The organism is Nonomuraea sp. NPDC050556 (genome assembly GCF_044457355.1).
Classification (GTDB): Bacteria; Actinomycetota; Actinomycetes; order Streptosporangiales; family Streptosporangiaceae; genus Nonomuraea.
In genome coordinates this window covers 1,193,285-1,305,306 of sequence record NZ_JBITGU010000001.1, presented here as the reverse complement: position 1 = coordinate 1,305,306, position 112,022 = coordinate 1,193,285, and the positions used below count along the sequence as shown (strand labels likewise).

Here is a 112,022-nt window from a genome sequence, read left to right as displayed (position 1 = left end):
ACCAACACCCCGCCCACCCGTCCTTCCCTGCCCCTGCCAGGTTCCCGGCAGGGGCTCGTGGGCCTGCGGGAACGCGCCGAACTCCTGCACGGGACCCTGGAGGCAGGACCGACCGCGGAAGGTGGCTACCGGCTGCGGCTCCGTATCCCCCGCGACAACGCCTGAGACCCGGCATCGCGTGGTGTGGCAGGGGGACTCCCCCGAGGCGAGGGCCCCTCCCGAAGTGGTGGGGCGGTTGTCATGAGCGGCGGCGGTTGCGGACGTGGTGGGTGATGAGGGCGGCAGCGCAGGCGGCCGCGACCAGCCCACCCGGCAGCCCGACGGCCAGGTTGCGCCCGATGGCGTTGCCCACGATGTTGACGGCGACGCCGACGACCAGCACGATCCACAGCAGGATTCTCATGCCGTCCAACCTAGAAACGCCCAGCTGAGCCAACCATCCCGTAGACCTGACGCCGATGGTACAGCTGGCTGGAATGTCGGGTTTGGGGTGTTCTCCTAAAGTAGTCAGCATGATGCGCAACGCCTTCGAGGCTCTCGACCGCCTCGCGGGCGGAGTGGGCACCGCCATGCTCGCCCTGCTCACCCTCACGTGCTGGCTGGTCACGCTGGCTCTGTGCGGGCTGGGAGTCGGGTTCCTGATCCTGCCCAAGATGCTCGCACTGACCAGGATGGTGACCGACCGCGAACGCACCCGGCTCTCCCGCTGGGGCGCCCCGGTCCTCACCCCGTCGGCCACCACGGGCCGCGACCTGTCCTGGATCGCCCTGCACGGCACCGCGGGCCTGGTGCTCAGCATCGTCGGCGTAGCGCTGCCCATCAACGCCGTCCGCGACCTGTCACTACCCCTGTGGTGGCGGCTGCTGCCCGAGGGCGAGAGTTCCTCCGCCATCGGCATCCCCGCGCTGACCTGGCCGGCCGTGTGGCTGGTGAGCCTGTCCAGCGTGCTGTGGCTGGTCCTGGCCGTCCTGGTCGGCCCGCGACTGGCGCAGCTGGTCGACTGGTACGGCCGGCGCCTGCTCAGCCCCCACCCCTCGGAAGACCTCACGGAACGCGTCGCCAAGCTCACCGCCACAAGGGCGGGCGCCCTGCGCGCCCACGCCGCCGAGCTGCGCCGTATCGAGCGTTCCCTGCACGACGGCGCGCAGAACCGGCTCGTCGCGGTCGTCGTCATGGTCGCCGCCGCCAAGCGGGCGCTCGCCCGCGACCCGGCCACCAGCGCGATCGCCCTCGAACGCGCCCAGGGCGCCGCCGAGCAGGCCCTGGCCGAGCTGCGCGCGGTCGTGCGCGGCATCCTGCCGCCCGTGCTGGAGAACAAGGGCCTGGCCGGGGCGCTCAGCGCGCTGGCCGCCGAGTGCGGAGTGCCGTGCGGGCTGGAGGTCGGCGAGCTCGGGACGCTGCCGCTGTCGGTGGAGACGACCGCCTACTTCACCGTCGCCGAGGCGCTCACCAACATCTCCAAGCACAGCGGCGCCCGGCGGGCCACCGTACAGGTGAGTCTGAACGGCCAGCAGCTGCGCATCCAGGTACGCGACGACGGCAAGGGCGGCGCGCAGGAACACGACGGGTCCGGCCTGGCCGGAATCCGCCGCCGGGTGGAGTCGCACGACGGCGCCTTCACCCTGACCAGCCCCGATGGCGGGCCGACGACGATCGAAGTGGAGCTACCGTGCGCGTAGTCATCGCCGAGGACGACGCGCTGCTGCGCGAGGGCCTGGCCCTGCTGCTGGGCGGGGAGGGCATCGAGGTCGTGGCAGCGGTGGCCAACCCGGTGGAGTTCATGGCGGCCGTGGAGGAGCACCTGCCCGACGTGGCGGTGGTCGACGTGCGCATGCCGCCCACCCACACCGACGAGGGCATCAAGGCCGCGGTGGCGGCCAGGCGGCTGCATCCGTCGATGACGGTGCTGGTGTTGTCGGCGTACGTGGAGCAGGCGTTCGCCACCGAGCTGCTGGCCGGGGGCGCTGCCGGGGTCGGGTACCTGCTCAAGGAGCGGGTGGGGCGGGTGGCGGAGTTCCTGGACGTGTTGCACCGGGTGGCCAAGGGTGGGGTGGCGATCGATCCCGAGGTGGTGGCGCAGTTGTTCACGCGGCGGATCGACCCTCTGGAGCGGCTGACCGGGCGGGAGCGGGAGGTGCTGGGGTTCATGGCCGAGGGGCTGGGGAACACCGCGATCGCCGAGCGGATGCATGTGACGGAGGGGGCGGTGCACAAGCACATCCGCAGCATCTTCGGGAAACTGGATCTGAGCCCGAGCGACCAGGTCGACCGCCGCGTCGCCGCCGTCCTGCGCTACCTGGAAGGCTGAAGCGACCGCTCCAGGCCGGGCTTTGAGCCCCTAACAGAGGGGTTCTGAGCGCTCTCGATGTGAAGGGTCATTCCCGGGCTGGGCCTAGAGCTCTTCCGGGGCGGCCTTGAGCGTGGCGGTCAGCGCGAAGCCGCCGTCCGGGTGGGGGCCCGCGTGGAGGGTGCCGCCCGCCTGCGCCAGCCGTTCCCGCAACCCACGCAACCCGCTGCCACCACCGTCTCCCGACAAACCGCCACCGTCTCCCGAAAGACCGTCGCCGTCGTCGTGGATGGTCACCGTACGGCCGGACACGGTGATCACCACCGAGCGGGCCCCGCTGTGCCGGATGACGTTGGTGACGCCCTCACGCACCACCCACCCCAGCAGCGCCTCCTCCTGCGCCCCCAGCCCGTCGCCCTCCTGACGCACCCGGAGCGAGACCCCCGCCGCGTCCAACGCGTCACGCGCCCGCCCGAGCTCCCCCGCCAGACTCCCGCTGCGGTACCCGGTGACAGCCTCACGCACCTCCGTCAGCGCCTGCCGCCCCACCGCCTCGATGTCCGCCGCCTGCGCCGCCGCCTGCCCGGGGTCGCGCGGGATGAGCCTGCGCACCGCCTCCGCCTTGACGACGATCACCGACAGCGTGTGCCCGAGCAGGTCGTGCAGGTCACGGGAGAACCGCAGCCGTTCCTCGGCCACCGCCGTCTCCGCCAGCAACTGCCGCGTCTCACGCAGCTCGGTGATCACCTTGTCCATGTTGAGTATCAGCGCCACGACCACACCCGCGCTGAACGTGCCCCACCCCAGCGCCAGGATCGTCTCGATGCCGCGCCCGCCGTGCCAGGCCACCAGCCCCGTGGCCGCCCCCAGGGCGATCATCGCCGGCCGTACCCGCCGCGCGGGAAGGACCGTCCCGCACGCGATGGCGGCCAGCGGGAACAGGTAGAACCACCCGCTGCCGTAGAACCACGACATCACCGCCACCACCGCCACGTGCCCGGCCAGCGCCCACTGCGCGCGCCGCCGGTCGCCGCCGAACGCCAGCAGCACGGCGAGGGAGTAGAGCACGACGGCCACGGCGAGCGCGGCCCACGACAGCCACGCCGGGCTGAACGCGCCGTCGACCGTGTCCCACACCACGCCCACGCAGATCAGGGCGAAGGCGAGGAAGCTCCTACCTTCCCGCATGGGTTCCAAGATAGGTGCTGACCATGCGCAACCAGCGCGTGTAGATGGGCCCGAGAAACGCGTCGGGCGCCAGGCGCGACAACGTCGGCCGATACTGGTTGGCGGGCTCGGCACTGGCCACCCGCGAGGTCAGGGCGGCGCGCCGGGTGCGGGCGCGCTCGTATCGCGCCAGCGCCCGCCGTACGTCGGAAGGCTCCTCGCGCAGCGCTCTGGCCAGCGCCCACGCGTCCTCCAGCGCCTGGTTGCCGCCCTGGGCGACGGTCGGCGGCATGGTGTGCGCAGCGTCGCCCAGCACCGTCACCCGTCCCGAGCTCCACACCTTGGGCACCTTGAAGTGGTAGTGCGGGAAGAACTCCATCTCCTCGTCGCGCACCTGGTCCAGCACCTGGTCCACGGGCGAGGCCCAGTGTCCGAACCGCTCGCGCAGCGGCGGCGGGTTGTGCGTCCAGCGCAGGTCGAACCACCACTGCAGCAGGCCGTTGCCCGCGGGCATCAGCCCGACCATGCCCTCGGGGCCGAGGATCATGAGCCCGCGCCGCGAGGTGGTGATCTCGATGTCGACGGCGCTCAGGCCCTGCCAGGTGGACCACCCGCTGGGCCGGGCCGGGTCCGCCCCCCAGGCCTGCCCGCGTACGGCGGAGCGGTAGCCGTCTGCGCCGACGAGCAGGTCGCAGCTCTCCGTCGTGCCGTCGGCGAAGTGGGCACGCACACCATGCTCGTCCTGGTCGAACCCGGTGAACGTCCTGCTGAACGCCACGGGCACGCCGACGGCCAGGCGCTGGATCAGGTCACGGCGCGGGGTCGACAGATGCGGGTGCCCGTACGCCCTGACCGCGTGCGCCAGGTCGACGCGCAGCAGCACCTTGCCGTCCCAGCTGTGCTGTTCGAGCACGTCCACCGGGGCACCCAGGCCCTCGGTCGGCACGCCCAGCGCGCTGAGCACGCCGGTGCCGTTGCTCCACAGGGTCAGCGCCGCCCCCTCGGTCCGCAGCTTGTCCGCGCGTTCGAAGACGACGACCTCGTGCCCGTCGGCGCCCAGCGCCCGCGCCGCCGCCAGGCCGCCGATACCCGCCCCGATGATCAGAATTTTCACCCTTTATTACTACCACAATAGTACTATCAGCGTAGTGATACCTTGGGTGGGTGGCCCCACCTCAGAACCTGCAGCGGCGCCAGGCTCTCGCCGACGGCGCGATCGCCGTCCTGGCCAGGGACGGCGTGCACGGCCTCAGCCACCGGGCGGTCGACGAGGAGGCCGGGCTGCCCGCCGGGACGACGTCGAACTACTTCCGCAGCCGCGACGCCCTGCTGGGCGCGGCGGCTGAACGCGTCCTGGAGCTCCACCGCGCCGACATGGAGACCGCCGGCTCCATCCCCGTCGGGGGCCTGGTCGAGCTGCTGACCCTGTCGCTACGGATGTCGGCGGAGCTGTACCGCGCCCGCTACCTGGCGATCTACGAGCTCACCCTGGAGGCCACCCGGCGTCCCGCACTGCAGCGCACGCTGGACAAGATCCACGCCGAGGCCGTCGACTTCACCCACGCCCAGCACCGGGCGCTGGGGCTGGCGACCTCCCGGGCGGACGTCGACACGCTGATCGTGCTGTTCGGCGGGGCGCTGTACGCGCTGGTCACCGGCCAGGCCACGGACGCCGAGGCGCTGGCCAGGACGATGGTCTCAGGCGTGCTGCTCGATCAGCCGCTGGAGTAGCTCGACCAGTTGCCAGCGATCGGCGCCCCGGCGCGGCTGCTGGCCCCCGACCTGATCGGCATGGGGCAGTCCGGCAAGCCCGACATCGACTACACCTTCGCCGACCACGCCCGCTACCTCGACGCCTGGTTCGACGCCCTCGACCTGCGCGACGTCGTGCTCGTCGGCCACGACTGGGGAGGGGCGCTGGCCTTCGACTGGGCCGCACGCCACCAGGAAAGGGCCCGCGGCGTCGCGTTCTTCGAGACCATCGTGCGGCCGATGTCGTGGAGTTCGCTGGGCGAGGGCCCCAAGCAGCGCGCCGAGGCGATGCGCCCAGAACGCGGCGAGGAGCTGGTCCTGGACACCAACCTCTTCATCGAGACCGCCTACACCGGCGGCGTCCTCGACCCGCTGAGCCCCGAGCAGCTGTCGGCCTACCTCGCCCCGTATCCGACCAGGGAAAGCCGCAAGCCCGTCCTGCGGTGGGCCCGCTCCCTGCCTCTGGACGGCGACCCGGCGGACGTGACGGAACGCGTGCTCGCCTACGACACGTGGCTGGCCACCACGCCACCGAGGACCAGCCGGAGGCCATCGCCAGAGCCATCGCGGACTGGGCACTCTAAGCCCAGGGCTTTAGTCACTTATCTTGACGGTCACATCTCTTGACTATAACCTCGGAATACCCCCGAAGGGGATGCGGTTAAAGTTTCAACGATCTAAGAGGTGTGACCGTCATGCAGTTTGGAATCTTCACCGTGGGTGATGTCACCACGGACCCGGTGAGCGGCAGGACGCCGTCGGAGCACGAGCGCATCAAGGCCATGACCGCCATCGCGCTCAAGGCGGAAGAAGTCGGCCTGGACGTCTTCGCGACCGGCGAGCACCACAACCCACCCTTTGTGCCCTCCTCCCCCACCACCTTGCTCGGCTACATCGCCGCCAGGACCGAACGCCTGATCCTGTCGACGTCCACCACGTTGATCACCACCAACGACCCGGTGAAGATCGCCGAGGACTACGCCATGTTGCAGCACCTGGCCGACGGCCGGGTCGACCTGATGATGGGCCGTGGCAACACCGGGCCGGTGTACCCGTGGTTCGGCAAGGACATCCGCGACGGCATCCCCCTCGCCATCGAGAACTACGCCCTGTTGCACCGCCTCTGGCGCGAGGACGTCGTGGACTGGCAGGGGCGTTACCGCACCCCGTTGCAGAGCTTCACCTCCACCCCGCGCCCGCTGGACGGCGTGCCGCCGTTCGTCTGGCACGGATCCATCCGGTCGCCGGAGATCGCCGAGCAGGCCGCCTTCTACGGCGACGGGTTCTTCGCCAACAACATCTTCTGGCCCAAAGAGCACTTCCAGCAGCTCATCAACCTCTACCGGCAGCGCTACGCCCACTACGGGCACGGCACCCCCGAGCAGGCCATCGTCGGGCTCGGCGGCCAGGCGTTCGTCCGCAAGAACTCCCAGGACGCCGTCCGCGAGTTCCGCCCCTACTTCGACAAGCACCCCGTCATGGGCCACGGCCCCTCCCTGGAGCAGTACATGGAGGAGACCCCGCTCATCGTCGGCAGCGCCGACCAGGTGATCGAGCGCACACTGAGCTTCCGCGAGTCCTTCGGCGACTACCAGCGCCAGCTGTTTATCGTGGACGGCGGGGGCCTGCCGCTCAAGACCGTTCTGGAGCAGCTCGACATCCTGGGTGAACAGATCGTGCCGGTGCTGCGCGAGGAGTTCGCCAAGGGCCGCCCGGCCAGTGTGCCGGACGGACCCACCCACCGTATTCCTGAAGGGAGTGCCCGATGAGGCTCGTCGTCGTCACGGCCGGGCTCAGCCAGCCGTCCTCCACGCGCCTGCTCGCCGACCGGCTGGCGCAGGCCGTACAGGACAGGGTGGAGGTCGACGTGCGCGTGGTCGAGCTGCGCGAGCTGGCCGTGGACATCGCCAACCACATGGTCGTCGGCTTCCCCAGCGCCCGCCTGCGCGAGGTGCTGGAGGCCGTCGAGGGGGCCGACGCGCTCATCGCGGTCACGCCCATCTTCACCGCCTCCTACAGCGGGCTGTTCAAGTCGTTCTTCGACGTCCTGGACAACCAGGCGCTGAACGGCAAGCCGGTCGTGATCGCCGCGACCGGCGGCACGGCCAGGCACTCCCTGGCGCTGGAGCACGCGCTGCGCCCGATGTTCGTCTACCTGCGCGCGCTGGTCCTGCCGACCTCGGTGTTCGCCGCCTCTGAGGACTTCGGGCACGAGGGGCTCGCGCAGCGCATCGCCAGGGCGGCCGAGGAGCTGGCCGACCAGCTCACGGCGCGGCCCGCCGTACCCAAGGTGGAGGACGAGGTGATCCCGTTCGCCGAGCAGCTGGCCGCCCTACGGCCCTGAGCCCGCCAGCCTGGTCAGCTTGCGCAGGGAGCGCCTGGCCAGGCCGGTCACGATCGGCTGCAGCAGCGGCCACAGCAGGGCGGCGAACGGCACCTCGACCTCCTCGGCCCAGATGACGCGGCTGCCGCCCCCGGCCAGCGGCCGGACCCTGATGGCGCCCCTGCCGCGCACGACCCTGCCGGTGTGCTCCACCCACAGCGCGTGCGGCGGGTCCCATCGGGTGATGCGCATCGTGTCGAGGAAGCCGAGCGTCCCGATCCCGGAGAACGCGGCGATCTCGCCGTCCACCAGCTCGGCCCTGGTCAGGAACATCCACTCCTGGTGGCGCGGCCAGTCGGTGAGCACCTCGAAGACCCGCTCCGGCGCGGCCCGCGACTCGACGGCGGCGCCCGCGTAGACGATCGACACGCTAGATCCCCCTGATGTCGTGGCTCTTTCCCGGCTCGGCGAATTCCATCAGCGCCACGGCTTCCGCGCCCACCTCTTCGCGCTGGGCGGACGTCAGCGGCGCGAACGGCTCAAGCGTCAGCGTCGCCTTGTCACGCTTCCAGATGCCGTGCACGAAACCGTCCACCAGGATCGTGCCGTGCACCTGCCCGTTGATGGTGACGACCCGCTTGCGGTGCTCGTCGGAGATGACCCTGGTGCGGTCGGCGTGGCTGAGCAGCAGGTTGTCGAACGGCGCGAGCAGCCTGACCGGCGCGGGCGCGTCCTCGCCGGGGCGCGGCGCTTGCGGCAGGTCGTACAGCTCGCCGTCGAGCCGGAGCAGGTCCATCCTGCCAACCACGGCGCGCAGGCCGGTCAGCCCCGACCAGGCCTGCATGTCGGCCACGGTGGCCGGGCCGAACGCGGCCAGGTACCGCGCCACCAGCTGCTCCAGCGCGGGCTCCGGGTGCAGCTCGCGCCCCAGCCACGACTCGGCGGTGGCGTAGGCGGTCTGCCCCGCCTTGCCCCACACCGCGCGGGGCGGCACCTGCACCATGCCCACCAGGCTCCGCATCACCTGCGCCAGCGCATCCTGCTTCACGCCGGGGAACCGTTCCGCCAGCCCCGCGCCCAGCGCGGCGGCCGTCAGCGGGGCTTTCTCCAGGAGCTCGCGGCCCGCCTTGACGACCGCTTCGACGTCGAGCTCGCCCAGCCGCTTGCCGTACGCCTGGTTGAGGTAGCGCTCGAGCAGCGGCTGGGTCAGCGGGCGCAACCACAGGCAGTCGGCCGCGCTGACCAGGTGGACGGTGCCGCGCATGAGCACGATCCTGACCACCTGCCGCTCCACCAGCAGCTCGGCCAGCTCCTGCGGGCGGAAGCCGTCCAGCCTGCACCACAGGCCGAAGTACGGCGGGAACGGCGCCTGGGCCTGCAGGCCGACCAGGTGCTCCACCACCTGCAGGGCGGGCATGGCGTGGCGGGTGAGCAGGAGCTGGCGGGCGAGCGTCGCGCGGTTGAGCGCCCTCTGGCTGATCACCGCACCACCTTAGCTTTGCCGTCCCCAGACGTCCGCTTGGGTCGGTTTTCGCGTTGTATATGTATGGACATCTGGTTTGTCGTGTTGCTGACCATCGGCATGCTGATCGCCGGTGGGATGGCAGCGTTGCTCGTCGCGTTCGTGCGCCGCCAGCTCAGGGACGAGCCGCAACGCTGGCTGCACCGCTAGTCAGTCTGACAGGGCCCGGCGCAGCGCGGCGGCGAGTTCTGCTGCCTGCCGCTGGGACACGTCGGCCGAGGCGATCGCCTGCGAGCCGTGGAAGGTGCCCGGCCACTGGTGCAGCTCCACCGCCACCCCGGCCTGCAGCAGGCGCAGGGCGTACTCGATGCCCTCGTCGCGCACCGGGTCGAACTCCGCCGTCGACACATAAGCCGGTGGCAACCCCACCAGATCCTCCGCCCTGCCGGGCGCGGCGTACGGCGTGGCGGGCGTGCCGCCGAGGTAGTGCCGCCACGACTGCGCGATGACCTCGCGGTCCATGCGCGGCGTGTCGGTGAACGTCCGCTGCGACACCGTCACCTGCCGGTCGTCGAGCTCGGGCTGGAACAGCGCCTGGAAGCAGATGCGCGGCCCCCGCTCGTCGCGGGCGACCAGCGCCAGCGCGGCGGCCAGGTTGCCACCGGCACTGGTGCCGCCCACCGCGATGCGCGCCGGGTCGACGCCGAGCTCCCCGGCGTTCTCCGACAGCCAGGCGAGGACGGCGTAGGCGTCGTCGAGCGCGGCCGGATAGGGGTGCTCGGGAGCGAGCCGGTAGCCGACCGAGGCGACCAGCGCGCCGGACGCCTCGGCCAGGCGGCTCGCCCACGGGTGCTCGGTGTCGAGGTCGCCGGTGACGAAGCCGCCGCCGTGCAGCCACACCACCGCGCCCTGTGCCGCAGGCGGCCGGTACAGGCGCACCGGGACGTCGTCCACCCGCACGTCCTGGACCTCCAGGCTGTCGGAGTGCTGGACGGGGAAGGAGGCGACGAGCGCGGCGAGGTTCTTGCGCTCGGTCGCCGGGTCGCTCAGGTCGGACCGGGGAACGAGCGGGACGAACGGTTCGAGTTCTGGATCCATGACCACCATCCTCATGATTCCGGCTTGCCGGATCATCCGCCATACGCCTGTCATTACCCGCGCGTGGCGCGACAGTTGGCGCATATCCTCCCTTTCATGGAGGCTTGGGTGGTACGGCTGTCGCAGCTCGACGACGAGGCGGGCGGCGCGATGCGGGTCGTGATGTTCTACGACACGCTGATGCGGCGCCGGGTCGGGCTGCCCGCGCTGGCGCGTGCCTCGGCCGGGTTCGCCGAATGCGTGGTGGGGATCAAGCTGTTCAGCACCGGTCACTCCGTACGCATGCGTCCGGACGGCCGCGAGCTCACCCTCGGCGACCCGGTCCCGTCGGCCAGCGCGCCGATCCTGCTGGACGAGGAGAAGATCGGCATGGTGTGGCTGGAGCGGCCGCGCCTGGCCGGGCCGTACGACGCGGTGTTGCTGGACCGGCTCGCCATCGCCGTCACCACCGCAGTCGAGCGGTACGGCCCGGCCTCCACCACCATGGCCGACCCCGCACTGGTCGAACTCGTGGTCAGCGGCGGCACCGACGAGGCGGCCAGGGCGCGGGCGCTGCGGCTGCTGGGCTTCGCCCCCGGGCTGCCCGTCCGGGTGGTCGCGGTGCGCACCGAACAGCCGCTCGACCAGGTCGGGCGGCTGATCTGCGGCAACCGCCCGGTCAAGGCCGCGCCCCTGACCGGCACCGGGGTCATCCTGGCCACGACCGTCGCCCTCGACGCCTTCCCGGAAGGCGTGCTGGCGGGGATCGGCGCGGCGGGCAACCCGGCGCAGTCGTGGCGTCAGGCCTGCGTGGCGTTGCGCTTCGCCGGGCCGCGCGAGCCCGTCGTCGAACACGCCCGCCTGGGCGCACTGGCCCTGCTGGCCGACCTGCCGGGCACGGCGTTGCGCGACAACCCCGACGTGGCGGCCATCGGACGGCTGGCGGCGGCGGACCTGGACACCCTGGACGCCTACTGCGCGGCCGGTTCGCAGCGCCGCGCGGCCGACCTGCTGCACCTGCACCACAGCAGCGTCGCGCGGCGGCTGGAACAGATCGGGGCGCTGCTGGGCTTCGAACTCGCCGACCCGGGCGGGGCGCTGCGTGCCCGGCTGGCGCTCATGGCCTGGCGGCTGGCCGCATAGCCGCCACGGCCCGCTCGGCCACCTCGTCCTGGCTCATCCCGACCTCGATCTCGACGACCGGCAGCCCCCTTCGCGCGGTCTCCTGCCTGAGGCGGTCGGTGAACAGGCGGTCGCGTTCGAGCAGGTTCGCCAGGGCCCGTTCCGGATTGCTGGTCCTTCCGGCGATCGACCACAGCGACCCGCGGCTCTCCAGCGCCTGCCTGCGGAAGGCCGGGGTCGGCAGCAGCCAGACCGCCCGCTCAGGCCCGACAAGGTGCGGCAACAACCGGAACCCCTCGGCCACCACGGGCCGGTCACCCGGAAGCTTCCGCAGGTCGTCAAGGATGAGATCGAACGCCTCGCCGCGGAACCAGTGGAAGGTCTCCAGCATCGTTTCCGGCGAGCGGTCCACCCAGCGCTCGTCCATGGTCATGGCCATGAACGCGTGCAGGTAGGGCGCTTCTCGCGGGGTGGATCTGCGGGCGTGCTCCGGCATGACATCGTCGGTGTGATAGACCGCCCAGCCGTACTCGGCTGCCAGGCGGCGCGCGACGGTCGACTTTCCCGCGCCGCTGCCGCCGCCGATCCAGTAGATCATGGAGATCCACTCTGCCATGCTGCGGCGCGCTGACCCAGGGTCTCGTACGGCAGGCGCTACAAATGGGCTGGTGCGAAGGATCATCAGCCGGGTCGCGGTGCTGGCGGCCGCGCTGCTCGTCACGGCAGCCGGGGTGGGGCTCTACCTCAACGAGCGCGGCACCCGAGAGAGCGCCTACGTCACCGGCGCCGACCGGGAACCCGACCGCGTCGACCTGGACGCCACCATCAAGAAGGTCAACGCCGACAGCCGCGAGCTGATCCTTCACGTGGTCGCCGAGGCCAAGGGCGCCCTGGCCGACAGGGAGATCGCCGTGGACACCTCCTCCTTCGTGCACGGCACCATGCGCATCCCGGCCGGCGACCGGGTGGCCGCCGCCGACCTGCTGGTCGACCTGGAGGGCATGGTCACCGACTACCCGTTCGACCGCTACACCACGCGGATCGGCTTCGCCGCCGACGTCCCGCTCTCGCTGACGCTGTGGGACGGCGACGCCTTCTTCCACGCCACGATGGCCCGCGCCGACAACAGGTACGGCACGACGGCCGCGGAGCTCGACCTGGCCCGCTCGCGCGGCACCCGCCTGTTCGCCTGGCTGATGATGGTCGTCATGTGGGCGCTCGCACTGGGCGTCATCGGCGCGTCCTTCGTGATCGTACGGCAGAGCCGCGGCCTGGTCTGGCCCGCCATGGGGTGGATGGCGGCCTCGCTGTTCGCCCTGGCCGGGTTCAGGAGCGCCGCCCCCGGGGCGCCGCCGATCGGCTCGATCCTGGACTACGCGGCGTTCTTCTGGGTCGAGCTGATCATCGCCGGGTGCCTGGCCGCCGTGGTCGTCTACGGGGTCTGGGTCGAACATCCGCCAGAGGAATGACCGGAGTGTCGTATCGAGCGGTCGGCCGATCGTCTTCCTGGTGAACAAGGGAGACAACCATGCTCAACACCATCGACATCGTCGTATCCGACCTGGAGGCCTCGATGGCCTTCTACGCCCTCCTGGGGCTCGACTTCAAGATCGACGAGTACTCCAAGGAGCACGCCGGGTGCGACCTGCCCAACGGGCTGCACGTCATGCTGGACACCGTGTCCTTCCGCACGCCGTTCCTTCCCGGCTGGACCCAACCGGCCGGCGGCCCGGGAAACATGCTGTGCTTCGAGTTCCCCGACCCGGCGGCGGTCGACGCGAAGTACGCCGAGCTCGTCGAGGCAGGTCATCGCGGGATGGCTGAGCCGTTCGACGCTTTCTGGGGTATGCGTTACGCGACGGTGCTCGACCCGGACGGCAACGGCATCGACCTGTACGCGACGCTGGAGGTGTCCGCATGAAGTACGTGCTGATGTTCGTCGAGACCGAGCAGTTCGCCAAGGAGCTGGAGGCGATGGGCGCGCTGGAGCGCGACGCCGCCTTCGAGGCGGTGGGCCGCTGGTTCGCCGACAACGCCGACAAGATCACCCACCACGTGCATCTGGCGCCCGTGCACACCGCCACCACCATGCGACTGCAGAAGGAGGCCGAGCCCGTCGTCACCGACGGGCCGTTCGTGGAGGGCAAGGAGGTGGTCAGCGGCTTCGCCGAGATCGAGGTGGCCGACCTGGACGAGGCGCTGAAGATCGCCAGATCCTGGCCCGCGTGCCCGATCGTGGAGATCCGTCCAGCTTCGTGAGTAGCGAACAGGAGGTGCTGGCCCGCGTGGTGCGTGAGCACGCGGGCCGGCTCGCCGCCTCCCTGGTCTCGCTGCTCGGCGACTTCTCCGCCGCAGAGGACCTGGTGCAGGACGCCGTCGAGACCGCGCTCAGGCGCTGGCCGGTCGAGGGCGTCCCGGACCGGCCGGACGGGTGGCTGTTCACCGTCGCCCGGCGGCGCGGCCTGGACGTGCTGCGCAGGGAGTCCAACTACCGCGCCAAGCTCGCCCAGCTCCAGGCCCCGCCACCGGCCGAGCCCGACGACAGGCTCCGGCTGATCTTCACCTGCTGCCACCCGGCGCTGTCGAAGGAGGCGCAGATCGCGCTGACGCTGCGGGTGGTCTGCGGGCTCAGCACCGCGCAGATCGCGGCCGCCTTCCTGGTGCCGGAGACCACCGTCGCGCAGCGCCTCACCCGCGCCAAACGCAAGATCGCCGAAGCCGGGATCCCGTACCGGGTGCCTGCCGCAGAGGAGCTGCCCGCGCGCCTCAACGAGGTCCTGGCGGTGGTCTACCTGCTGTTCAACGAGGGCTACCTGTCGAGTACGGCGGAGCGGGCCCAGGCCGCCGACCTGGTCGACGACGCGGAGTTCCTGGCCGCGCTGCTGGTGAACCTGGCCCCCAACGAGCCGGAGGCGGCCGGGCTGCTGGCCCTCGTCCGCCTGCACCGGGCCCGCAGCGCCGCCCGCTTCGGTCCTGGTGAGCGGCTGGTCCTGCTGCCCGACCAGGACCGCTCCCTGTGGGACCGCGAGGCGATCGAGGAGGCCACCGCGCTGCTGGTGCGTGCCGCCCGTACCCACCATCGGCCCGGGCCGTACCAGGTGCAGGCCGCCATCGTCGCCTGTCATGCCGAAGCGGGGAGCTGGCAGGATACCGACTGGCCGCAGATCGTGATGTTGTACGACATGTTGCTCTATCTGGCGCCTTCACCGGTCACCAGGCTCCACCGGGTGACCGCCGTCCGTTACGCCCAGGGGCCCGAGGTCGCCCTGGCCGAGCTCAAGGCGCTGGGCGGCGCGCTGGATCGTTACCCGCTCTACCACGCCACCCGCGCCGAGCTCCTGCGCGCCCTGGGCGACCCGGACCAGGCCCGCGAGTGCGACCTGCGCGCCCTGGAGCTGACCGCGAACCCGGCGCAGCAGGCGCTGCTGGAGGAGCGGCTGCACTGGGGCTGACCGCCGCTACTTGCTCGGCTTCGGGGTCTGGCAGTCGATCTTCGGGTTCATCCCGACGTAGTTGAGCGCGCCGGCCACGATCGTCACCGCGATGGTGGCGACCTTGTTGCAGTCCTCGACCGTACCGGTGTAATAGCCGCGCTGACCGGCGGCGACGGCACCGATGATCAGCCAGACGATGAGCACTAACGATCCGATACGCATCGGTCCTCTTCTCAGTTCTTGAAGGCGTCCTTGGCCTTCTCGCCGGTCAGTTTCACGTGGCCCGCGACCTGGTCGACCCCGCCCCTGGCCTCGGTGCGCCCGTTTCCGGTGGCGCGGCCGAAGCGCCGCATGACGCGGCCCTTGACGATCTGGAGGTTGGCGCTGATCTTCTTCATGAGGCTCATGATCATTCCCTTCGCCGGTGTGTGAACCGGCTTGCGGCGCCTCGTGGATGGCCAGACCAACCGGTCGGGGGACCGGAGCCAGCCACAAGGCGCCTGAGCCCCTCACTGCCCTGAGACGAGGTGAGGAAACCGGTGATGAGCGTTGCGTGAAACGCCGGTATCCGCGGGTGCCCTCGCCTCCTCCACCTCACCGGCTGGATCAGGCCGGCCTGAGCGCGAGCTCCTCCACCAGTCCGCGGACCTCGTCCGCCTCCGGCAACCCCAGCCCGGTGAACAGGTCCAGAGCCTGTACGGCATGCACCCGCGCCAGGTCCTCGTTCCCCAGATCCCGGTGGGCGCGCGCCAGCCCGGTATGCGCCCACGCCTGCCTGGGCCGGTTGTCGGCCTCGTCGGCGATGGAAAGCGCCGTGGCGTACTCGCTCACCGCCCGCTCCTGCTCCCCCAGCCCCCTGGCCGCCTCTCCCAGCCCCCTGTAGGCGTCCGACTGGTGGAGCCGGTTGCCCAGCTCGCGGGAGAGCTCCAGCATCTGGCCGTAATAGTCGCGGGCCCGCGCGTAGTCGCCCAGCCGCTGATGCACCAGCCCGAGGCCCTCCAGCGCCTTGGACTCCACCCCCCGGTTGCCGCTCTCCCTGGCCAGATCCAGCACCTGCCGGTAGTACTCACCCGCCTGGGCGTGCTCGCCCCGCCGGTCGGCCACGTTGGCGAGGTTCCCCAGCCCCACCGCCTCGCCCGTGCGGACGCCGTGCCTGCGGCACAGCTCCAGGAACCGGGAGTAGTAGGAGTGCGCCTGGTCGTAGTCGTGCCTGGTGAAGTGGATGCCGCCCAGGTCGTTGAGCGCCCGCGCCTCGCTCATGTGGTCGCCGGTGGCGCGGTGCAGCTCCATCGCCCGCACGAAGCTCGCCTCGGCCTGGCCGTACTCGCCCACATGCCAGTAGGTCGCGCCGAGGTTGACCAGCGCGCGGCCCTCGCCCACGGCGTCGCCCAGCTTGCGCGCGGCCCGCAGCGCCGCGTCGTGGAGGGTGCGGGCGTCGGTGTGGTGGGTGTGCTCGGCCAGGTAGCGGTGAAGGGTCGGCGACAGCTGCACGGCGTGCGCGGGAAGGCCCGAGCTCGCCGCGCGTACCAGGTTGTCGCGTTCCGTGGCCAGCCACGCCTCGGCCTCCGCCCGGTCGGTGAACGGCGGCTCGTCAGGTTCTGGCAGGCGGGGCCGCAGCTCGCGGCCGTCGGGGTAGAGCAGGTCCATCGCGGCTGCCGCGGTGTGCAGGTAGTGGTCCAGCAGCAGGGTCAGCGCCGCGTCCCGCTCCTCGGTGCTCTCCTCGTCGGCGGCGGTGGCGCGGGCGTGCTGGCGCAGCAGGTCGTGCAGGGTGTAGCGGCCGGGTTCGTGCTGGAGCAGCATGTGCGTGTCCAGCAGGTCCTCCAGCAGCGCCTCCGCCGTGTCCACGGGCAGCCCGGCCAGGGCGGCCGCCGCGTGCGGGTCGACGTCGATCCCGGGGTGCAGGCCCAGGAGGCGGAACATGCGCTGCTGGTCCTCGCCGAGGTGCTGGTAGGACAGGGTGAAGGCGGCCGCGACCCCGCGCTCGGCGGTCGACAGCTCGCTCAGTCTCTTGCGCTGGTCGCGCAGCCGGTCGGCCAGGTGTGTCACGTTCCAGCGGGGCCGGTGCCGCAGCCGAGCGGCCGCGATCCGTACGGCCAGCGGCAGGAACCCGCACAGCTGCACCACGTCCAGCGCGGCCAGCGGCTCGGCGAGCGCCCGCTCGCCGACGATCGTGGTGAACAGCTCCAGGGCGTCGGCGCCGGTCAGCACCTCCAGCGACAGCGTCTGCGCGCCGTCCAGGTCGACCAGCCTGCGCCGCCCGGTGATCAGGACGAGGCTGTGGGAGGCGCCGGGGAGCAGGGGCCGCACCTGGTCGGCGTCCAGGGCGTTGTCGAGCACGATCAGCGCGCGCCGGTCGGCCAGCTCGGCCCGCCACAGCGCGGACCTGTCGGCCAGCGGGGCGGGCAGGCGTTCCGCCGGGACGCCGAGCTGGCGCAGCAGGATCTCCAGCGCGGCGCCCGGCTCGATCGGGCTCTGGCCGGTGGTGTGGGCGTGCAGGTCGACGAAGAGCTGCCCGTCGGGGAAGCTCTCGGCCAGCCGGTGCGCGGCGTGTACGGCGAGGCTGGTCTTGCCGATGCCCGCCATGCCGTCGATCGCGGTGATCGTCACCACCCGCTGGCCGGGTGACCACGAGGTGAGGAGCATGTCGATCTCGGCCGCCCGGCCGGTGAAGTCGGCGAGGTCGTAGGGCAGGTAGGAGACCCGCCGCGATGGTGATGGTGATGGTGGTGCGGGCTCGGCTGAGTCGCGCAGCACGGCCTGCTCGATGGCGGCGAAGGCGCGGCTCGGGTCGAGCCCCTGCTGTTCGACCAGCGCGGCGCGGAAACTCCTGGCCGCCGCCAGGGCCTCGGCCTGGCGGCCCGACCGGTGCAGGGCGAGCATGAGCTGGCCGACCAGCTTCTCGCGCAGCGGGTGCGCCGCGACGTGCTGGGCCAGCTCGTCGGCGAGCTGGGCGTGGCGGCCCAGCGACAGCTCGGCCTCGGCCAGGCGTTCGATCACCCGCAGCCGCCGCTCCTCCAGCCGCGCCCGCGCCTCCTGCACGTAGTCGGCCCGGATCCCGGCCAGCGGCTCGCCCTGGAACAGGGACAACGCCTGCCGGAACCGGTCTCCGGCGGCCAACTCGGTGAACTCCTCCAGGTCGAGCTGGCCGGGCTCGACGAAGATGACGTAGCCGTCGGTGCGCGACTGCAGCACCTGCTCGGCCCCGGCCTCGCGCAGCACCCGCCGGACCGCCGCGACCAGCGTGTGGACCTGCGACCTGGCCGTGTCCGGCGGGGTGGTCCCCCAGAGGGCGCCGATCAGCCGGTCGGTGCTGATCACGGTCCCGGCGTGCAGCAGCAGGTAGGCCAGCAGCGCCCGGTGCCGCGGCTCCCACCTGGGCACCTGCCCGCCCTCGCCGCGCACCTCCACCGGTCCCAGCAGCGTGAACCGTGCACCCATCGTGTCCTCCCGGAGGTCTATCGGTCCCGGTTGGAGTCCGATGGAAAAGGCATCGGGAATCTATCAACACCCCCTCGCATGATGACCTCAGCCCCTGAACGCCGATAAGAAAGCCGAGGTCACACCATGTCCCGACTTCCTGTGATCGAGCCGGAGACCGCCACGGGGGCCGCCGCCGAACTGCTGGCCAAGGCGCAGAAGGTCCTCGGCGTCACGCCGAACATGACCAAGGCGATGGCCAACAGTCCCGCCGTCCTGTCGGCCTACCTGGAGTTCACCGGCGCCCTGTCCTCCGGTTCGCTGCCCGCTGCCGTGCGTGAACGGCTGGCGCTGGTGGTGGCCCAGGAGAACGGGTGCGACTACTGCCTGGCCGCCCACACCTTCGTCGGCATCCACCTGGCCGGGCTGTCGGCTCAGGAAGCCGAAGCCGCGCGCCGCGGCAGCGCGGCCGACGCCAAGGCGCAGGCCGCCCTGACCCTGGCCGTCGCGCTGGTACGCGGGCGCGGCGACGTCGAGGACGCCGAGCTGGCCGCCGCGCGCCTGGCGGGGCTGTCCGACGGCGAGATCGCCGAGGTCGTGGCGCACGTGGCGCTGAACGTCTTCACCAACTACTTCACCAAGACCGCCCGGCCCGCCCTGGACTGGCCGCTCGTCTCGCACCAAGGAGAGTCATGAACATCCCCCAGATCAAGCACGGGTTCGTCGAGGTCGACGGCGTGCGGGTCTTCTACCGGGAGACCGGGCCCGCCGACGCGCAGCCGGTGCTGCTGCTGCACGGCTTCCCGTCGTCCTCGCACCAGTACCGGCGGCTGATGGACGCGCTCGGCGGCCACCACCGGCTGATCGCCCCCGACTACCCGGGCTCCGGGCACACCGAGGCCCCCGAGGGCTTCACCTACTCCTTCGACCGGCTGGCCGACGTCATGGAAGGGTTCGTCCAGACCCTCGGGCTCAAGCGGTTCGTGCTCTACGCCTTCGACTACGGCGGCCCGGTCGGGTTCCGGCTGGCCACCAGGCACCCGGAGTGGATCGCCGGGCTGATCGCGCAGAACGCCAACGCCTACGACGAGGGCCTGTCGGAGATGGCCAGGCAGCTCATCCCCGCGCCGACCGACGAGCTGTTCTCGCTGCCGGTGACCCGCGGCCAGTACGAGGGCGGCACCACCGACCCCTCACTGGTCGCGCCCGACGGGTGGGTGCTCGACCAGCACTTCCTCGACCTGCCCGGCCGCAAGCAGGCCCAGATGGAGCTGGCCCTCGACTACGGCGCCAACGTGGCGCTGTACCCGGCCTGGCAGGAGTGGATGCGCACCCACCGGCCGCGCGCCCTCGTCCTGTGGGGACGCAACGACGCCTTCTTCCCCGAGGCGGGCGCCCACGCCTACCTGCGCGACCTGCCCGGCGCCGAGGTGCACGTGCTCGACACCGGCCACTTCGCGCTGGAGGACCGGCTTCCCGCCATCGCCCCGCTCATCGACCGTTTCCTGAAAGGACCCACCCCCATGAAGATCGCCATCATCGGCGCCTCCGGCAACCTCGGCAGCGCTGTGGCCCACGAGGCCGCCGCCCGCGGCCACCACGTCACCCCGCTGGACCGCGGCCACGTGGACGTCACCGACCCCGCCTCGATCAAGGACGCCGTCGCCGGGCACGACGCCGTGGTCGCCGCCGTCAAGGGCCCAGACCGCCTGGTCCCCCGCGGCGCCGGAGCCCTCCTGGACGCCCTGCCGAACGCGGACGTGGACCGGCTGATCTTCCTCGGCGGCGGCGGCAGCCTGCGGGACCCCAGCGGGCAGCGCTTCGTCGACTCGCCGAACTTCCCCGCCATGTACCTGGAGACCGCCCGCGACCAGGGCGAGGCGCTGGAGATCTTCCGCGCGGCCGAGACCACGGTCCGCTGGTCCTACGTCAGCCCGCCCCCCGTCCACCTGGTGCCCGGCGACAAGAGCGGCACCTACCGCGCCGAGGCGCGCGACACCCCGATCCTCGACGCCGACGGCCAGTCCCGCATCACCACCGGCGACTACGCGGCGGCCATCGTCGACGCCCTGGAGAACAGCTCCTTCGTCGGCCAGCGCTTCACCACCGCGTACTAACCCACCACGGGCCCGCGCGTCCGCGCGGGCCCGGTCTCGGAGCACCCATGCCCGTCACCCGCACAGCCGGGCGTCCCGGTATTAGTGGAACGATGAACCGGGGTTACTGTCACATAATTTGACGTTCTGCGGGATGATGTCTGTTGACCTGCGACGGCGTGTGTGACGCAAGGGTTCGAGCAGCCGATCTACAGGGTGGGAGGACAGATCTGATGGCAGCACCGACCATGACGCCGCAACAGCGGGCGAGGGCATTGGAGAGGGCGGCCGAAGCGCGCACGGCACGTAGCGCGCTGTTGGCCGAGGTGAAGTCGGGGACGATCAGCGTGGCCGAGGTGTTCGGCCGTAGGGGTGATGAGTTGGTGAAGAAGACGCGGGTGGTGCAGGTCCTTCGCGCGGTTCCCGGCTATGGGCCAGCGAGGGTGGCGGCGTTGATGGCGGTGTCGGGGGTGACTGAGAAGCGCCGGGTCGGCGGGCTGACCAAGCAGCAGCGGGAGCGTTTACTGTGGGCGCTGGCTGGTTGATCGTCGGAGCCCAGCCGGGCGTGGCCCCTCCTCCACACCGATAACGCCCATGCTCGGCCGTCGGCGACGCTCCACGGCGGGTTGGGGCCATTCCCGCCGCAGTGGGGAGCGCGCTACAGGCAAGATCAGGTCAACGCGTCAACAGCAACGCTGTTGCGCGTCCTTCGGTACAGAGTCGTAGCCCTCCAAACCGGCCGGATGGCCCTCCGCCGCTGAAAACAGCCCCACGCAGTACGCTGCTGATCTTCGGGTAGCTTGTGCACCTCGGCGTGTTGTGTGACCGAAGATCGAGTTTCCGTCCGCGTCAGGTGGGCTGCACATCCGCAGATACGGCAGTCCCAGCTCGTTGTGGTTGCCGAGCAAGAATTCCGCTGCGCACCGAGTCACGGAGGATTTCCGGCTGGGCATCTTATCGTGCAAACATAAGGCCCACTCAGTCTCTCGACGCCATGCTCGTTGAGGGTTTCGGCGGAACACCTGCAGGCTGGCTCGAGCCTTTGTGGGTTAGTGAAGGGAAGGCCACATGGAACATGCTGTTATTGCGACGTATCAGCTCGGGGGTGGTCCGCTCCCCCCTGGGAAGGTGCACGATGCAGTCATGGACTTGGAAGAGCAGTTGTCGGCTATCGTCGACGAGTCCGGTGCGGGAGAGGTGGACGGCTTCGAGTTCGGCGAGGGCGAGGTCGTGATCTATTCCTACGGCCCTGACGCAAGTCGCCTTTTCTCGATCTTGGAGTCGCGTCTGAGGGCGTTTCCGCTGCGTCCTGCCGTGGTTGTACTGAGATTCGGTGAAGCGAGCGATTCTCAAGCTCGTGAAGAGACGGTTGAGCTCTAGCCCGATACGAAGAATCCTTTCTTCGTATCGGGCTAGAGCCGGTTGCTACTTCGGTGCGCTATATCAGTTGAGTGAGGACGAGTTCGACATAGCCTGAGCCGGCGAGCCCGCCGCCTGGGAGCTGCGCGCAGTAGGCGGGATCGGCGCGCTCCTCGCCTTCCTCCTCAAGGGTGATCTCGTTGTAGGAGACAACCCGGTCTTCTTCACGTCGGAACTTGGGCATGGGCCATTCATCAGCCTTCCACGCTTCGATGTGAGAGACGATGGGCCACTCGTTTTCGATGAAGCCGAGGTCACCCAGGAGCGCGACGTAGATGGCGTTCTGCGAAGCGAGCGGTGATATCACCGATGCTTCTTGGGGGGTCTTCACGCGAGGGCCGAAAAAGTAGCCAAGCAGCTTGCCCCGACCGTCCATGCGTGCCACGACGCCGAGGGCGTATCCCTCGCCATCGCGAAGCGGCACGGCGAAGATGTCGCCTTCACGGTAGGGCAGCTCTCGGCGTCTGGCACACATAGAAATCGTTCTCCTACTTACCTTGTAGGTATTTGTTTGCAGCGTCCATATACGCTTGTTTCCGCGGGCTTTTTGCACGGATGGGGCTGGTCCTGCGCACGCCTGGCAGGGTCGGCTGACCGTACTTCTCCCAGATGTGCTGCTCGAGACCGCGCTGTTCCTTGTAATTGTCGGTCTTGTGAACAGCCTCGAACTTGAAGTCCTTCGTGCTCTTTGCGCGGGCGTGTTCAGCTTCGCGTCGGGTGAGGTTCTTGGTGCGGCCGGTCCGGACGACCTTGCCAGCGGCGTCCCGTAGAACATACACGCCGCCCTTTGCGCCCTCCTTGATCCCCTCCTTGATGGCCTTCTTGGCCATCTGCTTGACCAGGCCGCCAACTCCGAACCCGATGAAGTTGCTCGCCCAGTCGATGCCCTTGGGGATGGTTTTGCGGCCTTCGCCGAGCAGCCCAGCGTCGTTGGCGCGTCCGCTGGCGCAGTAGCCACCCGCGCTGCAGGAGCGGCGGCCCTTGTCCGGCTCGTCGCAGCGGCCGCCTCCGCAGGACGCGTCGTGCTGCTCGTGCCACTTTCGCCGCTTCGTGGCTTCACCGCGCTGCTTTTTCATCTTGGTCTGGGTACGCGCGATCTGGGCGCGTCTCTTTTTGGAGGTGTGCGGGTTGGTCAGGATCTTCTTGCGGGTGGGTACGCCGCAGGTACGGCAGTGGGTCGGGTTGCTGTCGGTGTTGTTCTTGATCCTCTTTTTGGACTTGGGGCGAACAACCGCGCCGTCCACCCCGCTGCAGGTCGCGCAACTGGGGTATTGCCCGTCGGGGTCGCTGCTGGTGACCGGATTGTTGCCTGCGTAGGCGTAACCGTTGATCTGCTGCGGGTCGGCGAAGTCGACGATGGGATCGAGGCTGACGAAACGCCCGGTCGAGGAGTCGTACTCGCGAGCTCCCAGGTGAGTCAGGCCGGTGGTGGGGTCGTTGGTGCCGCCGACGAAGCCTCGCTGCCCGGGCCAGGTTGCGGGTTCGGTGCCGCGCGAGGCGCCGAAGGGGGCGGTGCGGCGGGTGGTGGCAGCGTAGGTGGTGCCGTTGACGGCCGTTTCGGCGGTGCCCTGATGGTCGTCCATCAGGAACTGCACCGTGCCACCCTGGCGGACGGCGACGATGTCGTCGTTGTGGCTGTAGTAGCGGGTGCCCTTGACGGTGCTGCCGGCGGCGGTGTCGAGAGTCAGTTCCATACCGGACGGCAGGTACAGGGTGGTGGCGGTGGGTTCGCGGCGGATCAGCCGTTCACCGTCGGCGTCGTAAAGGAACGACGTGGTCGCGGTGCCTTCGGTGACCGTGGCCAGGCTGCCTTCGGCGTCCCAGGTCAGGCCCTGCTGCTTGGCGCCGATCGTGCGGCCAGTGGTGTTGCCCCGGGTGTCGTAGGTGTAGGTGTCGGTCTGGTTGCCCTTCGGCCCGGCCGTGGTGACCTGCTTGAGGGCGTGCGGCTGCGGTTGACCCGCCTGGGGGTAGCTGTAGGTGCGAGTGGTGTCGGCGGTGCCGCCGCTGGTGTCGTGCTGGACTTCCTTGGTGCGGTTGCCCGTGGGGTCGTAGGTGTAGGAGGTCCAGTACGGAGCAGGTCCGGTGATGGTCTGCGGGGCGGGGGTGGCCGCGCAGGTGCCGTTCTGCGTCCAGGCTTCGGTCAGGCGCTGCAGGTAGTCGTAACCGAAGCACTGCGTTTCCGGTGAGGTGCCGGTCGCGGTGGGGGCGTCGGCGATGCTCAAGACGTTGCCGGCGTCGTCGTAGCGGTAGCCGAGGTCGGTGTCGGTACCGGTGACGCCTTCACGGGTGAGCATGGCGGTCTTGAGCCTGGCGGTGCCTTCTTCGTAGGTGAAGGTTTCCCAGGTCTTTTTGTGCTGGTCGGACAGGGCCAGGCTGTACTGGAGAACCTCGCCGGTCTTGGCGTAGGCGGAGCCCAGCACGTACGGGCGCAGCCCGGTGAGGGTCTGGTCGTTGCCGGTGGTGTCGTAGCCGTATTTGAGGGTCTCGGCCGGCAGGTTGCCCTTGGCTGGCAGGGTGAGCGTGGCCAGGCTGCCGTCGATGTTGTAGGTGGAGCCGTAGGTGTAGGTGCCGGCCAGCGCTCCCTCTTCAGTGGGGATGGTGATGCTGGAGCCGGTCTCCTGGTAGTCGTCGTTGTATCCGGTGACCGCAGAGGTGTACTGCTTTGTCCCGGCGATGCGAGTGGCGGACGTCAGCTGCCCCTTGGCCAGGGTGTCGTACACCCATTCGGCGATCTTGGTGCCGTTGGCGTCGCCGTCGAAGCGCGCGGCGGGACGGCCGAGCGCGTCGTAGGCGGTGGTAACGGTCTTGCCGCGGCTGTCGGTGGCCGAGGTCTGCTGGTCGAGGGCATCGTAGGTGAAGGTGGTAGCGCCAGCGTCGGGGTCTTCCTCCTTGATCTTGCGGCCGCGCAGGTCGTATCCATAGCGCCAGGTGTTGCCGACCGAGTCGGTGACCCGAATGCGGTTTCCAGAGGCGTCGTAGCCGTAGGTGGTGGCATCAAAGGCGCCGGTGGGACTGTCGCCCTTATATTGGCGCAGCTCGGTGGTCAGCTCATCGGCGTCCACGATGGCCGTGGTGGCGACAGCCCCGGCGGGCGGGTCGACGCTGACGCGGTCACCGCCGTAGCTGGTGGTGGTGCGCCATTTGTCCACGCCCTTGATGCGGTAGACCTCGACGGTCGGGCGCTCCATGCCGTCGTAGGTGGTCACCGTCTGGGCGGGCACCAACGGGTCGGACACCGACAGCAGCGTGGTGGACGGGCCGGAGTCGTCGTTGAAGTACGGCTGGCTTTCCTTGGCGTTCAGACCGCGATCGTCATACAAGGTGTCGATCACGACGCGGCCGCCGCCGGCGGCCTGCGACTGGATCTGCCGGGGCCGGAACAAGGTGTCCATCAGCGTGGTGCTGGTCAGGTAGGTGCCGTCCGGGCCGAGCGCCTTGGTGGTCACCACCGAGGGGGCGTCGTTGCGGATCAGGTACTCATGTTGCAGGTTGGGAGTTTGGGTGGCCTTGTCGCGGCCGGGCAGCCAGACGCGAACCAGGCGGCCCAGCGCGTCGTATTCAGCCGCCGACTGCTTGCCATTGGGGTCGGTGACTCCGGTGAGGACGCCTCGGGCGGGGTCGAGCGTGGTGGTCGTGGCATGGCCCAGCGCGTTGGTGGTGGTGATCGCGGTGACCGGCCCGCCGCTGGCAGGAGTGAAGGCAGTGGTGCTCTTGCCGTCGGCGGCGTCGAGGGTTTCGATCACGCGGCCGTTAGCGTCGTAGCGGTTGCGCAGGTCGGTGATGTAGGTGGGGGCGCCGTTGGCCCAGCCCGACAGGCTCTGCGTCGAGGTCACATTGCCCGCGGTGGGCGCGGCGCCGATCTGACCACCGTCATACAAGGTGAGGTCATCGGAGATCAGATCATTCGGCTTCTGGACGCTCTGGCCGCAGTCCTTGGCCACGACCTCTTCCCGGCTCTTGAAGTCGATCAGCCAGGTGGTGGGGTTGGAGGAGTAGCTGTAGCGAGTGCACTGCTCATCACCGGTGACGGCCAGATCGCCGAGCTCGTTGATCTGGCTGGTCAGACCGTACTGGTCGTAGGTGAGGGATGTTTCAGTCTGTCGCCAGCCGCGATTGCCATCCAGCGCGGTGCGGGTCCGGCTCTTGGCGGTGTCCAGCAGGTGCGCGGTGGTGCCGGCCCCGTCGTCGGCGGTGGCCGCGCTGATCCATGGCGTGCTGATCTCGCCTTCGGCGATTTCGCCGTTGTTGTAGGAGACCTGTTCGCGGACGAACCCGTTGAGGCGCCAGTTGTCGTCGATGGCGACGCCTTCGGAGTCGGTCACCTTGACATCGCGTTTGCCACCGCCCGCCAGGAGGTCGTCGTCCATCCCTCGGAAGAAGGTGTAGTCGGAGACCGTCTGGGTCTTGCCGGACTGGCCTTCGCTGACGCGGACCTTGCCGTAGCCGCGCCACTGCGACCAGGTGCGCTCGGCTGCGGGCGTCATCGACTCGGCGTCGTAGTGCCAGGCAGGGTCACCGAGGTAGGTGTAGGTGGTGGGCTCCTGGAGCCCACCGGCGGTGCGGTCCTCGGTCACCACAGAGGACACGACGTATTTGTGGAACCAGTCCTTGACCGGGGTGCCAGTGTTGTTGGCGTCCCAGAAGACGGGGAAGCACCGCTTGGTGTTGGCGTCTTCGGCGGGCTTGGCGGCTCCAGTGGGGCAGTCGGGGTCGGCGTAGTTGACCGACAGCAGCCCGCCGGTCTCTGCGGTGATGGCCCGGATGCGCCACTTGTTGAGGGCGGGCCGTCCATCGGCGATGTCGACGCGGTTGGTCAGGCGCACCCCATCGAAGGTCAGCTTGGGCAGGCTCAGGTCACTGCCGGTCTTGCCCGTGTGCTGCAAGGAATCCAGCCACAACGACGGCTTGGTGCCGTCGCCGGGATCGGGAAAGCTGTGGGTCAGCGTCCAGACGTCCACGTCGCTGTAGCCGCTACCGGAGCGGACTTGGGTGGTGATTGAGGCCAGCCGCTTGGTGGTGAAGAACGTCGGGGAGGTGTTGGTGGGGCAGCTGGTGGTGCTGGCGCAGATCTGGTCGAAGGGCACGTCCGGCCAGGAGGCGGCATTGGCGGCCGTCAGCTCCTCTGGCTTGCAGGTGATCGATCCCGACGGCAGGCACCGCTCGGCCGGGGTGAAGACGACCTGGGCAGGGGCCGGGGTGGTGTGTTCGCTGCCCTTGCGGGTGCCGTACTCGATGCGCTCCATCACGCCGCCGCGGACGTAGTCGACGCTGGCGCTGTTGTTGTCCTTGCCGTATCGGTTGTGCTCGGGGGCGTAGAAGTAGGTCATCGTGTTCCCGTCGGGGTCCACGACGTAATCCAGGTTCCACCGCCAGGCCTGGGCGCAGGATGAGGCGGCGAACGAGGCTGCCTGGCAGGGCTCATTGGCGTGGTTGCCGAATACCGGGACGGTCCAGGTCGACTGAGTCTGGGCGGTGTCGGCGGGGTAGCGCTTGCTGATACCGAAGTAGTACTGCGTGCCGTCCTGGGTGGTCAGCCGCCAGTATTCGCCGTCATTGTCGCCGTTGGCGGCTCCGGTCAGGCGTTCGATGCGCGAGCCGTCGTCGTTCTTGAAGCGCCAGATGCCGCTGACCTTGTCGCGGACGAGCTCGCCCGCCCCGCCGCCGAACACGAGCGTGGCGTTATCGCTCCGCCAGCACAGATCGCCGCTGGGGTGGGTGGCGTTGCTGGCACCGGTGGTGTCTTGCGAGCACGGCACGTAGGAGCGCTCGACGTAGCCGGAGGCCAGATCGAAGCCTTCACCGGCCCAGGAGGCCTGGTTGTTGGTGGAGGCCACTCGGCCGTCGGTGCTGCTGGAGGAGTAGCCCAGCGACAGGCTGGGCTCTGGGCCGCCCGCCGACGGCGGTGCCGTCATGGGGTAGGACCAGGAAAATTCGCCAGTCTGCTCGCCCACGTCCCAGGACGCGGACGGCGACAGTGGCGTGGCCGCCCAGTTACCGGTTGACCCGGCTGGGGCCGCGGTCGCGGCCAGCAGGACGGCACCGCTGGGTGCGGCGGCCAGGGAGCGGGCAGCGGGCGCGGAGGAATCGGCGGGCGCGGACTCGCTGGTGCTCGCAGCGTCGGGAGCCGCGGGCAGGGTCACGGAGGCGCTGAGTGTCTTGTCAGCGACATCGTTGTGCGACGGCAAGGACGTCCCACTCCCGCAGGGGGTTTTGGGGTCGGCCAGACAGTCGGGCAACTGCACGAGCCGCAGCCGCTGAGCCCAGTCGCCGCCGTAGGCGGGCGCGAAGGTGGAGTAGTCGAGGCTGACCTGAACCTGGCCGCTCTGCTGAGTCTGGTCGTCGCGGGAGACTCGCAGCAGCACGCCGTTGACGCCGGCCTTCTGCGCCGCCTTCTGATCCAGTACCTCTACCCGCACTTGGTTCGGGGTCGAGGTATCGCTCTTCGACACCTTTGCAGCCTCGGGAGCTGCGACGCCCACAGCCAGCTCGCCCACCGGCATGTTGTCCTGCTCGCCCGCAGGCTGCACTGGCAGTGTGGCCACCGCCGCCTTGGGAAGATCGGCAATGGGCGGCGTTTTCACCGCTGCCTTTGCGACAGCTCGGCTGGCTGCCTGCTTGACCGCGCCGATATCGCCCTCAACCGACTCCTGCTGTTGCACCTCGGGTCTGGTGTTGCCCGCCGTCGCGGCGTAGGCGGCGGGGATATCGGGGGCCAACGAGACGGTCATGGTCACCGCCAATCCCGCAAACAGAGCTGATCTGCAGCTCTGACTCAGCCGATACCAACGCCTACCAGCCATAACATGCCTCGCGTACGAAGGGGGAAACGATCAGCGGGACAGTAGCGGTCAAAGGTAAAGAATGTCCAATTGTTACCTAAAGAATGATCTATGTGACATCTGTGGCCGTGTTGTGTGTTCGGTGCCGTTCATCACAAATGCCCGTCTGTGTCGGCCCTCTAGCGGATCGATCTCGATGATCAGCTCCTGGCAGAACCGACCCGGCGATCACGACGATCTGCCGGCCGGGGCGGAGCGGCGATCGCCGTCTGACCCTTCCGCGGAGTCCTTAACGCCTGTGGCCCATCGACCGGGCGGTCGATGGGCCACAGGCACTGATCATTCGATTCGGCGACGCGCTAGCCAGCCGACATCTGGCTGATCTCTTGGTCAGACAGCACACGTTGATAGGCGATGACCTCGTCGAGATCGCCTTGCCAGAACTGGCCAGGCGAGCCTGTCGATTGGTTGCGGCCGATGGCCATGGCGCCGTTGGTGACGATCGGTGCGGTGAAGGCTGTATCGCCCTGGAGAACGCCGTTGACGTACAGGCGAGCTTTGCCTGCGGCAGCGTCGAAGACCCCGGCTAGATGCGTCCAGACGCCCGTCTGCGGGGCCGATGTGGATGGCACTCCGATTGCGGTCCCCGTGGCTGGGGTCGGGGTGAACTTCCACCGGTTGGCTGCGGCGTCGAAGCCCAGAACGAATCCGCTGGTCTGTGCGCCGTCCTGGCTGACGGCTGTGACTGAGCGGGTGGCATCGGTGAGCTTGACCCAGGTGCCGACGGTGTAACTCGCGTCCGTACGCAGTACCGTGCGCTCGGTTTCAGCTGAGCTCCCGTTGCCGCCATCCAGCGCCAGACCGTATCCGCCGACCTTGCCCTCGACACTCCAGGTCGCGCCACCCTTGAGCGTGGCGTTGTTGTGATTGCTGGAGGAGTCCAAGGCCACTGTGCCATCGCCGTCGTCGAATGACAGGTTCACCAGTGGGAGCGGGTTAGCGCGCGCGGCCTGGAAACGGTAGTCGGCGCGCGGTGAGCGACGACCAGCCTTGTCGATGGCGACGACCGACAGGGTGTGCGCGCCTTCGGCGGTCGGCGTATACGACACAGTGACCGATGATCCGGGGGTCGCGGCATCAACACGCTGCTGCGGGTCGGGGTTGTCAACAGCCCAGGCGTAGGCCAGGACCTTGCTCTGGCCATTGGCGGCGAAAGTGAAGCTGCCATTCTGGCCCACTGGACTTCCGCTCTGGTTCTCGGGGAAGTCGGTCGAAGTCACCAGGGGCGGCTTGGCCGGCGGTTGGGTATCGAGCACGAAGGAGCACCAGGGGCTCCAGGAGCCTACCTCCCCAACAGAATCCTTGGCCTGCACCCGCCACGAGACCGTCGTGCCATCTGCGAAGGCTCCCGAAGGAATCTGCGCGGAGTGGAGGCCTTGGACCGCGAGAGTTGTTTCCTTGAACCCGACCATGGAGTTGTTGACGGTATTCCACCACTCGAACCGGGCCGAGACATTGTTGGCATCCGGGTCGGAGATGGTCGCCTTGAGGGTGGGCGTGGTGGTGGTCATTGTCGGCAGCTCATAGGGAATGTCTACACACGGAACCGACGGTGAGGTTCCCAAGCTTGAGGGCGTCGCCGGAGGGGCGTTGTACGTCACGACCAGAGTTGGCGGGTATAGCGAGCTCGAAGATTGCGAGCACTCCATGGAACAGAAGATCCAATTTTGTCGGACTCCAGGCCCTGGGTCGACCGCGTTCTGTAGAACGATGCCATTGTTAGCAGTGCCGTCGGCCCACTTCTGTGCCATGCCGGTTAGCGAGAGGGTGACGAATTGATCGGTGCCGCCCGCCCAGACAGGCCAGCCGCGCCCGGTGGCGGCACCCTCGGTCGTCGACGTCGGCTGCTTGGACCAGGTCAGCGTCGACTCACTCCAGGAACCGGTGACCCGGCGGGCCTGCAGACCGGAAGAACCGAGGTCGCGGCTGCTCGCGTTGTTGAGATCGAGCTGCAATACCGCGTCACTGATGCGCTTGCCTACGAGCTGTGCCAGATCAAACCGGACGTAGGACCGTTGCAGAACCTCGACATCTGACTGGCTGGCATTGTCCCAATAAGCCGTCCTCCCCGCGAAAAGAGCTTGCTTGTTATAGCCCGCGCCGCTGTTCCAGCTCATGACGTACGTATCCACCTGGCTCGGAAGGCTGGCGGTCGGGTCGACAACAACCGGATATGTGATATCGCGGTTGGCGAGAAATACCGGATCTGGCCTGAGAACGAGATCGGCTCTGTCTCCGTGGCTAACTACTTCCGTTGCGACTCTTGCTTGATACTTGCCGGGGAGCCGGGAGGCCTGAGAGCCGCGACTCACACCCGTCTTAGTTGAATCCCACATCATCGGTGCGGGGACGGCGGCAACGAGCTCGCCACCCAGATCGCGAAGCTCGATGTTTCCCTGAGCGTCCTTGGACAGACGAAGCCCCGGGCTGACGACGGCAAACTTCAACTCCAAGGGGGCTGTAGGCCGCTTGCGAAGCACCAGGTTGTGGGTAAAGCCCTCAGCCAGGGCGATGACCTCGAGGTCCGCGCCGGGCAGAACGTCGTGGTAGATCGCTGTATCGCCCCGAAGTTCAGGAGCCGGGAGGAGTGTCGGCCATCGGACCTCATACCTCTTGCCCCCGCCGAACTTCATGCTGGCCATCGGCGCCTCGCCACCGGCGGAGAATTGGACATCGGTCAAGGTCAGCCGTGGTTTGATCACCCCTCCCTGGTTGATGAGCGTCGTATCGATCTGCTTCCAGGTCCCACCTTGCCTGACTCGGGTGGGGGCCGCCGTGACGGTGCTGGTCAGCGTGCCGTCCGGGTTGGCGACAGTAGAGCTCGTCTCGCTGGTAAGAGACGGTACGCTGACCGGTTTGCCCTGCGTGTGGGCGGTCCGCACAGCCGCCACTTCCGCCAGCGGCTCAGGGGCCGGGCGAGGAGAAGGATTGATCACAGAGTCGTGCGCCACGCCGAGAGCGGCATGGGCAGGTACTAGACACAAGGCCGCCACGCAGGCGGATGTTGTCGCAACGACGCCGACGCGCCTCCAGCGGAGGAGCGGCCGGTCGTAGCGGAAGGGAAGCCTCACCAAGACCCCGATTAGGTAAATAACGGACAAAGCGCTACTAAGCTACATGAAGATCTTATTTAGGTTTATTTACACCTTCGCGGCGCCTGCCGGGACGGCGGATGGCCAGAAACGATCAAGGCTCTGAGCTGGAAATGCTTCGAAGGAGGGCTCGATTTCGGCCGAGATGATCCCAGGACCTCAAACTCGGAACCGGGAACCGAACGCACGCGCGTCAGTTCACTTCAGGAAACAGCCCTTCCGTGAAGTAAACTGGTCGCATGCCTTCGCAGACGCCCAGCTCGGCTGTTTCGGCCGATGGGCAGGATCGGCGCAAATTCACTTCAGGAAAGGTTGTCGGGCTGTCCGGGGAGCTCGATCCGACTGATGACGATCTTGGGGTGTGGGTCGAGCGCTACCTCGATCTCGCGGTGCGCGGAGTGCGCTCGGCCGAGGTGACCGCGAAGATCAGCCGTCATCTGCAGCGGCTGCGCGCCTGGATCGGCTCCGGGCTCGGGCACGAGCGCGTCTCGGCGATCACCGCCCGCGAACTCGCCGCCTGGCGCGATCACCTGGCCGCCGCCGGATGGCAGCGAAAAGACGGCAGCGCGGCCGCCATGGCGCCAGCGACGGTCAACAACCACCTCGCCCACGCCTCGGCCCTGTTCTCCTGGATCAGCGCGCACGCCCCGGCCGCGCTGCTGCCGGGCGGTGATCCGAGCAAGCGGGTCGAGCCGCTGCGCTTGCCCGCCCCCGAGGTGCGCGCGCTGAACGCCGCCCAGGTGCGCACCGTCAAGAACGTGCTGGACCGGCTGGAGTCCTTCCACCAGCTGAACGGCCGCCGCCACCGCGGCGGCGCGAGCCGTGGCGCCGCTGCTGCCACGCACCGGCACGCCCGGCCGCTGCGGGATCGCGCCATCGTGCACACCATGCTCGGCACCGGGCTGCGCCGCGCCGAGATCGCCGGCCTGGATCTGACCCAGCTGCAGCCGCGAGAGCCCGAACAACTGCGCCGGGCGAAGAAGGCCAAGCTGACCGGGGTGCGCGGCAAGGGCCGTACCACCCGCAGCGTCTTCCTCGGCCGCGACGCCCGCACCGCGCTGGCCGACTACCTGCAGCACGAACGCGGCGGCGACCTCGCGCCTGATTCCACCGCGCTGTTCCTGGCGGCCTCCTCCATCGCCGCCCGCCAGCCCGACGGGCGCCTGTCGCCGCGCTCGATCAACACCATCGTCGGTGAAATCGGCGCCATCCACGACCTGCAGGTGGTCGGCGGCGACCGGCAGCTCGGCGTGCTGCGCCCACACGATCTGCGCCACACCTTCGCCTACTTGCTCTCTCAAGCCTCCGGCCACAACCGGGCCGAGCTGGAACGACGCCTGGGCCACGCCAACGAGCGGTACCTGAAGCTGTACACCAACCCGCCCGAGGAGATCGCCGCCAGCTACGTCGAAGACCTGTGACTCGGGGCGGTGCGGGCGGGCGTCAGCGGATGTCAGCCAGGCGAACATCCGAGGCTGCGCCTGCCGGCCGGAAGCGGTAGCCGTTGCCGTCGGCGCTCGACTTGGCCTCGCCCAGCGCCTGCAGCAGGCGGTGCAGCCGGGGGTAGGGCGCGGCGAGGATCTTGTCGCGGAAGAACTCGGTGCGCAGCATGTCGAACACGTTCGCCGCCAGGTTCGCGCCCGCCTGCCGGTAGGCCGCCTCGTTCGCGGTGATCGCGGGGTTGCGCCAGGCCTCGCGCAGGTGCTCCGGTACAGGGTGGTAGCGCACCCGGTGACCACTGCGCGCCACCTCCAGCACGGCGGTGCCCAGGCTCACCCCGGCGGGCAGCCTGGCCATCAACGGCCCCGTGGCCTCCTCGGTCTCGGGAACCTCGGCGTACTGCTGCAGGGTCGGGTCCAGGAAGCGGTGGGCATCGGGGACCACCAGGACGGCGTGACCGTTGAAGGTGCCGTTGGCGTTGTAACTGGGGCCATCGCCGCCGTACAGGGTGTGCGAGCCGTTGCCCTCCATCTCCAAGATCACCGCTTCCACCCGCGAGGCGATCCCGAACTCAGCCAGGGCGTAGTGCAAGGTCAGGCAGCCGTCTACGCAGTAGGCGGCACCTTCGCCGTCTTCGGCGACATTCCACAGCCACACCGCGGCCACGCCGATCAACGGCAACGCCTCCGCCTCGGCGTTCAGCATCAAGGTGGTGACCGTCTCCATGCCCATCCGCACCCGCCTGCCCGAAGACGCCGGACGGCGCTCAGGGCGGCGCCGCCGGGCGGACTTGTCCTTCTTCGGATTGCGACGGGCTGCCATGATCTCGACGATAAAGACCGCCCCGGCAAAAGCAACCGCCAGATCGAGGGCGTCACGGATCGCGCCGTCGGTCGCGGTGCGCTCCGGCCTCAGCCCGGCAGGCCCTGACAGCGGCGATCATGCAGCCGTGAGACTGGCACAATTGCGCACCTAACCAGCCAAGTCGATCACTCGATCGGGCCGCTGGTGCGTCCGGGGCGCCCCATCACGCCAGCGTGGTGGGGCGCCCCGGCGTGTCGAGGAGGGAACCTCATGCCGGTCAACTTCCTGTCCGAGGAACAACGCAGCCGATGGGCAGTCTTCAACGGCGTCCCCGACCCCGCCCAGCTGGGCGCCTTCTTCCACCTGGACGCCGTCGACCGGCGCGAGGCGATGGCCGCCAACGGAGCCCGCAACCAAATCGGCTACGCCCTTCAACTGGGAACCGTGCGTTTTCTCGGCACCTTCCTCCTCGACCCGAGCGACGCACCAGCGGTGGTCGTCGACTACGTCGCCGAGCAGCTCGGCCTGGATGCGGCCGATCTGAAGGGGTACGGGGAGAAGGAGGCGCGCTGGGATCACCAGAAACTGATCCGAGAAGCCCACGGCTACACCGCCTTCGAGTTCGAGCAGTGGTTCGCCTTGGCCCGCTGGGTGTATCGCCGGGTGTGGAACGGCAGCGAACGCCCCATCGTGCTGTTCGACCTGGTCACCCACCGCCTGGTGGAGGCCAAGATCCTGCTGCCCGGCGTCACCACCTTGGAGCGAATGATCGCCGGGCTGCGCGAGCGGGCGGCGTTGCGCCAGTACCGGCTGCTGGCCGCCGCCCCCAGCCCCGGCCAGCGGCGCGTCCTGGAGGAGCTGGTCGTGGTGGAAGAGGGCCGCCGGGTCTCCAAGCTGGACCGGCTGCGGCGCAGCCCCACCGACGTCAGCGGCGGCGGCGTGGCCAAGGCCATCGACCGGCACCTGGACCTGCGCGCCCTGGGCGCCACCACCTGGGACCTGTCGGCCATCCCGCCGGGCAAGATCGCCGCGCTGGCCCGCTTCGCCAATGCCGCCCGCGCCCAGGCCGTCGACGCCCTGGGCGGGGACCGCAAGCTGGCCACCCTGGTGGCCTTCGCCCAGGTGATGGAGCCGACCTCAGCCGATGAGGCGATCGAGGTGTTCGACCTGGTCGTCGGCGACCTGCTGCGCACCGCGACCTTCAAGGCCAACAAGGAACGCATCCGCACGATCAAAGACCTCGACGGTGCGGCGATCATGCTGCGCGAGGTGTGGATCACGATCTGTTCTGTCGCCCAGCACCCCGAAGCCGACATCCGCGCCGCCCTGGAGCAGATGGACCTCGCCGCCATCCACGCCGCCGCCGACGTCGTGGCCGACATCGCCCGCGAACCGGACGAGCACCTGCACGAGGAGCTGACCGAGCGCTACTCCACCGTGCGGCGCTTCCTGCCCAAGCTGCTCAAGCACCTCGACTTCGACGCCGGCGCTGCCGCCGAGGCGCCTGGCCAGGGCGTGCGGGCCGGTCACGAGGTGCTGGAGGCGATCGACTTCCTGCGCGCGATCGAACGCCGCCGTGCCGACATCGCCCCCGAAGAGGTCCCCTCGGGATTCCTGACCTCCGCCTGGCACCGGCGGGTCTTCCCCAAACGCGGCGAACACGCCGGCACCTTCGACAAGCAGGCCTACACCCTGGCCGCGGTCGAGCGGCTGCGCGAGTCGTTGCGCCGCCACGAGGTGTTCGTGCCGGGCCTACGCAAATGGGGCGACCCGACCGCCGGGCTGCTGACCGGCGACGCCTGGGAGAAGGCCCGCCCGATCATCTGCGAGGAGCTGAGCCTGTCACCCGACCCCGAGCACGACGTGCAGCGCTGGGCCACCACCCTGGACCACGCCTACAAACAACTCGCCGCGGGCCTGTCCGGTGATGAGGACGGCCAAAACGACTGGGTGCGCCTGGAAAAGGACGAGAGCGGCAAGGACCGCCTGGTCTTGACCGGCCTGGACCGCCTGGACGAGCCCGCCACGCTGACCGCCCTGCGCGCCGACGTCGACGCCCGCATCCCCATCGTCGACCTGCCCGAGGCACTGCTGGAAGTGCACGCCTGGACCGGCTGCCTGGACCACTTCACCCACCTGTCCGGCGACTCGCCCTCCCGCAAACAGGACATGCTCACCTCGATCGCCGCCGTCCTGGTCGCGCAGAGTATGAACGTCGGGATGCGGCCGATGGTCTGCGACGGTGATCCGGCGCTCGCCCTGGACCGGCTGTTCTGGGTGGAGCAGAACTACCTGAGAGCGGCCACCCTCACCGCCGCCAACGCTGCCCTGGTGGACTACCACTCCAACCTGGATCTGGTAAAAGCCTGGGGCGGCGGCGAATTGGCCTCCGCCGACGGCCTGCGTTTCGTCGTCCCGGTGAAAACCATCAACGCCGGTCCCAACACCAAATACTGGGGGAAAGGAAAGGGGGCCAAGGGCGTCACGTACTACAACTTCACCTCCGATCAATTCACTGGCTTTCACGGCATCGTGATCCCGGGCACGCCGAAGGACTGGTACTACATCCTGGAAGGATTGCTGGAGCAGGAGACATCGCTGAAGCCGACCGAAATCGCCTCCGACACCTCAGGCGCCTCCGAAATCGCCTTCGGCATCTTCCGGCTGCTGGGCTGGCAGTTCTCCCCGCGCCTGGCCGACGTCGGCAGCGCCACTCTCTTCCGGGCCGACCCCGCCGCCCACTACGGGCGCCTGGAGGGCCTGATCCGCAGCCGGGTCAACCTCGGCCTCATCCGCGACAACTGGGATGACCTGCTACGCGTCGCCGCCTCCCTGTCCACCGGCGCGGTCAAGGCCAGCGAGCTGTTTCGCTACTTCGCCGGCGGCGGCACGCCCACCCCGATCGGCCGGGCGCTGATGGAGCTGGGCAAGCTGGATCGCTCCACCTACCTGGCCTGCTACTTCGACGACGAACTCCTGCGCCGCCGTGTGCAAACTCAGCTCAACCGCCAAGAATCCCGTCACACCCTGGCCCGGAAAATCTTCCACGGCCAGAAAGGCGAACTCCGGCAGAAATACAAAGAAGGCCAGGAAGATCAGCTAGGCACGTTGGGCTTCATGACCAACGTCTGTATTCTGTGGAACACGGTCTATACGGCTCGCGCGCTGGATCAAATCCGCGCCGATGGAAAGAACATAGCTGCCGCCGACATCGCCCGGCTTTCCCCGCTGGGATTTGAGCATTTCAATTTCTTGGGGCGCTACAACTTCGCTTTGCCGGAGATCATCCGCGGCGGCGCCCTGCGCCCGCTGCGCACACCCCCGCCCGGCCAGTAACCCCCGCTGAGCCGCGCCACCGGCTTCACCCCGGCGTGGCGGGCTGCGCCTCGGGCGGCACCAGCATGCGGCGGACCTGTTCATGGGAGACCCCGGCGTGCTTGCCGATCCGGCGCAGCCCCCACCTCTCGCCGCGGGCGTCCGCCATCGCCGCGGCCATCGCCTGCGCGGTGACCTCCTCGAGCATCGCCCGCAGCTCCGCCAGCCGCGCCAGCCGTACCGCGGGCGCTAGATCAACGATCTCACCGCAGAACCGGGCAACATCCGACCGCAGGAACGCCACACCCTCAGAATCCGCCACAACGCAAGAGTGGCCTGGTCAGAGACCTAGTGTCAAATAGTGTGACAGTAACCCCGGCTGGTCGTTCCACTAGTACTGGGACGCCAGCCGCCCGGGGGCTCGTCGTCCTGCTCGGGGCGCTGACCGCGCTCGGCCCGCTCTCCATCGACCTGTACCTGCCCGCACTGCCCCAACTCGGGCGCGACCTGGCCGCCAGCCCTTCGACGATCCAGCTCACCCTGACGGCCTGCCTGGTCGGGCTCGCCCTCGGCCAGGCCGTCGCCGGCCCGCTCAGCGACCGGCACGGCCGCCGCCGCCCGCTGCTGGTCGGGCTCGTGCTCTACGCGCTCGCCTCCCTGCTGTGCGCGGTCGCGCCGTCGCCCGGCGCCCTCATCGCGGCCAGGCTGCTGCAGGGCCTGGCCGGGGGCGCGGCGATCGTGATCGCCCGAGCCGTCGTCAGCGACCTGTACGAGGGGCGCGCCGCCGCCCGCTTCTTCAGCACGCTGATGCAGATCAGCGGGATCGCGCCCATCCTGTCCCCGCTGGCCGGCGGGCTGCTGATGCAGTGGAGCTCCTGGCGCGGCCTGTTCCTGGCCGTCACCTCGGTCGGGACGCTCCTTCTGGCCGCCACGCTGCTGCTCCCTGAGACGGTACGGCGGCGCAGCGACGCACCGCTGCTGCGTACCCTGCTGAGGGTGGGGTCCGACCGGACCTTCGCCGGATACGCTCTCACCTCCGGCCTGTCGTTCGCCGCGATGTTCGCCTACATCGGCGGCTCGCCCTTCGTGCTGCAGGACCTGCACGGGCTCTCGCCCCTGACCTTCAGCGTGGTCTTCGCCGCCAACGGGCTCGGCATCGTCCTGGCCGGTCAGCTTTCCTCGCGGCTCACCCGCTACCGGCCAGAGACGCTCCTGACGGCCGGGCTGGTGGTCGCGTTCGCCGGTGGGGCGGTCGTCCTGGGCTCGGTGCTGCTGGGACTGGGCCTGTGGCCGCTGCTCGCCGGGTTCTTCCTGGTCGTCGCCTCGATCGGGGTGACCCTCCCCAACAGCGTGTCCCTGGCGCTGTCGACCTGCCCGCCCGAGGCCACCGGCAGCGCGTCGGCGCTGCTCGGCCTGGCGCAGTTCGTCATCGGGGGGCTGGTCGCGCCGCTGGCCGGGCTCGGCAGCGACCTGCTCCTGGCAGTGATCATCGCCACCCTGACCGCCCTGGCCCTCCTCACCCGATCGAGAACCGCCCGGACAGGTGTCCGAGTTTGAGCCCGAGGTGGAGGGCCAGGCGGTCGGTGCCCTTCTTGAGGCTGACCTCGCCGATCTCCTCGATCTTCACCAGGCGGTGGTAGAGCGTGGTGCGGTGGATGACGAGCTGTTCCGAGGTGGCCCTGATGTCTCCGGCCAGGTCGAGGAAGACCTCCAGCGTGTGGAGCAGCTCCTCGCGCTCGGCCAGCTTGCCCAGCGCCGGGTGCAGCAGGTCGAGGTTGATCTGCTGGAAGGGCAGCTCGGCAAGCATGCGGTAGATCCCCAGCTCCGACCATTCGACGATGCCGTCCAGCCCCAGGACCCGGCCGATTCGGGTGGCCTGCTGGGCCTGCCGGTAGGACTGGTGGGCGTCGGCCAGGCGGGTGACCTGGGTGCCGATGCCGACCCGCGCCCCGGCGCGCCGCAGGCCCCGCTCGTAGTCGGCCTTGATCCGTCCCGCCAGCTCCGCCGGCCTGGTGTCGCGGTCGACGGCGACGACCAGGATGCCGTGGTCCGGCCGGACGAGGTGCAGGCCGCGCCTGATCGGGAGCTGCCGCCGGGCGTGCACGAGCGACAGGTCGGCGGCTTCCGCGTGGTCGACGGGGTCCGAGGTGTCCAGGACGAGGACGACGACCGGGCGTGCGATGTCCATCACCGCGTCCTCGGCGAGGCCGCTGACGGCCTGGGCACGTACCGCCGGGTCGTCGTCGAGCAGGTCGCGCAGCAGTTCCCGCTCGCGGGCGCGCTGGAGGTTGTTGAGCAGCCCGTCGCGGTAGAGGATGTTGGCCGCCTCGTCCGCCGCGCGTACGGCGACCGCGATCTCCTCCGCGGTCAGCGTCTCGTCGGCGTCGATGAGCCACAGGTAGCCCAGGTGCAGGTCGCGGAAGCGGATGGGCACGCAGACCCGGCTCATCATGCCGAACTCGGGGTTGGCGGGCAGCCGCATCCAGCCGGTGGCCTGGTGCGCGCCGTTCTTGCGCGCCCACGCGATGGCTTCCGGGTTGGCCCTCCTGTGCAGGATCGAGGCCAGCCGTTGATCGTCCACGGCGCCGTAGTGCGGGCTGTGCGACTGCAGCCGCATCTGCGGGTCGTCGATGGCGACCGACCGGGCGAGCTGTTCGCCGACCCGGTCGGTGAGGCGTTGCAGGTCACTCACCTGCCCAGTCTCTACCAACGGCGGGCATGTGCCGGTCGAAGAAGGCCAGCATGCGGGCGCACTGGTCGGCCAGCGCCGCCTGCTGACGGACGCCATGCCCCTCCTCGGGGTAGATCACCAGGGTGCTCGCGCGGCCGTGTTCGATCAGGGCGCGGTGGAACATGGCGGCCTGCTCGGGCGGCGTGGCGAGGTCCTGGGCCCCGGCCATGAGCATCATGGGTGCCCGCACCTGGTCGGCCAGGTACAGCGGGCTTCTCGCCCGGTAGGCGGAGGCGGCGTCGAGCGGATCGCCGCTGAGGCAGCGGCGGTCGAAGCCGGGCAGGTTGGAGGCGTGGTGCTGGCTCACCCAGTCGGTGACGGGCGAGCGGGCGACCACGGCGGCGAACCGGTCGGTGGTCGCGGCCAGCCAGGCCGCCATGAAGCCGCCGTAACTGTTGCCCGTGATCCCCACCCGCGCGGGATCGACCAGCCCGGCCGCCACGAGGGCGTCGACGCCGCTGGTGAAGTCGCTCGCGTCCGCGCCGCCCATGTCGAGCAGCCCGGCGCGGATGAACTCCTGGCCGTGGCCCGCGCTGCCGCGCATGTTGACGTGCAGGACCGCGTACCCGCCGCCGACCAGCAGCGGCGTGTACGGCCCGTGCATCGCCCACTCGTCGCGCCACGCCCAGACCGGCCCGCCGTGGACGTGCACGACGAGCGCGTACGGCCCGGCCCCTGGGGGCAGCGCCAGCAGCCCGGAGACGGGCGTGCCGTCGGGCGCCGTCCAGTGCACCGGCTCCAGGGTTCCCACGGCGTCCGGCAGGTGGGCGTTGGGTTCGAGGCACGGTACGGCTTTGCCGCCCGCGATGAGCGCGATCGCGGGCGGGCTGCTGTAGCTGTGCACCACCGCGGCGACGACGCCGCCACCGGCGCTCACCGCGGGCAGGTAGTCGCCGCAGGTCTGCTCGGACTCCCACAGGACCTCGACGGTCCCCGTGCCGAGGTGGAAGATCCCCACCACGGTGTCCAGGCCGCGCAACCCGGCGAAGATCACCCGGTCCTCGTCCAGCCACGCCTGGTCGGTGACGTCCACCCCGCCGGTGTCCACCACCCCGTGGCCCACGATCGTGAGCTGCCCGACGTAGAGGCCGCGGTCGCTCATCGCCCCGACCACGGCCGACAGCCGCTCGCCCGAGGGCGAAGCGGCGGGCACCGCGACCTGGTCCTCGGTCTCCAGGAGGGGGGTCAGCGGCTCCAGCAGTGCGAGCCGCGCGCCGTACCAGTCGGACTCGCTCGGTCCCGGCGAGGTGACGCACAGGATCCGCGTGCCCGCCCAGACCGCCTGCCAGACGTTGGCGTCCGAGACGCACCGCGCCGAGGCTTCGGCGAGGTCGTAGATCCAGGCGCGCCGCCGTCCCCCGCCGTGCCCGCCGTCGTCCACGAGGGGCGCCCAGCTCGGGCGGTCGTCGTCGCCGGGCAGCCGCCCCGACCCGAAGACGTCGGACAGCTCGGCCCCCGGCTCGGCCACGACGAGCAGCAGCTTCCGCCCGTCCGGGGACCACGCGAGGGACTCCACGGTTCCGGGGATGTCGACGGGCCCGTCGAGGAAGGCCCGGCCGTCCTCGGTGATCCAGGCCAGCCGGTCGCCGGAGGGCGACCAGCGGGGACAGGATCCGGAGGCGCCAGGGGACAGCTCGCCGTCGCCGAGGTTCAGGACCGCCACCCGGCGCTCGGAGGTGAAGGCCAGCCGCCGCCCGTCGGGCGAGACGGTCAGGTCGGCGACGTGGACCGTCGCGTCGAAGTCCACGGCTACCTCCGCGCGGGCATCGCGGCCAGCACGGACTGCTCCGTCGGATACCCGTCGGGGTCGAACCGGTCCAGCCGGTAGGGGGACGGGTCCACCCAGGAGCTGGAGCCGTCGAGGACGACGTCGGCCAGCATGCGCCCGAGCCCTGGTCCGTGCGTCACCCCGGCCTCGTTGTCGCCGCCCAGCACGTGGAGTCCGTCCACGCCGGGCACCGGTCCGGCCAGGAAGCGCCGGTCGGGCGTCATGCACGGCAGGCCCTGCAGCCACCAGGAGACGCTGGTGTCGTGCTCCGGCACCAGCTTGCGCAGCTTCGGCGCCAAGGAGGCGGCCAGCCGGTCGACGAGCTCCTCCCGGTGCGGCTGCCCGCCGTCGCCCGCCGAGGCGTTCAGCTCGAACAGCGGCGCGTAGCCGTCGCCGTTGCCGTAGGTGAGCCCGCCCCGGTGCTCGCGCAGCCACAGCCCGAACAGGTCGGGGACCATGACCGTCGGCATCGAGGACGAGACCCCGGAGGCGGGCGAGAGGACCCGGGTGGCGACCATGCGCAGCAGCGGCACCCGGTAGCCGACCTCGGCGAGCAGCTCGTTGGTCCAGGCTCCGCAGGCCAGCACCACCCGGTCGGCGGCGAGGTCGCCCGCGCTGGTGCGGACCCCGACGACGGCGCCGTCTGAGGTGAGCAGGCCGGTGACCCGCGTGAAGGGGCGCACGTCGGGCAGGCGGGCGGCGAGCGCGCGGGTGGCGCGTCCGGCGCTGATCTGGATGCCGCCCGGGTGCAGCGCGCCGCCCACCACGCTCTCGGCCGCGAGCACGCCGCCGGTGAGCTCGGCGACCTCACCGGCGGAAAGGGCACGCGTGCCGTCGGGCGCCAGGGGGTGGTCCAGGACGGGTTCCACCCAGCTCCGCAGCCCGTCGCCGGTGGTCGCCGCGTAGAGGTTGCCGTTGGCTCGGTAGTCGATGTCCGCAGAAAGATGCCTGTAGTAGGCCACGCCGTACTTCTCCAGCTCCAGATCCCCGGCGGTGAAGAAGTTGGCGTACCCGGCCGCCCACAGGCCGACGAACCCGGCGCCCGCGCCGGACGTGGCCGAGCCCGGAGTGCCGGAGTCCACCACGATCACCTGGCCCGCGCCGCGTTCCAGCAGGTGATGGGCCACGGAGGTACCCAGGATCCCGGCGCCGACCACGACGGTTACTGACATCACTTCTCCTCGGAGAGCATCGCCGCGTAGGCGTGGTGGAAGGCGGCCACGGACGGTTCGTCGCCCGACAGGGGGCCCGGCTCGAAGAAGCGGGAGCGGACGCCGAGCTGGGTGCGCTCGCACAGCGCCCAGTCCTGAAGGTTCGTCTGGTCCCACACCTTGATCAGATTGTCCAGATCGTAGTCGCGCCCCTCCTTCGCGCCGGCGCGGACGAGCCACGTCATGGTGACCTCGGTGCGGTCGATCGCGAGGGGCCGCTCGCGCAGCATCACCGTGTAGTCGGGGCAGCACACGACGGCGAAGGTGGGCTTGAGGTGCAGGGCCACCGTGTACGGATCACCGGTCAGCATGGGCAGCGAGCAGGCGGGCCGACCGTCGAGGGTGAGGGAGATCGCGCCCGGTTTGAGCCCCAGCCTGGCCGACTGCACCCGCATGTCGTCGCTGCGCCGCAGGTCGAAGTCGCCGAGCGCGGCCAGGTCGAAGGCCCTGATGAGCTCGGGGTGGTTGACGTTGCAGTGGTAGCACTCCTGGGCGTTCTCCCAGACCAGCTTCCAGTTGGCCCCCACGTCGTAGGTGATCTCGTGGGCGACGGTGGCGCCGGGCAGGTCGAACGGGGCGATGGCGTCCTCGCCCAGCGCCAGCAGGCCGGCCAGCGGCTCCGGGTCCTCGGCCAGGTTGACGAAGACCATCCCCTGCCAGCTCGTGACGTGCACCGGCTTCAGCGGGAAGCGCGCCTTGTCGAAGTCCGGCGCCATCTTGGCGGCGCCGAGCATGGTCCCGTCCAGCTTGTAGGCCCACTGGTGGTAGGGGCAGACCAGTCGCCGGGCCGTACCGCACCCCGCGTCGAGCAGGCGGGCGCCGCGGTGGCGGCACACGTTGTGGACAGCGGCCAGCTCGCCCTCCAGCGTCCTGCTGACGATCACGCTCTCGAAGCCGCTCTCCACCGTGACGTACTGGCCGGGCCTGGCCAGCTGCGACTCGTGCGCGGCGAGCAGCCAGCTGCGGTTGAAGATCTCCTCCAGTTCCCGCTCGTACAGCTCGGGCGACAGGTACAGCTCGCGCGGCATGCCGAGGCCGCGCTTCATGTGGTCACGCATGATCTGGCTGGTCATCGGTTCCACCCCTTCAGGAAAGAGTCAACGATCGTGAGGTAGACCTCGACGTTGGGCTCGTCGAACATGCCGTGGCCGTTGCGGTTCATGGTCAGCCACTCGCAGCCGGGGATGGCCTCGGCCAGGACCCGGTTGGTCTCCTTGGACGACATGTCCCGGCCGCCGTGGATCGCGAGGGTCGGCGCGCCGATCTCGGCCAGCCGCTCCTCCACGTCCCAGCCCCGCAGGGCCGCCGTGGCGAACCACAGGCGGTCGCCCCACAGGCCGAGGCCCGCCGGTCCCGGGTCCAGCGCCTCCGCGCTGAGCGCCTCGGTGTCCTGGAAATTGGTCGAGTACGCGGCGAGCCAGCGCGTGACGGCCGAGGTGAAGGCGGGATCGCCGTGATCGCCCAGCGCGTCGGCCGTCAGCGCCGCGGCGGCCTCGCGCGGCGGGAGCAGGTCGATGATCTGACGGAAGAACTCCGTGGTGATCCTCGCCGCGCTCGGCGCCGAGTTGGACAGCACCAGCCGCCCGACCCGGTCCGGGTGGTCGAGGGTGTACTGCAGGGCCAGCATGCCGCCCCAGGAGTGGCCGAGCAGGTCGACCCGCTCGGCCCCGAAGTGCGCGCGGACCGCCTCCACGTCGGCCACCGCGCGCTCCACGCTCCAGGGGTACGGCTCGGCCGGCACCTGTGACCTCGCGGTGCCGAGCTGGTCGAAGGTGACCACCCGGCGGTCAGGTCCGGCCAGCCGGTGCAGCGGGTCCATGTAGGCGCAGCCGTCGCCGCCCGGCCCGCCGTGCAGCCCGAGGAGCAGCGCGTCGCCCTCCCCGCTGACCTGGCAGAACAGCTTGTGTCCAGCGGATGGAACGATCACGGTGCCTCCACGGTCATGACGTCGCGGGGAAGGGTGGACAGCAGCCGCGCGCCGCTCTCGTCGAACACGACGGTGTCGACCATCGCGAGGAACGCGCAGCTCTCGAAGTTCGTCACCAGTCCCGGCTCGATGACGTCCTCGGTGTCCTCGTCCGGGCTGGACCAGACGAACTCGCCGACCCAGTCGGGCGGCAGCGAGACCCCGAGCTCGTAACCGCCCGCCCACCCGTCGACTCCCGCCTCGGCGAAGTGGTCGCGCATCGCGCGGTTCAGGTCGCGGAACGGCAGGCCGGGGCGCGCGGTCGCGGTGAGCACGTCGTAGGCGCCCGCGATGACCTTCGCCAGCTCGGTGAACCAGGCAGGAGGTTCGCCGACGAAGAAGGGGCGGGTAGCGCGCGCGTGGTAGCGGTGCACGGCCCCGGCGACGTCGACGTGGAAGTAGTCGCCGGGCTGGATCCTCCTTCGGGTGCTGACGCCGTGCAGCAGGGGCATCGGCGGGCCGACGGCGACGGTCTCGTGCATCGCGGTGGGCTCACCGCCCGCGGCGATCATGCCGGTCATGTAGACGTTCCAGGCTTCCAGCTCGGTCATGCCGGGACGAGCCCGCCGGTGGAGTTCGGTCACTCCTGCGTCGCAGGCGGCCTGGGCGCGCTCGATCATGGCGATCTCGGCGGTGGACTTGATCCGGCGGGCCCGGCGGATCAGCGCGGTCGCGTCGGCTGTGCCGTACCCGCGGGTGGTCAGCATCTCCCAGCAGGAGCCCTGCCCTTCGACGCCGGCCCTCCCGCGCGTCCAGCCGCGGGCGGCGAGTTCCGCGGCCAGGACGTCGGCGAGCAGCTCGGTCTCGGCCATGCCGCGGAAGTCGTCCACGCACGAGGTCAGCCGGACCAGCTGCTCGTGCTCGGCCACCTCGATGAGGAACATCCCGTCGGCGTGGACGACCGTGCAGTGGGCGGGCGGGAAGGAGGTCGAGGAGTGCAGGCGGTACCAGCGCGCGTCGTAGCCGTGCAGCCAGCACATGCTGTCCGGCGCGGTGACCAGCAGGAGGTCGAGCTCGCTCTCGGCCATCCGCGTACGCAGCAGCGCCAGCCTGGCCGCGTACTCCTCCCGGCCGAACGGCAGCTCGGCCGGGCGCCGGGCGAGCCGTTCCTCCTCCAGGCGGATGAAGTCCATCATGGTCACGCTCCGACCAGTCGTTGGGTGTAGGGGTGGGCGGGGGCGGTCAGGATGTCGGAGACGGTCCCCGACTCGCAGACCAGCCCGTTGTCGAGGACCATGACCCGGTCGGCGGCGACCGACACGACGCCCAGGTCGTGGGTGATGAACAGCGCCGACAGGCCCAGCTCGGCGCGCAGCTCGCCGAGCAGCTCCAGGATCGCGGCCTGCACCGAGACGTCCAGCGCCGAGGTGATCTCGTCGCACACCAGCACGTCGGGCCTGGCGGCCAGCGCCCTGGCGATCGCCACCCGCTGGCGCTCGCCGCCGGACAGCTGGTGGGGGTAGCGCTCGGCCGTCCGCGCCGGCAGGCGTACCTGCTCCAGCAGCGCCCCGACCTCGGCCCGCGCCCGCGCCGCCGACAGCCCGCGCAGCACCTGGGCGGGCCTGGCCAGCTCCTCGCCGATCCGCCGGCGCGGGTTGAGCGACTGGTAGGGGCTCTGGAAGATGTACTGCACGCGGCGGCGCTGATCCACCGTACGGCGGCGCACCCGGTCGGCCAGCGGCTCGCCGTCCAGCAGGATCGTGCCCCCGCTGGGGCGGTGCAAGCCGACCAGGCAGCGCGCGATCGTCGTCTTGCCGCTGCCCGACTGCCCGACCAGGGCCAGGCACTCGCCCCTGGCCAGCTCGAACGACACCCCGCCGGCGACGGCGACCCGCCCGTGCGCGGCACGCAGGTCGCGCACCTCGAGCACGACCCCCGACGCCGCCTCCCTGGCTGCCGGGTGGACGTCGCCGAGGACGACCGGCGGGGTCGCGGCCGCGTGCAGGCAGCGCACCACGTGCCCGTCGGCGATCGGCTCCGGCTCGGGCGGCGCTTCGGCGCACTCGGGGGTCCGCTGCGGGCAGCGCGGCGCGAAGGCGCAGCCCGGCGGCCGGTCCTCCACCCCGACGGCGGTGCCGGGCATGGGGATCAGCCGGGCCGGCCTGCGGTGGTCGGGGATCGACTGGAGCAGGCCGCGCGTGTAGGGGTGCCGCGGTCGTTCCAGCAACCTCGCGGCCGGCCCCTCCTCCACGACGCGCCCCGCGTACATGACGGCGATGCGGTCGGCCAGCCGCGACACCACGGCCAGGTCGTGCGACACGTACACGATCGCCGCGCCCTGCTCCTCGCGCAGCCGCCGCACCTCCTCCAGGACGCTGGCCTGGGTGATGACGTCGAGGCCCGTGGTCGGCTCGTCCATCACGATGAGGGGCGGGTCGCAGGACAGCGCCATCGCGATCGTGACCCGCTGCTGCTGGCCGCCGGAGAGCTGGTGGGGGAACCGCCTGGCCGTACCCTCGGGCAGGTCCACCGCGGCGAGCAGCTCGACCACCCCGCGCGGCCCGCGCATGACGTCGGAGACGGCCGCGCCGACGCGCAGGGAGGGGTTCAGCGCCTGGGCCGCGTCCTGCGGGACGTAGGAGACCAGGTCGCCGCGCACCCGGCGGCGGGCGGGCTCCCCGAGCCGCAGGATGTGCTGTCCGGACACGACCACCTCGCCCGACACGATGGACGTGCCGGTCCGCGCGTAGCCCAGCAGGGCCAGCGCGGTCGTGCTCTTGCCGCTGCCGGACTCGCCCACCAGGCCGAGGATCTCCCCCTGCCCGAGGCTCAGCGCCACGTCCTCGACGACCGGCTGTCCCGAGGCGAGCTCGACCCGCAGCCCGGTCACGCTCAGCACGCTCATCGCTCGCCTCCGGACAGCGCGTCGCTGATCAGGTTGATGGCCACGGTGAGCACCCCGAGCATGATCGCGGGGACCAGCACCGCGGCCGGGTTCAGATCGAGGTCCATGCCCGCCCTGTTCTCCGAGACCATCAGGCCCCAGTCGGCGGCCGGCGGCTGCATGCCGAGGCCGAGGAAGTTGACTCCGGCGATCAGCAGCACCGACCAGGTGCAGCGCAGGCCGACGTCGGCGGCGATGGGCCGGGCGATGTTCGGCAGCACCTCGCGCCGCAGGACGGATACCGAGCTCTCGCCGCGCACGACCGCCGCCTCGACGTAGCCGCGCACCGACTGCTCGACGGTGGCCGCCCTGACGATCCTGGCGATCGCGGGGACCTGGATGATCGCGGTCGCCAGCACGACGGGCAGGATGCCCCGCCCGAGCCCGGTGGCCACCAGCAGGATGAACACCAGCGCGGGGAAGGCGATCAGCACGTCCACGCCGCGCATCAGCACCGAGTCGAGCCACGAGCGGGTGTATCCGGCGGCCAGCCCGATCGGCAGGCCCACCGCGTAGGCGAGCAGGGTGGCCAGCCCCGCGTAGGCCAGCACGCTCCAGCCGCCCGACAACATGCGCGACAGCACGTCGCGGCCGAGGAAGTCCGTGCCCAGCAGCGCGTGGCCGCCGGGCGCCTCGAACGGCAGCCCGATGGTCCTGGCCGGGTCGAAGGGGGCCAGGAGCGGACCGGCCAGCGCGACGGCCGCCATCAGGAGGAAGAGCACCCAGCCGGTGCGGCGCCCGCTCACGGCCTGGCCTTCGGTACGGCGAGGACGACCAGCGCGTCGGCCACGATCGTCACCGCCACGTAGAAGACGGCCAGGATCATCGTGACCGACCTGACCTCGGTGTTGTCGTGGATGGTGACGGCATCGACGAGCTCCTTTCCGATGCCCGGATAGCCGAACATCACCTCCACGATGAGCAGGCCGCCCACGAGGTACTGCGCGATCAGCGCGAACACCTGGATGCCGGGCGCCAGCGCGTTGCGCAGCGCGTAGCGGCGGATGACCTTCGGCTCGGCGATGCCGTTCAGCCGGGCGACGGCGACGGAGTCCGCCTGCAGGGCCTCCAGCATTCCGGCCCTGATCATCCGTACCGAGGCCCCGACGGTCACCCCGATGAGGGTCAGCACGGGGAGCACGAGCAGTTCTGGGGTTTCGAGCGGGTTGTGGCCGGGGGTGATCAAGGACACCGGCGGCAGGAGGTCGAGCCAGGTCACGAAGACCGCCAGCAGCAGCGCGCCGAGCACGAACTCGGGCAGCGCGGCGGGCACGAGCGTCGCCGTCGAGATCAGGTGGTCCTGCCAGCGCCCCTTGCGCAGGGCGACGTACACGCCGAGCAGCAGCGACAGCGCGACGATCAGCACGAAGGACACCGCGGCGAGCACGGCGGAGTTGGTGAGCCTGCCGCTGATCTGGCTCCAGACGCTGACGTCGGCCCCGGCGACGTAGCCGGTGACCGAGTGGCCCAGGTCGCCGTGCAGCAGGCCGGTGAGCCAGTCCCAGTATTGCTTCGGCAACGGCTGGTCGAGTCCCATCTCGTGGCGCAGCGCGTCCAGGGCCTCGCCTTTGGCCTGGCGGCCGAGCAGCGCGCTGGCCGCGTCGCCGGGCAGCACGGAGGTGGCGACGAACACCAGGACGGACAGGACCAGCAGCGTGAGCAGCCCCGCGGCGACCCTCTTCACCACGTAGCCGGTCATGCCGTGAAATATGCGTTGGCCAGGCCGCTTGGCAGGCCGAGGGAGAGGTACCGGCTCGGCGTGATCCCCGCCACCCGGTTCGACGTGGCGTCGAGGTTGTTGACGTTGGCCCACCATATGTAGCCTCCGGTGTCCCACTGCTCCTGCTGTACGGCCTGCCAGGCGGCGGCCGCCTGCGCCTCGCGCGATGCGGCGGTCGCTGCGGCGATCTGCTCGCCGGTCCGCGCCTCGGTCCAGTGCGTCTCGTTGCCGTAGCCGTCGGGCAGGGCGGCGTACTGGTAGAAGCTCCCCAGGTTGGCGAACCCGGCCCAGAAGGTCTGCGCGAACGGTCGCCGCAGGTACTGCAGGGTCGGGTCGAAGTAGGACGTGGCGTCGACCTGGGAGACGTTGATCGTCACGCCGCCGTCCTTGGCCTGCTGGGCGAAGAGCGTGGCCGCCTCGACCATGCCGGGCGCGGCGGCCGCCGTCTCCAGCGTCACCGTCAGCCCGTCCGCGTACCCGGCCTGCGCCAGCAGCTCCCTGGCCCGGCGGACGTCGCGGGTGCGCTGGGGGATCGTGTCGGCGTAGAACTCCAGGCCCTTGCCGAACAGGTCGTTGGCGACGGTGCCGAAGCCGAACAGGGCCACGTCCACGAGCTGACGGCGGTCCACGAGCAGGCGCATCGCCTGCCGTACACGCACGTCGTCGAACGGTTTCCGGTCGACGGCCATGTAGAAGGCCTGGGCGGCGACGCTCGGGCTGTCGAGCAGCCTGATGCCGTTGCCTGCGTGCGCTCTGGCCTGGGTGTAGGGCATCTGCGCCAGCACGTCGATCTGGCCGCCCAGCAGCGCGTTGACCCGCGCGGTGTTGTCGTCGATGGACTGGATGACCAGCTCGTCGACGTACGGTTTGCCCGGCTCCCAGTAGGCCGGGTTACGGCGGCAGACGCTCTGCTGCCCCTGGTCGAGCGAGGCGAAGACGAACGGGCCGGTGCCGACCGGTTCGCCGAAGTCGGTGGCGCCGTCCTGCACGACCCAGCAGCTGGAGATCGTCTGGGGGAAGAGCAGGTCAGGACTCTTGAGCGGGACGACGATCGTGTGCGGTCCCGCCGCCCTGACCCGGTCGAGGTCGACGTTGGCCACGCTGACGGACAGCTGGTTCTCCGGGTCGGCCATCCAGCGCAGGGTGTAGAGCACGTCCTTGGCGGTGAGGGGTCTGCCGTCGTGCCAGGTGACGCCCTGGCGGAGGGTGAACGTCCAGGTCCGCGCGTCCTTGTCGGGCGTCCAGCGGGTCGCCAGGGCGGGGCGGATCTCCAGGTTCGGCCCGATGTCGACGAGCGAGTCGAAGACCGCGCAGGTCATCGCCATGTTGATCATGGCGCTGGCGGCGCCGGAGGGATTGAACGACTCCGACTTGCCCGCGCCCACCATGCCGACGCGCAGCCGTCCGCCCCGGCGCGGCGGGCCGGCCGGCACGGCCTTCGGCTGGGGGCGGGCGCAACCGGCCAGGGCGCTCGCGGCGACCGCACCCAGGAAGGTCCTGCGTTTCATGACACCTCCTGCCCGAGCCGGTAGCGCGCCGGAGCGGTCTCGGCGATCGAGGGGCGAGCCGGGCTGAACGCCTCGATCGGGTACGCGGTGCGGCCGTCGAGCGCCAGGTCGGCGAGGATGCGGCCGAGCAGGCTCGCGAACTTGCCCGCGTGACCGGCGCCGACCGCCAGGAACACCCGCGGATGCCCGGGGACCGCGCCGACGACGAGCTCCCGGTCCCTGGGCAGGTCGTAGACGCAGGTCTTGGCCAGCACGGTCCTGCCCGCCCACGCGGGGAGCCGTTCTCGCAGGAAGCCACGGACGAACTCGGTCTCGGCCGGGTCGGGTTCGAAGCTGCGGGTCTCCTGGGTCACGAACCTGCCCGCCATGTCCCTGGCGGCCTTGACGCCCTGCTCGCCGTACATCGGGATGCCGTAGAAGTCGTGGTCGCCGTGCCAGATCCAGATCGGGAACCGGTCGGGGCGGAACGCCTCGGGGTCGGCGGCGAAGTACTGGACCTGCTCCTGGGACAGCGCGAGCGGGATCGGGCTGCCGAGCCGTTCGAGCAGCGGCGGCGCCCAGGAACCCGCGCAGACGACCAGCGAGGCGGCGCCGAAGTCGCCCTGGCTGGTACGCACCAGCACGCCGTCGGCCGTCGACGCGACGTCGTGGACCGTGCAGTCACCCAGCACCGTCGCGCCCTGGTCCCTGGCCAGCCGCAGGTGCTGGGCGGTGGCGCGGCGGATGTCGACCAGGCCGCCGTCCTTCTGGAACAGCGCGGTGGTGTCGTCGTCGACCACCCACTGCGGCCATGCTCCACGCACGTCGGCGGCCGTCAGCACGTCGTACGGAAGGTCCGCGACGTCCAGCGAGTGGCGGTAGGTCTGCAACACCTCGAAGCCGGGGGTGTCCGGCTTGGCGAGATCCAGCCCTCCCGTACGGACCACGACCTGCTCGCCGCCGTGCTCCTCGACCTCGCTCCAGGTGTCGTAGGCAGAGGGGGTCAACGCGGTGTAGACCGGCGAGTGGTAGGCATGCCGGATGATGCGCGAGTGATCGTCCGACGAGCCCTTGGAGTGTCCTGGGGCGAACTGCTCGCACACCAGCACGCGCCCGCGTCCGGCGCGGCTCAGCCAGTAGGCCGCGGCGGCGCCCAGCGCTCCGGCGCCGATCACGATGTGGTCGTACCTCGCATCTGCCATTTCCGCAGCGTGCCAGGCTATTGGACGCCACGCACGCTACGATTGACGGATCAAGTGGGGCCTCCTCGCAACAGGTTGTAGCGGGGTCGCGCGGAGCCGGGCCACGGCGGTGATCGTGGCGGCGAGCAGCAGCAGGTTGCGTGCGGTCAGGGCGAGGACCGCCAGCGCGTCGGGGTCGCGCGGTTGCAGGCCGTCCCAGCCGATCGGGAAGACGAGCTGGGTGAGCGCCGCCGCGATGAGGATCATGACGACGACGGGACCCTGCCGCGTCCGGTGGTACGTCATGGCCACCGCGCCGAGGCCGACCACCCAGATCAGGTACTGAGGGGACAGCACCCGGCTGGTCACGATGCAGACGAGGGTCGCCGCCAGGGCCACGTCGGCAGGGCAGGTTCCTGAGTCGCGGCGCCAGGACAGGTAGGCGACCAGTGCCAGCCCCAGCAGGGTGGCGAGCTGGCACACCAGCCCGAGGGTCCAGGCGCCGGGGATGGCGAACTGGGCGCAGCCGTACTCGTGGACGATCTTCGTCTCGTGGCCGAACAGGCGGGCCACCTGCCACGGGGTGACGGCCACCGCCTCGATCTCCAGGCCGCGGTCGCGTTGCCCGCCGAGGAAGCCGAGCTGGCCGGGATCGTAAAGCCAGCCGCCCACCAGCACTGCGGCCACGACGGCGGCGAAGGCCAGCACGGCCTTGAGCGACCCGCGGTCCCTGCCAAGGCCGAGCAGCAGGAGGACGGGCCACACCTTCAGCATGGCGCCGACCCCGGCCAGCGCTCCGAACAGCCCCTTTCTGGGCAGCGCCAGCAGGGCGGCCACGGCGAACGCGGTGACGAAGAGGTCGTAGCGCAGGTGGACGACGGTGCCGAGCAGGAACAGGCCGACCGTCCACGTCCAGGCGCCCACCGGCCGCGCGCCGCGACGCAGCAGGAGCGCCATGACCGCCAGGTCGGCGGCCAGGGCCAGCAGGACGAACGCCTCGGCGTACCCGAGGAAGGGGATCAGCCGGGGCGCCACCATGATCGGCGCGGCCAGCGGCGGATACTGCCATCTGGGGTCCACCGGGAAGCCGGTGCGCAGGATGATCTTGCTCCAGGCCGCGTAGACCTGGACGTCATGGCCGGTGTGCCGGGCTCCGGCGGGGACGAGCACGAGAAGGGCGCGCGAGATCAGCCACGTCGCCCAGAGCCCCACCGTGCCGCGCACCCCCAGAACTCAACCAACACCTCCACGCGCGCACCTCACGAGACCGGCCCGCATTGCCCATTTAATGTGTGACATTGTATTTTCATGACTCGACTCACCGTCATCAACGCGCACGTCTTCGACGGAGCGGAGCGCACCGAAGGCCCCGTCCACATGGAGAACGGGGTGATCGTCCAGGTGGGCGGCGCGGCTCCGGCCACCGACCAGGTGATCGACGCCCGCGGCGGCACCGTCATCCCCGGGCTCATCGACGCGCACTGCCACGCCTACGCCATCTCCCTCGACCCCTTGGTGATCGAGACCAACCTGCTGAGCTACGTCGCGCTCATCGCGGCCCAGCGGTTGCGCGCCGCGCTGGCCAGGGGTTTCACCACGATCCGCGACGTCGCCGGCGGCGATCCCGGCCTCGCCAAGGCGATCTCGGAAGGCGTGATCGCCTCGCCGCGCTACTTTTACACCGGCCCGGCGCTCAGCCAGACCGGCGGCCACGGCGACCCCAGGGCGGGCGACCGCGAGCTGTGCGGCTGCGGAAGTCACATGAGCGAGGTCGTGGACGGCGTGGACGCGGTACGGCAGGCCGTACGGGAGCGGTTCCGGCGCGGGGCGCACGCGATCAAGGTGCTGGCCTCCGGGGGCGTGATCTCCCCCACCGACCCGATCCGCAACCCGCAGTACTCCGCCGAGGAGCTGCGGGCGATCACCGACGAGGCGGCGCGGCGCGGCAGTTACGTGGCCGCGCACGCGTACTCCCCCGAGGCGATCGTGCACGCCGTCACCAACGGCGTGCGCACCATCGAGCACGGCAACCTGCTGGACACGGCGAGCGCGGCGGTCATGGCAGAGCACGGCGCCTACCTGGTCCCCACCCTGGCCCCCTATGACGCTATGGACCGCCGGGGCCCGGAGATGGGCCTGGCGCCGGCGTCCCAGGAGAAGAACAAGCAGGTCCTGGAGTCGGGGCGCAAGGCCATCGAGCTGGCCGTCGAGGCGGGGGTGCCGGTGGGCTTCGGCAGCGACCTGATGGGCTCCTTGGAGGACGAGCAGCTGAACGGCTTGCGCCTGCAGGTGGAGGTGACCGGCATCCGCGAGACGCTGCGCTCGGCCACCAGGGTGAACGCCGACATCCTCGGCCGACCCGACCTGGGCAGGATCGAACCCGGCGCGGCCGGCGACCTGGTGATCCTGCCGGGCGACGTGCTGGAGAACCCGTCCCTGCTGTGGGACGGCCCACGCACCGTCATCCTCGCCGGAAAGCAGGCTTGATCGACCCCGTGCCGGGACGCGAGGATGAGGCGTGGACGGAAAGATCGCACTCGAAGAGCACTTCGCCGTTGACGACACCGTAGGGGACTCCCAGGAGTACTTTCCGGCTGAGGAGTGGCCGGGCAAGCGCAGGCAGCTGCTCGACCTCCTGGACGAACGCCTCAGGCGGATGGACGCCTGCGGCATCGAGTACGCGATCATCTCCCTCAACTCGCCGGCCATCCAGGCGATCCACGACGTCAAGAGGGCGGTCGACGTCGCCAGGCGCGCCAACGACGCGCTGGCCGACCAGGTCGGCAGGCGCCCGGACCGGCTCGGCGCGTTCGCCGCGATCCCCATGCAGGATCCCGACGCGGCAGCGGACGAGCTGAGCCGGGCCGTCGCCGACCTGGGGTTCCTTGGCGCGCTGGTCAACGGCTTCTCCCAGGTCGGCGGCGCCGACGAGGTGGTGTACTGCGACGATTCGCGGTACCGGTCGTTCTGGGCGGCGATGGCCGGTCTCGAGGTCCCGTTCTACCTGCATCCGCGCAACCCGCCGCCGAGCCAGCGGCAGGTCTACTCCGGTCAGCCGTGGCTGATGGGACCGGCCTGGGCGTTCGCCGCCGAGACCGGCGCCCACGCGCTGCGCCTGATCGGCAGTGGCCTGTTCGACGAGCACCCGAACCTCCAGGTGATCCTCGGGCACCTGGGCGAGGGGGTGGCGCACTACATCTGGCGCACCTCGCACTGGGCCTCGGCCGACGGCCGCAACCCAGCGGGGGTCAGGGCGAAGCGCGCTTTCATCGACTACTTCCGCGCCAACTTCTACCTGACCACCAGCGGGAACTTCCGCACGATGGCCATGCGCGGCGCCATGGACGAGATCGGCGGCGACCGGGTCCTGTTCTCCACCGACTACCCGTTCGAGGACATGGAGGAGGCCGCCCGCTGGTTCGACAACGCCGAGATCGGCGACAACGACCGGCTGAAGATCGGCCGCGAGAACGCCAGGCGCCTGTTCAAGCTCGCCGGTCGAGCCTGAGCGCCGCTCCGAGGGCCAGGACGGCGTAACCCAGGGTCACGGCCAGCCCGGCCCAGGGTGAGAGCGGGTAGTAGCCGCCGATCAGCGCAGGGCCGACGTCCACGTGCGCGTATCCGGGGACGCTCTGGGTGATCGCGAAACCGGCGGCGGGGGTGAACGTCAGGAGCCAGGGCGCCAGGCCCGCCGTACCCAGGAGGTAGGGGACGACGACCAGCGCGACGGCCAGCACGATGGCGAGAAAAGCCCGCTTGACCAGCGCGGCGATCCCCAGAGCGAGCAGGGCGGACAGCGCGGTCAGCGCGGCGAAGCCGACGATCACCCGCAGCTCGGTGGCCAAGGTGATCGGCTGGACCGGGTTCTGGTGGGCGCGCAGCAGCGCCAGGCCGACGGGGACCGCGATCCCGGCGGTCACCAGCCCCGTCACGAACGCCGCTGCGCCGACCACGGCGGCCTGGGTGGCCAGCCGTCCCGGCCCCTGGCGCCGGTGGAACGTGACGGCAGCGACGAGGACCAGGATCAGCCCCAGTCCCCCGCCGACCAGCATGAGGTCGGCGCGTATGCCGCCGTCCAGCGTGGCGGGCCCGATGTCGCCGACCCCGGTCACGACGAACCTGCCGCCGGACTCGACGACCCCGCCCGGGTGGTGCGGCGTCTTACCGTCCTGCTCCATCTGCACGCCGACGTCGTCGTGCCGCCACGAGCCGTTCGCGCCCTCCAGCTTCACCTGGTCGAAGGTGGCTGTGGCCTGGGCGAAGGCTTGCGCCGAGTCCCACAGGTTGCCGGGCGAGGTGGCGAACATCCCGATCTCGACCGTTTCCGGCAGCCCGCCCAGCTTCGCCGTACTGACCTGGGTCCATGTCGATCCGTCGGTGGAGGAGTAGCCGGTGAGCGTGTCGCCCGCCCTGGTCAGCCGCAGCCACAGCGGCCCGCTCACCGGGCCTCCGGCCACATCGTGGGTGTAGTCGTGCTGCATCCGGACGCCGTGACTGCCGGTGATCATGACCGCCGCGTACGGTGTCCCGCGCGTGAGGCTCTGCCGGATCAGGAGCCCGGCCTTCGCCCACGGGACCGCCCCCTGCCTCATCGTGCGCACCCCGGGCTGGGCGTCGGGCATCCGCATCTCTCCGGTCATGTCCGACACCCGGGCGGTGATGCTTCCGTTGCCCCGGAGCGGCTGGTGCACGTAGAAGTACTTGTCCTTCACCGCCGTGCCGTCGGGTCCCACCAGGGGCGGGGGGCAGGGGCCCGAGCCCTCGCCGGTGTCGCAGACCGTGCGGACACCCCCGGCGACCAGCAGCCCGAGCGTCACGGTGACCACCACGGACGCCACCAGGGCGAGGATCGCTTTCACTGAAGTCATGCCGACGGTTGTACGCGGCGCCCGGTTCCGGCAGGGTCGCGGCGGCTGCGACCCGGCTGCGACCTGGCATCTGGCAAGGTTGAGCCCATGAGGGTTCTCGTGGTGGAGGATTTCGAGGTCCTCGCCCGTTCCATCGGCACCGGGCTGCGCCGCGAGGGCATGGCCGTCGACGTCGTGCTGGACGGCGTCGCCGCCGTCGACCGGCTGGCCGCCACCCGCTACGACGTGGTGATCCTCGACCGCGACCTGCCCGGCGTGCACGGCGACGAGATCTGCCGCCGCCTGGCCCAAGGTCGCGCCGAGACCCGCGTGCTGATGCTCACCGCCTACGGCACGATCGAGGACCGCGTCGACGGGCTCAGCCTCGGGGCCGACGACTACCTGCCCAAGCCGTTCGCGTTCGCCGAGCTGGTGGCCCGCGTCCGCGCCCTGGCCCGGCGCGCCTCGCCGCCTGTGCCGCCGACGCTGGCCTGGGGGGACATCACCCTCGACCCGGCCCGCCGCACCGCGGCCAGGGCGGGGCGGCGTCTGGACCTGAGTCCCAGGGAGTTCGCGCTACTGGAGTGCCTGCTCGCCGTACCCGGGCTGGTCCTGTCGGCCGAGGAGCTGCTCGAACGGGTCTGGGACGAGGCGGCCGACCCGTTCAGCAGCGCGGTCAAGCACACCATGCACCGGCTCAGGGCCAAGCTCGGCGACCCGCCGGTGATCGAGACGATCCGCGAGGGCGGCTACCGCATCGGTCCGGCATGAGGTCGCTGCAAAGGCGGCTCGCGCTCGGGTACGCGGCGGGCATCTACGGCGCAGGGGTCCTCGTGGTCGTCTTCGTCGACGTGCCGCTGGCCAGCATCGACGCGGCCGTCCCCAAGGGCTCGCCGGGCGCGGTGGCCGAGGCCGGGCCGGGGATCGGCCTGCCCCAGCTGCTCATGGGGTCGGCGGTCGCCCTGCTCGTCCTCCTGCCGGTGGCGCTGGCTCTCGGCTGGTACGTCGCAGGTCGCTTCCTGCGCCCGCTGCGCGCCATCACCGCCACCGCCAACGTCATCTCGGCCGGCGACCTGCACCGGCGCCTCGACCTGGGCGAGCCCACCGACGAGCTGACCGAGCTCGGCCACACGCTCGACGGGCTGTTCGCCCGCCTGGAGGCCGCCTTCGACGCCCAGCGGCACTTCGTCGCCAACGCCTCCCACGAGCTGCGCACCCCGCTGGCCGGGCACCGTACGCTCCTCGAAGTCGCCCTCGCCGATCCGGACGCCGACGCCGACACCCTGCGTGCCGCCTGCGAGGAGGCCCTGGCGCTGGGCGAGCACCAGGAGCGGCTGGTCCAGGCGCTGCTGACGCTGGCCACCAGCGAGCGCGGCGTCACCCGCTGGGACCCCGTCGACCTCGCCGACATCGTCAAGAGGACGCTCGCCGCGCGTCCGGCGAGCGGTGTCGACGTCGTGGCGCACCTGGCGCCCGCGGCGACCACCGGGGACCCGCGGCTGGTCGAGAGCCTCGTCGCCAACCTCGTCGACAACGCCGTCCGCCACAACCACGCGGGCGGGACGGTCGAGGTCACCACGCGCGCCTCCAGCATGACGGTCGCCAACAGCGGGCCGGTCATCCCCGACGACCAGGTCCAACGACTCTTCCAGCCCTTCCAGAAACTGGCGCCCGACCGGCACGGCTACGGCCTCGGCCTGGCCATCGTCGACGCCGTCGCCAAGGCCCACCACGCCACCCTGACCGCCGTCGCGCGCGAGGAAGGAGGCCTGTCCATCACCGTGCGGTTCCCGGACTGAATTTTTAGTCAGTCCATCCATTGATATGGACTGAAATTTCAGTCAGGATGCGTCCGTAGTTCAGAACACGGACGCAGGGAGTCCCGCATGGCCGAGGTCGAACAGCATTCCATCGACTGGATCCCGCTGACAGAACGGCACGGTGACGTCAGAAGCCTGGGCGCCATCTGGTTCGTCGGCAGCTTGAACCTCACCGGCTTCGCCACCGGCGTGGTCACCCTGTCCATGGGCGCCTCGCTGGTCTGGACGGTGGTGGCCACGGTGCTCGGCTCGCTGTTCGGCACCTTCTTCATGGCCTTCCACTCAGCGCAGGGCCCGCAGCTCGGCCTGCCGCAGCTCGTGCAGTCCCGCCCGCAGTTCGGCTACCTCGGGGCGGCGGTGACCGTGTGGGTGTTCGCGCTGGTCAACTACATCGGCTACAACACCTCCGACGCGCTGCTGTCGGGCGATGCGATGAACACGCTGTTCGGGGTGCCGAACGGCCTGGGCTACGCGCTGTCTGCCGCGATCGCCACGGTGATCGCGCTGTTCGGCTACGACTGGATCCACGCGGTCAACAAGTGGCTCACCTGGCCCTTCGTGGCCGTCATGGCGCTCATCAGCGGAGCCGCCCTGCTCGGCGGCGGGTTACCTGCCGGGATCTGGGCTCCTGGGCCGTTCGACCTGACCACCTTCATGCTGGTGTTCGTCTTCGTCGCCGGGTTCCAGCTCGGCTGGGCGCCGTACGTGTCCGACTACTCCCGCTACCTGCGCCCCGACCTGCCGGTCCGCAGCACCTTCTGGTGGACCTACCTGCCCAGCGCGGTCTCCGGGATCTGGGTGTTCGTCCTGGGCGCGGTGGTCTCGGCCGCCGCGCCGCCGGGCACCACGCCGGTGGCCGCGCTCAAGCTGGCGGCCGACCGCCTGGCGAGCGGGTTCGGGACGCTGGCGATCGCCGCACTGCTGGTCGGCCTGCTGTCGATCATGGCGATCAACCAGTACGGCGGGAGCCTCACGATGATCTCCATCGCCGACTCCTTCCGGCCCGTTAGACCCACCAGGCGGATCCGGGCGGCGACCATCGCGATCATGCTGGTCGCGGTGGGCTCGATCGCCAACTTCGTCGGCGTCGAGCAGTTCAACTGGTTCTACGCCAACGTCGTGGTCATCCTGACGTACCTGTTCATCCCGTGGACCGCGATCAACCTGGTGGACTACTTCTTCGTCCGCCGCGGCCAGTACGTCGTCAGGGAGATCTTCAACCCCCGAGGCATCTACGGCCGGTGGGGGTGGCGCGGCAACCTCGCCTACCTCATCGGGCTGGCCGCGATGGCGCCCTTCATGGTGATCGTCGGCCTCTACACCGGACCCGTCGCCGCAGCGGCGGGCGGCGTGGACTACTCGCTGCTGGTCGGCCTGCCCGTCTCCGGCGGCCTCTATCTGCTCTTCGCCCGCGGCCTGGACCTGGCGGCCGAGCGCCGCATGGTCCAGGAGGAGGGCCTGCTCACCCCCCACAGAGAGGAAGCGCGACCATGAACATCACCAGAAGGACGATGCTGGCCACGACGGGACTGACCGTGGCGGGCGTGATCGGCGGCGCGGCGTCGGCGACCTCGGCGCAGGCCGCCGCCTGGCGCGTGCCCGGCGAGGAGGCGGCGCACAGGCGGACCTGGATGGCCTGGCCGCACAGCACCACGATCTGGGGCAACCTGCTCTCCAAGATCCAGGCCGACATCGCCAAGCTGGCCAAGGAGATCGCCAAGTACGAGCCGGTGACGATGTGCGCCAACGGCTCGACCAACGCCTCCAGGGCTCGCTCGATGTGCGGCTCCACGGTCACCGTCATCAGCTCGGTCCCGGTCTCCGACTGCTGGATGCGCGACGCGGGCCCGCTGTTCCGCGTCGACGGCGCGGGCAACCGCGACGCCTTCGGGCTCAACTTCAACGCCTGGGGCGAGAACGCCACCAGCTTCTACGGCATCCCCGCCTCGGCGTACAACAACGACCGCGCGCTCGCCAAGAACCTGACCGCCTACCTCGGCCTGCCGTTCGCCAAGGCCGGGGTGGTCGGTGAGGGCGGCGGGATCGAGTACGACGGCGACGGCACGCTCATCGCCACCGAGAGCTGCTGGGTCAACCCCAACCGCAACCCGGGCAAGACCCGCGCCCAGATCGAGGCGGAGCTGCTGGCCAGGTTCGGCGCGAGCAAGATGATCTGGGTGCCCGGCGTCACCGGGCAGGACGTCACCGACGGCCACATCGACGGCACCGCACGCTACATCGGGCCAGGTGTGGTGATGGTGCAGCTCGCGGGGGCCGTACGGCCGGACGTCTGGACGAGGAACGCGCTGGCCATCCGCGACACCCTGGCCGGCGCGACGGACGCGCGCGGGCGCAGGCTGCAGGTGCTGACCATCGAGGGCCCCGACACGCTCCCCCGCATCCCGTCAGGCCAGCGCAAGGACTTCCTCAGCTCCTACATGAACTGGACGCTCACCAACCAGGCCGTCATCACCGTGCAGTTCGGCGACACCGCCAAGGACGCGGCGGCCAGGACGGCCATCGCCAACGCGTTCGGCCGCCCGGTGGTGCAGCTCAACCTGGACAACCTGTACGGCAACGGCGGTGGCGGGGCGCACTGCGTCACCATGCAGGAGCCCCAGCCGTAGAACGAGCCTTCAGGGGCGGTCGAACTCGACCTCGATCGCCCCTGACAGCAGCTGCTGCGCCCGTTCCAGCGTGATGGTGCCGCTCAGCCAGCGCTCGCTGAGCCCCTCGACCAGCGAGGTGAGCCGCTCGGCCGAGTCAGCCGGCTCGACCTTGTCCGACACCAGACCAGCAGCGCGCGCCTCGATGATCACGGCGACCAGGTCGGCGACCCATTCCCGGGTCGCGGCCTGCAACGGTTCGCGCAGGTCGGGGTCGAAGGTGGCGGTGGCGCGCAGCTCGCCCCAGGCGGAGCTGTTCTCCCTGACGGCCGGGGTGTCCTGCAGCTCCAGGGCCAGCAGCAACTCGATCCTGGTCCGCGCGTCGCCGCCGCGCTCCAGCGCCTGGCTGGTGTAGCGGCCGGCCCGCTCGCTGACGAACTCCAGGGTGCGGCGCATGAGACCGGCCCGGTTCTCGAAGTGGTAGTAGATCAGCGAGGTCGACACCTTGGCCTCGGCGGCCAGTTTCTCCACCCGCAGGCCGCGCACGCCGTCGCGGGCGATGACGCGCAGCGCCGCTTCGAGGATCAGTTGCTGACGGTCCGACATGGCACCCCACGTTACCTTGATCATTCAAATGAGCTCTTGACTGAATTTTCAGTCAGCACGACTATAGCCCTACCCGGACTGACGACAAAGAGGAGAGTTCCGTGTTGATGCGCATGCCGGCCGAATGGGCTGAGCACGACGGCTGCCTCATGGCCTGGCCGACCAGGCAGGAGCTGTGGCGCGGCGGGCTGGCCGCGGCGCGGGCCGAGTACGCGGCCGTGGCCCAGGCGATCGCCGCGTTCGAGCCGGTGACGATGGTGGCCGCGCCCGGCCAGGGCGCCGGCGCCGAGCGGTTGTGCGGCCCGGGGATCACGGTGGTGGAGGCGCCGATCGACGACTCCTGGCTGCGTGACTCCGGCCCGATCTTCGTGGTGGGCGCCGACGGCTCGCGCGCCGGGGTGGACTTCCGCTTCAACTCCTGGGGCGGCAAGCACGCGCCTTGGGACAGCGACGACCGGATCAGCGCGCTGCTGCTGGAGCGCCTGGGCGTCGAGCGGATCGAGTCGCCGATGATCCTCGAGGGCGGTTCGCTGACCGTGGACGGCGAGGGCACGCTGATCACCACCGAGCAGTGCCTGCTCCACCCCAACCGCAACCCCGGACTGACCCGCGAGCAGATCGAGCAGGAGCTGAAGGACCGGCTGGGCGTCACCAAGGTCGTCTGGCTGCCGTACGGCGGGCTGGAGGACTTCGAGACCGACGGCCACGTGGACGGCGTCGCGGCCTTCACCGCGCCCGGCAAGGTGCTCATCCAGCTCCCCGACGACCCGGCGCACCCCGACCACGCCCGCATGCGGGCCAACAAGGCGGTGCTTGAGGCTTCCACCGACGCCCAGGGGCGGCCCTTCGAGCTGGTCGAGCTGCCGCAGAGCGCGTTCGTCGAGGTCGCCGGCGAGGTGGTCGAGGTCGGCTACCTGAACTTCTACGTGGCCAACGGCGGCGTGGTCGTCCCCGTCGCCGGGGTCGAGGCCGACGAGGAGGCGCTGGCCGTCATCGCCACCGCCTTCCCCGGCCGCAAGGTCGTCGGCGTGCCCACACCGACCGTCGCCTCGGGCGGCGGCGGCATCCACTGCATCACCCAGCAGCTCCCCAAGGGCGGTGCGGCATGACCTACGACGTGCTCACCTCCTTCGGATCGCCCCTCGGCTCGCCGGGCAGGGGCACGGCGGAACCAGGGACTCTCCTCCGGGTGGGCCTGGTGCAGATGTTCTGGCAGGAGGACGAACACGCGCATGACGCCGCCCTGCGCGCCGGGGTGCGTCAGGCCGCAGAGCTGGGCGCCGAGGTGGTGTGCCTGCCGGAGCTGACCCGCAGCCCCTACTTCGCGACCGACAAGAAGCAGGCGGAAAGCGCGGAGCGGTTCATGGAGGACCTGCCCGGCGGCCCCACCACCCGGCTGGCCACCGAGCTGGCCGTCGAGCTGGGCGTCGCCGTCCACGCCTCACTGTACGAGCGGGCCACCGACGGCGGCCTCGGCTACAACACCGCGATCTGCGTCGGGCCGGACGGCGCGCTGCTGGCCCGCACCCGCAAGCTGCACATCCCCCGCTTCCCCGGCTACCACGAGGACCTGTGCTTCCGCCCCGGCGACACCGGGTTCCCCGTGGTCGAGGTGGGCGGCGCCAGGTTCGGCTTCCCCACCTGCTGGGACGAGTGGTTCCCCGAGCTGGCCAGGACCTACGCGCTGGAGGGCGCGCAGGTGCTGGTCCACCCGACGGCGATCGGGTCGGAGCCCGAGCTGCCCGACTTCGACACCCGTCCGATGTGGGAGCACGCCATCTCCGCCAACGGGCTGGCCAACGCGCTGTTCATGGTGGTGCCCAACCGGGTCGGCGCCGAGGGGCCGATCACCTTCTACGGCTCGTCGTTCATCTCCGACCCCTACGGGCGCGTCATGCTGCGCGCCCCGCGCGACCGGCCCGCCGTACTCGTCGCCGACCTCGACCTGGACCAGCGGCGCGACTGGCTGGAGTTCGGCCTGATCCACACGCGGCGGCCCGAGCTGTACGGCGCGCTGACCCGCCCGGTCTGACGAGGAGAGACACATGCGGATCGCAGCGCTCGCGGCCGTCGCCTTCCTGGCGGCGGCCTGCGGCGGGGCAGCTTCTCAAGGCGCGGCCCCCCAACCGGGTTTCACCCTGTCTGCCTCGACGCCGCCCGCCAAGGGCGACATCGACGCCTTCACCTGGTCCATCTACGCGGAACCGCCGACGCTGGACTACGTCTACGCCTTCGACTACCCGCAGAACATGATCCTCTCCAACGTCTGCGAGAGCCTCATGCGCTGGACCCCGCAGCTCGGCCTGGAGCCTGGCCTGGCCTCGGCGGTCGAGCAGCCCGATCCGCGGACGCTCGTCTACACCGTCAGGTCCGGGGTGAAGTACCACGGCGGCGGCGAGATGACCGCCGACGACGTCGTGTCCAGCCTGCGCCGCCATCTCGACCCCGAGGTGGGCTCCTACTGGGCCAAGTCCTTCGACCGGGTCGCCTCGATCACCAAGAGCGGCCCGATGGAGGTGACCGTACGGCTGAAGCGGCCTGACTCGCAGTTCAACCAGTGGATGGCCACCTCGGCCGGAACGGTCGCCAACCCGCGCTCGGCCACCGACTGCACCGGCCCGTTCCGCCTCGGCGCGTGGCGCAGGGGCGAGTCGATCCAGCTCGACCGCTTCCCCGGCTACTGGGGGAAGCGGGCCAAGGCCGGGAAGGTCGTCTTCCGGTTCATCACCGACCCGGCCGCCAGGACCAACGCCATGCTGACCAGCGAGGTCGACGGCGGCTACCTCATCGCCCCGGACAGCTACGCCAGGCTGAAGGGCGGCCTGCACTTCGGCAAGAGCCTCACCACCGTCAACCTGGCCTTCACCAACCTCAAGGGCGCGCTGAGCGACGTCCGCGTACGGCGGGCGCTGTCGCTGGCGCTCGACCGCGACGGCTTCGTCAAGACGGGGCTGCAGGGCGTCGGCTCACCTGCGGCCGATCCCGCGCCCCGTGACGCCTGGCCCGCGCAGAGCGGCACCTCGAAGAGCATCAAACGGGACGTCGCCGCAGCCAAGGAGCTGATCAGGCAGGCGGGCGCCACCGGCAAGAAGATCACCGTGGCGACCAGCCCGATCGGCACCGACGTGTCGCTGCTGGCCACCGCCGTCCAGGCGGCGGGCACCGAGATCGGGCTCGACGTCGAGCTCAAGACCATCGCGCCGGACGCCTACACCGCGCTGTTCTCCGACCCCGAGGCGCGCGCTGCCGTCGACCTGTTCCCCTGCACCTACTACCTGTCCATCACCGACCCGCTGGCCAGCTACTCGATCTTCCGCAGCGACGGCTTCGAGAACTACATGGGCTTCGCCGACCCGGCCTTCGACGCGCTCATCGACCGGGCGATCGCCGAGTACGACCCGGTCAGGCGGGCGGCGCTGACCGCCCAGCTGCGCGACAGGGAGGCCGAGCAGGTGTTGTGGATCCCCGTCGCCGAGTGGCCCACCTCGCTCTACCTGAGCAGGCGCATCACCGGTGCGCCGACCTCGATCGCCTACATGTACTACCCGTGGGCGGCCGACGTGGGTGCGGCGGGATGATCGCCCGGTTCCTGCTGCGCCGCCTGCTGGAGGCGGCGCTGACCCTGGTGGCCGCGTCGTTCCTGGTGTTCGGCGCGGTCCACCTGGCGCCTGGCAGCCCGGAGACCTTCCTGCTGGGCGGCCGGGCGGCGAGCCCACAGGCGCTGGCGGCGATCAGGGCGCAGTACCACCTCGAAGATCCCTTCCTCCTCCAATACCTCAAGTGGGGGCGCGGGGTGCTGTCCGGGGACCTGGGGCGGTCGATGCAGTACCGGGGGCCGGTGCTGGAGCTGATCCAGGCCCGGCTGCCGAGCACGTTGCTGCTCATCACGATGGCCGCGGTGCTGGTGGTGGTGCTCGGCGTCGGCCTGGGGCGGGTGGCCGCGGTGCGCGGCGGGATCACCGACTCGGTGGTGCTCGTCGGGACGTCGGTCGCGCTGGGCACGCCGTCGTTCGTCGCCGCGATCGGGCTGCTGTGGGTGTTCTCCGTACAGCTCGGGTGGTTTCCCACGATCGGCAGCGGCGACGGGCCGGTGGACATGGTCTACCACCTGGCCCTGCCGTCGGTGGCGCTGGCGTTGTACTGGACCGGGTGGCTCGCGAGGGTCACCAGGGGCGCGATGCGCGACCAGCTCGGCCTCGACCACGTCACCGTCGCGCTCAGCCGGGGTCTGCGTGAGCGGCTGGTGATCAGGCGGCACGTCCTGCGCAACGCGCTCGGGCCCATCGTCACCGTCAGCGGGCTGACCATCTCCGGGCTGGTCATCAGCACGGTGCTGGTCGAGGCCGCGTTCGGTATCGGCGGGCTGGGGGCGCTGCTGGAAAGCTCGGTGCAGGTCAAGGACTTCCCCGTGGTGCAGGCGATCACGCTGCTGGTGGTGGCGCTGTTCACGGTGACCAACCTGGTCGTGGACCTGTGCTACCCGCTGGTCGACCCCCGGGTCCGCCTGGGCGCGAGGAACGAGGCCGGATGACCGCCGTCCTTGGAGTCCTGCGCACCCCTCGGCCTGGGCTCTACCTGGCCTGTCTCGCCTTCGCCGCGCTGACGGTCGTCGTGGCGGTCGCGGCCCCCTGGCTCGCCCCCCACGACCCGAACGCCACCGACCTGGGCGCCGCGCTCGCCGGTCCCGGACCCGGCCACCTGCTCGGGGCGGACACCGCAGGGCGCGACACGCTGTCCAGGCTGATCGCGGGCACGAGCACCTCGCTGCTGGGCCCGCTCGCCGTCGTCGTCTTCTCCACCGTCGCGGGCGTCCTGGTCGGCGTCGCCGCCGGGTGGCTCGGCGGCTGGCCTGACTCGCTGCTGTCTCGGGCCGCCGAGCTCCTGCTCGCCTTCCCGGCCCTGCTGGTGGCGATCATGTTCGTCGCCCTGTACGGCGAGGGCGTCGCGGCGCCCGTCATCGCCCTGTCCCTCGCCTACCTGCCCTACGTCAGCCGCCTGGCCCGCAACCTCACCCTGTCGGAACGGCAGCGCCCCTACCTGGCCGCCTACCGGGTGCAGGGCTTCTCCGGCCTGACCATCTGCCTGCGCCACCTGATCCCCAACATCGCCCCGGTGGTGCTCGCCCAGTCGTCGGTCAACTTCGGCTACGCCCTGCTCGACCTGTCCGCCCTGTCCTACCTGGGGCTGGGGATGCCGCCCCTGACACCCACCTGGGGTTCGATGATCAACGACGGCCAGTCGGCCCTGCTGCAGGGCGAACCCCTGTCGGCCATCCTGCCCTGCGCGGCGATCGTGCTCACCGTGGTCGCCTTCAACGTCGTCGCCGAGCACTGGGCCGACCGCGTCTCGCGGAGGCGGGCATGAGCGTGCTGGACATCAAGGACCTGCGCATCTGGCTGCCAGGAGCGGTGCGTCCCGTCCTGGACGGGGTCGGGCTGAGCGTGGCCGAGGGCGAGACGGTGGCGCTGGTCGGCGAGTCCGGCTCGGGCAAGAGCCTCACCTCGCGGACCGTGCTCGGCCTGCTGCCGCCCGGCGCGTCCGTCGAGGGCGTCGTGGCGGTCGAGGGCGAGGACGTCCTGGCCATGACGCCGGTACGGCTGCGCGAGCTGCGCAGCCGTACCGCAGCGATGATCTTCCAGGACCCGCGCGCGGCCATCAACCCGCTGCGCAGGCTCGGCGACTTCCTCACCGAGGGGCGTCCCGGCTCCCGCGAGCGCGCCGGCGAGCTCGTCGAGGCGGTCGGGCTGGACCAGCGGGTCCTGCGCCAGTACCCGCACCAGCTCTCCGGCGGGATGCTGCAACGGGTCATGATCGCGGCCGCGCTCATGGGCGGCCCGAGACTGCTGCTGTGCGACGAGCCGACGACCGCGCTGGACGTCACCACGCAGGCCGAGATCGTGGCCCTGCTCAGGTCGCTGCGCGACAGGTTCGGGACCGGGCTGCTGTTCGTCACCCACGACCTGGACCTGGCAGCGGCCATCGCCGACCGCGTGTACGTCATGTACGCGGGCAGGATCGCGGAGACCGGGAGCGCGGCGAGCCTGTTCGCCCACCCGCGCCACCCCTACACCGCCGCCCTGCTCGCGGCCACCCCCAGGATCGCGCGCACCGAGCGCAGGCTGGCCACCATCCCCGGCCAGCCCCCCGACCTGCGGACCGAGCTGGACGGCTGCGCCTTCGCCGCACGGTGCCCGCTGGCGACGGCCGAGTGCCGCGCCGAGCCGCCAGACCTGATCGACCAGGTCGCCTGCCACCACAGCCTTCCGGGAGGAGAGCGTGCTTGAAGTCGAGGGCCTGTCCAAGTCCTACGGCCCGGTCCAGGCCGTCCGCGACGTCGGCTTCGCCCTGGAGGAGGGCGGCTCGCTCGGCGTCGTCGGCGAGTCCGGCTCAGGCAAGACGACCACCGCCCGCATCATCCTCGGCCTGGAGCGCCCCGACACCGGACGCGTCACCGTACGCGGCCACGACCGCTCGGTCAGGCGGCGCGGCCGGGCCGAGCGGCTGCGGCGCGCCCGCGAGGTGCAGATCGTCTTCCAGGACCCGTTCCTGTCGCTCGACCCGCGCCTCAGCGCCACCGCGGTGCTGCGCGAGAGCCTGAAGCTGCACTTCCCCGGCCTGGACCCCGCCAGGCGCGTCGCCGAGCTGCTCGACCAGGTCGGTCTAGGACAGCGGGAGGCCGACGCGCTGCCCAGGCAGCTGTCCGGCGGCCAGCGGCAGCGGGTGGCCATCGCCCGCGCGCTGGCGGTGGAGCCGTCCGTGCTGGTGCTGGACGAGGCGGTGGCGGCGCTGGACGTCTGCGTGCAGGCGCAGATCCTCAACCTGCTGGCCGACCTGCGCGAGCAGACCGGCACCGCGTTCCTGTTCATCACCCACGACCTCGGGGTGGTGAGCCAGGTCACCGACGACCTGGTCGTCATGCGGCACGGGGAGATCGTCGAGCGCGGGCCGACGGCGCGGGTGTTGTCAGAACCACGACACGCCTACACCCAGCTCCTGCTGTCCTCGCTTCCCGGGTAAGCTACCTCCTGACGAAAATTTCAGTCAGGGGGGCTTTTGTGCGGATATCACGACGTCAGACGCTACAAACCGCGCTCTTCGCGGCTTTGGGGGGCGCGTTGAACGCCTGCGGCGGTGGATCGCCGACGACCGTCGCGGCGAAGGACGCGCCCGCGGCTGCGGGCTGGCTGATGCCGGAGGAGACGCATCCGCACCAGAAGACCTTCATGTCGTGGCCGACCGAGCTGATCTGGAAGTCCGACACCGCGGACGTGCGCGACGACATCGCCGGGATCGCCCGCGCCATCGCCGGCTTCGAGCCGGTGGTGCTGCTGGCCAACCCCAAGGACGTCAAGGCGGCCCAGAGCGTCTGCGGCTCCGAGGTCGAGGTCGTGCCGATCCCCGTCGACGACCTGTGGATGCGTGACATCGGGCCCACCTTCGTGCTCGGCGGCAAGAACCTGGCCGGGGTCGACTTCAACTTCAACGGCTGGGGCGGCAAGCAGGCGCACACCCGCGACCAGGACGTCGCCGCCGAGATCCTGGCCAGGGAGAAGGTCACCAGGATCGAGGCGCCGATCGTCGCAGAGGGCGGCTCGATCGAGGTCGACGGCGTCGGCACGCTCATGGCCACCGAGAGCTCGCTGATCAACGCCAACCGCAACCCGGGCAAGTCCCGCGCCGACATCGAGGCGGCGCTCAGGGAAACGCTCGGCGCGACCACCTTCATCTGGGTCAAAGGCGTCAAGGGCAAGGACATCACCGACTACCACATCGACGCGCTCGCCCGCTTCTCCGAGCCGGGCGTGGTGGTCATCGGCGTCCCGCCCGAGGACGCCCCGCAGGACGTCTGGACCGCCGCCTACGACCAGGCGCGCAAGGTCCTGAGCCAGGCCGTCGACGCCCGGGGCAAGCGGCTCGAACTCGTCGACCTGCCGGAACCCGAGGACATCGGACGGCGCGGCGACGGCTTCCTGGCCACCTACGTGAACTACTACGTCGTCAACGGCGGCGTGATCGTGCCGCGCTTCGGCGACAAGAAGGCCGACAAGGACGCCGCAGCCATCATCGGCGACCTGTACCCGGGGCGCGAGATCGTGCAGGTGCCCGTCGACACGCTCGGCGAGGGCGGCGGCGGCATCCACTGCTCCACCCAGCAGATGCCCAGGCCCGCCTGAGCGCGCCTGCTAGCGCAGGGTGCGGTGGGCGAAGGCGACGAGGTAGTCGTTCAGCTGCCGTGACGCCTGGGCGGCTCCCTCCTCATCCTCGCCGTGTACGGCACGCAGGATCGCCTGGTGGCAGTCGGCGCCCGCCCGGATGTCCGCGGCCCGATCGCGCAGGTTGGCGAACCAGAACCGCCGCGACAACCCCTGCAGCGGCGCCATCGCCACCGACAGGAAGTCGTTGCCCGCCGCCTCCGCGATCAGCGCGTGCGACTCCTTGAGCAGCGGGCCGAAGGCGTGGGCGTCGTCACCGGCGAAGCGTTCGAGCCGTTCCGTGAGGGCCAGCATCGCCGCGCGCTGCCGGGGCGAGGCGCGCTGGACGGCCAGCCGTACGGCCAGCTCCTCCAGGCTGCGCCGCACTTCGAGCAGCCGCAGCTGCGACTCGACCGAGGCTTCTGCGACGAAGACGCCGCGGTTGGGGTGGATGTCGACCATCCGGTCTCTGGCCAGGCGTTGCAGCGCCTCGCGCACGGGAGTCCTGCCGAAGCCGGTGCGCTCCATCAGCGCGCGCTCCGACAGCAGGCTGCCGGGCGCCAGCTCCTGGAAGGTGATCAGCTCTTCGAGCGCCTGGTAGGCCTGATCGCTCTTGTTCAACGTTGCTCCCGCCTCTGGACAGCTTCCAGCATACCGGTGTATCAATGGCACATCACCGATATATCACTGGTGTACTAGTCAAGGGAGCACGTCGATGCGCTACATCCTGTTCCTCACGTCCGACCAGAACGCGACCCTCGGCCCGCCTCCGCAGGACCTCATCGAGGCGATCGGCCGGCACGGCGAGGAGATGACCGCCGCCGGGGTGCTGCTGGCGACCGGCGGCCTGTCGGCGCCCGGCGCGGGCGCGCGGCTGCGGCTGTCGGACGGCTCCACCACGCCGATCGACGCCAAGGAGCAGATCGAGGCCTACGCGCTGATCAACGTCGACTCGCACGAGCACGCGGTGAGCGTCGCCGAGCAGTTCCTGGGCCTGCACGCCAAGTACTGGCCGGCGTGGCAGGGCGAGGCCGAGGTCCGTCAGGTGTTCGGCCCGGAGGCGTGATGACCGCCGTCGCCTCGGTCCGCGATCGTTCCGGCGCGCTGCTCGCCTGCGGCGTGGTCGCGGGGCCCTTCTACGTCGTGGTCGCCGTGCTGCAGATCGTCACCCGCGAGGGGTTCGACATCACCAGGCACCCGGTGAGCATCCTCAGCAACGGCGCGATGGGGTGGGTGCAGGTCGGCAACTTCCTGATCGCCGGACTGCTGACCATCGCCTTCGCCGCGGGCATGGGCCGCGGATGGGCCTCGCGGCTGATCGCCCTCTACGGTGCGGGAGTGGCCGGTGCCGGGGTGTTCTCGGCCGACCCGATGGGCGGGTTCCCGATCGGGGCGACGGAGACGGTCTCCTGGCACGGGATGATGCACTTCGTGGTCGGCGGCGTCGGGTTCCTCGGCCTGATCGGCGCGTGCCTGGTCATGGCGCGCGCCCACGCGGCCGAAGGGCGGCGCGGCTGGGCCGCCTACTCGGCGGTGACCGGGGTGTTCTTCCTGGCCGCCTTCGTCGGCATCGCGTCCGGCTCCTCGATCCCGGGCATCAACCTGGCCTTCGCCGCCGCGGTGGTGGCGGGCTGGGCGTGGATCACGCTGACGGCCCAGCACCTGCGCTGACCCGGTCGTCCTCGGCCGGTCGGCGCGTCTCCCTCCCCCATGCCAGCGCGGCCACGGTGATCGCGCTGAGCACGGTCAGGTAGACCGCCACCGGCCACCAGTGCCCCGCCCAGGCCACCAGCGCGGTCGCGACCAGCGGCAGCAGGCCACCGGCCAGGACGGAACCCAGCTCGCGGGCGGTGGCGAACCCCGACAGGCGGGTACCGGCGTCGAACAGTTCGGCGAAGTACGCCGCCTGCGGGGCCAGCATCGCGGGGTAGAGCACACCGAACCCCACCACGAACCCGGCGACGAGCGGCGCCGGCGACAGCGTCTGCAACAGCAGGAAGTACGGCACGAGCCAGCAGGCGGAGGCGACGGCGCCCCCGGCGTACACGATCCTCCTGCCCACCCGGTCGGACAGCGCCGCCCACAGCGGGACGGCGGCGATCTGCACACCGGCGGCGAGCACCACGGCCAGCAGGGTGAGCTGCCTGTCCACGCCGAGCGTGTCGACCGCGTACGCGACGCCGAACACCGGGAACGTGTAAGCGAAGGCGTTCTCCGCCAGCCGCGCCCCGATGACGACGACGAACGGGCGCGCGTTCCCCCGGAGCACGGCCAGCACCGGCGCCCTCTCCGGCCTGACCGCCGACCGGAACACCGGCGACTCGGTGACGCGCCGCCTGATGAAGAACCCGGCCACCAGCAGGGCCGCGCCGAGCAGGAACGGCACCCGCCACCCCCACGCCAGGAAGGCCTGCTCCGGCATCCTGACCATGAGCTGGAACACTCCGGTCGACAGCAGCGTGGCCAGCGCGAACCCGCTCGCCGCCCACGCGCCCGCCAGCCCCCTGCCGCCGGGGCGCGCGTGCTCGACCGACAACACGACCGCCCCGGCGTACTCGCCTCCCGCGGCGAACCCCTGCGCCAGCCGTAACAGGACCAGCAGGACCGGCGCCCAGACCCCGATCTGCGCGTAGGTGGGCAGCAGCCCGATCAGCGTGGTCGCCACGCCCATCACCGTGATGGTCAGCAGCAGGACGGCCCTGCGCCCGCGCCGGTCGCCGAGGTGGCCGATCACCAGCCCGCCGACCGGGCGCGCAGCGAAGCCCACGGCGTACGTGGCGAAGACGGCCAGCCGTCCCGCTGTGGGGGCGGCGAGGGGGAAGAACAGCTTGTTGAGCGCCACGGCGGCGGCCGTGCCGTAGATCAGGAAGTCGTACCACTCCAGCGTGGTGCCGACGAGGGCGGCCACTCCCGCCCGGCGCGCCTGGTTCACCTCCGGGTCACCGCCCCGCCCTGGATCGGGCCGACGAGCCTGGCGTACTGGCCGAGCCAGCCGCTCTCGTGCGCCGCCGGGCGCACCGTCCCCTCGCGGACGGGGGTCGCGTCGAGGGCGCGAGCGTCCAGATCGATCGTGATCAGGTCGCCGTCCTCGACGCCGCCCAGCGGGCCGCCGTCGGCCGCCTCCGGCATGACCTGCCCCACCACGAGGCCGTGGTTGAGCCCCGACAGCTCGCCGTCGGTCACCACGGCCACCTCGCCGCCGAGCCCCGCGCCGTTGAGCGCGGCCACGAAGCCCGCCGCGAACACCGTCCCAGGACCGCCGTGCACGCCCATCCCCCGCAGCACGATCACCTCACCGGCGTGGATGAGCCCCTCGCCCAGCGCCGCGATGGCCGCGTCCTCGTCGGCGAACACGCGGGCGGGCCCCTCGAAGCGGCGCGCCGTCGCGTCGCGGACCCCGGCGAGCTTGACGATCGCGCCGTCCGGCGCGAGGGAGCCGCGCAGGATGATCAACCCGGGCTCGGGACGTACCGGGTCCTTGAGGTCCCTGATGACGCGCCCGTCGGGCGGGTCAGCGGCGTCGGCCAGCTCGCCGACGGTACGACCGGTGACCGTGAGCGCTCCGGTGTGCAGCCGAGGGCGCAGGGCGCGCAACACGCTGCGCACCCCGCCCGCCTCGTCGAGCTCCCACACCTGGTGCGGGCCGTTGGGACGGATCGCGGCGAGCTGCACGGCGTCCCTGCCCCGGGCCTCGACGAGGGCGACGACGTCCAGGTCGAGCTCGGCCTCCGCGGCGATCGCCGCCAGGTGCCTGACGCAGTTGACCGAGCCGCCCAGCGCCAGGGCGACCTCGACGGCGTTCTCGATCGCCTGCGCCGTGAGCACCTTCCTGGCGGTGAGGCCCTCCTCGATCATGGCGACCACGCGGGCGCCCGCCTCCTCCGCCCTGCGCCACATGTTGGGCCCGTTCGCCCTGGTCGGGGCCGAGCCAGGCATCGTCATGCCGAGGGCCTCCGCCAGGCAGTGCATGGTGTTCGCCGTAGCCAGCCCCGCGCACACCCCTGGGCCCTCGATCGCCCGGTCGGCCAGCTCGCCCAGCCGCTCGGCGCCCATCCCCGCGCCGACCGACTCGTAGACCGTGTCGATGTCCACGGAGCAGCCGGCGAAGGTGCCACCGCGCTGGTAACCACCGATGACCACGATCGAGGGCAGGTCGAGCCTGGCCGCCGCCATCAGGTGCGCGGGGGTGGTCTTGTCGCACGACGACAGGAAGACGACCCCGTCCAGGACCGCGCCCTCCACGGCCGCCTCGACGTCGTTGACCACCAGGTCCCTGGTCGGCATGAGATAGCGGGCGCCGCGTCCCGCGCTGGTGACGAAGTCGCTGGGGGCGGTGGTGCGGATCTCGAACGGCAGGCCGCCCGCACCGCGCACCGCCTCGGCGACGCGCCTGGCCACCTCGTCGAGGTGGATGAAGCAGACGGACAGGTGCGAGGAGGTGTTGACCACCGCGACCTTGGGTTTCTCCTGGTCTTCCAGGCTGATGCCCATCGCGCTCCACTGCGCTCGCCGTACGGCCCAGCGGGTGGTGCCCGGAGTGAAGTTGCTCCGTAATCCCATGGGCTGGATCTTGCCGCAAGGGAGACCCTTGGTGCGAGAGTGAACGGGCTGGAGCTGCTTCTCCTCGGGCACAAGCTGATCGAGATCGCCAGGAGGCGATCCCGCGTGCCACCTTCCACACCCCTCCCGCCGGCGCCCGCGCTGTGCTCGTGGACGTCTTCCGTCACCCCGGCACCTCCATCGGCGAGACTGCCCAACCTGGTGTCGTGTCGGCGGTGACCTGGTCTCCGAGCCGGCCGCTTCCGATCGGCGCAGGTCGCCGTTCTCGCGAAGCTGACACACGGCCTCGGACCCCTCCAGGAACCCGCCTAGGACTCCAGGAAACGGAGGACTGCGAGGATGCGGCGGCTGTAGCCGGTCACGTGGATCAGGCGCAGCTTGTCGAACACGGCGTTGACGTGCTTCTCCACCGCGCTCTGCGACACGTGCATCGCCTCGGCGATCGTCGCGTTGGTGTAGCCCTGGGCCATGTGCTCCAGCACCTCCCGCTCGCGGGCGGTGAGGCGTGACAGGGGGTCGACCTGGGTGGTGCGGGCCAGGAGCTGCCGCACCACCTCCGGATCGAAGGCCGCTCCCCCGGCGCCCACGCGCTCCAGGGCGTCCAGGAAGTCGGAGACCTGCGCCACCCGGTCCTTCAGCAGGTAGCCGACACCCTCCACATCGCCCGACATGAGCTCGGTGGCGTATTTTTTCTCGACATACTGCGACAGGACCAGCACCCGCACGGACGGCCACCGCGAGCGGATCTCCAGCGCGGCGCGCAGCCCCTCGTCGGTGTGCGTGGGCGGCATCCGCACGTCCACCACCACGATGTCCGGCCCATGCGCCTCCACCGCGTCCAGCAGCGCGACGGCGTCGCCCACCGCCGCGGGCACCGTGTGTCCCTCCTCGACGAGCAGCCGCACCAGGCCCTCGCGCAACAACGTCGAGTCCTCGGCCAGGATCACCCTCACAGGAGCCCCGCCGTCTCCCCGGTCGGCCCGCTAACCGGAAGCCCCGCCGTCCCTATGGTCGGCCCGCCAACCGAGCCGACACTCGGGAGCCCCGTCGCCACCGCAGTCGGGCCGACACTCGGGAGCTCGGCCGTCACCACGGTCGGCCCGCCGGGAGGGCTGGACACCGAGAACGTCCCGTCCAGGGCGGCCACCCGTCGCGCCAGGCCCGACAGCCCGCCGCCCGCCGGGTCGGCGCCGCCCACCCCGTCGTCCTCGACCCGCACCAGCACCGCAGCCCCCTCCTCACGAACCTCCACGACGATCTTCCCAGCCCCGGCGTGCTTGGCGGCATTGGTGACCGCCTCGCACACCAGGAAGTACGCCGCCGACTCCACCGCCATCGGCGGCCGCCCGCGCAGGTCGCACGTCACCGCGACCGGCACGCTGGAGCGCTCGGCCACCGACGCCAGCGCCTCGCCCAGCCCGAGCGAGTCCAGCCCGCTCGGGTAGACCCGCCACGCGACCTCGCGCAACTCGGCCAGCGCCCGCTGCGCCTCCTCGTGCGCCTGCTCCAGCAGCGCCACCCGCCCGCGCCTGGCCCGGCCGATCAACATCGACAGCGCCACCAGGCGCTGCTGCAACCCGTCGTGCAGGTCGCGCTCGATCCTGCGCCGCTCGGAGTCGACGGCGGCCACGATCCCCGCGCGGGTGGCGGCCAGCTCGGCGATCCTGCGCTCCAGCGCCTCGGTGGGCGAGGGGCCGAGCATCCGGGTCGCGAGCTGCCGCTCGACCACGTCGACCCCCACCAGTCCGCAAATATCCAGGAAAAGCAGGACGAGGCCGCCGAGCACGATATATCCCATGATCAGCGGCGTGGGCGACATGCCGTCGAAGGTCTCCCCGCGCACCCACGCCCACGCGATCCGCACGCCGGTGACCGTACCGATGACCAGCAGGGCGAGCACGATGCCGCCCAGGATGCCGAACGGCCAGCGCAGCGGCAGGTACCGCAGCCCCTCGAAGGTGTCAGCCGTGGCCACCCCCAGCCGCCGCGCCTCGAAGGCGGCCAGCCGCCGGGCGACCGCGCGGTGGCGCAGGAACGGCCAGGCGGCCAGCAACAGCAGCGGCTCCACGACCGCGCTCAGCGCCCCGGCAAGGACCCTAGCGACGAGACGCATGCCTGGTGCCCCGGCGCTCGACCAGCCGGACGACGACGAAGACCACGATCGCCAGCACGACGAGCCCGATCACCACGTTCGTCCCAACCCCCACATATCCCTCCACAAGCGCCCAATTCTCCCCCAGAAAGTACCCGGCCATGACGAAGATCGTGTTCCACGTCAGGCTGCCCAGCGTGGTGAACAGGGTGAACGTCGCCAGCGGCATGCGGTTGACCCCGGCCGGGATCGAGATGAGGCTGCGAAAGATCGGGATCATCCGCCCGAAGAACACCGTCTTCACCCCATGCCGGGTGAACCACACCTCGGTGCGCTCGATGTCGGAGACCTTCACCAGCGGCAGCTTCGCCGCGATCGCGACCACCCGGTCCCTGCCCAGCGCCGCGCCGATCCAGTAGAGGGCCAGCGCGCCCACCACCGAGCCCAGCGTCGTCCACACCAGCGCCTCCCACAGCGCCATCTGCCCGCGCGAGGCGGTGAATCCGGCCAGCGGCAGGATCACCTCGCTGGGCAGCGGCGGGAACAGGTTCTCCAGCGCGATCGCGAAGCCCGCTCCAGGCGCACCCAAGGTGTCCATCAGTCCAGTCGCCCACTCGGCGATGCCGTCGCTCATGCCTAAGACCCTACGAATCAGTGGATATGTCGGGGATGAGGCTGGCTGCCCTGTGTGACTGTGGTAAACCCCAGGGAATTCCTACCGTACACTGTACGGTCATGACGGATCTCGTACGGCACGCAGTCGTGTTCGAGCCGGGCGACCCGCCCCGCTCGGGCCTGATGGCCTTCCTCGACCCGGCCGGTGACGGCACCGCCACCGTCGTCGAGCGGCACGAGGGCGCCCTGCGCACCCGCGAGGTTCCCGCGACCCGCATACCCGTCGCCGACGCCGTGGCCGCCCTGGCCAAGGCGCGCCGCGACGACGGCGCGCACCCGGCCGCCCGCTTCTGGGGCGGCGTCGCCCTGGTCGGCCTGCAGCTCGTGGCCAGGGGCCGGATCCTGCCCGCCGTCACCGACGGCGACCACGACTCCTGGCGGGCCGGGCCGTTCGACCTGGCCGACGTCCAGCGGATCAGGGAGCTGGCCGACGCGATGCCCGCCGAGGCGCGGGCCGTACCAGGTCAGGACGGGAGCCTGCCCGAGGCCGAGAGCCACGTGCGGGCCTTCCTCGACGCGGTCGCCGACGCGATGCCGCGCTCCCCCGGCGCCATCAGGGCCACCGGCACCACCGCCTTCGCAGCGGCCAGGCCGGTCAAGGTGCCCCACCTGCGCGGCTGGGCCGAGGAGCTGTCCCCAGGCGTACGGCTGTCGCTGCGCGTGGAGAGCGCGCACGAGCACACCAGCTTCCGCGCCGTCGTGCAGCTGCACAGCCTGGCCGACCCCTCGCTGGTGGTCGACGCGGGCGCGCTCTGGGCGGGGCAGGACGCCGGGTTCGGCCAGCGGGCCAGGATCGACGCGACCATCGCCATCCGCCGCGCCGCCCGCCAGTGGCCCGCCATGGCGCGCCTGCTCGACAACGAGGTGCCAGACGAGCTGATCCTGTCCGACGAGGACGTCGAGGACCTGCTGGCAGGCGGGGCGAACGGCCTCGAGGTGCACTGGCCCAGGTCGCTGGTCGGCGGGCTGACCGCCAGGGCCGTAGTGGGCGAGCGTGACAGCGCCCCCTCCGACCTGCCCTCCTTCCTGGGCGGGCGCAACCTGACCAGCTTCGACTGGCAGCTCGCCCTGGGCGGCGAGCGCCTGACGCAGGCCGAGATGGACCTGCTCGCCGAGTCGCACCGCCCCGTCGTACGGCTGCGCGACCAGTGGGTGCTCGTCGACCCCGAGGTGGCCCGCAAGGCGCGCATGCGCGAGCTCAAGCCGCTCACCGGCATCGACGCGCTCAGCGCGGCACTGACCGGGACCGTCGAGGTGGACGGCGAGCAGATCGAGGTCACCCCCAGCGCCTGGCTGGAGGACCTGCGCGCCAGGCTGGGCGAACCCGAGCAGATCGACCAGCCGGAGCGCCTGGCCGCCCAGCTGCGCGACTACCAGCTGCAGGGGCTGCGCTGGCTGGCCAGGATGACCGGGCTCGGCCTGGGCGCCTGCCTGGCCGACGACATGGGCCTGGGGAAGACGATCACCCTGATCTCCCTCCACCTGCACCGCGACAGCGGCCCGACGCTGGTCGTGTGCCCCGCCTCGCTGATGGGCAACTGGGAACGAGAAATCCGGAAATTTGCCCCCGGGGTGAAGACCACCCGCTACCACGGCACAAAGCGCGATTTGCCGGATGAGGGGTTCGTCCTCACCACCTACGGCACGATGCGCGTGGACGCCGAGAAGCTCGGCGAGCACCCCTGGGGGCTCCTGGTCGCCGACGAGGCACAGCACGTCAAGAACCCGCACTCCAGCACCGCCAAGGCGCTGCGCGAGATCCCCGCGGCCGCCCGCGTGGCACTGACCGGCACCCCGGTGGAGAACAACCTGTCGGAGCTGTGGGCGATCCTCGACTGGACCACCCCGGGCCTGCTCGGATCGCTGGCCCGCTTCCGCGGCCGCTGGGCCAAGCCGGTCGAGTCCGGCGACAGCGAGACGGCCGAGCGGCTCAAGCGGCTGGTCGGGCCGTTCCTGCTGCGCAGGCGCAAGTCCGACCCCGGCATCGCGCCCGAGCTGCCGCCCAAGACCGAGACCGACCAGCCGGTCGCGCTCACCCAGGAGCAGGCCGGGCTCTACGAGGCCGTGGTGCGCGAGATCATGGAGGAGATCGCCGGTTCCAGCGGCATGGCCAGGCGCGGCCTGATCGTCAAGCTGCTGACCGGGCTCAAGCAGATCTGCAACCACCCGGCGCAATACCTGCACGAGCAGCAGCCCAGGCTCACCGGCCGCTCGGGCAAGTTGGAAGTGCTGGACGAGCTGGTCGACACCATCGTGGCCGAGGACGGCGCCGTCCTGGTGTTCACCCAGTACGTGGCCATGGCCAGGCTGCTCGACAAGCACCTCCAGGCGCGCGGCATCGCCACCCAGCTCCTGCACGGCGGCACCCCGATCCCCAAGCGCGAGGAGATGGTCCAGCGCTTCCAGGACGGCCAGGTCCCGGTCTTCCTGCTCTCGCTCAAGGCGGCCGGGACCGGGCTGAACCTGACCCGCGCCGACCACGTCATCCACTACGACCGCTGGTGGAACCCCGCCGTGGAGGACCAGGCCACCGACCGCGCCTACCGCATCGGCCAGACCAAGCCGGTCCAGGTGCACCGCCTGGTCACCGAGGGCACCATCGAGGACCGCGTCGCCGAGATGCTCGCCGCCAAGCGCTCCCTGGCCGAGGCCGTGCTGACCTCGGGCGAGGCGGCGCTCACCGAACTCACCGACGCCGAGCTGGCCAACCTCGTGGAGTTGAGATGACCGCCGCCAGAGGCTTTCCCGCCTTCGCCAAGCAGCGCGCAGGGGCCCGCTTCGCCACCTCGTGGTGGGGCAGGTCGTGGATCCAGGCGCTGGAGGACACCTCGCGCGAGCAGAACCTGCTGCGCAAGGGCCGCGCGTTCGCCAAGGCCGGACAGCTCGGGCCCATCACCGTCAGCCCAGGCCGCATCACCGCGGTCGCCGAGGCGGAGTTCCACGTCGTGGTGCAGGTGGAGCAGCTCACCGACGCCGAGTGGGGCCGGTTCCTGGAGCAGGTGGCCGCCAAGGCCGGGCACATCGCGGCCCTGCTCGACGGCGACATGCCGCACGACCTGGTGGAGGCGGCCCAGGACGCGGCCGTGCCGCTGCTGCCCGCCATCGGCGACCTGGACTCGGAGTGCGAGTGCCCCGACTGGGGGCTGCCGTGCAAGCACGCGGCCGCGCTCTGCTACCAGACGTCGTGGTTGCTGGACGCCGACCCGTTCGTGCTGCTGCTCATGCGCGGGCGGGGGCGCGAGGAGGTCCTGGAGGCGCTGCGCTCGGCGCCGGTACCGGCCGCCGGGACGCCCGCCGCCGAGGCGTTCGCGCTGGGCGTGCCGCCGCTGCCCGAGCCGCCGCCGGTCGAGGTGCCCTTCACCGCGCCGGAGCTGGAGCCGGGCGAGGGGGTGGACGTGGCCGCGCTCGGCGTGCTGGCGTTCGACGCCGCGTTGCGGGCGCGGGAGCTGCTGCTCACCGGGCGGCTCGCCGTACTCCCCGAATGGCAGGACCGGGTGCGGATGGCCGCCGTCCACGACCTCGACATCGGCGCTGAAGCCGCCGTCCAGGCCTGGCGGTACGGCGGAGCCGACGGCCTGGAGGTGCACGAGACGCCGTGGACGCCGCCCAAGCAGGACCTGGCCAGGGCGCGCGCCGCCTGGCAGCAGGAGGGCCTGCCGCAGGTCGAGGCGTGGCGCAACCGCTGGACGGCGGGCGGGGTGCAGCTACGGCTGAGCAAGGGCGGCCGCTGGTACCCCTTCGCCGAGCGGGACGGCGGCTGGTGGCCCGCCGGTCCGCCGGAGCGCGACCCCGTCGCCGCCGCCGGGGATGCGATCATGGGGTGATGGCCATCAGACGCGTGGTACCCGACCTGACAACGGCGGAAATCGCCGGCAGCAGCCGCTTCTACCAGGAGGTGCTGGGGTTCGAGGTGGTGATGGACCTCGGCTGGGTGGTGACGCTGGCCGCCCCGGACAACCCGACCGCGCAGGTCACCCTCATGGGGAAGGACGAGAGCGCCCCGGTGCAACCGGACGTGTCGATCGAGGTGGACGACGTCGACGCGGCGCACGCGGCGGCCGTGGCGCGCGGCGACGACATCGTGCACTCCCTGCGGGACGAGCCGTGGGGGGTGCGCAGGTTCTTCGTGCGCGACCCGTCCGGCCACGTGGTCAACGTGGTGAGCCACCGCTAAAACCGTTGGCGCGCACCCGCCCGCCGCCCCTACGCTGCGCGCCGTGACCATCGAGATCAGACCTGAGACGCCGGCCGACCACGACAGCGTCGGCGACCTGCACGCGCAGGCCTTCGGCGACCCCGTGCGGGTGCCCGCCCTGGTGACGGCGCTGCGTGAGACGCCGGACCCGCTGTCGTTCGTCGCCGTGGACGGCGAGCGGGTGGTGGGGCACGTCATGCTCAGCGCCTGCCGCCTCGACGCGCAGGAGCGGCTGGTGGACGTGATGTCCCTGTCGCCGCTCGGCGTCCTGCCCGCCTACCAGGGGCAGGGCATCGGCACCCGCCTGCTCGAGCACGCCCTCGCCGAGGCCACCGTGCCGCTGGTCTTCCTGGAGGGCTCGCCCGCCTATTACGGCAAGCGCGGCTTCCAGCGCGCCGACGAGCTGGGCTTCAGGTCACCGTCGTTGCGCATCCCGCCGCCCGCGTTCCAGGTGGCCACGCTGAGCTCCTACGAGCCGTGGATGACCGGCACGTTCGTCTACTCCGAGCCGTTCTGGGCTCACGACTGCGTCGGGCTGCGCCAGTGACCCGGGTGGACCAGCCCGGCGGGTAGCCGCGTGCTCGCGTCGCCCCTGGCGGCGTCGAGCTGCGCCTGGATGAGGAACAGCGCGCCGGTCAGGTCGGCGCCGCCCAGCTTGGCGTCGCGCAGGTCGGCCCCGATGAGGTCGGCCCTGCGCAGGTCGGCGCCCCTGAGGTCGGCCCCGATCAGGTAGGCGCCGCGCAGGTTGGCCCCGCGCAGGTCGGCGCCCTTGAGCTTGGCGCCCATCAGGTCGGCGCCGCGCAGCTCCTTCTTCTTGCTGATCAGCCCGGCCCTGACCTGCTCGCTGGCGCGCATCAGGTGCACGTTGGCCTCCTGGCGCAGCTCGCCCACGTCGATCGCCATGATCTCGTCGTAGCCGCCCTGGGCCAGCGCCTCCACCCTCGCCCGCATGGGCTCGGCGCCGGGCAGGACCGCGGTGGCCTCGGTGAGGTAGTAGAGCAGCTCGTGCAGGTGGCGCATGATCGGGAAGGCGGCGAACATGCGCTTGGCCGTGCCCGGGGAGTCGCGCCAGTCGTGGCCCTCGAAGGTGACCTGGGAGACCTGCTGTCCCGCGCCGAAGCAGTCGTAGACCGTGCATCCGTTGAAGCCGCGCTGCCTGAGCTCGGTGTGGATGCCGCAGCGGGAGTCCTGGCGGAGGTTGGGGCACGCCTGCCCGGCCGGCTTGTCGATCGCGAAGTCCGCGGAGGCGGCGAACGCGGGCACGACACAGCACAGGCCGAAGCAGCTCGCGCAGTCGGCTTGGAGTTTCACCAGGCCACTCTAGAGTGGCCGCCATGGGTAAGCACTTCGAGGTCGGCAAGGAGCTCCCCGTCGACGCCACGCCCGAGCAGGTGTGGGCGGCGATCGCGACGGGGCCGGGCACGGACTCCTGGTTCATGGGGCGCACCGCGCTGGAGCCCGGTCTGGGCGGCGCCGTCCGCATGGAGTTCGGCGGCTACGCCGAGGAGTCGCGCGTGGTGGCCTGGGAGCCGTTCGAGCGCTTCGCCCACCGCACCGAGGCGGGGGACGACGGCAGGTTCGTCGCCTACGAGTTCATCATCGAGGGCCGCGACGGCGGCAGCACCGTCATGCGCACGGTCACCAGCGGGTTCCTGCCGGGCGACGACTGGGCCGGCGAGTTCGAGGCGATGGGGCACGGCTTCGAGCTGTTCTTCCGCACCCTGGTCGAGTACGTCACGCACTTCGCCGGGCGTACGGCGACGCCGCTGTCGGTGTTCGGGCCGCCGATGACCGGCTGGGAGCCGCTGCACGCCGAGCTCGGGCTCAGCGACTCCCCCGCGGTCGGCGACAAGGTGACCGCCCTGGGGCCGGACGCCGTCGTCTACTTCACCGACGCCCACGCGCTCGGTGTGCGCACCGGCGACGCGCTCTACCGGTTCATGTGGGGCTTCGGCGGGCCGGTGATCGCCAGCCACCACCTGTTCGGCGAAGCCGAGACGGCGGCGTACTGGCAGGCGTGGCTCGACCGCGTCTACGCCGGATAGGCGGGGGTCCAGCCGAGTTCCTCGACGGCCCTGGCGTTCGACACCCGGAGCGAGGTGTCGATCATCAGGGCGCCCAGGTAGGGCACCATGAGCCGGAGCATCCAGCCGGGCACCCGCCGCCCATGGGCCTTCTCGCCCCAGGTGGCCGGGTGGCCGTCCACGACGTTGTACGGCCTGCCCGCCGTACCCCGCTCCAGGGCCGCGACCGTGGCGACGGCAGCGTCGTCCACGTGGATCCACGCCATCACGCCACCGCCGTCCCACGGCACGGGCAGCCGGCTGGCGGCCGGGTCGAGCCAGGTGCCCGGCCCGTAGAACAGCCCGTAACGCAGCGCGATCCCGCCCGCCGCCAGCGTCTGCTCCTCGGTGGAGACCAGCCCGTCGATGACGAAGTCGGCCACGCCGCCCTGCTTGACCCCGAACGGGTCGTCCTCGGTCAGCACCCGGTCGCCGTGGTCGGTGTAGCCGTAGCCGAGCGCCATCGACTGCGTCAGGAACCGTTCCGCGCCGAGCGCCTCGGCCGCCTCCAGCAGGTGCGCCGTGCCGCGCACGCGCAGCGCGGTGCTGGGGTCGTCGGCGTCCAGGGTGCGCCGCGGCTTGGCCAGGGCGGTCAGCTCGTGGATCACCGCGTCGGCGCTGAGCCCGTCGAGCGCGCGCAGCAGCCCGTCGCGGTCCATGGCGTCGGCGCGCACCGCCCTGGCTCCCTGGGCTACCACGGCTCTGGCCGAGTCCTCGCTGCGCGCCAGCGCCAGCACCTCGTGACCGGCGGCGATCAGCGCCTTCGTCAGCGGGCGGCCCACGGCCCCGGTCGCGCCCGCCAGGAGGACCTTCACTCGACCCACACGCCGTCCACGATCAGGTCGCGCTCCTCCAGCTCGTTGACCTCGCGCCAGGCCTGCAGCCGCAGCGGTCGCACGCGGAAGTACAGGTAGGGGCTCTTCAACGCGCGCGGGTCGAATCCCGTCTTGACCGCGAACGCGTCCCCCTCCTCCTGCGACAGCTCGGCGGGATCCAGGGTCTCCGCCGCGCCCTCGATGAGGATCACGTCGCGGGTCAGCCCGATGCCGATCCGCGCGGCTCCGTTGGCCACGAGGTTGCGCGCGGTCGGGTTGGCGGCGTTGGTCGACAGCAGCAGGGTCTCGTTGTCCCACAGGAAGGACAACGGCATCATGTACGGCGCGCCGCCCGCGTCGGCGGTGGCCACCCAGCAGTCGATGTCGTGTTCAAGCCGATACAGGGTGTCGATGCGGCGCTGTGTCTTGGTCCTGGCAGGTGGATTCATGGATGAAGTGTGGCAGCATTGGCGGATCTTTCGCCGCGACCAGGAGGGGCGCCAGCAGGCATGACAGCCGTGACCGTCGTGATCCCCACGTTCAACGAGGCAGACAACCTGCCGCAGATCACGGCCGCCCTGCTCGCGTTGCCGCTGGACGGCCTGAGCGTTCTCGTCGTCGACGACGACTCCCCCGACGGCACCGGCAAGATCGCCGACGAGCTGGCGGAGGCCCATCCCGGCCGCGTCGGCGTGGTACACAGGAAGGTCAGGCAGGGCCTCGGCCGCGCCTACGTCGAGGGCATGCAGCGGGCGCTGGCCGAGGGCGCTGACTACGTGGTGCAGATGGACGCCGACTTCTCCCACCCGGTGGACGCCGTCCCCCGCCTGCTGGGCACGGCCGAGGCGACCGGGGCCGCGTGCGTGATCGGCAGCAGGTACGTGCCGGGCGGGACGCTGGCGCCGGAGTGGAGCGCCTACCGCCGCGCGCTGTCGGCGTGGGCGAACCTCTACGTGCGCACGATCCTGCGCATGGGGCTGCGCGACGTGACGGCCGGGTTCAAGGTCTGGCGCGCCTCCTGCCTGGCCAAGCTCGACCTGGCCGGGATCGCCTCCGGCGGCTACAGCTTCCAGGTGGAGATGCACTACCGGGCCATCAGGGCGGGCATGCCGATGGTGGAGATCCCCATCCACTTCTCCGACCGGCACGCGGGCAGCTCGAAGATGAGCCTGCGGGTGCAGCTGGAGTCGGCGCTGATGCCCTGGCGGCTGCTGCTCAAACGCCACTAAACTAACCACATGGTAGATTTTCTCTGGGGTGTGGCAGGCAGCGCCCACCAGACCGAGGGCAACAACGTCGCCAGCGATATGTGGGCCCTGGAGAACCGGCCTGGCTCGCCCATGGCCGAGCGCAGCGGCGACGCCTGCGACAGCTACCATCGCTGGGCCGCCGACCTCGACCTGGTGCGCTCGCTCGGCTTCGACTCCTACCGCTTCAGCGTGGAGTGGGCCCGCGTCGAACCGGTGGAGGGCCGCGTCTCCCTGGCCGCGCTGGCCCACTACCGGCGCATCGTCGAGGGCTGCCTGGAGCGCGGGCTCACCCCGGTGGTGACGCTGCACCACTTCTCCTCCCCGCAGTGGTTCCAGCAGGACGGCGGGTGGCTCGCCTCCTCCGCCGTGGAGCGGTTCCGCCGCTACGTGCGCGCCGTGGCGCCGATCCTGGACGGCGTGACCTGGGTGTGCACGATCAACGAGCCCAACATGCTGGCGATGGTGGCCACCATGCTGAAGGCCGACCGACCGGCCGGAGGCGTGGCAGGGGCGATGCCGCCGCCCGACCAGGACGTCGCCGACGCGCTGGCCGCGGCGCACCGCGCGGCCCGCGCCGAGCTGACCGGGTTCATGACCGGGTGGACGATCGCCAACCAGGGCTTCGAGGCGCACGAGGGCGCCGTGGCCGAGCGCGACGCGTGGGCGTGGCCGCGCGAGGACCAGTTCCTCGAGGTGGCCAAGGGCGACGACTTCGTCGGCGTGCAGGCCTACACCCGCGTGCTGGTCGGCCGCGACGGCGCGCTCCCGGTGCCCGAGGAGGCCCGCCGTACGCTGACGGGCTGGGAGTTCCACCCCGCCGCGCTCGGCAACGCGGTGCGTTACACCGCGGAACGGGTGCCCGGCGTGCCGATCCTGGTCACCGAGAACGGCATCGCCACCGCCGACGACGCCGAGCGGATCGAGTACACCTCGGCGGCGCTCGACGGGCTGCGCGCCGCCATGGACGACGGCGCCGACGTGCGCGGGTACCTGCACTGGTCGCTGCTGGACAACTACGAGTGGGGCTCCTACCTGCCGACCTTCGGCCTGGTGTCGGTGGACAGGCGGACCTTCGCCCGTGCGGCCAAGCCCAGCGCGCACTGGCTCGGCGCCGAGCGTGCGAGGATCCTTGGACCCTGATTTGTGGAGGTATAAGGATGTTTGCGATCTCGCTGGGTGACGGCGCGGAACTGAAGCCGCTGGAGCCGTGGCGGGCCGAGGAGTTCCTGGCGCACATGGACCGCGGCCGCGAGTTCATCGGCAGGCACGTCGGGCTGCCCGACGCCGCGGCCGACCTCGACTCGGCCCGCGCCTGGCTGCAGTCCTACGCCAACAAGGCGGCGGCGGACACCGGCCGCCTGTACGGCATCTGGCTCGACGGGCTGCTCGTCGGCGGCGTCCTGTTCCGCGTCTTCGACACCGCCAACGAGACCTGCGAGGCCGGTTGCTGGCTCGAACCGTCCGCCGCCGGGCGCGGCCTGATCACCCGCGCCTGCCGCGTCATCATCGACTGGGCCGTCAAGGAGCGCGGGATGCACCGGGTGGAGTGGCACGTCTCCTCGGAGAACCAGCCGAGCATCAACGTGGCCAAGCGGCTCGGCATGACCCGCGACGGCGTGCTGCGCGAGAGCTACCTCTACCGCGGCGTGCGGCAGAACACCGAGATCTGGTCGGTGCTGGCCTCCGACTGGCCCGTCAGCTAGGCCTCGCCTCCAGGAGGGACTCGTCCACCATGGCGCGGAAGTCCGCGACCGTGGCCACGGTGGCGAGCCGCTCCTCCGGTATCGCGACGCCGAACTCGATCTCGATCCTGGTGATGGCGGCGATCAGCACCAGCGAGTCGAAGCCGAGATCGGCGAGCGTGGTCCGCGCGTCGTCGTCGGCGAGTTCCACGTCGCCGTTCTCGCCCGCCGCCTCGCACAGGATCCGGAGAACCGTCGGCATGTCGATGCGATCCATGAAGCTCCTCGTTTCTCTGAGTGGATGGACTCACGGGGCGCCGGGCGCGCCCAGCACCAGTGCGGAGTGGAAGCCGCCGGCGCCGCGGGCGAGCACCAGCGCGGTGCGCCCGGGCCACGGCCGGGACCGCCCGGTCACCAGGTCGATCCCGTAGGCCGGGTCCGGCGCCGCGACCCGTCCGGCCGGGGGCAGCACCCCGTCGCGGAAGGCCAGCAGCGCCGCGACGACGTCGACCGGGCCGCCCCCGGAGAACAGCCGGCCCGTGCTCGCCTTCGGCGCGGCCACGGGTACGGCATGCGGCCCGAACAGGGCGGCGACGGCCGCCGCCTCGGCCAGGTCGAGCGCGCGCGTGCCGCCCGCGTCGGCGAACACCGCGTCGACGTCGCCCGGCGAGAGCCGCGCGTCGGCCAGCGCCAGCTCGGCGGCGCGGAGCAGCCCGGAGCCCGGCGAGCGCGCGTCGAACGCCGCGCCGTGGCCGAGGAGCCGGCCGTACGGCGCCGCCCGCCCGCGCGGGGGCGCCCCCTCGGGCTCCACCACGAGGATCGCCCCGCCCTCCCCCGGCACGTAACCGCACGCCTCTGAGCTGAAGGGCAGGTAGGCCCGGTCCGGCCGCCGCTCGCGGCTGACGTCCCGGTTGCCGAGGTGGGACGCGTGTCCGTAGGGAGAGCGCGAGCTCTCCATCCCCCCGGTGATCACCACGGCGGCGCCGGAGCGCACCTGGCGCAGGGCGTTCCCGATCGCGTCCAGGCCGCCCGCCTGCTCGCCGACGAAGACGCTGGCCGGGCCGCGCATCGCGTTCCTGATGGAGATCTGGCCGGCGTTGACCGCGTAGAACCAGGCGAACGACATGTAGGTGCTGACGTGCTTGGGTCCCTGCTGCCACAGCGCCTGGAGTTGCTGCTGGCCATACTCGAACCCGCCGAAGGCGGCCGCGGTGCTGATGGCCGCGCCGGCCAGGTGGTCGGGGGCGAGGCCCGCGTCCGCCACGGCCCAGTCCGTCGCCGTGAGGGCGAACTGGGTCATCCGGTCGGTCTGCGCGATCAGCCGGCCCGGCAGGTGATCGGCGGGGTCGAACCCGTCCACCTCGCCGGCGAGCGTCACCGGCCATCCAGTCACGTCGAACCGGTCGATCCGCCGGATCCCCAGGTCACCGGCGCGGGTGGCGGCCCAGTACGCCTCGGCGCCGACCCCGGTGGGCGCGATCACGCCCAGCCCGGTGATCAGGGCCCCGGTCACGGCTGCCCTCGCAACACCATCGCGCTCTGGAACCCGCCGAACCCGCTGCCCACCGTCAGCACGGAACGCAGCGGGCTCTCCCTGGCGGTCCGCGGCACGTAGTCCAGGTCCAGCTCCGGGTCGGGCTCAGTGAGGTTGGCCGTCGGCGGGATCGTGGCGTGCTCGATGGCCAGGGCGCTGGCGGCGATCTCGATGGCGCCGATCGCGCCGAGCGAGTGGCCGATCATCGACTTGATCGAGCTGACCGGCACCGTGTACGCGTGGTGGCCCAGCGCGCGCTTGATCGCCATCGTCTCGTGCCGGTCGTTCTGCTGCGTCGCGGTGCCGTGCGCGTTGACGTAGTCGACCGCGTCCGGCGCGAGGCCGGAGGTGGCGAGCGCGGCGTCCATCGCCCCGGCGAGCTCGGCGCCGTCCGTGCGCAGGCCGGTCATGTGGTAGGCGTTGCACCGCGCCGCGTACCCGGCGATCTCCGCGTAGATGTGCGCCCCGCGCCGCCGGGCCGTGCCGTACTCCTCCAGCACGAGGACCGCGGCGCCCTCACCGAGCACGAAGCCGCTGCGGTCACGGTCGAAGGGGCGCATCGCGTTGACCGGATCGTCGTTGCGCGGCGAGGTGGCCCTGATGGCGTCGAAGCACGCCACGGTGATCGGCGAGATCGGCGCGTCGGTGCCACCCGCCAGCATGACGTCCGCGCTGCCCTCGCGGATCAGCTGCCAGGCGTGCCCCACCGCGTCGATGCCCGAGGTGCAGCCTGCGGACACGACGGTCGCCGGCCCCAGGGTGCCGAACCGGGTGGCGACCTCCGCCGCGAACGAGCTCGGGACGAAGTAGTCGTACTGGTGCGGCACGACGTAGGCGGGATCCACCTCCCAGCGCCTGGCCTGGTCGCTGAGCACGAGGTATTCGTCCTCCAGCCGCATGGTGCACCCCACGGCCGTGCCGATGCTCACGCCCGCCCGTTCCGCGCACCCCTCGAAGTCGGCGCCGCTGTCGGCCACCGCCTCGTCTCCGGCCACCAGGAGCAGCTGCGCGGCCCGGTCGAGCCGCCTGATCTCCTGCGCGCTCAGCCCCTCCCTCGCCGCGTCGAAGTCGCACTCGGCGGCGATCCTGGAGCGGAATGCTCCTGCGTCGAAGAAACTGATCGGGCGGAAGGCAGGGCGCCCGTCGACGAGCCGCTGCCAGAAGGCCTTGCGCCCGGGGGTGCCCGGGGCGACCACGCCCATCCCGGTGATCACCACCCGCCGTTCTTGCATTCCCATCTGCGGTTCTCCCTGCAACGAATGCGGTGCCTCGATGGACTCTGTCGCCGCGGGGTCGAGCGGGTATCGGGGCGGAGCAGACCCGGAGTCCGTCTCTCCTCGGCAGGCCCGAGAGCGCCTTTATCGCCCGTCGACACCGCGCTGCGACGGTGATCCACGACCGACAGAAACGGGAGAGCCAGATGCCGACCAAGAACCGCACGATCGTCGACCTGAGCCATTCGATCAGCCACGAGATGCTCACCCACCCGTGGATGCCCAAGCCGCGCGTCACCGAGTTCATCAGCCGGGAGCAGTCCGCCTCGTTCCTCGCGCCCGGCGTCACGTTCGCCCTGACGCAGGTGGAGCTGTGCGGCAACACGGGCACCTACATCGACGCGCCGAACCAGTTCCACGTCGACGGCGCCGACGTGGCCGGTCTGAGCCTGGAGCGCATGGTGGACATCCCGATCACGGTGATCAGGGTCCCTCCGGAGAAGCTGTCCGACGGCCGGTCGATTGGACCGGAGGTGTTCAAGGGCTTCGAGCTGGCCGGTCAGGCGGTCCTGATCAACACCGGCCACGACCGGCACTGGGGCACCGGCGGCTTCTTCAAGGACTCGCCGTTCCTGACCGGCGACGCGGTGCGGGCGCTGCTGGACGCGGGACCCGGCATCGTCGGGATCGACAGCCAGAACATCGACAGCGGTACGGACAACAGCAAGCCCGCGCAGAACCTCCTGCTCGGGGCCGACATCTACGTGCTGGAGACGCTGACCCGGCTGGACCAGCTGCCCGACACCGGCGCCAGGCTGACCGTGCTGCCCACGCCGATCGCCGGCATCGGGAGCTATCCGGTTCGCGCCATCGCGGTCATCGACCGGTGATCGTCCAGCCCTCCCCGGCGCCGGTCACGCCGTCCGGCGCCGGACCCGTCATCGACGTCAGGGACCTGCGGATGCGATACGGCGCCAGCGAGGTGCTGGCCGGCGTCACCTTCACGGTGCAGCGCGGGGAGGTGGTCGCCCTGCTCGGGCCGAACGGCGTCGGCAAGAGCACGACCATCGAGATTCTCGAGGGGTTCAGGGTCCGCTCCGCCGGCCAGGTGTCGGTCCTCGGAGCGGACCCCGTGCGGGGCGACCGGCGATGGCGGGCGGAGATCGGCGTGGTGCTCCAGTCGTGGGCCGACCACGGCAAGTGGCGGGTCCGCGAGCTCGTCGCCCACCTGGGCGCCTACTACACGCCGTACGCGACCGCGTCCGTGCCCCGGCCGTGGGACCCGGACGCGTTGCTGGAGCTGGTCGGGCTGACCGGCCTGGCCAGGCAGAAGGTGCGCCGGCTGACCCAGGGGCAACGACGGCGGCTCGACGTCGCCATCGGCCTGGTCGGCCGGCCGCAGCTGCTGTTCCTCGACGAGCCGACCGTCGGGTTCGATCCCCGTTCCCGTCACGACTTCCACACGATGATCAGGCAGCTGGTCGAGACGGAGCAGATCACCGTCGTGCTGGCCACCCACGACCTGGCGGAGGCGGAGCGGCTGTCGCACCGGATCCTGCTGCTCGCCGGCGGCCGCATCATCGCGGACGGCTCGGCCGAGCAGCTCTCCACCCGCGCAGGCTCCACCGCCGAGGTGCGCTGGAGCAGGAACGGCAGGCGCTTCACCGCCTCCACGCCGACCCCGGCCCGCCTCGTCCACCAGCTCTACGCCGAGCACGGGGACGGCATCGGCGATCTCGAGGTGCACCGGGCCACCCTCGAACAGAGCTATCTGGCGCTGGTCCGCGACTGGGAGGCGCGATGAGGAGCGCGTACGTCCCCCTGCGCGCGGGGATCAGGCACGGGCTGACCGAGCTGAGGCAGCTGTTCCTCGACAGCCACCACATCCTGGTCACGCTCATCTCCACCGGGATCTTCTTCGCCGCCATGCTGTTCACCCGCGGCATCGTGGTGTCTGGCACGTCGTTCTCGCTGGGGGTGACGATGTTGCCCGGCGTGCTCGGGGCCAACATCGGGCTCAACGGCGTCGCGACCATGGCCGGGACCCTGGCGGTCGAGCGGGAGGACGGGACGCTGCTGCGCGCCAGGACCGTGCCGGGCGGCCTGGCCGGCTACCTGGTCAGCAAGGTCGTCGCGCTGTCCAGCTCGCTCGTCGTCACGGCGGGGCTGACCCTCGCCGCCGGGCTGGTGGTGTTCCCGGAACTCGTCACCCACGGCGTGCGCACCTGGGCCACGTTGGGCGCCGTGCTGGTCCTCGGCCTGGCGGCGACGTTGCCGCTCGGGATGGCCATCGGCCCGTTGCTCCCCAACTCGCACAGCTTCGGGCTGGTCATGTTCCCCCTGTGCGCGTTGGCGGCCGTCTCGGGCGTCTTCTACCCGATCACCCAGCTGCCCGCGCAGCTGCGGTGGATCGGCGAGGTCTTCCCGCTGTACTGGCTGGGGCTCGGCGCCCGCTCGGCGCTGCTGCCCGACGCCATGGCGGCCGTGGAGATCGGCGGGTCGTGGCGGCTGCTGACCGGGGCAGGCGTGCTCGTCGCGTGGACGGTGGCCGGCGTGCTGGCCGCACCCGTCATGCTCCGCAGGATGACGCGCGAGGAGTCGGGGTCGAAGCTGCTCTCCCGCAGGGAGAGGGCCATGCAGCGGGTGGGGTGACCCGTACGCGGGGAAGGGCGGAGCGGGTCGCGCTCCGCCCTTCTCGATGGGGGGAGCGGATCGCGCTCCCCCCGGCTCGTGGTGATCAGGCGCGCTCGACCGTCCTGTCCGGCCACAGCTGGGCCGCGAGCGCGTCGACGACCTCCTGATCCAGCCGCCGGCCGCGAGCCGACACGTAGCCGTCCGGCCGTACGAGGATCCAGCCTCCTTCGGCCAGCCCGAGGCTGGCGCGCAGGGCGCCGTCACGGTCGCGCAGGAGACCGGGCGCTCCGGAACCGTCGCCGGCGCCGACGGAACGCACGGACAGCCAGGCGTCGTGCCGGGTGGTCGCGACGTCGAGCAGCTCGGCGAGCTCGCCGCCCGCGCGGGCGGGCACGGCGACCAGCAGCGTCCAGCGAAGGTCCTGGAGCTCGGCGTCGAACGCCTGCTCGGCGGGCGACCCCTCGGGACCCGCCGCGCGGCGGGTGAGCCGCTGGCCGGGTCGTGGGGCGCTCGCGCCGCCGTTCGCGCGGGTCAGCGGGCTCTGCGCGTACTCGAGGTTGAGGCCGGACACCGCGCCGAGCATCTTGCCCTGCATCCGCCTGCGCAGCGCGGGGATCCTGGACACCGCGCCGAACACCAGGGGCAGCAGCCGGTCGGCGACCGGGTTGCTCAGCTGGACGAGGCTGGTGGCCTTCTCCGTGGAGGACAGCAACCCCTCGCCGACGGGAACGCGCTCGAGACCGTAGGTGTCCAGCAGGCTCTGACCCGCGTGGCCCCTGACGACCATGGCGAGCTTCCACCCGAGGTTGTAGGACTCCTGGATCCCGGTGTTCATGCCCTGGCCGGAGGCCGGACTGTGCACGTGGGCCGCGTCACCGGCGACGAAGCACCGGCCCTGGCGCATCCTGGGCACCATGCGCTGCTGGGCGGTGAACACCGACACCCAGGTGGGCGGGTGGACCAGCACGTGCCCGCCGAGCCCGGTGCGCAACTTGCCCGTCAGCCGCTCGGCGAGCCGCACGGGGTCGCCGTCGTAGTCCACGTCCACCGTGTCGAGCACCCGCCACCGGCCGCTCTCGATGAACGGCACGGCCATCATGGTGACGGCGTTGGCGCGGATCCAGTAGATGCTGTTGGGCGGCAGATCGGTCTCGACCTGGGCGTCGGCCAGCAGCCATGTCTGGCGGGACGCGCCGATCAGCGGGAGGTCCAGCACCTTGCGCACCGTGCTGTGCCCGCCGTCGCAGCCGATCAGCCAGGGGACCCGGTACGTCTCGGTGGACTCGCCGCGGCGCAGCTCGGCCGTCACGCCCTCGTCGTCCTGCTCGAACGACTCCAGCCGCACGCCCCACTCGGGCTCGACCCCGTGCGCGCGCAGGGCGTCGCGCAGGATCTCCTCGGTGACGATCTGGTCGATGCACAGGGTGAACGGGTATCTGGTCGGCATGTCGGTGTAGTCGGCGGCCAGCCTGGCCAGGCGGCGCCCGTCCCTGTACAGCGCGAACCCGGTGATCCGCCGCCCCCTGCTGAGGACGGCGTCGATGACCCCGAGCTGGGCGTAGACCTCCAGCGTCCTGGGATGGGTCGCGATCGCCCTGCTGGTGGTGGCGGGACCGGGCGCGGCGTCGACGATCCGCACCCCGATGCCGCGTCTGGTCAGGTCGAGCGCGGCGGTCAGGCCGACCGGCCCGGCGCCCGCGATCAACACCTCGGCGGAGGAATCCATCTGCTGGCAACCTTTCTACATGGAGGACAGGTCGAGGTCGTGGCCGTCGAGCCAGAGCTTGGCCGCCGCCGCCAGCACCGCGCGCCGATCGCGCTCGCCCTCCCCTGGTACGGCGGGCAGCAGGGCCACGACGTCGCTGGCGCCCGATCTGACCTTGGGGTGGCGTCGCGCGAGCGCGGTGAGGCTCTCCGACGGGCCCGCCTCGACGAGCAGGTAGTCACCCCCGGCCAGGAGCAGGTCGAGCGCCGGGCCGAACAGCACCGGCTCGGCGGGCTGGTTCGCCCAGAAGTCCGCGTCGACCGCCGTGGCGCCGGACATCAGCCCGCCCGTGTAGCCGGAGTAGATCGGTATGTCCGGCGGCCGCAGCGGCAGCCCGGCCATCACCTCTCGCGACCCGGCCAGCGCGGTGGCGATGGCCGGGCTGTGGAAGGCGGTCGTCGCCCTGGCCCTGCGGCACCCGTATCCGGCGGCGCGCAAGGTACGTTCGACCTGGCGCAGCGGCCCGTCGAGCCCGGCGAGCATCACCTGCCGCGCGCCGTTCACCGCGCCGACCACCACCTCGCCCGGGGCGTCCGCGAGGAACGGGCGGAGCTCGTCGGCGCCCGCCGCCACCGCGAGCATCCCGCCCGGCGGCAGGCCGGTCAGCCGGTCGATGCGGTCCCGCATCACCGTGACGGCGTCGGCCACGCTGAACACCCCGGCCAGGGCCGCCGCCGCCACCTCGCCGACGCTGTGGCCCAGCAGGGCCGCCGGGCGCACGCCCCAGCTCAGCACCAGCGCGCCCAGCGCCCGGTCGACGGCGAAGAGCAGCGGCTGCGCCCTGCGCAGGTCGTCGAGGTCGAGGTCCGGACGCGGTGAGCGCCAGTCGTCCCTGATCGCCTGCCCGTCCGGGCCGAACAGCTCGAAGACCTCGTCCATGGCGGCGGTGAACGTCGGGTCGCGATCGTAGAGACCGGCCCCCATGCGGGGATGCTGGGCGCCCTGGCCGGGAAACAGCAGCGCCACCGGCCTGTTGCGACCACGTGCCGGGGTCGTGTCCGCCAGTACGGCCAGCGCCTCGGCGCGGGTCTCCGCCAGTACGGCGCCGCGCACCGGCCCGGCGGGGGCGGGCGGCCGCCACCGGTCGACCGCGTCCTGGAACGCGGGCGGCCCGTCCTCGCTCAGCCATCGCCGCAGCGCGGCCCTGCCGCGTTCCCAATCCTGCTCGTCCGCTCCCGACCAGACCAGCAGGCGCCTACGATCGGGCATCCTGCCCCTCCTCTTCTGCTGCGTAACCGGCTCCGGCCAGCACCTCGACGACCGCGCACGACCAGCTGAACCCCGCCCCGACGCCGGCGAGCAGGCACCGGTCCCCCGGGCGCAGCCGCCCGGACGCCGCCAGGTGGTCCAGACCGGCCAATTGGTCGCCCGCGCCGAGGTGGCCGACCTGCCGTCCCCACGGCCAGGTGGTCCGCTCGAGGTCGATGCAGTACGGGTTGATGTAGGCGAGCTCCAGCCGCCTGCGGCCGAAGTGCGGGAGAACGAACCAGTCGATGTCGCTCAGCTTGGTCTCGGCCTCGGCGAGCGCCTGCTTGATCGCCATGTGCTGGCGGGCGGAGACCCGCGCCACGCTGTCGGAGATCCCGGCCTCGGCGAGGAAGGCCCGCTTGACCACGTCGAGGTCCACCCGGCCGCGCACGGAGAAGGGCGCGACGCCGAACGGATCGGCGCCCCTGTGCATGGCCTCGAGACCCGGGTCGGACTCGGTGACCAGGCAGCGCAGGCGCGCGAAGCCGGTGACGCGGGACAGCACGATCGCCGCCCCGCCGTCGGCGTACACCGTGCCCGCGTCGCTGCGCCACCGGTCGAACCCCGGAGGGCAGAACCGGTCCGCGGCGGTGATCAGCGCCGCGGCGCCGTCGCCCGCCGCGGTCAGGTGGGAGGCAGCGAGGCCGAGCGCCGCCATGCCGCCGTTGGACAGCTGCCGCACCTCGATGGCCGGGCAGTCAGGCACCCCGGCGTGCCGCTGGATGTAGGAGGCCGGGGCCCAGAGGTCGTGCCCCTGGTAGTAGACGTCGGCGTGCAGCAGCAACCCGATGTCGCCGCCGCTGCGGCCCGCCCGCTCCAGCGCGGTGCGGGCCGCCATGGTGGCCATCTCCGGCGCCGACTCGCCCCGGGACACGGTCACCGAGGTGATGCCGTCAGGCCTGGGGCCGCCCGAGGCGACCGGCTCGGCCGGTACGGCCGGCGGCAGCCACACGCCGGTGGCCGTGATGAAGAGGTCGTCGAAGCGCATCGCGGGTCATGGCCTAGGTTTCATGGGGCGTTTCATGGGCAGGCCCGCGAGCTCGATGCCGCCGTCCACCGAGATCACCTGTCCGGTCACGTACGCGCTGCCCGGTTCGGCCAGCCGGGTGATCCAGCTGGCCACCTCCTCGGGCTCGCCGGGCCGCCCGGCGACCGTCGCCTGGGAGAAGATCTCCAGCGCCAGCTGCGCGTCCGCCGGGCTGAACCCCGCACGCACGGCGGCGTCCGTCCTGGTCACGCCCGGGGCGACCGCGTTGACCCGGATGCCCTTCTCGCCCAGCTCGACCGCCCACGCCCGGGTGAACGCCTCGCCGCCCGCCTTCGAGGCCGCGTACACCGAGGAACCGAAGGGCGGCGGCCGGTGCCCTTCGACGCTGGTGACGAACACGATGCTCGCGCCTGGCGTGCGCAGGCGGGCGAGCAGGCGGTCGGTCAGGAGCAGCGGGCCGATCAGGTTGGTGCCGAGCACCGTCATGACGTCCGCCATGTTCACCCGGCCGATGGGCGTCTTCTTGGTGATCCCGGCGTTGTGCACCAGGACGTCGACGACGCCCGGACCGGCGGCGACCGCCGCTTCCACGGCGTCCGCGCCCTCCGCCGTGGCGACGTCGGCAACGACGGGGACGAGGTTCGGGTGCAGGGTGGCCGCTTCCTTCAGGCGTTCGGCGTCCCGCCCGGTGATGAACACGGTCTCGGCGCCCTGCCTGGCGAAGATCAGCGCGGCGGCGCGGCCGATCCCCGAGCTGCCGCCGGTGACGACGACGTGCTGGCCGGCGAAAGGAGTGGAGTTATCCGTCATGGTGTCAACATCCCTTCGGCGCATAGATGGGCGTGCGAGGCCGCGACGAGCCTCACAGCGGGCGGCATTCGAGCACCGTCCATTCCCCGGGAGCGGGCTCGTTGGCGAGGGCGAAGCCGGACGAGCGCAGGAGCCGTTCCCATTCGTGGAAGGAGCGCTCGCGCCCGCCCCAGACGGTGAGCATGTCGATGTCCAGGAGCTTGGCGCGGTCCCAGGTGTTCAGCTCGGACACGACCTGTTCCAGGACGAACAGCACGGCGCCGGTGTCGCCGATCGCCTCCCGCACCTGGCCGAGGATGCGCGCGGCCGCCTCGTCGTTCCAGTCGTGCAGGACCATGTTCAGGACGTAGGCGTCGCAGCCGGCGGGCAGCGGGCCGGTGAAGAAGTCGCCGGCCGTCATGGTCACCCGGTCGGCCAGCCCGTGCTCGGCGATCGAGGACTCGGCCGCCTCCACCATCGCCGGCCGTTCGAACAGCACGCCGGAGCATCCCGGGTAGCGCTCCAGCAGCATGGACAGGAAGATCCCCTTGCCGCCGCCGACGTCGGCGACCTGGCGGAACCGGCCGAAGTCGATCTGCTCGAGATACCGGTTGCCGAGCCGCCTGTTGATGGCGGCCATGGCGTCGTCCAGGATGCGGGTCGAGGCCGCGTTGCTCTCCAGGTAGGGCCAGATCGGCATGCCGAAGACATGGTCGAAGGCCGTCTCCCCGGTGCGCACGCTGTGCCCGAGGGCGCCGAGCGCCCGGTAGAAGAAGTCGGATCCGTCCATGACGATGGCGTCGCGGGCGGTGTCGGCGATGTCGGTGCGCAGGCCCTCCGCCATCGGCGTCAACCCGAACGTCTCGACCTCGACCTCGGTGAACACCCCCACCGACGCCGCGCACCGCAGCACCCGGTACAGCGAGGGCGCGTCGGCGCCGACCTCACCGGCCAGGTCGTCCACCGTCCTGGGACCGGCGGTGAGCAGGTCGGCGACGTTCAGCTCGGCGAGCACGTGGATCGCGCGAGCGAACCGGTCCGCGTTCGCCAGCACCGCCAGCGCCTCGCGCGGCGTCTTCGACGCCGCGCTGACCAGCGCCGGGACGTCCCACTCCGCCATCAGGCGGTCCGCTCGGCGACCAGGACCGTGTCGTTGCCGACGGGGAGGCGGTGGGCACGCAGGAAGCGGAAGCCGGAGTTCTCCACCCAGTCGCGGCACTCGGCCACCGTGTACTCGGAACCGCCGGGGGTGATCAGCGCCACGTTGAGGCTGCCGATCAGGCTCTGCAGGTCGGGCCGGTCCTCGTCGAGCATCTGGTCGTAGATCAGCAACACGCTGCCCGGCCGGGCAGCGGCCGACACGCGTTCGATGATCTGGCGGCGCTCGCTCACCGACCAGTCGTGCAGGACGTGACCGATGACGTATACGTCGACGGACGGAAGGGGGTTGAGGAAGAAGTCGCCTGGGTGGAAGGTGACCTGTTCCGCGGTGCCGTACTGCGCCATGATCTCGTCGAAGTAGGGGCGGACGGCGGGGAAGTCGAACACGCCGCCGCGCAGGTGCTTGTTCCTGCCGGCCAGGATCGCGGCCACCTGGCCGCGCGCGCCGCCGACGTCGACGAACGACTCGTACTCCGACCAGGCGATGCACTCGTCCAGCTGGGGCGCCACCATGACGTTGCTGGCGTCCATGTGCGACAGGAAGACCCGCGCCCGCTCAGGGTCGCCGTACAGGCGCTCGTACGCCTTGGCGTCGGCGTCGATGTCGGCCTTGGGGAGGCCGTCGCGGAGCGCGTCGGCCAGCGACTGCCAGGCGCGGTAGTGGAGCTTGCCACCGATCTTGATCCGGCCGCCGACGTACCCGGCCTGGCCGGGGACGAGGAACTTCCTGGCCGTCTCGCTGGCCAGGTACCTGCCCTTCTCCTTGTCCAGGAGCCCCAGCACCACGAGGGCGTCGAGGAAGTCCCGGGTGAGCCTGGGGTTCAACCCCAGCTTCGAGCAGATCTGCCCCAGGTCGGCGGGCTCGTCCTGGAGCGCTTCGAACAGGCCGACCTCCACCGCGCTGTGCAGGATCTTGGCCGGTGCGAACGCCGTGCCCAGCTGCAGGATGGAGGATGCGTCGTCTACCTTGTCCACCAGCATTACTTCTCGCTTCCATGGGAGGGGGCCGGGTCGACCCGGATGGGCTCGGCGGCGTAGTGGGCGGCCGTCTCGTGGTTGTCCATGTGTTCGTAGAAGCCGGGTTTCGCGTCGAAGACGTACCAGACCGCTTCCGTCTCCGGCGGCTGGTCCCTGTCCCACTCGCCCTGCTTGAGCACCCGGCGCATGTCGTGCGAGAAGCGGATCGGGGCCGTCCGGTAGGACGAGCTGCTCTCGGCGTGCCATCCCGGCGGGGGCCCGGCGTTCGGGTCGTCGTACACGGGGCGGGTCCAGTGTTCGTAGGTGTAGAGCTCCTCGGCGAACGGCCGCCACCGCTCGGGGAAGCGCGGGACCACCTCGCCCCGCCACCACGCCTCGACCTCCCGCTCCAGCCCGCGGCTGCTGTAGAGCGAGCGGAGCGCGCGCACCACGGGCGGCGATTCCGCGATGACCGGGATGGCCGCGCAGAACTCGCGGACCTCCGGCGCGTGGGAGGCCTCGAACCAGTGCATGAGGCTCGTGATGAGACCGGACTGGGTCTGTCCCGTCAGCGCGGCGGCCGGCCGCCAGACGTGCCGCAGGAACTGGTTCTCGCCCAGCACCCTGGCCCACAGCATGAAACGCTGCATCATGACGTGTTCGTTCAGCGGCGCGCTGCGATTGGCGAGGACGTATTCGAAGTCGTCGTGCTCGCCGCGCAACGTGACGAATCCATGTAGCTCACGACTTTCGCTGTACGACGTGTTCGGCAACAGCAGGAGCGGATAAACCGCGATTCTGGAAACCTTCTCCGCGAGCCGGTCGTATCCTTCGAAGAATGACTGCGGTGTCTCTCCAGGAGCGCCCCAGATGAGCTCCGCATAACAGTCGAGCCCCTCCCCTGCCAGCCAGTCGGCCAGCGTCTCCCACTGGTTCACCTTCATGTTTCTGCGGTGCATGTCGGTGAGCGCCTCGTCGGAAAGCGTCTGCAGCGCGAGCGTGAAGGAGCTCTTGAATCCGTGCTGGCGTAACTCGGTGACGATCCGGTGGAATCTCGCTGATTTGTTCTTCGCCCAGCTCGTCTCGAGCGCGCGCGGATATCCGTGCCGCTCCCGCGTCTTGATGAGGTCCTCGACGAACTCCTCGTCGCTTTCCAGCAGCCCGAAGTTGGCGTCGCACAGGACGACGGTCGGAACCTCGTGGAAGCCGAAGAAGTCCAGTTCCTCGACGAGCCGCTCGCGGGAGAACGCCCGCACCCGCTGGCCGACGGCGCCTCCCCAGTAGCAGAAGGAGCACTTGTAGGGGCAGCCGCGGTTGGTCTCCATCAGCGCGACGTCGTAGCGGAACCGCCCATTGGGCCAGTTCATGGGGATGGCGCCGGTCAGGAAGGGCGACGGGACGAGGTCGAGGTTCTCGATCCTGGCGGCGTCCTGCGTGGTGTGGACGTCACCCGGCTCCCTCCGGTAGGAGACGCCGGGGACGTGCGCGGGATCCAGGTCTCCCGGATTCTCCAGCAGGTACCTGACGAGTCCGGGAAGGGTGGTCTCGCCCTCGCCGTTCACCACGACGTCCACCTGGGGCATTTCCCGGAAAACGCGGGCCGCCTGGTTCGCCACATGGTTCCCGCCGAAAATCACGATGCCCCGCGGATTCAGCTGTTTGAAGGTTTCCGCCACGCAGCCGAAGTTCCGGTAGTTCCACCCGAGCACGGAAAAGCCGAGCACATCGGGGATCTCCTCGCGGAACAACTCCCTGGCGATCGCCGTCAGCGCCACGCCGCCGCGGAAATTGTGTATCTTGACATTGACGGCGCCCGCGGTCACCGGATCGGAGTCCAGCACCGCCTTCAGGTATCCAGCCGCTAGCGGCATCGATTCCAGTGGCATGTCCCATGCGCCTTGTTGCACGAGACCGATGGTCAGCATCGTCGATTCTTCCTTTCCCGAATCGAGGGGCTGCTGAGAATCATCGGCCGGTCGGTTAGACGCCTGTTCGTCAGGGGTTAGAGGGTGAATCCATCGAGATAGGCGGCGTACTGCGCGCTTTCTTCCTCCAGCAGCGCGTGCCGTCCTGAATGGATGTGCTCGAACATGGCCGCGGGCCCCGGGTCGGGCAGTTCCAGGCAGCGCCGCCTGACGTCCTTGCCGAGCAGGTCCGCCTCGGCCTCGACGGCCTCGAAGAACTCCGGTCCCGCGAGCCGGTTCCCGGCCAGGTACGCCCTGACCCTCGCGATGGGGTCCCTGGCCCGCCACGCCTGCGACTCCTCCGCCGTCCGGTAGCGGGCGGGGTCGTCCGAGGTGGTGTGCGCGCCCATGCGGTAGGTGAACGCCTCGACGAGCGTCGGCCCCCGGCCCTCGCGAGCGTCCTTCAACGCCTTCCTGGTCACCGCGAGGCAGGCGAACACGTCGTTCCCGTCGACACGCACACCGGGGAACCCGAAGCCGGACGCGCGCCTGTAGAGCGGGATCCTCGACTGCCTCTCCGCTGGCGCGGAGATCGCCCACTGGTTGTTCTGGCAGAAGAACACCACCGGGGCGTTGAAGACCGAGGCCCAGGTGAACGCCTCGCTGACGTCGCCCTGCGAGCTGGCGCCGTCGCCGAAGTAGGCGATCACGGCGGCGTCGTCCCCGTCGCGCTGGACACCCATGGCGTAGCCGACGGCGTGCAGGGTCTGGGCGCCGATGACGATCGTGTACAGGTGGAAGTTGTGCTCGCGCGGATCCCAGCCGCCGTGGCTGACGCCACGGAACATGCCGAGCAGGGCGACGGGGTCCACCCCGCGGCACCAGGCCACACCGTGTTCGCGGTAGCTGGGGAAGGCCATGTCGCCGGCGGCCAGGGCCCGGCCCGAGCCGACCTGCGCCGCCTCCTGGCCGAGCAGCGAGGCCCACAGGCCGAGCTCGCCCTGGCGCTGCAGGGCGACGGCTTCGGTGTCGAACCTGCGGACCAGGACGAGGTCGCGGTAGAGGCCGCGCACCTCCTCCGCGGTCAGGTCGATGTCGTAGTCGGGATGCTCGATCCGCTCGCCGTCCTCGGTGAGCAGTCGCACGAGCTCGGGCATGTGCCACTTCCTGTTCCTGCCATGGGGCTCAGGCGTCGACGATGGCCACCGCCCTCGCCCAGCCCGCACCCGCGCCGCTGATCTTCACCGGGAAGCAGCAGATCTGGAACCCGGTCGGCGCGGGCAGCGCATCTAGGTTGCCCAGCCGTTCGAGCTGGCAGTACTCCCGCTCGCGGCCGACGAAGTGGGCGGGCCACAATAGCGCGCGATCGCCGGTCTCGGCGAACCCGCTCACGATGTGGGAGAAGGGGGCGTCCAGGCTGAAGGCGTCGGTCCCGATGACCCGGACGCCGAGGTCGAGCAGGACGTGGACGGCGGAGGCGTCCAGGCCGACGAACTTCGAGAAATACTCCGGCCGGCCGCACAGCGCGGCGGCTCCGGTGTTGAGCAGGACGATGTCGCCCGGCCGCACGTGGTGGTCGATGCGGCGCAGCTCCCGCAGCACCCAGTCCGCGTCGAGCGCCCCCACCGGCTCGCCGGTGGCGTCCAGCACGCAGCCGGGTCCGATGAACCAGTCCAGCGGCATCTCGTCGATGTTGCGCGGCGTGCCGTACGAGGCGGTGGATCCGTAGTGCGAGGGGGCGTCGACGTGGGTGCCGGTGTGCGTGGTCAGGGTCAGGGTGTCCAGCGAGAGGAACTCCCCGTCGGGCAGCACGGACGGATCGAGGTCCAGCCCGAAGTGGGTGCGCATCTCCTCGCTCATGTGGCGGGCCCCCTCGGCGGGGGAAAGGATCTCGTGAAGCACCGGGTTGGGTTCGAATCCGGCCGCGTCGACGGGGGTCGACAGGTCGATGACGCGCACGTGGTGACTCCTTAGCGGGGTGTCAGGAAGAGGTCGGTCGCCACGCGGATACGCGGATTGCCGTAGACGATCTCGCGGGTGAGCTTGGCGAAGAGCGGCGTGCGCGTCAGGACCCGCGCCGCCGTCATGCGGAAGAACCGGCCCGCCGCGCCGCCGCCGGCGCGCATGCCGCGGGCCTGCATGGTCTGGATCCGCATCACCCGCTCGATGTCGGGGCCGCGCAGCCGTTCGAACTCCTCGATCGTGCCGGTCCCCTCTGAGGCGCGCAGCGCCTCCAGCAGCAGCGGGTGGAGGACGGCCGCGTCCTGGATGGCGAGGTTGATGCCCTGTGCCCCGATCGGGCTGTGGGTGTGCGCGCTGTCGCCGGTCAGGACCAGGCCGGGCGCCGCCCAGCGCGGCGCCCTCGCCGCGAACACGTCCAGGAGGGACAGGTCGGCCGTGCTGGTGACGGTGGCCTCGATCAGCGACGCGTACGGCGGGGCCGCCTCCGCCAGCCGCGCCTTGACGCGGTCCAGCCCCTCGGCGACGATCCGCGCGTACCCGCCGTGCGGGACGGTCCAGCCCAGTTGCAGGTGGCCAGGCCAGGACGGGTAGGCCAGCAGCGGGGTGCCGCCCTCGCGGAAGATCTGCGCGTAGGGCAGGGTGCGCTCGTGCGCGGGCAGCTTGACCCACAACACGTCGAAGTCGAACACGTCCCTGCGCCCGCTGGGGATTCCGGCCATCCGCCGGATCGGTGAGAAGCGGCCGTCTGCGCCGACCACGTACCTGGCCCGCACCACCGTGGTACCGCCGGCGCCGCGGCCCACGACGCCGCGAACCCGCCCGTCCTCCTGGATGAGTTCCGTGGCGCGGCAGCCGTCGCGGTAGGTGAAACGGTCGTGCTCCCGGGCGGCATCGAGAAGAGCGGCCAGGAGGTGCCGCTGCGGCATGCTCAGCAGGTAGTTGTACGGCCGTGGCAGCGACCGGTAGTCGATGTCGAGCATTGTCGCGCCCTTGTCGACGAACTGGAACCTGGCCAGCTCGTGCCCGCCGCGCTCCCTGGCCGCGTCGAGCACGCCGAGCCGGCCGAGGATGGCCAGCCCGCCCGGTTGCAGGATCTCCCCCCAGTACTCCCGGGTGTGGAGCGGGCTCTTCTCCAGCAACACCACGCGCGCGCCCGACCTGACCAGCAGCAGCGCCAGCGTGAGGCCGGCCGGGCCGCCGCCGACCACGCAGACGTCCGCCGACAGCTCGTCGTTCATGCCGCTGGTACGCCGACGGACACCGGCAGGTGCGTCAGCCCGCGCACGACGTGGCTGTCGCGCCACACCGCCTCCCCCGCCGGCCGCATGCCGGGGAACCTGCGCACCAGGGCGTCCAGCGCCACCTGGGCCTCCATCCGCGCCAGCGGGGCGCCGAGGCAGTGGTGGATGCCGTGGGAGAAGGACAGGTGGGGATTGGGGTTCCTGGTGATGTCGAACACGTCGGGCCGGTCGAACCAGGACGGGTCCCTGTTCGCGCCCTGCAGGGAGGTGATGAGGTACTCGCCGGCGGCGATGACCAGCCCCTCCACCTCGACGTCCTCCGCCGCCTGCCAGGTGATCGCGCCGATCGGGCCCTGGAGCCGCAGGACCTCCTCCACGGTGCCGCGGATGAGCTCAGGACCGCGCAGGAGCCTGTCGTGCTGATCCGGGTGCGTCAGCAGGAGGTGCGTCCCCGTGCCGATGATGTTGGTCGTCGTGATCGAGCCGTTGACCAGCAGCGCGATCACCATGCGGACGAGCTCGTCCTCGTCGAGGCGGTCCTGCCCGTCCCGCGCGGCGATCAGGGCGCTGGTGACGTCGTCGCCCGGGTGGGTGCGCTTGTGCGCCACGAGGCGCAGCACGTACGCGTGCGCCACGCCCAGCGCCTGGTCCCGCAGCTCCTCGGTCTCCGTCAGGAAGCCGGTCGCGCAGCTGCGCAGCTCGTCCATCTCCTCGGCCGGTACGCCGAGCAGCCTGCTGATCACCGTGATCGGCATGGGATCGGCCAGGACGCTCAGCAGGTCGACGGTCCCCCGCTCGGCCATCTCGTCGAGGATCTGCCCGGTGACCTGCCCGGTCCAGGCGCGTATCGCCTCGATCCGCTGGGGGCTGAAGCTGGCCTGGGCCAGCTTGCGCAGCCTGGTGTGCACGGGCGGCGAGCTGTTCAGCGAGTTGCCGTCCAGCGGATTCTGCGGCTTGACCATCCGTGGATCCGCCGAGAGCGACTTCACGAGGTCGTAGCGGATGGCCAGCCAGCAGGCGCCGAGCTCCGGATGCGTCACCCGGTTGAGCGGCGCCTCGTCGCGCAGCCTGGCCAGGGTCGGGAACGGGTCGAGCTGGAAACCGGGGCTGTACGGGCCGGGCGGTGCTGTGGTCATGGCGGAGGACTCCTCTGGAGGTGGGGCCGAAGCCGGGTCAGCGGCCGCCGGCGACCGTGAGCACCTCTCCGGTGATGTTGGTGTTGGCTGAGGAGCACAGGAAGACCACCGCGGCGGCGATGTCCTCGGCGCGGCTGAGCCGCCCGGTCGCCGTGCGGTCGGTCTCCCTCTGCTGGATCGCGGCCGGCAGGCCGGTGCTGACCCGCCGGGTGAGGGTCAGACCGGGGCACACCACGTTGACCAGGACGCCGTCCTGGCCCACGTCCCAGGCCAGGCTCCTGGCGAAGCCGTGCAGCCCGGCCTTGGTCGCGCCGTAGAACTCCTGGCCGCGGTGGCCGTCGACGGCCACGTGCGAGGAGATCAGCGCGATCCTGCCCCAGCCGCCGCCGCGCATCCCGGCGACGGCGAGCTGGGCCGTCCTGATGGTGGGCGTGAGGTTCTCCGCGATCACCGGCGCCCACTCGGCCGGCGGCACGTCCTCGAAGCGTTCGCCCGGCGCCCGGCGCCTGCCCCAGCGCATCGCGTTGGCGACGAGCACCTCCACGGGCCCGAGGCGCTCGGCTGTCTCGGCGAGCATGGCGGCGGGCGAGTCCGGGTCGGCCAGCTCGTAGGGTACGGCTGCCGCCTGCCCCAGGCGCTCGGCCAGCGCGATCGCGGCGTCCTTGTCGGAGTGGTAGGCCACGGCGACCCTGGCGCCCTCGGCGGCGAAGGCCGTGGCGATGGCCGCGCCGATCTCGCCTGTCGCGCCCGTCACCAGGACGACGCGGCCGTTCAGCCCGAGATCCATGCCGGGACACCCCCTCCTCGTGCGGCCGTCACAGGATCAGCGCCCCTCCGCACGCGGGCACGAACGCCCCCGTGACGTAGGAGGAGTCGTCGGACGCGAGCGCGGCGACCAGGCGGGCGATGTCCTGCGGCTCTCCCATGCGCTTCATCGGTACGGTCTCGACGGCGGCGGCGAGCCGTTCCGCTGGGATCTGCGCCGAGGACTCGGTCCTGGTCACCCCGGCGATGACGGTGTTGACCCTGACCCCGGTCGGGGCGAGGTAGCGGGCGAGGAACTTGGCGATCGCCTCCATAGCGGCCTTCGCCGTACCGTGCGTGATCGACCTGATCCACGGGTCGCGCGCCGGCAGCGCGGAGATCGTCACGACCGCGCCCGAGCCGCGCTCCACCATGCCGGGAACGCAGGCCTGCACGCTGAGCAGCACCGCGCGGATCTGGCCTGACACGATGGCCGTCAGGTCCTCGACGTCGACGTCGAGGGGGAAGGCGCGGATGGACTCGTCGAAACCGTGCGCGTTGGTCACCAGGATGCCGATCGGACCGAGGGCGGCCTCGACCCGCTTGACCATCGACTCGACCTCGGACCTGTTGGTCACGTCCGCGCCCACGGCCACCGCCCGGCCGCCGGCCGACTCGATGTCGGCGACGACCCGCAGCGCGTCGGCCTCGCGGCGCCGGTAGTTGACCGCGACCAGCGCGCCGCGCGCGGCCAGCTCCCTGGCGATCTCCGCGCCGATGCCGCGGCTCGACCCGGTGACCAGCGCGACCCGCCCGGCGATGCCGGCGGATCCGCGCTGGCGCTCCTGGGCCTCGCTCATCGCGCCGTCGTCCCCACGTTCTCGTGGAGGACCTCGTACACGTCGGGGTCGACGGTGGCCAGGGCGCCGAGGCCCGAGACCCGCTCGCGGAAGCCGTCGCCGGTGACGGCCGCCTTGTGGGCCTCGGCGCTCTCCCAGCGCGCCACCTCGACGTACACGGCGGGGTTGCGCACGGAACGCAGCAGCTCGGAGGACAGGTAGCCGGGCTGGGCCCGCATGTACTCGGTCAGGCGCTCCAGGATGCGCGTGAACTCGGCCAGATCTCCTGTACAGGTCAGTTTGTTGACCAGGGTCACCACGGGCGTTCTCCGTCTTCTCGGGAAGGGGGGTTCACTGGAGCAGCTCGCGCAGCGCGCCCCGGCTGGTCTTGCCGCCGGGCCCGCGCGGAATCGACGTGGTCAGGACCACCCGGGCGAGCTGCTGGTACACGGGGACCCTGTCGTTGAGGAACGCGGCGATCTCGGCGGCCGTGACGCCGTCGGTCCGCGGCACCACCAGCGCGTTGGCGACGGCGCCGTGCAGGGGGTCCGGGGTGTCGAGGACCACACAGTCGGCCACGTCGGGATGGGTGGCCAGGACCTGCTCGATCTCGGCGGGCGCCACGAGGTTGTCGTCGTACTTGAAGGTGTCCTTGATCCGGTCGATGAGGAACAGGTAGCCGTCGGCGTCGAGGCGTCCGATGTCGCCCGTGGACAGCCAGCCGTCCGGGCCGACCGGGGAGGGTTCGTTCGGGTCGAGATAGCCCAGCATGATCTGCGGGCCGCGGACCTGCACCTCTCCCCGGTCACCGACCGGCAGCTCCGCGCGGGTCGTGACGTCGACGATCCTGCACTCGGTCTCGGCGACGGGCGGGCCGACGGAGCCGTAGCGCGGCCATGGCGGCTGGTCGCAGTGTGTCAGCGGGGAGGTCTCCGCCAGGCCGTACCCCTGCATCACCGGGACGCCGAAGTGGTCGGTCAGCGCCCTGGCGGACGCCGGCGCCAGGGCGGACCCGCCGGACAGGATCGCCCTGACCGTGTCCAGCCGCAGCTCGCGCAGCCGGGCGTCGGCCGCGAGCTGGGCCAGCCGCATCGGGAGGCTGTAGTAGTGCGTCGCCTCGACCTCCGCCGCCAGGCGGGTGGCCACGACCGGGTCGGGGGCGGTGCACAGCACCTGCGTGGCGCCCGCCCACACGGCGGAGTTCAGGTGCATCGGGTGGTAGCTCGGCAGGTGGTTCACCGCGACGCTGTTCGCGCTCAGCCGGTGCGTGCGGGCGATCTGGGCGGCGTTGGCCACGAGGTTGCGGTGCGACAGCAGGACCCCCTTGGGCAGGCCGGTGGTGCCGCTGGTGAACAGGACGCAGGCCCGCGTGCCGTCGCCGCTCGTGGCGGGTGCCACGGCGGGCGGCGTCAGCGGGGCGAGCGCCGAGGGGGCGAGCGCCGCGGACACCGGCACCAGCGTGACCTGCCCGTTGGCGGGCAGCGCGGCGGCCAGGCGCGTGTTCATGTCGTCGGTCACGAACGCCAGCCGGACCTCGGCAGCGCCCAGCATGTGCGCCAGCGCCTGCCCGCTCTGCAACTGGTTCAGGATCGCCACCGTGTTGCCGCTGCGCAGGACGGCGTAGTACGCCACCGCGAAGCACGGGTCGAGGATGTTGGCGATGCCGATCACGGTGCCCGGCGACGTGATGGCGCGCAGCGTCCCGGCGAGCAGCGAGACGGCGGCGTCCAGCTGGGCGAAGGTGAGGACGGTCTCGCCGCTGCGTATGGCCGGGCGGCTCGGCAGCCGCGCCGCCGTCTGACCGAGCCGCTCGTCGAGGCGGATCTCCGGTATCTGCAGCGGCCGGGCGGGAGGTCGGTCAGACACCGGCCAGCTCCTCGGCGTATTCCTTGGCCAGGTTCAGGTTCCTGACGCTGTGGATGCTCAGCGCTCTGCGCAGGTAGCGCCGCGCGTCGCTCAGCGTCGCCTCGTCGCCGAGCAGGCCGAGCGCCGACCGCTTGATCGTCACCGTGTGCCTGGCCGAGGCGAGGACGCCCTCTGGCGTCTCCAGGAACGACCAGTGGCCGGTGTGCGCGTCCAGCAGGGCGGGCAACACGATCTGCTTGTACACGATCAGGTGGTTCGGCCGGCAGACGCGCACCGATCGGGTGCTGTGCGTCGACCCGTCCGGCGCCTTGGTGTCCATGTCGAAGAACTGGATGTCGGGAGCCGGCTGCTCCAGGGCGAGGCGGGAGACGTGCGGGATGCGGTCCGGCCACTCGTTCGCCTCGTAGAGGAAGGTGTAGACGTCGCGGATCGAGCCGGCGATGAAGACGCGGTCCTCGAAGGAGAGGACGAGCGAGCGCAGCTCCTCGCGGCGCGTCGCCGCGTCCCTGGCGCTGTCCAGCAGTTCCTGGGTGTTGCGCGCGACGACCGCGACCATGGCCTCCGCCCGCTCGCGGTCGCCGGGCAGGAAGGTCAGCGTGTGGCGCAACGTCACCTGGCAGCTGCCGTCGGGCAGGTCGGCGAACGCCCACTCGCCTGACAGGGACCGGAACGGCGCGGGCGGCGTCTCGTGCGCGAACCGGATCCGGTTCGCCGCAGGATCGAACTGCCAGCGCGCCCGCCACGTGCGCACCGACTCATGGTCGGCCAGCGCCCAGTGCCTGATGAGCGTGCCGGACAGGTCGCGCAGGCAAACCTCGGCGTGCACGGCCGACGGATGGAACTGCGGCCACGACGACACGTCGGCGACGATCGCGTAGAGCGTCTCCGCCGGCGCTGGAACGGTGATCTCACGGGCTACGACCTCGGACTGCATCTCCCACATGGACCACAACCTGGCGTCGAGGGGTCGAGCGGGCGGCGAGGAGAGACAGAGGGCCGTTCGTCCGATGCTCGTGTGCCGCTCGATGTCCAGCGGCCACCCTCGGCGACGAGAGATCGCCATCTTGCTGCCGGGAACGGAGACGACGTGCGCACTGACCCGCGTTACTGGGAGATCCAGCAGTTCTACGCCGACCACATGCACCTGCTGGACAGCGGTGACACGGCGGGGTGGGCGGCCACGTTCACCGAGGACGGGACGTTCGTGCCGCCACCGCCGCGTCCCGCTGTCAGCGGGCGGGGAAACCTGGCCGAGGCCGCGGCGCTCGCGGCGAAGGAACGCGCGGAGAAGGGCGAGACGCACCGCCACTGGCACGGCATGGTGTCCGTGCGGCCGGGCGAGGACGCGGACTCCGTGCGGGTGACCTGCTACGCGCTGGTCTTCGTGACCCCGGCGGGCGGCGCACCGCGGCTGCACCAGTCGTGCGTGTGCGAGGACCTGCTGGTACGCGACGGCGAGAGCTGGCTGGTCCGGCACCGCCGGGTCTCCCGCGACGGTTGAACGGAGCACTCATGCGGATCCTCTTCGTGGTGTGGGCGTGGCCCTCACACTTCTTCCCGATGGTGCCCACGGCGTGGGCGTGCTGGGCGGCCGGGCACGACGTGCTCGTCGCCAGCCAGCCGGCGCTGCAGCAGACGCTTCGCGCCAGCGGGCTGCCGGCCGCGAGCGTCGGAACCGACCTCGACACGGCCGACATGTTCAGGAGCCGGATGGCTCCGGCCAAGGACGCCAGGGGCCGCCTGACCAAGCTGAGCGCCCCAGGCGCCCAGCGCCCCGCGGGGGTGACCGATCCGCGGCTGCTGGTGCTCGAGGTCTACGGCGCCCTGGCGCGCGCGATGACCGACGACACCGTACGGCTGGCCAAGCAGTGGGCGGCCGACGTGGTCGTCTGGGACCCGATCACCTTCGGCGGCGCCATCGCGGCGCGCGCGGCCGGCGCCCTCTCGGTCCGCCACACCTGGGGCCTGGACAGCGCCCGGTTCATGGGGCTCTACGACGACTGGCCGGAGGATCTGCGCGCGCTGACGGGCGAGTACGGCGTGCCGGACGACCGCGTCCGCGAGGACCTGTGCCTCGACATCTGCCCGCCTCTGCTGCAGTTCCCGCAGGAGAGCCACACCACCCCGGCCCGGTACGTGCCGTACAACGGGCCGGACAGCGGCGCCAGCCGGGTCCTGGACGACTCCGGGCGGCCCAGGGTGTGCGTGACCTGGGGAACGACGGTGGAGCTGCTGGCGGGCAAGTCCCAGTTCCCCGCCGGTGAGGTGCTGGAGGCTCTGGCGGCACACGACGTCGACGTCGTCGTCGCGGCCTCGGACCAGCAGGTGGCACAGCTCGGCACGCTGCCCGGGAACGTCGTCGCGACCGGCTGGATGCCGCTGCGTACGGTTCTCGAGTCGAGCACGGCGATCGTGCACGAGGGCGGGGCAGGCACCCTGATGACCGCTTCGCTGCTCGGGGTGCCGCAGCTGGTCATTCCGGCGCTGCACGAGCAGATCCTCGCGGGAGAGCGGCTCGCCGCCGTCGGGGGGGGGGGGGCCCCCCCCCCCGGGGCCCCCCCCCCCCCCCCGGGGCGGGGGGGGGGGGGGGCCCCGCGCCGGGCCCCCCCCCCCCCCGCGGGGGGGGGGGGCGGGGGGGCCAGC

The 112,022-nt window shown here is 71.1% G+C and carries 106 protein-coding genes (1 of these 106 cut by a window edge); 49 read left to right on the top strand and 57 right to left on the bottom strand.

The window, feature by feature from the left end:
- Positions 1-165: the final stretch of a sensor histidine kinase gene (locus ACIBG8_RS06475; RefSeq protein WP_397341520.1), read on the top strand. The gene continues 957 nt to the left of window position 1, outside the view; only the last 165 of its 1,122 coding nucleotides appear in the window; its start codon lies off the left edge, out of view; its stop codon occupies positions 163-165.
- Positions 166-238: 73 nt separating this feature from the next.
- Here the strand turns inward: ACIBG8_RS06475 and ACIBG8_RS06470 are convergent, their stop codons facing one another.
- A complete protein-coding gene (locus ACIBG8_RS06470) occupies positions 239-403 on the bottom strand; it encodes a hypothetical protein (RefSeq protein WP_397341518.1) in 165 nt (54 codons plus the stop codon).
- A 109-nt stretch (positions 404-512) separates the two neighbouring features.
- Between ACIBG8_RS06470 and ACIBG8_RS06465 the strand changes: the two genes are divergently transcribed.
- Complete coding sequence (locus tag ACIBG8_RS06465) at positions 513-1,679, top strand: sensor histidine kinase (RefSeq protein ID WP_397341517.1); 1,167 nt, start codon at positions 513-515, stop codon at positions 1,677-1,679.
- A complete protein-coding gene (locus ACIBG8_RS06460) occupies positions 1,670-2,308 on the top strand; it encodes a response regulator (RefSeq protein WP_397341516.1) in 639 nt (212 codons plus the stop codon). Before ACIBG8_RS06465 ends, ACIBG8_RS06460 begins: the two co-directional genes overlap by 10 nt.
- A gap of 84 nt (positions 2,309-2,392) precedes the next feature.
- On the opposite strand, the gene ACIBG8_RS06455 is transcribed toward ACIBG8_RS06460, so the two are convergent.
- Positions 2,393-3,475 carry a histidine kinase gene (locus ACIBG8_RS06455; RefSeq protein WP_397341515.1) on the bottom strand — a complete coding sequence of 361 codons (1,083 nt, stop codon included), beginning with the start codon at positions 3,473-3,475 and terminating at the stop codon, positions 2,393-2,395.
- Complete coding sequence (locus ACIBG8_RS06450; protein WP_397341514.1) at positions 3,462-4,568, bottom strand: FAD-dependent oxidoreductase; 1,107 nt, start codon at positions 4,566-4,568, stop codon at positions 3,462-3,464. The genes ACIBG8_RS06455 and ACIBG8_RS06450 overlap by 14 nt, the downstream gene beginning before the upstream one ends.
- Positions 4,569-4,618: 50 nt before the next feature.
- Between ACIBG8_RS06450 and ACIBG8_RS06445 the strand changes: the two genes are divergently transcribed.
- The 4 genes from ACIBG8_RS06445 to ACIBG8_RS06430 all read left to right on the top strand — a co-directional run bounded on the left by ACIBG8_RS06445 (position 4,619) and on the right by ACIBG8_RS06430 (position 7,550).
- Positions 4,619-5,185: a TetR/AcrR family transcriptional regulator gene (locus ACIBG8_RS06445; protein WP_397341513.1), complete on the top strand. Its 567-nt coding sequence runs from the start codon at positions 4,619-4,621 to the stop codon at positions 5,183-5,185.
- Between the two features lie 9 nt (positions 5,186-5,194).
- Positions 5,195-5,833, top strand: coding sequence for a haloalkane dehalogenase (locus tag ACIBG8_RS06440; RefSeq protein ID WP_397341512.1), 639 nt, complete (start codon positions 5,195-5,197; stop codon positions 5,831-5,833).
- Between the two features lie 68 nt (positions 5,834-5,901).
- Positions 5,902-6,975, top strand: coding sequence for an LLM class flavin-dependent oxidoreductase (locus ACIBG8_RS06435; protein WP_397341511.1), 1,074 nt, complete (start codon positions 5,902-5,904; stop codon positions 6,973-6,975).
- Entirely contained in the window at positions 6,972-7,550 is a 579-nt protein-coding gene (locus ACIBG8_RS06430; protein ID WP_397341510.1) for an FMN reductase, read from the top strand. Before ACIBG8_RS06435 ends, ACIBG8_RS06430 begins: the two co-directional genes overlap by 4 nt.
- Here the strand turns inward: ACIBG8_RS06430 and ACIBG8_RS06425 are convergent.
- Together ACIBG8_RS06425 and ACIBG8_RS06420 are read right to left on the bottom strand one after the other, a co-directional pair.
- Positions 7,539-7,958, bottom strand: coding sequence for an SRPBCC family protein (locus tag ACIBG8_RS06425; RefSeq protein WP_397341509.1), 420 nt, complete (start codon positions 7,956-7,958; stop codon positions 7,539-7,541). The two genes, ACIBG8_RS06430 and ACIBG8_RS06425, sit on opposite strands and share 12 nt — an antisense overlap.
- Position 7,959: 1 nt before the next feature.
- Complete coding sequence (locus ACIBG8_RS06420) at positions 7,960-9,012, bottom strand: winged helix DNA-binding domain-containing protein (RefSeq protein WP_397341508.1); 1,053 nt, start codon at positions 9,010-9,012, stop codon at positions 7,960-7,962.
- 63 nt (positions 9,013-9,075) lie between these two features.
- Between ACIBG8_RS06420 and ACIBG8_RS06415 the strand changes: the two genes are divergently transcribed.
- Positions 9,076-9,201 carry a hypothetical protein gene (locus ACIBG8_RS06415; protein ID WP_397341507.1) on the top strand — a complete coding sequence of 42 codons (126 nt, stop codon included), beginning with the start codon at positions 9,076-9,078 and terminating at the stop codon, positions 9,199-9,201.
- On the opposite strand, the gene ACIBG8_RS06410 is transcribed toward ACIBG8_RS06415, so the two are convergent.
- On the bottom strand, positions 9,202-10,089 hold the full coding sequence (locus ACIBG8_RS06410) for an alpha/beta hydrolase (RefSeq protein WP_397341506.1): 888 nt from the start codon (positions 10,087-10,089) through the stop codon (positions 9,202-9,204). It abuts the gene before it with no gap.
- Between the two features lie 96 nt (positions 10,090-10,185).
- On the opposite strand from ACIBG8_RS06410, the gene ACIBG8_RS06405 reads away from it, so the two are divergent.
- Entirely contained in the window at positions 10,186-11,211 is a 1,026-nt protein-coding gene (locus tag ACIBG8_RS06405; protein WP_397341504.1) for a helix-turn-helix domain-containing protein, read from the top strand.
- Here the strand turns inward: ACIBG8_RS06405 and ACIBG8_RS06400 are convergent.
- Positions 11,186-11,788 carry a hypothetical protein gene (locus ACIBG8_RS06400; protein WP_397341503.1) on the bottom strand — a complete coding sequence of 201 codons (603 nt, stop codon included), beginning with the start codon at positions 11,786-11,788 and terminating at the stop codon, positions 11,186-11,188. The genes ACIBG8_RS06405 and ACIBG8_RS06400 overlap by 26 nt on opposite strands.
- 70 nt (positions 11,789-11,858) lie before the next feature.
- Here ACIBG8_RS06400 and ACIBG8_RS06395 point away from each other — a divergent pair, with 70 nt between their 5' ends.
- Genes ACIBG8_RS06395 through ACIBG8_RS06380 form a run of 4 tightly spaced genes read left to right on the top strand, consistent with a single transcriptional unit; the run spans position 11,859 to position 14,642 of the window.
- The gene (locus tag ACIBG8_RS06395; RefSeq protein WP_397341502.1) at positions 11,859-12,659 is read left to right on the top strand and encodes a DUF4436 family protein; all 801 of its coding nucleotides are present in this window, start codon (positions 11,859-11,861) and stop codon (positions 12,657-12,659) included.
- A gap of 59 nt (positions 12,660-12,718) precedes the next feature.
- Positions 12,719-13,111, top strand: a complete 393-nt coding sequence (locus tag ACIBG8_RS06390; protein WP_397341501.1) for a VOC family protein — start codon at positions 12,719-12,721, stop codon at positions 13,109-13,111.
- Positions 13,108-13,449, top strand: coding sequence for a YciI family protein (locus ACIBG8_RS06385; protein ID WP_397341500.1), 342 nt, complete (start codon positions 13,108-13,110; stop codon positions 13,447-13,449). The genes ACIBG8_RS06390 and ACIBG8_RS06385 overlap by 4 nt, the downstream gene beginning before the upstream one ends.
- Positions 13,446-14,642 (top strand): RNA polymerase sigma factor, encoded by a 1,197-nt coding sequence (locus tag ACIBG8_RS06380; RefSeq protein ID WP_397341499.1) that lies wholly within the window; start codon positions 13,446-13,448, stop codon positions 14,640-14,642. Before ACIBG8_RS06385 ends, ACIBG8_RS06380 begins: the two co-directional genes overlap by 4 nt.
- Before the next feature lie 6 nt (positions 14,643-14,648).
- On the opposite strand, the gene ACIBG8_RS06375 is transcribed toward ACIBG8_RS06380, so the two are convergent.
- From ACIBG8_RS06375 to ACIBG8_RS06365, 3 genes are all read right to left on the bottom strand, one after another.
- Complete coding sequence (locus tag ACIBG8_RS06375; protein ID WP_397341498.1) at positions 14,649-14,846, bottom strand: hypothetical protein; 198 nt, start codon at positions 14,844-14,846, stop codon at positions 14,649-14,651.
- A gap of 11 nt (positions 14,847-14,857) precedes the next feature.
- Positions 14,858-15,022: a CsbD family protein gene (locus ACIBG8_RS06370; protein ID WP_397341497.1), complete on the bottom strand. Its 165-nt coding sequence runs from the start codon at positions 15,020-15,022 to the stop codon at positions 14,858-14,860.
- Between the two features lie 208 nt (positions 15,023-15,230).
- Positions 15,231-18,062 carry a tetratricopeptide repeat protein gene (locus ACIBG8_RS06365; protein ID WP_397341496.1) on the bottom strand — a complete coding sequence of 944 codons (2,832 nt, stop codon included), beginning with the start codon at positions 18,060-18,062 and terminating at the stop codon, positions 15,231-15,233.
- A 126-nt stretch (positions 18,063-18,188) separates the two neighbouring features.
- Here ACIBG8_RS06365 and ACIBG8_RS06360 point away from each other — a divergent pair, with 126 nt between their 5' ends.
- From ACIBG8_RS06360 to ACIBG8_RS06345, 4 genes are all read left to right on the top strand, one after another.
- A complete protein-coding gene (locus ACIBG8_RS06360) occupies positions 18,189-18,737 on the top strand; it encodes a carboxymuconolactone decarboxylase family protein (RefSeq protein WP_397341495.1) in 549 nt (182 codons plus the stop codon).
- A complete protein-coding gene (locus tag ACIBG8_RS06355; RefSeq protein WP_397341494.1) occupies positions 18,734-20,158 on the top strand; it encodes an alpha/beta fold hydrolase in 1,425 nt (474 codons plus the stop codon). The genes ACIBG8_RS06360 and ACIBG8_RS06355 overlap by 4 nt, the downstream gene beginning before the upstream one ends.
- Positions 20,159-20,370: 212 nt before the next feature.
- Positions 20,371-20,682, top strand: coding sequence for an integration host factor, actinobacterial type (mihF, locus tag ACIBG8_RS06350; RefSeq protein ID WP_397341493.1), 312 nt, complete (start codon positions 20,371-20,373; stop codon positions 20,680-20,682).
- Positions 20,683-21,280: 598 nt separating this feature from the next.
- Positions 21,281-21,517 carry a hypothetical protein gene (locus ACIBG8_RS06345; RefSeq protein ID WP_397341492.1) on the top strand — a complete coding sequence of 79 codons (237 nt, stop codon included), beginning with the start codon at positions 21,281-21,283 and terminating at the stop codon, positions 21,515-21,517.
- Positions 21,518-21,575: 58 nt separating this feature from the next.
- Here ACIBG8_RS06345 and ACIBG8_RS06340 read toward each other — a convergent pair whose 3' ends face one another.
- The 3 genes from ACIBG8_RS06340 to ACIBG8_RS06330 all read right to left on the bottom strand — a co-directional run bounded on the left by ACIBG8_RS06340 (position 21,576) and on the right by ACIBG8_RS06330 (position 31,346).
- Positions 21,576-22,031, bottom strand: coding sequence for an immunity 26/phosphotriesterase HocA family protein (locus tag ACIBG8_RS06340; protein WP_397341491.1), 456 nt, complete (start codon positions 22,029-22,031; stop codon positions 21,576-21,578).
- Between the two features lie 13 nt (positions 22,032-22,044).
- On the bottom strand, positions 22,045-28,284 hold the full coding sequence (locus tag ACIBG8_RS06335; RefSeq protein WP_397343902.1) for an RHS repeat-associated core domain-containing protein: 6,240 nt from the start codon (positions 28,282-28,284) through the stop codon (positions 22,045-22,047).
- Between the two features lie 410 nt (positions 28,285-28,694).
- Complete coding sequence (locus ACIBG8_RS06330; RefSeq protein WP_397341490.1) at positions 28,695-31,346, bottom strand: LamG-like jellyroll fold domain-containing protein; 2,652 nt, start codon at positions 31,344-31,346, stop codon at positions 28,695-28,697.
- 380 nt (positions 31,347-31,726) lie between these two features.
- Here ACIBG8_RS06330 and ACIBG8_RS06325 point away from each other — a divergent pair, with 380 nt between their 5' ends.
- Positions 31,727-32,908: a tyrosine-type recombinase/integrase gene (locus tag ACIBG8_RS06325; protein WP_397341489.1), complete on the top strand. Its 1,182-nt coding sequence runs from the start codon at positions 31,727-31,729 to the stop codon at positions 32,906-32,908.
- 22 nt (positions 32,909-32,930) lie between these two features.
- Here ACIBG8_RS06325 and ACIBG8_RS06320 read toward each other — a convergent pair whose 3' ends face one another.
- The gene (locus ACIBG8_RS06320; protein ID WP_397341488.1) at positions 32,931-33,749 is read right to left on the bottom strand and encodes a hypothetical protein; all 819 of its coding nucleotides are present in this window, start codon (positions 33,747-33,749) and stop codon (positions 32,931-32,933) included.
- Between the two features lie 252 nt (positions 33,750-34,001).
- On the opposite strand from ACIBG8_RS06320, the gene ACIBG8_RS06315 reads away from it, so the two are divergent.
- Positions 34,002-37,067: a Tn3 family transposase gene (locus tag ACIBG8_RS06315; RefSeq protein WP_397341487.1), complete on the top strand. Its 3,066-nt coding sequence runs from the start codon at positions 34,002-34,004 to the stop codon at positions 37,065-37,067.
- Between the two features lie 25 nt (positions 37,068-37,092).
- On the opposite strand, the gene ACIBG8_RS06310 is transcribed toward ACIBG8_RS06315, so the two are convergent.
- Complete coding sequence (locus tag ACIBG8_RS06310) at positions 37,093-37,368, bottom strand: hypothetical protein (protein WP_397341486.1); 276 nt, start codon at positions 37,366-37,368, stop codon at positions 37,093-37,095.
- Positions 37,369-37,409: 41 nt separating this feature from the next.
- On the opposite strand from ACIBG8_RS06310, the gene ACIBG8_RS06305 reads away from it, so the two are divergent.
- On the top strand, positions 37,410-38,603 hold the full coding sequence (locus ACIBG8_RS06305) for a multidrug effflux MFS transporter (protein ID WP_397341484.1): 1,194 nt from the start codon (positions 37,410-37,412) through the stop codon (positions 38,601-38,603).
- Here the strand turns inward: ACIBG8_RS06305 and ACIBG8_RS06300 are convergent.
- The 12 genes from ACIBG8_RS06300 to ACIBG8_RS06245 are packed head-to-tail and all read right to left on the bottom strand — an operon-like array spanning position 38,563 to position 53,218.
- Positions 38,563-39,738 (bottom strand): PucR family transcriptional regulator, encoded by a 1,176-nt coding sequence (locus tag ACIBG8_RS06300; protein ID WP_397341483.1) that lies wholly within the window; start codon positions 39,736-39,738, stop codon positions 38,563-38,565. The genes ACIBG8_RS06305 and ACIBG8_RS06300 overlap by 41 nt on opposite strands.
- A complete protein-coding gene (locus ACIBG8_RS06295) occupies positions 39,731-41,524 on the bottom strand; it encodes a S9 family peptidase (RefSeq protein ID WP_397341482.1) in 1,794 nt (597 codons plus the stop codon). Before ACIBG8_RS06295 ends, ACIBG8_RS06300 begins: the two co-directional genes overlap by 8 nt.
- 2 nt (positions 41,525-41,526) lie before the next feature.
- Positions 41,527-42,717 (bottom strand): NAD(P)/FAD-dependent oxidoreductase, encoded by a 1,191-nt coding sequence (locus ACIBG8_RS06290; protein WP_397341481.1) that lies wholly within the window; start codon positions 42,715-42,717, stop codon positions 41,527-41,529.
- Positions 42,717-43,829: an aromatic ring-hydroxylating dioxygenase subunit alpha gene (locus ACIBG8_RS06285; protein WP_397341480.1), complete on the bottom strand. Its 1,113-nt coding sequence runs from the start codon at positions 43,827-43,829 to the stop codon at positions 42,717-42,719. The genes ACIBG8_RS06290 and ACIBG8_RS06285 overlap by 1 nt, the downstream gene beginning before the upstream one ends.
- Positions 43,826-44,683, bottom strand: a complete 858-nt coding sequence (locus tag ACIBG8_RS06280; RefSeq protein WP_397341478.1) for an alpha/beta fold hydrolase — start codon at positions 44,681-44,683, stop codon at positions 43,826-43,828. Before ACIBG8_RS06280 ends, ACIBG8_RS06285 begins: the two co-directional genes overlap by 4 nt.
- On the bottom strand, positions 44,680-45,858 hold the full coding sequence (locus tag ACIBG8_RS06275) for a M24 family metallopeptidase (RefSeq protein ID WP_397341477.1): 1,179 nt from the start codon (positions 45,856-45,858) through the stop codon (positions 44,680-44,682). Before ACIBG8_RS06275 ends, ACIBG8_RS06280 begins: the two co-directional genes overlap by 4 nt.
- Positions 45,859-45,860: 2 nt before the next feature.
- Positions 45,861-47,567: an ABC transporter ATP-binding protein gene (locus ACIBG8_RS06270; protein WP_397341476.1), complete on the bottom strand. Its 1,707-nt coding sequence runs from the start codon at positions 47,565-47,567 to the stop codon at positions 45,861-45,863.
- Positions 47,564-48,352, bottom strand: a complete 789-nt coding sequence (locus ACIBG8_RS06265; protein WP_397341475.1) for an ABC transporter permease — start codon at positions 48,350-48,352, stop codon at positions 47,564-47,566. Before ACIBG8_RS06265 ends, ACIBG8_RS06270 begins: the two co-directional genes overlap by 4 nt.
- A complete protein-coding gene (locus ACIBG8_RS06260; protein WP_397341474.1) occupies positions 48,349-49,305 on the bottom strand; it encodes an ABC transporter permease in 957 nt (318 codons plus the stop codon). Before ACIBG8_RS06260 ends, ACIBG8_RS06265 begins: the two co-directional genes overlap by 4 nt.
- A complete protein-coding gene (locus tag ACIBG8_RS06255) occupies positions 49,302-50,834 on the bottom strand; it encodes an ABC transporter substrate-binding protein (RefSeq protein ID WP_397341472.1) in 1,533 nt (510 codons plus the stop codon). The genes ACIBG8_RS06260 and ACIBG8_RS06255 overlap by 4 nt, the downstream gene beginning before the upstream one ends.
- Positions 50,831-52,015 carry an N-methyl-L-tryptophan oxidase gene (solA, locus tag ACIBG8_RS06250; RefSeq protein ID WP_397341471.1) on the bottom strand — a complete coding sequence of 395 codons (1,185 nt, stop codon included), beginning with the start codon at positions 52,013-52,015 and terminating at the stop codon, positions 50,831-50,833. Before solA ends, ACIBG8_RS06255 begins: the two co-directional genes overlap by 4 nt.
- A 36-nt stretch (positions 52,016-52,051) precedes the next feature.
- Entirely contained in the window at positions 52,052-53,218 is a 1,167-nt protein-coding gene (locus tag ACIBG8_RS06245) for a glycosyltransferase 87 family protein (RefSeq protein ID WP_397341469.1), read from the bottom strand.
- 84 nt (positions 53,219-53,302) lie between these two features.
- On the opposite strand from ACIBG8_RS06245, the gene ACIBG8_RS06240 reads away from it, so the two are divergent.
- Positions 53,303-54,481, top strand: a complete 1,179-nt coding sequence (locus tag ACIBG8_RS06240) for an amidohydrolase family protein (RefSeq protein WP_397341468.1) — start codon at positions 53,303-53,305, stop codon at positions 54,479-54,481.
- Positions 54,482-54,512: 31 nt separating this feature from the next.
- Positions 54,513-55,502, top strand: coding sequence for an amidohydrolase family protein (locus tag ACIBG8_RS06235; protein WP_397341467.1), 990 nt, complete (start codon positions 54,513-54,515; stop codon positions 55,500-55,502).
- Here ACIBG8_RS06235 and ACIBG8_RS06230 read toward each other — a convergent pair.
- Positions 55,480-56,862 (bottom strand): DUF1349 domain-containing protein, encoded by a 1,383-nt coding sequence (locus tag ACIBG8_RS06230; protein WP_397341466.1) that lies wholly within the window; start codon positions 56,860-56,862, stop codon positions 55,480-55,482. The genes ACIBG8_RS06235 and ACIBG8_RS06230 overlap by 23 nt on opposite strands.
- 87 nt (positions 56,863-56,949) lie before the next feature.
- Here ACIBG8_RS06230 and ACIBG8_RS06225 point away from each other — a divergent pair, with 87 nt between their 5' ends.
- From ACIBG8_RS06225 to ACIBG8_RS06210, 4 genes are all read left to right on the top strand, one after another.
- Positions 56,950-57,612, top strand: coding sequence for a response regulator transcription factor (locus ACIBG8_RS06225; RefSeq protein ID WP_397341465.1), 663 nt, complete (start codon positions 56,950-56,952; stop codon positions 57,610-57,612).
- A complete protein-coding gene (locus tag ACIBG8_RS06220; RefSeq protein WP_397341464.1) occupies positions 57,609-58,640 on the top strand; it encodes an ATP-binding protein in 1,032 nt (343 codons plus the stop codon). The genes ACIBG8_RS06225 and ACIBG8_RS06220 overlap by 4 nt, the downstream gene beginning before the upstream one ends.
- A gap of 87 nt (positions 58,641-58,727) precedes the next feature.
- Positions 58,728-60,155, top strand: coding sequence for a purine-cytosine permease family protein (locus ACIBG8_RS06215; RefSeq protein WP_397341463.1), 1,428 nt, complete (start codon positions 58,728-58,730; stop codon positions 60,153-60,155).
- Positions 60,152-61,288: an agmatine/peptidylarginine deiminase gene (locus tag ACIBG8_RS06210; RefSeq protein WP_397341462.1), complete on the top strand. Its 1,137-nt coding sequence runs from the start codon at positions 60,152-60,154 to the stop codon at positions 61,286-61,288. Before ACIBG8_RS06215 ends, ACIBG8_RS06210 begins: the two co-directional genes overlap by 4 nt.
- 9 nt (positions 61,289-61,297) lie before the next feature.
- On the opposite strand, the gene ACIBG8_RS06205 is transcribed toward ACIBG8_RS06210, so the two are convergent.
- On the bottom strand, positions 61,298-61,873 hold the full coding sequence (locus ACIBG8_RS06205) for a TetR/AcrR family transcriptional regulator (protein ID WP_397341461.1): 576 nt from the start codon (positions 61,871-61,873) through the stop codon (positions 61,298-61,300).
- A 107-nt stretch (positions 61,874-61,980) separates the two neighbouring features.
- Between ACIBG8_RS06205 and ACIBG8_RS06200 the strand changes: the two genes are divergently transcribed.
- The 8 genes from ACIBG8_RS06200 (at position 61,981) to ACIBG8_RS06165 (ending at position 70,047) form a co-directional block, all read left to right on the top strand.
- Positions 61,981-62,982: an agmatine/peptidylarginine deiminase gene (locus ACIBG8_RS06200; RefSeq protein ID WP_397343901.1), complete on the top strand. Its 1,002-nt coding sequence runs from the start codon at positions 61,981-61,983 to the stop codon at positions 62,980-62,982.
- The gene (locus tag ACIBG8_RS06195; protein WP_397341460.1) at positions 62,979-63,905 is read left to right on the top strand and encodes a nitrilase-related carbon-nitrogen hydrolase; all 927 of its coding nucleotides are present in this window, start codon (positions 62,979-62,981) and stop codon (positions 63,903-63,905) included. The genes ACIBG8_RS06200 and ACIBG8_RS06195 overlap by 4 nt, the downstream gene beginning before the upstream one ends.
- Positions 63,906-63,918: 13 nt before the next feature.
- A complete protein-coding gene (locus ACIBG8_RS06190) occupies positions 63,919-65,451 on the top strand; it encodes an ABC transporter substrate-binding protein (RefSeq protein ID WP_397341459.1) in 1,533 nt (510 codons plus the stop codon).
- Positions 65,448-66,404 carry an ABC transporter permease gene (locus ACIBG8_RS06185; protein ID WP_397341458.1) on the top strand — a complete coding sequence of 319 codons (957 nt, stop codon included), beginning with the start codon at positions 65,448-65,450 and terminating at the stop codon, positions 66,402-66,404. The genes ACIBG8_RS06190 and ACIBG8_RS06185 overlap by 4 nt, the downstream gene beginning before the upstream one ends.
- The gene (locus tag ACIBG8_RS06180; RefSeq protein WP_397341457.1) at positions 66,401-67,237 is read left to right on the top strand and encodes an ABC transporter permease; all 837 of its coding nucleotides are present in this window, start codon (positions 66,401-66,403) and stop codon (positions 67,235-67,237) included. The genes ACIBG8_RS06185 and ACIBG8_RS06180 overlap by 4 nt, the downstream gene beginning before the upstream one ends.
- Complete coding sequence (locus ACIBG8_RS06175) at positions 67,234-68,157, top strand: ABC transporter ATP-binding protein (protein ID WP_397341456.1); 924 nt, start codon at positions 67,234-67,236, stop codon at positions 68,155-68,157. Before ACIBG8_RS06180 ends, ACIBG8_RS06175 begins: the two co-directional genes overlap by 4 nt.
- Complete coding sequence (locus ACIBG8_RS06170) at positions 68,150-68,890, top strand: ABC transporter ATP-binding protein (RefSeq protein WP_397341454.1); 741 nt, start codon at positions 68,150-68,152, stop codon at positions 68,888-68,890. The genes ACIBG8_RS06175 and ACIBG8_RS06170 overlap by 8 nt, the downstream gene beginning before the upstream one ends.
- A gap of 98 nt (positions 68,891-68,988) precedes the next feature.
- A complete protein-coding gene (locus ACIBG8_RS06165) occupies positions 68,989-70,047 on the top strand; it encodes an agmatine deiminase family protein (RefSeq protein WP_397341453.1) in 1,059 nt (352 codons plus the stop codon).
- A gap of 9 nt (positions 70,048-70,056) precedes the next feature.
- Here ACIBG8_RS06165 and ACIBG8_RS06160 read toward each other — a convergent pair whose 3' ends face one another.
- A complete protein-coding gene (locus tag ACIBG8_RS06160; RefSeq protein WP_397341452.1) occupies positions 70,057-70,686 on the bottom strand; it encodes a GntR family transcriptional regulator in 630 nt (209 codons plus the stop codon).
- A gap of 94 nt (positions 70,687-70,780) precedes the next feature.
- Between ACIBG8_RS06160 and ACIBG8_RS06155 the strand changes: the two genes are divergently transcribed.
- Positions 70,781-71,131: a YciI family protein gene (locus ACIBG8_RS06155; protein ID WP_397341451.1), complete on the top strand. Its 351-nt coding sequence runs from the start codon at positions 70,781-70,783 to the stop codon at positions 71,129-71,131.
- Positions 71,131-71,736 (top strand): DUF998 domain-containing protein, encoded by a 606-nt coding sequence (locus tag ACIBG8_RS06150; protein ID WP_397341450.1) that lies wholly within the window; start codon positions 71,131-71,133, stop codon positions 71,734-71,736. The genes ACIBG8_RS06155 and ACIBG8_RS06150 overlap by 1 nt, the downstream gene beginning before the upstream one ends.
- Here the strand turns inward: ACIBG8_RS06150 and ACIBG8_RS06145 are convergent.
- The 5 genes from ACIBG8_RS06145 to ACIBG8_RS06125 form a co-directional block, all read right to left on the bottom strand.
- The gene (locus ACIBG8_RS06145) at positions 71,708-72,997 is read right to left on the bottom strand and encodes an MFS transporter (protein ID WP_397341449.1); all 1,290 of its coding nucleotides are present in this window, start codon (positions 72,995-72,997) and stop codon (positions 71,708-71,710) included. The two genes, ACIBG8_RS06150 and ACIBG8_RS06145, sit on opposite strands and share 29 nt — an antisense overlap.
- A complete protein-coding gene (locus tag ACIBG8_RS06140) occupies positions 72,994-74,625 on the bottom strand; it encodes a dihydroxy-acid dehydratase (RefSeq protein WP_397341448.1) in 1,632 nt (543 codons plus the stop codon). The genes ACIBG8_RS06145 and ACIBG8_RS06140 overlap by 4 nt, the downstream gene beginning before the upstream one ends.
- Positions 74,626-74,933: 308 nt before the next feature.
- Positions 74,934-75,578, bottom strand: coding sequence for a response regulator (locus ACIBG8_RS06135; protein ID WP_397341447.1), 645 nt, complete (start codon positions 75,576-75,578; stop codon positions 74,934-74,936).
- Positions 75,575-76,738, bottom strand: coding sequence for a sensor histidine kinase (locus ACIBG8_RS06130; RefSeq protein ID WP_397341446.1), 1,164 nt, complete (start codon positions 76,736-76,738; stop codon positions 75,575-75,577). The genes ACIBG8_RS06135 and ACIBG8_RS06130 overlap by 4 nt, the downstream gene beginning before the upstream one ends.
- Positions 76,722-77,351, bottom strand: coding sequence for a DedA family protein (locus ACIBG8_RS06125; protein WP_397341445.1), 630 nt, complete (start codon positions 77,349-77,351; stop codon positions 76,722-76,724). The genes ACIBG8_RS06130 and ACIBG8_RS06125 overlap by 17 nt, the downstream gene beginning before the upstream one ends.
- Before the next feature lie 101 nt (positions 77,352-77,452).
- Between ACIBG8_RS06125 and ACIBG8_RS06120 the strand changes: the two genes are divergently transcribed.
- The 4 genes from ACIBG8_RS06120 to ACIBG8_RS06105 are packed head-to-tail and all read left to right on the top strand — an operon-like array spanning position 77,453 to position 82,134.
- On the top strand, positions 77,453-80,119 hold the full coding sequence (locus ACIBG8_RS06120) for a DEAD/DEAH box helicase (RefSeq protein ID WP_397341444.1): 2,667 nt from the start codon (positions 77,453-77,455) through the stop codon (positions 80,117-80,119).
- Positions 80,116-81,216 carry an SWIM zinc finger family protein gene (locus ACIBG8_RS06115; RefSeq protein ID WP_397341443.1) on the top strand — a complete coding sequence of 367 codons (1,101 nt, stop codon included), beginning with the start codon at positions 80,116-80,118 and terminating at the stop codon, positions 81,214-81,216. Before ACIBG8_RS06120 ends, ACIBG8_RS06115 begins: the two co-directional genes overlap by 4 nt.
- Positions 81,216-81,566: a VOC family protein gene (locus ACIBG8_RS06110; protein ID WP_397341442.1), complete on the top strand. Its 351-nt coding sequence runs from the start codon at positions 81,216-81,218 to the stop codon at positions 81,564-81,566. Before ACIBG8_RS06115 ends, ACIBG8_RS06110 begins: the two co-directional genes overlap by 1 nt.
- Positions 81,567-81,609: 43 nt before the next feature.
- Positions 81,610-82,134 carry a GNAT family N-acetyltransferase gene (locus ACIBG8_RS06105; RefSeq protein ID WP_397341441.1) on the top strand — a complete coding sequence of 175 codons (525 nt, stop codon included), beginning with the start codon at positions 81,610-81,612 and terminating at the stop codon, positions 82,132-82,134.
- Here the strand turns inward: ACIBG8_RS06105 and ACIBG8_RS06100 are convergent.
- Positions 82,107-82,898 (bottom strand): pentapeptide repeat-containing protein, encoded by a 792-nt coding sequence (locus ACIBG8_RS06100; protein ID WP_397341440.1) that lies wholly within the window; start codon positions 82,896-82,898, stop codon positions 82,107-82,109. The genes ACIBG8_RS06105 and ACIBG8_RS06100 overlap by 28 nt on opposite strands.
- Before the next feature lie 23 nt (positions 82,899-82,921).
- Between ACIBG8_RS06100 and ACIBG8_RS06095 the strand changes: the two genes are divergently transcribed.
- Positions 82,922-83,632, top strand: coding sequence for an SRPBCC domain-containing protein (locus ACIBG8_RS06095; protein WP_397341439.1), 711 nt, complete (start codon positions 82,922-82,924; stop codon positions 83,630-83,632).
- On the opposite strand, the gene ACIBG8_RS06090 is transcribed toward ACIBG8_RS06095, so the two are convergent.
- Positions 83,620-84,465, bottom strand: coding sequence for an NAD-dependent epimerase/dehydratase family protein (locus ACIBG8_RS06090; protein WP_397341438.1), 846 nt, complete (start codon positions 84,463-84,465; stop codon positions 83,620-83,622). The genes ACIBG8_RS06095 and ACIBG8_RS06090 overlap by 13 nt on opposite strands.
- Complete coding sequence (locus ACIBG8_RS06085; RefSeq protein WP_397341437.1) at positions 84,462-84,914, bottom strand: pyridoxamine 5'-phosphate oxidase family protein; 453 nt, start codon at positions 84,912-84,914, stop codon at positions 84,462-84,464. The genes ACIBG8_RS06090 and ACIBG8_RS06085 overlap by 4 nt, the downstream gene beginning before the upstream one ends.
- A gap of 60 nt (positions 84,915-84,974) precedes the next feature.
- On the opposite strand from ACIBG8_RS06085, the gene ACIBG8_RS06080 reads away from it, so the two are divergent.
- The 3 genes from ACIBG8_RS06080 to ACIBG8_RS06070 are packed head-to-tail and all read left to right on the top strand — an operon-like array spanning position 84,975 to position 87,418.
- Positions 84,975-85,694, top strand: a complete 720-nt coding sequence (locus tag ACIBG8_RS06080; protein ID WP_397341436.1) for a polyprenol monophosphomannose synthase — start codon at positions 84,975-84,977, stop codon at positions 85,692-85,694.
- A gap of 9 nt (positions 85,695-85,703) precedes the next feature.
- Positions 85,704-86,855 carry a glycoside hydrolase family 1 protein gene (locus ACIBG8_RS06075; protein ID WP_397341435.1) on the top strand — a complete coding sequence of 384 codons (1,152 nt, stop codon included), beginning with the start codon at positions 85,704-85,706 and terminating at the stop codon, positions 86,853-86,855.
- A gap of 17 nt (positions 86,856-86,872) precedes the next feature.
- Positions 86,873-87,418 (top strand): GNAT family N-acetyltransferase, encoded by a 546-nt coding sequence (locus ACIBG8_RS06070; protein WP_397341434.1) that lies wholly within the window; start codon positions 86,873-86,875, stop codon positions 87,416-87,418.
- Here ACIBG8_RS06070 and ACIBG8_RS06065 read toward each other — a convergent pair.
- Genes ACIBG8_RS06065 through ACIBG8_RS06055 form a run of 3 tightly spaced genes read right to left on the bottom strand, consistent with a single transcriptional unit; the run spans position 87,411 to position 90,163 of the window.
- Positions 87,411-87,674: an acyl carrier protein gene (locus ACIBG8_RS06065; protein WP_397341433.1), complete on the bottom strand. Its 264-nt coding sequence runs from the start codon at positions 87,672-87,674 to the stop codon at positions 87,411-87,413. The genes ACIBG8_RS06070 and ACIBG8_RS06065 overlap by 8 nt on opposite strands.
- A 30-nt stretch (positions 87,675-87,704) precedes the next feature.
- Complete coding sequence (locus ACIBG8_RS06060) at positions 87,705-88,910, bottom strand: beta-ketoacyl synthase N-terminal-like domain-containing protein (RefSeq protein WP_397341432.1); 1,206 nt, start codon at positions 88,908-88,910, stop codon at positions 87,705-87,707.
- Positions 88,907-90,163: a beta-ketoacyl-[acyl-carrier-protein] synthase family protein gene (locus tag ACIBG8_RS06055; protein WP_397343900.1), complete on the bottom strand. Its 1,257-nt coding sequence runs from the start codon at positions 90,161-90,163 to the stop codon at positions 88,907-88,909. Before ACIBG8_RS06055 ends, ACIBG8_RS06060 begins: the two co-directional genes overlap by 4 nt.
- Positions 90,164-90,351: 188 nt before the next feature.
- Here ACIBG8_RS06055 and ACIBG8_RS06050 point away from each other — a divergent pair, with 188 nt between their 5' ends.
- The 3 genes from ACIBG8_RS06050 (at position 90,352) to ACIBG8_RS06040 (ending at position 92,797) form a co-directional block, all read left to right on the top strand.
- Entirely contained in the window at positions 90,352-91,035 is a 684-nt protein-coding gene (locus ACIBG8_RS06050) for a cyclase family protein (RefSeq protein WP_397341431.1), read from the top strand.
- Between the two features lie 71 nt (positions 91,036-91,106).
- Entirely contained in the window at positions 91,107-91,949 is an 843-nt protein-coding gene (locus tag ACIBG8_RS06045) for an ABC transporter ATP-binding protein (RefSeq protein WP_397343898.1), read from the top strand.
- Positions 91,946-92,797: an ABC transporter permease gene (locus tag ACIBG8_RS06040; protein ID WP_397341430.1), complete on the top strand. Its 852-nt coding sequence runs from the start codon at positions 91,946-91,948 to the stop codon at positions 92,795-92,797. The genes ACIBG8_RS06045 and ACIBG8_RS06040 overlap by 4 nt, the downstream gene beginning before the upstream one ends.
- Positions 92,798-92,882: 85 nt before the next feature.
- Here ACIBG8_RS06040 and ACIBG8_RS06035 read toward each other — a convergent pair whose 3' ends face one another.
- From ACIBG8_RS06035 to ACIBG8_RS05960, 16 genes are all read right to left on the bottom strand, one after another.
- On the bottom strand, positions 92,883-94,505 hold the full coding sequence (locus ACIBG8_RS06035; protein ID WP_397341429.1) for an FAD-dependent monooxygenase: 1,623 nt from the start codon (positions 94,503-94,505) through the stop codon (positions 92,883-92,885).
- A 15-nt stretch (positions 94,506-94,520) separates the two neighbouring features.
- Complete coding sequence (locus tag ACIBG8_RS06030; protein ID WP_397341428.1) at positions 94,521-95,753, bottom strand: acyltransferase domain-containing protein; 1,233 nt, start codon at positions 95,751-95,753, stop codon at positions 94,521-94,523.
- A complete protein-coding gene (locus ACIBG8_RS06025) occupies positions 95,740-96,780 on the bottom strand; it encodes a ketoacyl-ACP synthase III family protein (RefSeq protein ID WP_397341427.1) in 1,041 nt (346 codons plus the stop codon). Before ACIBG8_RS06025 ends, ACIBG8_RS06030 begins: the two co-directional genes overlap by 14 nt.
- A gap of 6 nt (positions 96,781-96,786) precedes the next feature.
- Positions 96,787-97,590 (bottom strand): SDR family NAD(P)-dependent oxidoreductase, encoded by an 804-nt coding sequence (locus ACIBG8_RS06020; protein ID WP_397341426.1) that lies wholly within the window; start codon positions 97,588-97,590, stop codon positions 96,787-96,789.
- A 52-nt stretch (positions 97,591-97,642) separates the two neighbouring features.
- Complete coding sequence (locus ACIBG8_RS06015; protein WP_397341425.1) at positions 97,643-98,689, bottom strand: methyltransferase; 1,047 nt, start codon at positions 98,687-98,689, stop codon at positions 97,643-97,645.
- Positions 98,689-99,705 carry a methyltransferase gene (locus tag ACIBG8_RS06010; protein ID WP_397341424.1) on the bottom strand — a complete coding sequence of 339 codons (1,017 nt, stop codon included), beginning with the start codon at positions 99,703-99,705 and terminating at the stop codon, positions 98,689-98,691. The genes ACIBG8_RS06015 and ACIBG8_RS06010 overlap by 1 nt, the downstream gene beginning before the upstream one ends.
- Positions 99,706-99,710: 5 nt before the next feature.
- On the bottom strand, positions 99,711-101,612 hold the full coding sequence (locus ACIBG8_RS06005) for a KedN5 family methylcobalamin-dependent radical SAM C-methyltransferase (protein ID WP_397341423.1): 1,902 nt from the start codon (positions 101,610-101,612) through the stop codon (positions 99,711-99,713).
- A 77-nt stretch (positions 101,613-101,689) separates the two neighbouring features.
- Entirely contained in the window at positions 101,690-102,748 is a 1,059-nt protein-coding gene (gene pdhA / locus ACIBG8_RS06000) for a pyruvate dehydrogenase (acetyl-transferring) E1 component subunit alpha (RefSeq protein WP_397341422.1), read from the bottom strand.
- A 28-nt stretch (positions 102,749-102,776) separates the two neighbouring features.
- On the bottom strand, positions 102,777-103,550 hold the full coding sequence (locus ACIBG8_RS05995) for a cyclase family protein (protein WP_397341421.1): 774 nt from the start codon (positions 103,548-103,550) through the stop codon (positions 102,777-102,779).
- An 11-nt stretch (positions 103,551-103,561) separates the two neighbouring features.
- Positions 103,562-104,791 carry an FAD-dependent monooxygenase gene (locus ACIBG8_RS05990; RefSeq protein WP_397341420.1) on the bottom strand — a complete coding sequence of 410 codons (1,230 nt, stop codon included), beginning with the start codon at positions 104,789-104,791 and terminating at the stop codon, positions 103,562-103,564.
- Positions 104,788-105,930: a cytochrome P450 gene (locus ACIBG8_RS05985; protein WP_397341419.1), complete on the bottom strand. Its 1,143-nt coding sequence runs from the start codon at positions 105,928-105,930 to the stop codon at positions 104,788-104,790. The genes ACIBG8_RS05990 and ACIBG8_RS05985 overlap by 4 nt, the downstream gene beginning before the upstream one ends.
- Before the next feature lie 37 nt (positions 105,931-105,967).
- Entirely contained in the window at positions 105,968-106,717 is a 750-nt protein-coding gene (locus ACIBG8_RS05980; RefSeq protein ID WP_397341418.1) for an SDR family NAD(P)-dependent oxidoreductase, read from the bottom strand.
- 28 nt (positions 106,718-106,745) lie between these two features.
- Entirely contained in the window at positions 106,746-107,534 is a 789-nt protein-coding gene (locus ACIBG8_RS05975; protein ID WP_397341417.1) for an SDR family NAD(P)-dependent oxidoreductase, read from the bottom strand.
- Positions 107,531-107,833, bottom strand: coding sequence for an antibiotic biosynthesis monooxygenase family protein (locus ACIBG8_RS05970; RefSeq protein ID WP_397341416.1), 303 nt, complete (start codon positions 107,831-107,833; stop codon positions 107,531-107,533). The genes ACIBG8_RS05975 and ACIBG8_RS05970 overlap by 4 nt, the downstream gene beginning before the upstream one ends.
- 31 nt (positions 107,834-107,864) lie before the next feature.
- Positions 107,865-109,379 carry a class I adenylate-forming enzyme family protein gene (locus ACIBG8_RS05965; RefSeq protein WP_397341415.1) on the bottom strand — a complete coding sequence of 505 codons (1,515 nt, stop codon included), beginning with the start codon at positions 109,377-109,379 and terminating at the stop codon, positions 107,865-107,867.
- A complete protein-coding gene (locus tag ACIBG8_RS05960; protein WP_397341414.1) occupies positions 109,372-110,322 on the bottom strand; it encodes an aromatase/cyclase in 951 nt (316 codons plus the stop codon). Before ACIBG8_RS05960 ends, ACIBG8_RS05965 begins: the two co-directional genes overlap by 8 nt.
- 144 nt (positions 110,323-110,466) lie before the next feature.
- Here ACIBG8_RS05960 and ACIBG8_RS05955 point away from each other — a divergent pair, with 144 nt between their 5' ends.
- Together ACIBG8_RS05955 and ACIBG8_RS05950 are read left to right on the top strand one after the other, a co-directional pair.
- Positions 110,467-110,880 (top strand): nuclear transport factor 2 family protein, encoded by a 414-nt coding sequence (locus tag ACIBG8_RS05955; RefSeq protein ID WP_397341412.1) that lies wholly within the window; start codon positions 110,467-110,469, stop codon positions 110,878-110,880.
- Positions 110,881-110,891: 11 nt separating this feature from the next.
- Positions 110,892-112,022, top strand: a 1,131-nt coding sequence (locus ACIBG8_RS05950; RefSeq protein WP_397341411.1) for a nucleotide disphospho-sugar-binding domain-containing protein, incomplete at its 3' end; no start/stop codon positions are given.

Bases quoted from the DNA above. Each gene is read 5' to 3' on its own strand.
- ACIBG8_RS06470 (WP_397341518.1), bottom strand. From the start codon at position 403: ATGAGAATCCTGCTGTGGATCGTGCTGGTCGTCGGCGTCGCCGTCAAC.
- ACIBG8_RS06465 (WP_397341517.1), top strand. From the start codon at position 513: ATGATGCGCAACGCCTTCGAGGCTCTCGACCGCCTCGCGGGCGGAGTG.
- ACIBG8_RS06455 (WP_397341515.1), bottom strand. From the start codon at position 3,475: ATGCGGGAAGGTAGGAGCTTCCTCGCCTTCGCCCTGATCTGCGTGGGC.
- ACIBG8_RS06435 (WP_397341511.1), top strand. From the start codon at position 5,902: ATGCAGTTTGGAATCTTCACCGTGGGTGATGTCACCACGGACCCGGTG.
- ACIBG8_RS06430 (WP_397341510.1), top strand. From the start codon at position 6,972: ATGAGGCTCGTCGTCGTCACGGCCGGGCTCAGCCAGCCGTCCTCCACG.
- ACIBG8_RS06415 (WP_397341507.1), top strand. From the start codon at position 9,076: ATGGACATCTGGTTTGTCGTGTTGCTGACCATCGGCATGCTGATCGCC.
- ACIBG8_RS06410 (WP_397341506.1), bottom strand. From the start codon at position 10,089: ATGGATCCAGAACTCGAACCGTTCGTCCCGCTCGTTCCCCGGTCCGAC.
- ACIBG8_RS06405 (WP_397341504.1), top strand. From the start codon at position 10,186: ATGGAGGCTTGGGTGGTACGGCTGTCGCAGCTCGACGACGAGGCGGGC.
- ACIBG8_RS06400 (WP_397341503.1), bottom strand. From the start codon at position 11,788: ATGATCTACTGGATCGGCGGCGGCAGCGGCGCGGGAAAGTCGACCGTC.
- ACIBG8_RS06390 (WP_397341501.1), top strand. From the start codon at position 12,719: ATGCTCAACACCATCGACATCGTCGTATCCGACCTGGAGGCCTCGATG.
- ACIBG8_RS06385 (WP_397341500.1), top strand. From the start codon at position 13,108: ATGAAGTACGTGCTGATGTTCGTCGAGACCGAGCAGTTCGCCAAGGAG.
- ACIBG8_RS06375 (WP_397341498.1), bottom strand. From the start codon at position 14,846: ATGCGTATCGGATCGTTAGTGCTCATCGTCTGGCTGATCATCGGTGCC.
- ACIBG8_RS06370 (WP_397341497.1), bottom strand. From the start codon at position 15,022: ATGAAGAAGATCAGCGCCAACCTCCAGATCGTCAAGGGCCGCGTCATG.
- ACIBG8_RS06365 (WP_397341496.1), bottom strand. From the start codon at position 18,062: ATGGGTGCACGGTTCACGCTGCTGGGACCGGTGGAGGTGCGCGGCGAG.
- ACIBG8_RS06360 (WP_397341495.1), top strand. From the start codon at position 18,189: ATGTCCCGACTTCCTGTGATCGAGCCGGAGACCGCCACGGGGGCCGCC.
- ACIBG8_RS06355 (WP_397341494.1), top strand. From the start codon at position 18,734: ATGAACATCCCCCAGATCAAGCACGGGTTCGTCGAGGTCGACGGCGTG.
- mihF (WP_397341493.1), top strand. From the start codon at position 20,371: ATGGCAGCACCGACCATGACGCCGCAACAGCGGGCGAGGGCATTGGAG.
- ACIBG8_RS06345 (WP_397341492.1), top strand. From the start codon at position 21,281: ATGGACTTGGAAGAGCAGTTGTCGGCTATCGTCGACGAGTCCGGTGCG.
- ACIBG8_RS06340 (WP_397341491.1), bottom strand. From the start codon at position 22,031: ATGTGTGCCAGACGCCGAGAGCTGCCCTACCGTGAAGGCGACATCTTC.
- ACIBG8_RS06335 (WP_397343902.1), bottom strand. From the start codon at position 28,284: ATGACCGTCTCGTTGGCCCCCGATATCCCCGCCGCCTACGCCGCGACG.
- ACIBG8_RS06325 (WP_397341489.1), top strand. From the start codon at position 31,727: ATGCCTTCGCAGACGCCCAGCTCGGCTGTTTCGGCCGATGGGCAGGAT.
- ACIBG8_RS06320 (WP_397341488.1), bottom strand. From the start codon at position 33,749: ATGGCAGCCCGTCGCAATCCGAAGAAGGACAAGTCCGCCCGGCGGCGC.
- ACIBG8_RS06315 (WP_397341487.1), top strand. From the start codon at position 34,002: ATGCCGGTCAACTTCCTGTCCGAGGAACAACGCAGCCGATGGGCAGTC.
- ACIBG8_RS06290 (WP_397341481.1), bottom strand. From the start codon at position 42,717: ATGTCAGTAACCGTCGTGGTCGGCGCCGGGATCCTGGGTACCTCCGTG.
- ACIBG8_RS06285 (WP_397341480.1), bottom strand. From the start codon at position 43,829: ATGACCAGCCAGATCATGCGTGACCACATGAAGCGCGGCCTCGGCATG.
- ACIBG8_RS06275 (WP_397341477.1), bottom strand. From the start codon at position 45,858: ATGATGGACTTCATCCGCCTGGAGGAGGAACGGCTCGCCCGGCGCCCG.
- ACIBG8_RS06270 (WP_397341476.1), bottom strand. From the start codon at position 47,567: ATGAGCGTGCTGAGCGTGACCGGGCTGCGGGTCGAGCTCGCCTCGGGA.
- ACIBG8_RS06260 (WP_397341474.1), bottom strand. From the start codon at position 49,305: ATGACCGGCTACGTGGTGAAGAGGGTCGCCGCGGGGCTGCTCACGCTG.
- ACIBG8_RS06255 (WP_397341472.1), bottom strand. From the start codon at position 50,834: ATGAAACGCAGGACCTTCCTGGGTGCGGTCGCCGCGAGCGCCCTGGCC.
- solA (WP_397341471.1), bottom strand. From the start codon at position 52,015: ATGGCAGATGCGAGGTACGACCACATCGTGATCGGCGCCGGAGCGCTG.
- ACIBG8_RS06240 (WP_397341468.1), top strand. From the start codon at position 53,303: ATGACTCGACTCACCGTCATCAACGCGCACGTCTTCGACGGAGCGGAG.
- ACIBG8_RS06230 (WP_397341466.1), bottom strand. From the start codon at position 56,862: ATGACTTCAGTGAAAGCGATCCTCGCCCTGGTGGCGTCCGTGGTGGTC.
- ACIBG8_RS06225 (WP_397341465.1), top strand. From the start codon at position 56,950: ATGAGGGTTCTCGTGGTGGAGGATTTCGAGGTCCTCGCCCGTTCCATC.
- ACIBG8_RS06220 (WP_397341464.1), top strand. From the start codon at position 57,609: ATGAGGTCGCTGCAAAGGCGGCTCGCGCTCGGGTACGCGGCGGGCATC.
- ACIBG8_RS06215 (WP_397341463.1), top strand. From the start codon at position 58,728: ATGGCCGAGGTCGAACAGCATTCCATCGACTGGATCCCGCTGACAGAA.
- ACIBG8_RS06210 (WP_397341462.1), top strand. From the start codon at position 60,152: ATGAACATCACCAGAAGGACGATGCTGGCCACGACGGGACTGACCGTG.
- ACIBG8_RS06205 (WP_397341461.1), bottom strand. From the start codon at position 61,873: ATGTCGGACCGTCAGCAACTGATCCTCGAAGCGGCGCTGCGCGTCATC.
- ACIBG8_RS06200 (WP_397343901.1), top strand. From the start codon at position 61,981: ATGCGCATGCCGGCCGAATGGGCTGAGCACGACGGCTGCCTCATGGCC.
- ACIBG8_RS06195 (WP_397341460.1), top strand. From the start codon at position 62,979: ATGACCTACGACGTGCTCACCTCCTTCGGATCGCCCCTCGGCTCGCCG.
- ACIBG8_RS06190 (WP_397341459.1), top strand. From the start codon at position 63,919: ATGCGGATCGCAGCGCTCGCGGCCGTCGCCTTCCTGGCGGCGGCCTGC.
- ACIBG8_RS06185 (WP_397341458.1), top strand. From the start codon at position 65,448: ATGATCGCCCGGTTCCTGCTGCGCCGCCTGCTGGAGGCGGCGCTGACC.
- ACIBG8_RS06180 (WP_397341457.1), top strand. From the start codon at position 66,401: ATGACCGCCGTCCTTGGAGTCCTGCGCACCCCTCGGCCTGGGCTCTAC.
- ACIBG8_RS06175 (WP_397341456.1), top strand. From the start codon at position 67,234: ATGAGCGTGCTGGACATCAAGGACCTGCGCATCTGGCTGCCAGGAGCG.
- ACIBG8_RS06155 (WP_397341451.1), top strand. From the start codon at position 70,781: ATGCGCTACATCCTGTTCCTCACGTCCGACCAGAACGCGACCCTCGGC.
- ACIBG8_RS06150 (WP_397341450.1), top strand. From the start codon at position 71,131: ATGACCGCCGTCGCCTCGGTCCGCGATCGTTCCGGCGCGCTGCTCGCC.
- ACIBG8_RS06140 (WP_397341448.1), bottom strand. From the start codon at position 74,625: ATGGGATTACGGAGCAACTTCACTCCGGGCACCACCCGCTGGGCCGTA.
- ACIBG8_RS06130 (WP_397341446.1), bottom strand. From the start codon at position 76,738: ATGCGTCTCGTCGCTAGGGTCCTTGCCGGGGCGCTGAGCGCGGTCGTG.
- ACIBG8_RS06125 (WP_397341445.1), bottom strand. From the start codon at position 77,351: ATGAGCGACGGCATCGCCGAGTGGGCGACTGGACTGATGGACACCTTG.
- ACIBG8_RS06120 (WP_397341444.1), top strand. From the start codon at position 77,453: ATGACGGATCTCGTACGGCACGCAGTCGTGTTCGAGCCGGGCGACCCG.
- ACIBG8_RS06115 (WP_397341443.1), top strand. From the start codon at position 80,116: ATGACCGCCGCCAGAGGCTTTCCCGCCTTCGCCAAGCAGCGCGCAGGG.
- ACIBG8_RS06110 (WP_397341442.1), top strand. From the start codon at position 81,216: ATGGCCATCAGACGCGTGGTACCCGACCTGACAACGGCGGAAATCGCC.
- ACIBG8_RS06095 (WP_397341439.1), top strand. From the start codon at position 82,922: ATGGGTAAGCACTTCGAGGTCGGCAAGGAGCTCCCCGTCGACGCCACG.
- ACIBG8_RS06085 (WP_397341437.1), bottom strand. From the start codon at position 84,914: ATGAATCCACCTGCCAGGACCAAGACACAGCGCCGCATCGACACCCTG.
- ACIBG8_RS06080 (WP_397341436.1), top strand. From the start codon at position 84,975: ATGACAGCCGTGACCGTCGTGATCCCCACGTTCAACGAGGCAGACAAC.
- ACIBG8_RS06075 (WP_397341435.1), top strand. From the start codon at position 85,704: ATGGTAGATTTTCTCTGGGGTGTGGCAGGCAGCGCCCACCAGACCGAG.
- ACIBG8_RS06070 (WP_397341434.1), top strand. From the start codon at position 86,873: ATGTTTGCGATCTCGCTGGGTGACGGCGCGGAACTGAAGCCGCTGGAG.
- ACIBG8_RS06065 (WP_397341433.1), bottom strand. From the start codon at position 87,674: ATGGATCGCATCGACATGCCGACGGTTCTCCGGATCCTGTGCGAGGCG.
- ACIBG8_RS06055 (WP_397343900.1), bottom strand. From the start codon at position 90,163: ATGCAAGAACGGCGGGTGGTGATCACCGGGATGGGCGTGGTCGCCCCG.
- ACIBG8_RS06050 (WP_397341431.1), top strand. From the start codon at position 90,352: ATGCCGACCAAGAACCGCACGATCGTCGACCTGAGCCATTCGATCAGC.
- ACIBG8_RS06045 (WP_397343898.1), top strand. From the start codon at position 91,107: ATGCGATACGGCGCCAGCGAGGTGCTGGCCGGCGTCACCTTCACGGTG.
- ACIBG8_RS06040 (WP_397341430.1), top strand. From the start codon at position 91,946: ATGAGGAGCGCGTACGTCCCCCTGCGCGCGGGGATCAGGCACGGGCTG.
- ACIBG8_RS06035 (WP_397341429.1), bottom strand. From the start codon at position 94,505: ATGGATTCCTCCGCCGAGGTGTTGATCGCGGGCGCCGGGCCGGTCGGC.
- ACIBG8_RS06030 (WP_397341428.1), bottom strand. From the start codon at position 95,753: ATGCCCGATCGTAGGCGCCTGCTGGTCTGGTCGGGAGCGGACGAGCAG.
- ACIBG8_RS06025 (WP_397341427.1), bottom strand. From the start codon at position 96,780: ATGCGCTTCGACGACCTCTTCATCACGGCCACCGGCGTGTGGCTGCCG.
- ACIBG8_RS06020 (WP_397341426.1), bottom strand. From the start codon at position 97,590: ATGACGGATAACTCCACTCCTTTCGCCGGCCAGCACGTCGTCGTCACC.
- ACIBG8_RS06015 (WP_397341425.1), bottom strand. From the start codon at position 98,689: ATGGCGGAGTGGGACGTCCCGGCGCTGGTCAGCGCGGCGTCGAAGACG.
- ACIBG8_RS06005 (WP_397341423.1), bottom strand. From the start codon at position 101,612: ATGCTGACCATCGGTCTCGTGCAACAAGGCGCATGGGACATGCCACTG.
- pdhA (WP_397341422.1), bottom strand. From the start codon at position 102,748: ATGCCCGAGCTCGTGCGACTGCTCACCGAGGACGGCGAGCGGATCGAG.
- ACIBG8_RS05990 (WP_397341420.1), bottom strand. From the start codon at position 104,791: ATGAACGACGAGCTGTCGGCGGACGTCTGCGTGGTCGGCGGCGGCCCG.
- ACIBG8_RS05985 (WP_397341419.1), bottom strand. From the start codon at position 105,930: ATGACCACAGCACCGCCCGGCCCGTACAGCCCCGGTTTCCAGCTCGAC.
- ACIBG8_RS05980 (WP_397341418.1), bottom strand. From the start codon at position 106,717: ATGGATCTCGGGCTGAACGGCCGCGTCGTCCTGGTGACGGGCGCGACA.
- ACIBG8_RS05975 (WP_397341417.1), bottom strand. From the start codon at position 107,534: ATGAGCGAGGCCCAGGAGCGCCAGCGCGGATCCGCCGGCATCGCCGGG.
- ACIBG8_RS05960 (WP_397341414.1), bottom strand. From the start codon at position 110,322: ATGTGGGAGATGCAGTCCGAGGTCGTAGCCCGTGAGATCACCGTTCCA.